At 65.3% G+C, this 110,728-nt stretch carries 114 protein-coding genes, 1 tRNA gene, 2 pseudogenes and 1 other annotated feature (2 of these 118 cut by a window edge); of the genes and pseudogenes, 72 read left to right on the top strand and 45 right to left on the bottom strand.

Annotation, left to right across the window (positions count from 1 at the left end):
• From P73_RS09200 to P73_RS09170, 7 genes are all read right to left on the bottom strand, one after another.
• Window positions 1–1,547 carry the 5' portion of a DEAD/DEAH box helicase gene (locus tag P73_RS09200; RefSeq protein ID WP_074743387.1) on the bottom strand. The gene continues 190 nt to the left of window position 1, outside the view, so 1,547 of the gene's 1,737 nt are visible here — the first part of the coding sequence; it begins with the start codon at window positions 1,545–1,547; its stop codon lies off the left edge, out of view.
• Entirely contained in the window at window positions 1,541–2,485 is a 945-nt protein-coding gene (locus tag P73_RS09195; RefSeq protein WP_043869391.1) for a PD-(D/E)XK nuclease family protein, read from the bottom strand. The genes P73_RS09200 and P73_RS09195 overlap by 7 nt, the downstream gene beginning before the upstream one ends.
• Window positions 2,485–2,847 carry a hypothetical protein gene (locus tag P73_RS09190; protein ID WP_052453134.1) on the bottom strand — a complete coding sequence of 121 codons (363 nt, stop codon included), beginning with the start codon at window positions 2,845–2,847 and terminating at the stop codon, window positions 2,485–2,487. Before P73_RS09190 ends, P73_RS09195 begins: the two co-directional genes overlap by 1 nt.
• Window positions 2,848–2,911: 64 nt before the next feature.
• A complete protein-coding gene (locus tag P73_RS09185; RefSeq protein WP_043869390.1) occupies window positions 2,912–3,412 on the bottom strand; it encodes a DUF669 domain-containing protein in 501 nt (166 codons plus the stop codon).
• Window positions 3,413–3,431: 19 nt separating this feature from the next.
• Entirely contained in the window at window positions 3,432–4,178 is a 747-nt protein-coding gene (locus tag P73_RS09180) for an ATP-binding protein (protein WP_043869389.1), read from the bottom strand.
• Entirely contained in the window at window positions 4,178–4,663 is a 486-nt protein-coding gene (locus P73_RS09175) for a hypothetical protein (protein WP_043869388.1), read from the bottom strand. Before P73_RS09175 ends, P73_RS09180 begins: the two co-directional genes overlap by 1 nt.
• Before the next feature lie 11 nt (window positions 4,664–4,674).
• On the bottom strand, window positions 4,675–4,884 hold the full coding sequence (locus P73_RS09170; RefSeq protein ID WP_043869387.1) for a helix-turn-helix transcriptional regulator: 210 nt from the start codon (window positions 4,882–4,884) through the stop codon (window positions 4,675–4,677).
• A 160-nt stretch (window positions 4,885–5,044) separates the two neighbouring features.
• Here P73_RS09170 and P73_RS09165 point away from each other — a divergent pair, with 160 nt between their 5' ends.
• Together P73_RS09165 and P73_RS09160 are read left to right on the top strand one after the other, a co-directional pair.
• A complete protein-coding gene (locus P73_RS09165) occupies window positions 5,045–5,668 on the top strand; it encodes a DUF6088 family protein (protein ID WP_043869386.1) in 624 nt (207 codons plus the stop codon).
• Entirely contained in the window at window positions 5,665–6,702 is a 1,038-nt protein-coding gene (locus P73_RS09160) for a nucleotidyl transferase AbiEii/AbiGii toxin family protein (RefSeq protein WP_043869385.1), read from the top strand. The genes P73_RS09165 and P73_RS09160 overlap by 4 nt, the downstream gene beginning before the upstream one ends.
• Here P73_RS09160 and P73_RS09155 read toward each other — a convergent pair.
• From P73_RS09155 to P73_RS09145, 3 genes are read right to left on the bottom strand one after another with little or no spacing between them, the layout of a single operon-like run.
• Window positions 6,689–7,675, bottom strand: coding sequence for a hypothetical protein (locus tag P73_RS09155; RefSeq protein WP_052453133.1), 987 nt, complete (start codon window positions 7,673–7,675; stop codon window positions 6,689–6,691). The two genes, P73_RS09160 and P73_RS09155, sit on opposite strands and share 14 nt — an antisense overlap.
• A complete protein-coding gene (locus P73_RS09150) occupies window positions 7,650–8,834 on the bottom strand; it encodes a hypothetical protein (protein WP_043869384.1) in 1,185 nt (394 codons plus the stop codon). Before P73_RS09150 ends, P73_RS09155 begins: the two co-directional genes overlap by 26 nt.
• A 13-nt stretch (window positions 8,835–8,847) precedes the next feature.
• On the bottom strand, window positions 8,848–9,087 hold the full coding sequence (locus P73_RS09145) for a DUF2188 domain-containing protein (protein ID WP_043869383.1): 240 nt from the start codon (window positions 9,085–9,087) through the stop codon (window positions 8,848–8,850).
• Window positions 9,088–9,274: 187 nt separating this feature from the next.
• Between P73_RS09145 and P73_RS09140 the strand changes: the two genes are divergently transcribed.
• From P73_RS09140 to P73_RS09120, 5 genes are all read left to right on the top strand, one after another.
• Window positions 9,275–9,544 carry a helix-turn-helix domain-containing protein gene (locus P73_RS09140; RefSeq protein ID WP_052453132.1) on the top strand — a complete coding sequence of 90 codons (270 nt, stop codon included), beginning with the start codon at window positions 9,275–9,277 and terminating at the stop codon, window positions 9,542–9,544.
• Window positions 9,544–10,476 carry an ImmA/IrrE family metallo-endopeptidase gene (locus tag P73_RS09135; RefSeq protein ID WP_043869381.1) on the top strand — a complete coding sequence of 311 codons (933 nt, stop codon included), beginning with the start codon at window positions 9,544–9,546 and terminating at the stop codon, window positions 10,474–10,476. Before P73_RS09140 ends, P73_RS09135 begins: the two co-directional genes overlap by 1 nt.
• Before the next feature lie 491 nt (window positions 10,477–10,967).
• The gene (locus P73_RS09130; RefSeq protein ID WP_052453555.1) at window positions 10,968–11,372 is read left to right on the top strand and encodes a DUF2924 domain-containing protein; all 405 of its coding nucleotides are present in this window, start codon (window positions 10,968–10,970) and stop codon (window positions 11,370–11,372) included.
• A gap of 2 nt (window positions 11,373–11,374) precedes the next feature.
• The gene (locus P73_RS09125; protein WP_043869380.1) at window positions 11,375–12,706 is read left to right on the top strand and encodes a recombinase family protein; all 1,332 of its coding nucleotides are present in this window, start codon (window positions 11,375–11,377) and stop codon (window positions 12,704–12,706) included.
• Window positions 12,703–13,104 (top strand): hypothetical protein, encoded by a 402-nt coding sequence (locus tag P73_RS09120; protein WP_043869379.1) that lies wholly within the window; start codon window positions 12,703–12,705, stop codon window positions 13,102–13,104. Before P73_RS09125 ends, P73_RS09120 begins: the two co-directional genes overlap by 4 nt.
• A 17-nt stretch (window positions 13,105–13,121) precedes the next feature.
• Here P73_RS09120 and P73_RS09115 read toward each other — a convergent pair whose 3' ends face one another.
• The 7 genes from P73_RS09115 to P73_RS24870 all read right to left on the bottom strand — a co-directional run bounded on the left by P73_RS09115 (window position 13,122) and on the right by P73_RS24870 (window position 20,850).
• Window positions 13,122–13,544: a hypothetical protein gene (locus P73_RS09115; RefSeq protein ID WP_139267204.1), complete on the bottom strand. Its 423-nt coding sequence runs from the start codon at window positions 13,542–13,544 to the stop codon at window positions 13,122–13,124.
• A gap of 277 nt (window positions 13,545–13,821) precedes the next feature.
• Window positions 13,822–14,658, bottom strand: coding sequence for a protein NO VEIN domain-containing protein (locus tag P73_RS09110; RefSeq protein ID WP_043869377.1), 837 nt, complete (start codon window positions 14,656–14,658; stop codon window positions 13,822–13,824).
• A gap of 444 nt (window positions 14,659–15,102) precedes the next feature.
• Complete coding sequence (locus P73_RS25535; protein WP_139267205.1) at window positions 15,103–15,948, bottom strand: HNH endonuclease family protein; 846 nt, start codon at window positions 15,946–15,948, stop codon at window positions 15,103–15,105.
• Window positions 15,945–17,522, bottom strand: a complete 1,578-nt coding sequence (locus tag P73_RS09100) for an AAA family ATPase (RefSeq protein WP_043869375.1) — start codon at window positions 17,520–17,522, stop codon at window positions 15,945–15,947. The genes P73_RS25535 and P73_RS09100 overlap by 4 nt, the downstream gene beginning before the upstream one ends.
• Window positions 17,512–19,077: a restriction endonuclease subunit S gene (locus tag P73_RS24325; protein ID WP_052453130.1), complete on the bottom strand. Its 1,566-nt coding sequence runs from the start codon at window positions 19,075–19,077 to the stop codon at window positions 17,512–17,514. Before P73_RS24325 ends, P73_RS09100 begins: the two co-directional genes overlap by 11 nt.
• Complete coding sequence (locus P73_RS09090; RefSeq protein ID WP_043869374.1) at window positions 19,077–20,486, bottom strand: class I SAM-dependent DNA methyltransferase; 1,410 nt, start codon at window positions 20,484–20,486, stop codon at window positions 19,077–19,079. Before P73_RS09090 ends, P73_RS24325 begins: the two co-directional genes overlap by 1 nt.
• Before the next feature lie 19 nt (window positions 20,487–20,505).
• Entirely contained in the window at window positions 20,506–20,850 is a 345-nt protein-coding gene (locus P73_RS24870; RefSeq protein ID WP_074743397.1) for an XRE family transcriptional regulator, read from the bottom strand.
• 455 nt (window positions 20,851–21,305) lie between these two features.
• Here P73_RS24870 and P73_RS09085 point away from each other — a divergent pair, with 455 nt between their 5' ends.
• The 10 genes from P73_RS09085 to P73_RS09040 all read left to right on the top strand — a co-directional run bounded on the left by P73_RS09085 (window position 21,306) and on the right by P73_RS09040 (window position 31,334).
• On the top strand, window positions 21,306–23,318 hold the full coding sequence (locus P73_RS09085) for a ParB/RepB/Spo0J family partition protein (protein WP_202966944.1): 2,013 nt from the start codon (window positions 21,306–21,308) through the stop codon (window positions 23,316–23,318).
• Between the two features lie 249 nt (window positions 23,319–23,567).
• Entirely contained in the window at window positions 23,568–23,984 is a 417-nt protein-coding gene (locus P73_RS09080; RefSeq protein WP_043869373.1) for a hypothetical protein, read from the top strand.
• A gap of 77 nt (window positions 23,985–24,061) precedes the next feature.
• Window positions 24,062–24,316: a FitA-like ribbon-helix-helix domain-containing protein gene (locus tag P73_RS09075; protein ID WP_043869372.1), complete on the top strand. Its 255-nt coding sequence runs from the start codon at window positions 24,062–24,064 to the stop codon at window positions 24,314–24,316.
• Window positions 24,313–24,735, top strand: a complete 423-nt coding sequence (locus P73_RS09070) for a type II toxin-antitoxin system VapC family toxin (protein ID WP_043869371.1) — start codon at window positions 24,313–24,315, stop codon at window positions 24,733–24,735. The genes P73_RS09075 and P73_RS09070 overlap by 4 nt, the downstream gene beginning before the upstream one ends.
• Before the next feature lie 765 nt (window positions 24,736–25,500).
• Window positions 25,501–25,821, top strand: coding sequence for a DUF736 domain-containing protein (locus tag P73_RS09065; protein ID WP_043869370.1), 321 nt, complete (start codon window positions 25,501–25,503; stop codon window positions 25,819–25,821).
• A gap of 399 nt (window positions 25,822–26,220) precedes the next feature.
• Window positions 26,221–27,417: a hypothetical protein gene (locus tag P73_RS09060; protein ID WP_043869369.1), complete on the top strand. Its 1,197-nt coding sequence runs from the start codon at window positions 26,221–26,223 to the stop codon at window positions 27,415–27,417.
• 313 nt (window positions 27,418–27,730) lie between these two features.
• Window positions 27,731–27,946, top strand: coding sequence for a transcriptional regulator domain-containing protein (locus tag P73_RS09055; protein WP_043869368.1), 216 nt, complete (start codon window positions 27,731–27,733; stop codon window positions 27,944–27,946).
• 52 nt (window positions 27,947–27,998) lie between these two features.
• Window positions 27,999–28,514: a DUF2285 domain-containing protein gene (locus P73_RS09050; RefSeq protein ID WP_043869367.1), complete on the top strand. Its 516-nt coding sequence runs from the start codon at window positions 27,999–28,001 to the stop codon at window positions 28,512–28,514.
• Window positions 28,515–28,801: 287 nt separating this feature from the next.
• Window positions 28,802–30,001 (top strand): hypothetical protein, encoded by a 1,200-nt coding sequence (locus P73_RS25530; RefSeq protein WP_139267236.1) that lies wholly within the window; start codon window positions 28,802–28,804, stop codon window positions 29,999–30,001.
• Window positions 30,002–30,111: 110 nt separating this feature from the next.
• Window positions 30,112–31,334, top strand: a protein-coding gene (locus tag P73_RS09040) for an IS3 family transposase (protein ID WP_420836116.1) whose coding sequence is annotated in 2 segments (ribosomal slippage) — window positions 30,112–30,400 and window positions 30,400–31,334 — 1,224 coding nt in all. Because the reading frame shifts where the segments join, the coding sequence is not laid out codon by codon here.
• Window positions 30,393–30,509, top strand: a sequence feature (AL1L pseudoknot). Its footprint overlaps the gene before it by 117 nt.
• A gap of 206 nt (window positions 31,335–31,540) precedes the next feature.
• Here the strand turns inward: P73_RS09040 and P73_RS09035 are convergent.
• A complete protein-coding gene (locus tag P73_RS09035) occupies window positions 31,541–31,822 on the bottom strand; it encodes a DNA -binding domain-containing protein (protein ID WP_043871539.1) in 282 nt (93 codons plus the stop codon).
• Window positions 31,823–32,291: 469 nt separating this feature from the next.
• Between P73_RS09035 and P73_RS09030 the strand changes: the two genes are divergently transcribed.
• The 9 genes and pseudogenes from P73_RS09030 to P73_RS26690 all read left to right on the top strand — a co-directional run bounded on the left by P73_RS09030 (window position 32,292) and on the right by P73_RS26690 (window position 39,255).
• The gene (locus P73_RS09030) at window positions 32,292–32,564 is read left to right on the top strand and encodes a helix-turn-helix transcriptional regulator (protein WP_043869366.1); all 273 of its coding nucleotides are present in this window, start codon (window positions 32,292–32,294) and stop codon (window positions 32,562–32,564) included.
• Window positions 32,565–33,605, top strand: coding sequence for a replication initiator protein A (locus P73_RS09025; protein ID WP_043869365.1), 1,041 nt, complete (start codon window positions 32,565–32,567; stop codon window positions 33,603–33,605).
• A complete protein-coding gene (gene parA, locus P73_RS09020) occupies window positions 33,602–34,255 on the top strand; it encodes a ParA family partition ATPase (RefSeq protein ID WP_043869364.1) in 654 nt (217 codons plus the stop codon). The genes P73_RS09025 and parA overlap by 4 nt, the downstream gene beginning before the upstream one ends.
• Window positions 34,252–34,506 (top strand): hypothetical protein, encoded by a 255-nt coding sequence (locus P73_RS09015; RefSeq protein WP_043869363.1) that lies wholly within the window; start codon window positions 34,252–34,254, stop codon window positions 34,504–34,506. Before parA ends, P73_RS09015 begins: the two co-directional genes overlap by 4 nt.
• Complete coding sequence (locus tag P73_RS09010) at window positions 34,503–35,021, top strand: DUF2840 domain-containing protein (protein ID WP_043869362.1); 519 nt, start codon at window positions 34,503–34,505, stop codon at window positions 35,019–35,021. The genes P73_RS09015 and P73_RS09010 overlap by 4 nt, the downstream gene beginning before the upstream one ends.
• A complete protein-coding gene (locus P73_RS09005; RefSeq protein ID WP_043869361.1) occupies window positions 35,018–35,563 on the top strand; it encodes a S26 family signal peptidase in 546 nt (181 codons plus the stop codon). The genes P73_RS09010 and P73_RS09005 overlap by 4 nt, the downstream gene beginning before the upstream one ends.
• Before the next feature lie 67 nt (window positions 35,564–35,630).
• On the top strand, window positions 35,631–35,975 hold the full coding sequence (locus tag P73_RS09000) for a DUF736 domain-containing protein (protein WP_043869360.1): 345 nt from the start codon (window positions 35,631–35,633) through the stop codon (window positions 35,973–35,975).
• 4 nt (window positions 35,976–35,979) lie between these two features.
• Window positions 35,980–36,888 (top strand): lytic transglycosylase domain-containing protein, encoded by a 909-nt coding sequence (locus tag P73_RS08995; protein WP_043869359.1) that lies wholly within the window; start codon window positions 35,980–35,982, stop codon window positions 36,886–36,888.
• 313 nt (window positions 36,889–37,201) lie between these two features.
• Window positions 37,202–39,255 (top strand): annotated as a pseudogene (locus P73_RS26690) (relaxase/mobilization nuclease domain-containing protein).
• Window positions 39,256–39,398: 143 nt separating this feature from the next.
• On the opposite strand, the gene P73_RS08985 reads toward P73_RS26690, so the two are convergent.
• The 5 genes from P73_RS08985 to P73_RS08965 are packed head-to-tail and all read right to left on the bottom strand — an operon-like array spanning window position 39,399 to window position 43,961.
• Window positions 39,399–39,665, bottom strand: a complete 267-nt coding sequence (locus tag P73_RS08985; RefSeq protein WP_043869358.1) for a DUF3861 family protein — start codon at window positions 39,663–39,665, stop codon at window positions 39,399–39,401.
• A 16-nt stretch (window positions 39,666–39,681) separates the two neighbouring features.
• Window positions 39,682–40,689: a TetR/AcrR family transcriptional regulator C-terminal domain-containing protein gene (locus tag P73_RS08980; RefSeq protein ID WP_043869357.1), complete on the bottom strand. Its 1,008-nt coding sequence runs from the start codon at window positions 40,687–40,689 to the stop codon at window positions 39,682–39,684.
• The gene (locus tag P73_RS08975; RefSeq protein ID WP_043869356.1) at window positions 40,686–41,321 is read right to left on the bottom strand and encodes a TetR/AcrR family transcriptional regulator; all 636 of its coding nucleotides are present in this window, start codon (window positions 41,319–41,321) and stop codon (window positions 40,686–40,688) included. The genes P73_RS08980 and P73_RS08975 overlap by 4 nt, the downstream gene beginning before the upstream one ends.
• Entirely contained in the window at window positions 41,311–42,930 is a 1,620-nt protein-coding gene (locus P73_RS08970) for a DHA2 family efflux MFS transporter permease subunit (RefSeq protein ID WP_043869355.1), read from the bottom strand. The genes P73_RS08975 and P73_RS08970 overlap by 11 nt, the downstream gene beginning before the upstream one ends.
• Window positions 42,927–43,961, bottom strand: coding sequence for an HlyD family secretion protein (locus P73_RS08965; protein ID WP_043869354.1), 1,035 nt, complete (start codon window positions 43,959–43,961; stop codon window positions 42,927–42,929). Before P73_RS08965 ends, P73_RS08970 begins: the two co-directional genes overlap by 4 nt.
• Window positions 43,962–44,044: 83 nt before the next feature.
• Here P73_RS08965 and P73_RS08960 point away from each other — a divergent pair, with 83 nt between their 5' ends.
• The 18 genes and pseudogenes from P73_RS08960 to P73_RS26745 all read left to right on the top strand — a co-directional run.
• Window positions 44,045–44,665, top strand: a complete 621-nt coding sequence (locus P73_RS08960) for a TetR/AcrR family transcriptional regulator (RefSeq protein WP_202966943.1) — start codon at window positions 44,045–44,047, stop codon at window positions 44,663–44,665.
• 130 nt (window positions 44,666–44,795) lie between these two features.
• A complete protein-coding gene (locus tag P73_RS24860) occupies window positions 44,796–45,680 on the top strand; it encodes a LysR family transcriptional regulator (protein WP_245629254.1) in 885 nt (294 codons plus the stop codon).
• Window positions 45,681–45,821: 141 nt separating this feature from the next.
• Entirely contained in the window at window positions 45,822–47,807 is a 1,986-nt protein-coding gene (locus P73_RS08950; RefSeq protein ID WP_043869353.1) for a conjugal transfer protein TraG, read from the top strand.
• Window positions 47,808–47,818: 11 nt separating this feature from the next.
• Entirely contained in the window at window positions 47,819–48,280 is a 462-nt protein-coding gene (locus P73_RS08945) for a ribbon-helix-helix domain-containing protein (protein WP_043869352.1), read from the top strand.
• A gap of 194 nt (window positions 48,281–48,474) precedes the next feature.
• Window positions 48,475–49,422, top strand: coding sequence for a P-type conjugative transfer ATPase TrbB (gene trbB / locus P73_RS08940; RefSeq protein WP_476727304.1), 948 nt, complete (start codon window positions 48,475–48,477; stop codon window positions 49,420–49,422).
• Complete coding sequence (locus P73_RS08935) at window positions 49,419–49,751, top strand: TrbC/VirB2 family type IV secretion system protein (RefSeq protein ID WP_043869350.1); 333 nt, start codon at window positions 49,419–49,421, stop codon at window positions 49,749–49,751. The genes trbB and P73_RS08935 overlap by 4 nt, the downstream gene beginning before the upstream one ends.
• On the top strand, window positions 49,751–50,032 hold the full coding sequence (locus tag P73_RS08930) for a VirB3 family type IV secretion system protein (protein WP_043869349.1): 282 nt from the start codon (window positions 49,751–49,753) through the stop codon (window positions 50,030–50,032). The genes P73_RS08935 and P73_RS08930 overlap by 1 nt, the downstream gene beginning before the upstream one ends.
• 10 nt (window positions 50,033–50,042) lie before the next feature.
• Window positions 50,043–52,499, top strand: coding sequence for a conjugal transfer protein TrbE (trbE, locus tag P73_RS08925; protein ID WP_043869348.1), 2,457 nt, complete (start codon window positions 50,043–50,045; stop codon window positions 52,497–52,499).
• Window positions 52,496–53,263, top strand: a complete 768-nt coding sequence (gene trbJ, locus P73_RS08920) for a P-type conjugative transfer protein TrbJ (RefSeq protein WP_043869347.1) — start codon at window positions 52,496–52,498, stop codon at window positions 53,261–53,263. The genes trbE and trbJ overlap by 4 nt, the downstream gene beginning before the upstream one ends.
• Before the next feature lie 18 nt (window positions 53,264–53,281).
• Window positions 53,282–53,569 (top strand): putative entry exclusion protein TrbK-alt, encoded by a 288-nt coding sequence (gene trbK-alt / locus P73_RS08915; protein ID WP_043869346.1) that lies wholly within the window; start codon window positions 53,282–53,284, stop codon window positions 53,567–53,569.
• Window positions 53,570–53,572: 3 nt separating this feature from the next.
• The gene (gene trbL, locus P73_RS08910) at window positions 53,573–54,949 is read left to right on the top strand and encodes a P-type conjugative transfer protein TrbL (RefSeq protein ID WP_043869345.1); all 1,377 of its coding nucleotides are present in this window, start codon (window positions 53,573–53,575) and stop codon (window positions 54,947–54,949) included.
• Window positions 54,946–55,635 carry a conjugal transfer protein TrbF gene (trbF, locus tag P73_RS08905; RefSeq protein ID WP_043869344.1) on the top strand — a complete coding sequence of 230 codons (690 nt, stop codon included), beginning with the start codon at window positions 54,946–54,948 and terminating at the stop codon, window positions 55,633–55,635. Before trbL ends, trbF begins: the two co-directional genes overlap by 4 nt.
• Window positions 55,632–56,654 (top strand): P-type conjugative transfer protein TrbG, encoded by a 1,023-nt coding sequence (gene trbG / locus P73_RS08900; RefSeq protein ID WP_043869343.1) that lies wholly within the window; start codon window positions 55,632–55,634, stop codon window positions 56,652–56,654. The genes trbF and trbG overlap by 4 nt, the downstream gene beginning before the upstream one ends.
• Complete coding sequence (locus tag P73_RS08895) at window positions 56,651–57,787, top strand: TraB/TrbI/VirB10 family type IV secretion system protein (protein ID WP_043869342.1); 1,137 nt, start codon at window positions 56,651–56,653, stop codon at window positions 57,785–57,787. The genes trbG and P73_RS08895 overlap by 4 nt, the downstream gene beginning before the upstream one ends.
• Window positions 57,788–57,789: 2 nt before the next feature.
• The gene (locus P73_RS08890) at window positions 57,790–58,011 is read left to right on the top strand and encodes a DUF2274 domain-containing protein (RefSeq protein WP_043869341.1); all 222 of its coding nucleotides are present in this window, start codon (window positions 57,790–57,792) and stop codon (window positions 58,009–58,011) included.
• A gap of 146 nt (window positions 58,012–58,157) precedes the next feature.
• Window positions 58,158–58,472: a hypothetical protein gene (locus P73_RS08885; protein WP_043869340.1), complete on the top strand. Its 315-nt coding sequence runs from the start codon at window positions 58,158–58,160 to the stop codon at window positions 58,470–58,472.
• 20 nt (window positions 58,473–58,492) lie between these two features.
• Window positions 58,493–58,879 (top strand): HVO_A0114 family putative DNA-binding protein, encoded by a 387-nt coding sequence (locus P73_RS08880; RefSeq protein WP_043869339.1) that lies wholly within the window; start codon window positions 58,493–58,495, stop codon window positions 58,877–58,879.
• Window positions 58,876–59,919 (top strand): annotated as a pseudogene (locus tag P73_RS26745) (recombinase family protein); the annotation flags it as partial. The gene P73_RS08880 and the pseudogene P73_RS26745, both read left to right, overlap by 4 nt.
• Window positions 59,920–60,171: 252 nt before the next feature.
• Here the strand turns inward: P73_RS26745 and P73_RS08870 are convergent.
• The 9 genes from P73_RS08870 to P73_RS08830 form a co-directional block, all read right to left on the bottom strand.
• Window positions 60,172–60,450 (bottom strand): hypothetical protein, encoded by a 279-nt coding sequence (locus tag P73_RS08870; protein WP_139267107.1) that lies wholly within the window; start codon window positions 60,448–60,450, stop codon window positions 60,172–60,174.
• Between the two features lie 45 nt (window positions 60,451–60,495).
• Window positions 60,496–60,585: transfer RNA gene (locus tag P73_RS08865), tRNA-Ser, on the bottom strand.
• A 129-nt stretch (window positions 60,586–60,714) separates the two neighbouring features.
• Window positions 60,715–61,431, bottom strand: coding sequence for an alanyl-tRNA editing protein (locus P73_RS08860; protein ID WP_043869336.1), 717 nt, complete (start codon window positions 61,429–61,431; stop codon window positions 60,715–60,717).
• Window positions 61,428–63,890 carry a DUF3772 domain-containing protein gene (locus P73_RS08855; RefSeq protein WP_043869335.1) on the bottom strand — a complete coding sequence of 821 codons (2,463 nt, stop codon included), beginning with the start codon at window positions 63,888–63,890 and terminating at the stop codon, window positions 61,428–61,430. Before P73_RS08855 ends, P73_RS08860 begins: the two co-directional genes overlap by 4 nt.
• Window positions 63,887–64,903 (bottom strand): cysteine synthase A, encoded by a 1,017-nt coding sequence (locus P73_RS08850; protein ID WP_420836128.1) that lies wholly within the window; start codon window positions 64,901–64,903, stop codon window positions 63,887–63,889. Before P73_RS08850 ends, P73_RS08855 begins: the two co-directional genes overlap by 4 nt.
• Window positions 64,904–65,103: 200 nt before the next feature.
• The gene (locus P73_RS08845; protein ID WP_043871536.1) at window positions 65,104–66,453 is read right to left on the bottom strand and encodes a cytochrome P450; all 1,350 of its coding nucleotides are present in this window, start codon (window positions 66,451–66,453) and stop codon (window positions 65,104–65,106) included.
• A 23-nt stretch (window positions 66,454–66,476) separates the two neighbouring features.
• Window positions 66,477–67,700: a hypothetical protein gene (locus tag P73_RS08840; protein WP_043869333.1), complete on the bottom strand. Its 1,224-nt coding sequence runs from the start codon at window positions 67,698–67,700 to the stop codon at window positions 66,477–66,479.
• A 63-nt stretch (window positions 67,701–67,763) separates the two neighbouring features.
• Complete coding sequence (locus P73_RS08835) at window positions 67,764–68,516, bottom strand: cytochrome c biogenesis CcdA family protein (protein WP_043869332.1); 753 nt, start codon at window positions 68,514–68,516, stop codon at window positions 67,764–67,766.
• Window positions 68,517–68,673: 157 nt separating this feature from the next.
• A complete protein-coding gene (locus P73_RS08830) occupies window positions 68,674–71,676 on the bottom strand; it encodes an Rne/Rng family ribonuclease (RefSeq protein ID WP_043869331.1) in 3,003 nt (1,000 codons plus the stop codon).
• 722 nt (window positions 71,677–72,398) lie between these two features.
• Here P73_RS08830 and P73_RS08825 point away from each other — a divergent pair.
• The gene (locus P73_RS08825) at window positions 72,399–72,950 is read left to right on the top strand and encodes an NADPH-dependent FMN reductase (RefSeq protein WP_043869330.1); all 552 of its coding nucleotides are present in this window, start codon (window positions 72,399–72,401) and stop codon (window positions 72,948–72,950) included.
• Window positions 72,951–72,997: 47 nt separating this feature from the next.
• Here the strand turns inward: P73_RS08825 and P73_RS08820 are convergent, their stop codons facing one another.
• From P73_RS08820 to purQ, 3 genes are all read right to left on the bottom strand, one after another.
• A complete protein-coding gene (locus P73_RS08820; RefSeq protein WP_043869329.1) occupies window positions 72,998–74,335 on the bottom strand; it encodes a sigma-54-dependent transcriptional regulator in 1,338 nt (445 codons plus the stop codon).
• Between the two features lie 55 nt (window positions 74,336–74,390).
• Entirely contained in the window at window positions 74,391–76,109 is a 1,719-nt protein-coding gene (locus P73_RS08815) for a sensor histidine kinase (protein WP_174446907.1), read from the bottom strand.
• 160 nt (window positions 76,110–76,269) lie between these two features.
• Window positions 76,270–76,938, bottom strand: a complete 669-nt coding sequence (gene purQ / locus P73_RS08810) for a phosphoribosylformylglycinamidine synthase subunit PurQ (protein WP_043869328.1) — start codon at window positions 76,936–76,938, stop codon at window positions 76,270–76,272.
• Between the two features lie 153 nt (window positions 76,939–77,091).
• Between purQ and P73_RS25940 the strand changes: the two genes are divergently transcribed.
• The 3 genes from P73_RS25940 (at window position 77,092) to P73_RS08800 (ending at window position 79,232) form a co-directional block, all read left to right on the top strand.
• A complete protein-coding gene (locus P73_RS25940) occupies window positions 77,092–77,229 on the top strand; it encodes a hypothetical protein (RefSeq protein WP_158401925.1) in 138 nt (45 codons plus the stop codon).
• 112 nt (window positions 77,230–77,341) lie between these two features.
• Window positions 77,342–78,361: an LLM class flavin-dependent oxidoreductase gene (locus tag P73_RS08805; RefSeq protein ID WP_043869327.1), complete on the top strand. Its 1,020-nt coding sequence runs from the start codon at window positions 77,342–77,344 to the stop codon at window positions 78,359–78,361.
• A 232-nt stretch (window positions 78,362–78,593) separates the two neighbouring features.
• Window positions 78,594–79,232, top strand: a complete 639-nt coding sequence (locus P73_RS08800; RefSeq protein WP_043869326.1) for a hypothetical protein — start codon at window positions 78,594–78,596, stop codon at window positions 79,230–79,232.
• A 70-nt stretch (window positions 79,233–79,302) separates the two neighbouring features.
• Here the strand turns inward: P73_RS08800 and purS are convergent, their stop codons facing one another.
• Both purS and purC read right to left on the bottom strand, forming a co-directional pair.
• Window positions 79,303–79,533 carry a phosphoribosylformylglycinamidine synthase subunit PurS gene (gene purS, locus P73_RS08795; protein WP_043869325.1) on the bottom strand — a complete coding sequence of 77 codons (231 nt, stop codon included), beginning with the start codon at window positions 79,531–79,533 and terminating at the stop codon, window positions 79,303–79,305.
• Window positions 79,534–79,553: 20 nt separating this feature from the next.
• Entirely contained in the window at window positions 79,554–80,315 is a 762-nt protein-coding gene (purC, locus tag P73_RS08790; protein WP_043869324.1) for a phosphoribosylaminoimidazolesuccinocarboxamide synthase, read from the bottom strand.
• A 231-nt stretch (window positions 80,316–80,546) separates the two neighbouring features.
• Here purC and P73_RS08785 point away from each other — a divergent pair, with 231 nt between their 5' ends.
• From P73_RS08785 to bmt, 3 genes are all read left to right on the top strand, one after another.
• Window positions 80,547–80,858, top strand: a complete 312-nt coding sequence (locus P73_RS08785; RefSeq protein ID WP_043869323.1) for a DUF1476 domain-containing protein — start codon at window positions 80,547–80,549, stop codon at window positions 80,856–80,858.
• Between the two features lie 251 nt (window positions 80,859–81,109).
• Complete coding sequence (locus P73_RS08780; RefSeq protein WP_052453128.1) at window positions 81,110–83,149, top strand: phosphatidylglycerol lysyltransferase domain-containing protein; 2,040 nt, start codon at window positions 81,110–81,112, stop codon at window positions 83,147–83,149.
• Window positions 83,150–83,346: 197 nt separating this feature from the next.
• A complete protein-coding gene (bmt, locus tag P73_RS08775) occupies window positions 83,347–84,363 on the top strand; it encodes a betaine--homocysteine S-methyltransferase (protein WP_043869322.1) in 1,017 nt (338 codons plus the stop codon).
• Window positions 84,364–84,382: 19 nt separating this feature from the next.
• Here the strand turns inward: bmt and P73_RS08770 are convergent, their stop codons facing one another.
• Entirely contained in the window at window positions 84,383–85,483 is a 1,101-nt protein-coding gene (locus tag P73_RS08770) for a PA0069 family radical SAM protein (protein ID WP_043869321.1), read from the bottom strand.
• Between the two features lie 88 nt (window positions 85,484–85,571).
• Between P73_RS08770 and P73_RS08765 the strand changes: the two genes are divergently transcribed.
• Together P73_RS08765 and P73_RS08760 are read left to right on the top strand one after the other, a co-directional pair.
• The gene (locus P73_RS08765; protein WP_043869320.1) at window positions 85,572–86,267 is read left to right on the top strand and encodes a corrinoid protein; all 696 of its coding nucleotides are present in this window, start codon (window positions 85,572–85,574) and stop codon (window positions 86,265–86,267) included.
• A complete protein-coding gene (locus P73_RS08760; protein ID WP_052453127.1) occupies window positions 86,264–86,899 on the top strand; it encodes a DUF1638 domain-containing protein in 636 nt (211 codons plus the stop codon). Before P73_RS08765 ends, P73_RS08760 begins: the two co-directional genes overlap by 4 nt.
• A 45-nt stretch (window positions 86,900–86,944) precedes the next feature.
• On the opposite strand, the gene P73_RS08755 is transcribed toward P73_RS08760, so the two are convergent.
• Window positions 86,945–87,358: a SufE family protein gene (locus P73_RS08755; protein WP_043871532.1), complete on the bottom strand. Its 414-nt coding sequence runs from the start codon at window positions 87,356–87,358 to the stop codon at window positions 86,945–86,947.
• Window positions 87,359–87,483: 125 nt separating this feature from the next.
• Here P73_RS08755 and P73_RS08750 point away from each other — a divergent pair, with 125 nt between their 5' ends.
• The 3 genes from P73_RS08750 (at window position 87,484) to P73_RS08740 (ending at window position 90,459) form a co-directional block, all read left to right on the top strand.
• Complete coding sequence (locus tag P73_RS08750) at window positions 87,484–87,978, top strand: hypothetical protein (protein WP_052453126.1); 495 nt, start codon at window positions 87,484–87,486, stop codon at window positions 87,976–87,978.
• A 76-nt stretch (window positions 87,979–88,054) separates the two neighbouring features.
• Complete coding sequence (locus P73_RS08745; RefSeq protein ID WP_043869319.1) at window positions 88,055–89,005, top strand: nucleoside hydrolase; 951 nt, start codon at window positions 88,055–88,057, stop codon at window positions 89,003–89,005.
• Between the two features lie 53 nt (window positions 89,006–89,058).
• Window positions 89,059–90,459 carry a protein adenylyltransferase SelO gene (locus tag P73_RS08740; protein WP_043869318.1) on the top strand — a complete coding sequence of 467 codons (1,401 nt, stop codon included), beginning with the start codon at window positions 89,059–89,061 and terminating at the stop codon, window positions 90,457–90,459.
• A gap of 12 nt (window positions 90,460–90,471) precedes the next feature.
• Here the strand turns inward: P73_RS08740 and P73_RS08735 are convergent, their stop codons facing one another.
• The gene (locus tag P73_RS08735) at window positions 90,472–91,122 is read right to left on the bottom strand and encodes a DUF2238 domain-containing protein (protein ID WP_052453125.1); all 651 of its coding nucleotides are present in this window, start codon (window positions 91,120–91,122) and stop codon (window positions 90,472–90,474) included.
• Window positions 91,123–91,191: 69 nt separating this feature from the next.
• On the opposite strand from P73_RS08735, the gene P73_RS08730 reads away from it, so the two are divergent.
• The 6 genes from P73_RS08730 (at window position 91,192) to eno (ending at window position 96,985) form a co-directional block, all read left to right on the top strand.
• A complete protein-coding gene (locus P73_RS08730) occupies window positions 91,192–91,893 on the top strand; it encodes an endonuclease/exonuclease/phosphatase family protein (protein WP_245629253.1) in 702 nt (233 codons plus the stop codon).
• 63 nt (window positions 91,894–91,956) lie between these two features.
• Window positions 91,957–93,225 (top strand): cation:proton antiporter, encoded by a 1,269-nt coding sequence (locus tag P73_RS08725; protein WP_043869317.1) that lies wholly within the window; start codon window positions 91,957–91,959, stop codon window positions 93,223–93,225.
• Window positions 93,222–94,052, top strand: a complete 831-nt coding sequence (locus P73_RS08720; RefSeq protein WP_043869316.1) for a PhzF family phenazine biosynthesis protein — start codon at window positions 93,222–93,224, stop codon at window positions 94,050–94,052. Before P73_RS08725 ends, P73_RS08720 begins: the two co-directional genes overlap by 4 nt.
• A 61-nt stretch (window positions 94,053–94,113) precedes the next feature.
• Entirely contained in the window at window positions 94,114–94,524 is a 411-nt protein-coding gene (locus P73_RS08715; RefSeq protein ID WP_043869315.1) for a Fur family transcriptional regulator, read from the top strand.
• Between the two features lie 158 nt (window positions 94,525–94,682).
• Complete coding sequence (locus P73_RS08710) at window positions 94,683–95,591, top strand: DMT family transporter (protein WP_043869314.1); 909 nt, start codon at window positions 94,683–94,685, stop codon at window positions 95,589–95,591.
• A gap of 116 nt (window positions 95,592–95,707) precedes the next feature.
• The gene (eno, locus tag P73_RS08705; protein ID WP_043869313.1) at window positions 95,708–96,985 is read left to right on the top strand and encodes a phosphopyruvate hydratase; all 1,278 of its coding nucleotides are present in this window, start codon (window positions 95,708–95,710) and stop codon (window positions 96,983–96,985) included.
• A gap of 72 nt (window positions 96,986–97,057) precedes the next feature.
• On the opposite strand, the gene P73_RS08700 is transcribed toward eno, so the two are convergent.
• On the bottom strand, window positions 97,058–97,894 hold the full coding sequence (locus P73_RS08700) for an alpha/beta fold hydrolase (protein ID WP_052453124.1): 837 nt from the start codon (window positions 97,892–97,894) through the stop codon (window positions 97,058–97,060).
• Between the two features lie 154 nt (window positions 97,895–98,048).
• Here P73_RS08700 and P73_RS08695 point away from each other — a divergent pair, with 154 nt between their 5' ends.
• On the top strand, window positions 98,049–98,648 hold the full coding sequence (locus P73_RS08695; protein WP_043871527.1) for a GNAT family N-acetyltransferase: 600 nt from the start codon (window positions 98,049–98,051) through the stop codon (window positions 98,646–98,648).
• A gap of 122 nt (window positions 98,649–98,770) precedes the next feature.
• Here the strand turns inward: P73_RS08695 and P73_RS08690 are convergent, their stop codons facing one another.
• The gene (locus P73_RS08690) at window positions 98,771–99,049 is read right to left on the bottom strand and encodes a glycine zipper 2TM domain-containing protein (protein ID WP_043869312.1); all 279 of its coding nucleotides are present in this window, start codon (window positions 99,047–99,049) and stop codon (window positions 98,771–98,773) included.
• A gap of 117 nt (window positions 99,050–99,166) precedes the next feature.
• Here P73_RS08690 and P73_RS08685 point away from each other — a divergent pair, with 117 nt between their 5' ends.
• Window positions 99,167–99,613, top strand: coding sequence for a cupin domain-containing protein (locus tag P73_RS08685; RefSeq protein ID WP_420836127.1), 447 nt, complete (start codon window positions 99,167–99,169; stop codon window positions 99,611–99,613).
• 440 nt (window positions 99,614–100,053) lie between these two features.
• Here P73_RS08685 and P73_RS08680 read toward each other — a convergent pair whose 3' ends face one another.
• The gene (locus tag P73_RS08680; protein WP_043869311.1) at window positions 100,054–101,154 is read right to left on the bottom strand and encodes an anhydro-N-acetylmuramic acid kinase; all 1,101 of its coding nucleotides are present in this window, start codon (window positions 101,152–101,154) and stop codon (window positions 100,054–100,056) included.
• Between the two features lie 70 nt (window positions 101,155–101,224).
• Here P73_RS08680 and tyrS point away from each other — a divergent pair, with 70 nt between their 5' ends.
• Window positions 101,225–102,514 (top strand): tyrosine--tRNA ligase, encoded by a 1,290-nt coding sequence (gene tyrS / locus P73_RS08675; RefSeq protein WP_043869310.1) that lies wholly within the window; start codon window positions 101,225–101,227, stop codon window positions 102,512–102,514.
• A gap of 109 nt (window positions 102,515–102,623) precedes the next feature.
• Window positions 102,624–103,490 (top strand): hypothetical protein, encoded by an 867-nt coding sequence (locus P73_RS08670; RefSeq protein WP_043869309.1) that lies wholly within the window; start codon window positions 102,624–102,626, stop codon window positions 103,488–103,490.
• 79 nt (window positions 103,491–103,569) lie between these two features.
• On the opposite strand, the gene P73_RS08665 is transcribed toward P73_RS08670, so the two are convergent.
• Window positions 103,570–104,127 (bottom strand): peptidylprolyl isomerase, encoded by a 558-nt coding sequence (locus P73_RS08665; RefSeq protein ID WP_043869308.1) that lies wholly within the window; start codon window positions 104,125–104,127, stop codon window positions 103,570–103,572.
• Window positions 104,120–104,626 (bottom strand): peptidylprolyl isomerase, encoded by a 507-nt coding sequence (locus P73_RS08660; RefSeq protein ID WP_043869307.1) that lies wholly within the window; start codon window positions 104,624–104,626, stop codon window positions 104,120–104,122. Before P73_RS08660 ends, P73_RS08665 begins: the two co-directional genes overlap by 8 nt.
• Before the next feature lie 148 nt (window positions 104,627–104,774).
• On the opposite strand from P73_RS08660, the gene P73_RS08655 reads away from it, so the two are divergent.
• From P73_RS08655 to P73_RS08630, 6 genes are all read left to right on the top strand, one after another.
• On the top strand, window positions 104,775–105,962 hold the full coding sequence (locus tag P73_RS08655) for a phosphoglycerate kinase (RefSeq protein ID WP_043869306.1): 1,188 nt from the start codon (window positions 104,775–104,777) through the stop codon (window positions 105,960–105,962).
• A 200-nt stretch (window positions 105,963–106,162) separates the two neighbouring features.
• On the top strand, window positions 106,163–107,056 hold the full coding sequence (locus P73_RS08650) for a fructose bisphosphate aldolase (protein WP_043869305.1): 894 nt from the start codon (window positions 106,163–106,165) through the stop codon (window positions 107,054–107,056).
• Between the two features lie 652 nt (window positions 107,057–107,708).
• Window positions 107,709–108,011 (top strand): FtsB family cell division protein, encoded by a 303-nt coding sequence (locus tag P73_RS08645; RefSeq protein ID WP_043869304.1) that lies wholly within the window; start codon window positions 107,709–107,711, stop codon window positions 108,009–108,011.
• Between the two features lie 52 nt (window positions 108,012–108,063).
• Window positions 108,064–108,711 (top strand): transglycosylase SLT domain-containing protein, encoded by a 648-nt coding sequence (locus P73_RS08640; RefSeq protein WP_139267106.1) that lies wholly within the window; start codon window positions 108,064–108,066, stop codon window positions 108,709–108,711.
• A gap of 221 nt (window positions 108,712–108,932) precedes the next feature.
• Window positions 108,933–109,958 (top strand): pyruvate dehydrogenase (acetyl-transferring) E1 component subunit alpha, encoded by a 1,026-nt coding sequence (gene pdhA, locus P73_RS08635; protein ID WP_043869303.1) that lies wholly within the window; start codon window positions 108,933–108,935, stop codon window positions 109,956–109,958.
• Window positions 109,959–109,980: 22 nt separating this feature from the next.
• Window positions 109,981–110,728: the 5' portion of a pyruvate dehydrogenase complex E1 component subunit beta gene (locus P73_RS08630; protein WP_043869302.1), read on the top strand. Its footprint extends 638 nt past the window's final position; 748 of the gene's 1,386 nt are visible here — the first part of the coding sequence; it begins with the start codon at window positions 109,981–109,983; its stop codon lies beyond the right edge, outside the window.

Raw genomic sequence — 110,728 nt, 5'->3', positions numbered from 1 at the left:
TCAAGATAGCGGCCCGAGGGACGGACCGAGATGTCGCTGGGGCGCGCAAGGCGGCTCGTCTGCGCGAGGGCCTCGGCCACGCTCAGCGGCACGGGGCAGCCGGGCGCGCGCTTGCGCCACCACTCGGCCGCCTTCTGGCGGGCATAGCCCTGATGCTCGAGGCAGACCCATTCGCTGTAGGTGGCAAGGCCGCTGCTATAGGTCACCTTGAGCGACGGACGGCCGCCCGCCTTGTCGTGGCGGCTGTAGGAAACGCCCGTGACCGGAAGCCATTGCTGTTTTGGCGAAAGCACCGGCAGGGTGGCGGCCGTGGGCGCGATCTTCACCTCGCGCGCCGGGAAGACATAGCCGCAATCCGGGCATTCCATAGCCGAGAGCGCGATGATACTGTCGCAATCCGGGCAGACCTTGGTCGGCGCCTCACCCCCGCCGCCATCACCGGGGCGCTTGGGCCGCACCAGGTCGATCGGGCCGTGGCGACGGACATTGCCGGCGAAGTCCAGCACCAGGCAGTTTTCCTTGCCCGGCGCGAGGCGGGTACCGCGCCCGACCATCTGTACATAGAGCCCGGCCGATTGCGTGGGACGCAGGAGCGCGATCAGATCGACCCCCGGCGCGTTGAAGCCGGTGGTCAGCACGCCCATCGAGGCCAGCGCCCGGATTTCGCCGCGCTTGAAGGCGGCAAGGATCGCATCGCGCTCGTCCTTCGGCGTGTCACCGAAGATCGTGCGGCAGCTGATGCCCTGGCGGCCGAATTCCTCGGCCACATGGCGCGCATGCTCGACGCCCGAGCAGAAGGCCAGCCAGGACTTCCGGTCGCGGCCATGCTCGATGATCTCGGTAACCGCCGCGCGGGTGATGGCGTCCTGGTCGACCGCCGCCGCCAGATCGCGGGCAATGAAATCGCCTGCGCGGGTGCCCACCTTCGAGACGTCGAGCCGGGTGGCGGGCTGTTTCGAGACCAGGGGGCTCAGATACCCCGCATCTATCAGCTCGCGGACCGGGGCCTCATAGGCGATGTCGGTGAAGAGCGCATTCTGCCCCTCGTGCAGCATCCCGCAATCGAGACGGAACGGCGTGGCGGTCAGCCCGATCACCTTGAGCGCCGGGTTGATCGCCTTCAGCGCGTCGAGGAAGCGCCGATACATCGTGCTCGACTTGCCGGGGATCAGATGCGCCTCGTCGATCAGCACCAGATCGGTATGGCCGATCTCACCCGCGCGGCGGTGGATCGACTGGATACCGGCGAAGAGGATCCGCGCCTGCGCCTCGCGCTTGCCGAGGCCCGCCGAATAGATGCCCGAGGGCGCATCGGGCCAGAGGCCGATCATCTCGGCATGGTTCTGGGCGATCAGCTCGCGGACATGGGTCACGATCAGGATGCGCTGATCGGGCCAGGCCTTCAGCACACTCTCGATGAAGGACGCCATGACCAGCGACTTGCCGCCCGCGGTCGGAATGACCACCAGCGGATTGCCGGTGTGAGTCTGGAAATAGCCGTAGATCGCGGTGATCGCGGCCTGTTGATAGGGGCGCAGGGTCAGCATGGCACGGCCTCCGGGGAACGGGCGTCGTTGGTCCAGGTCGAGCCATCGGCCATGCGGTAGGTGACGACATCGTCGCCCGCATCGATGACCTCGCCCGGGATGAGATCGGGGATGAAGAGATGGCGGCCACAGGCCGTGCGTTGCTCGGCAGGCGACAGCATCCGGTCGTGCCGGGCGCAGTGCCAACCACCCTCAACGGGCGTCGCATGCAGGCAGGACCGGCAGGTCACCGCAGCGCCACCGCCGTCATGGCAGGCCGCATGGTGATCGCAGAACCGGCATTCGAACCAGGCCGGGTCCTCGCTCATCCGCGCGGGCGGATGCTGGGCGAAGATGATGCGCCCGGCCTTTTCCAAGAGGCGCTCGGCCATGGCGCGGTCGGCCTCGATGCGCTCGACATGCAGCGCGTCGGTGTTCTTGCAGACCGCGACGTAGAGGGCGCGCGTGATGCCCGTCAGGTGCATGTAGATCTGCATCTGTGCGGCATGCTGAGGCTTGGCCAGAACAACGCCCTTGGCGGTCAACTCGTTGAAGCTTTTGACCGAGTGGGTCTTGAATTCCAGCACATGCCAGGTCTTGGGCGCCTCCAGGAGCCCGAGAGCCACGCCGTCGAGCGAGCCGCCGAAATGGCCGCCATGGGCTTCGACCCGGAACTGGCGGCCGGTCTCGGGATCGACTTCGAGCACGGTCGCCCCGGTGGCACGCAGGTTGCGCACGAGCCGGTCCTCTTCCAGCTGACCCGTCTCGAAAAGGCGCAGCAGGCGGCCGGAATGACGCGCAGGCGTGATCCAGCGGAAATCATACCAGAGCGCCCGGGTGCAGGATTTGCCGATGATCGACGCTCCGAGGTGATCGCGGAAACCATCGCCCTGGCGGGCCTCGTAATCGGCATAGATCGCCGTCAGCGTCGGCGTGGGGGCATCGGGAAGCTCTGCCATCACAGGCCCTCCCGTTCGGTGCGGGCCTGAGCCTCGGCCAGAATGCCATCCCAGGTCTCGGGGTCATGGCGTTCACGCAGGATGCCGATCAGCGCGTCCTTGAGCTTTTCGCGACGACGGCGGCCGGTGCCTTGGGCCAAGAGTTCCGCCCGCTCGCGGCAGAGGTGGCGCAGGGCCGTACGGGCCCGGTGGAACCAGTCCGGATCGATGGGCTTCTGGCCGCGCTGGCGGGCCAGATCGGCCGTCGCGATCTGCGTGCGGATCTTGGCGATGGCATCGTCGAGCTCGATCAGCCGCCGCTGGTTTTCAGGCAAGCCGGGGTTGTTCACGGCCACGGGGGCCGCGTTGGTCATGTCAGTCATGGGAATTTCCTCAGATGGGGTTGCGCGCTGCCCCGTTAGTCAGGGCGCAGGGCAGCGCGAAGGCTCAGCCCTTCTTGTTCCAGGGCGCGGAGGCCATTTTCGGCGGCAACGAAGAGCCGGCCGGATCGGGCGCGGGCTTTGCCGGGCGGGCGGCCGGGGTCGAACCACGCTCGGGCGGCAGGTAGGCAATCGCGTTGCTCTCGCCGTAGCCGTTCTTCGGCGGCCGGATCTTCACCTGGATCGTCATCGGGATCAGGTGCAGCTCCTCGCTGTCGCTGACGTGCATCCGGCCCGTGGCGTGGCAGATCGCCGAGAGCGTGCGCTGCGCGATTTCCACCGTGGTGGGGTTCGGGTTCACAAGGTTCAGCTGGTCGAAGATCTTCCGGCCCTTTTGCTCGCCCTCGAGGATGTCGAGCATCAGCCAGAGGAACTGGCCCATGCCGTTCTTGGTGACGCGCATCTCGCTCTCGACGATCTGGGCGCGATATTTGCCGGCGGGCAGCAGCTCGTAGGCGGTGGTGGGCTCGACGCTGGTGGCGTCGAAGGACGTGTCGAAACGTGCCATGGTCTTGTCCTTGTTCAGTTCATTGGGATTGGGGCATGGCCGCGAGGAACTCCGACCACATCAGCGGCAGGGTGTCCGGAAGGCCGTACCGGTTCTTGGCGAGGAAGGCGGGGCGCTCTTCGGTGTGCATGACGCGCGCACCGGACCCGAGCGCCCGAGTCACCTTCTTGTTGAAGCCGACGTCGGATTTCGCGACCGAGATCTGATAGTTGGCGAAAAGCACCACGTCCGAATGCTCCTGCAGCAGCGCCGAGGCGCGGGTCTGCAGCTTGATCACATAGCGGTCGTAGGGCTCGTGCTCGGGGCTGTCGAAACGCTTGATGTCGGTATGGGCGATCTGGATGACCACCATGCCTTTGCGGTCGCGCAGCGCGTTGAGCCTGTCGAGATATTCGCGCCAGATGGTCAGCGCCTCGGCATAGCCCTTGCCAAACCCCGGCGCCTCGATCGAGGCCCAGCCGTTGCGCTTGCAGGCCTCGGCCCAGATCAGCGGCTCCAGCCAGTCGACGCTGTCGACGACGACCGTGCCGAAATCGTGGTCCTCGTTCAGCAGCGCATCAAGCGCCTCGGCCACCTCCGCGTAGCTGGTCGCGAGCGGGAAATGCGGGACCTGCAGCTTGCCCAGGCCATCCTCGGTCATGAGGAAGACGGGCCGGTCGGCATCGGCCGCGAAGGTGGATTTTCCCACCCCGGCCACGCCGTGGATCAGGATGCGCGGCGGAGTCAGCACCGAGGTCGTGCGCAGGGACGCGAGCGAAATGGCCATCAGCGCACCTCCTCGTTCAGCACGAGGCGGAACTTGGGCTTGCCGGTGCGGACCGTGCGCGCGGGCTCGAAGCCCTTACGCCAGCTTTCCGGCAAAGCGCCGTATTTGCGCTCGGAGATCGAGAGCTTGGTCTCGATGAATTCCGCCGGGTCCTCGCCCGCCGAGGCGATGTTTTCGGCGATCTGCGCCAGCAACGCCTGATCCCAGTCGATGCGCTTGGGCAGTTCGGCGATCACGGTGACGCCGTCATCCTCGAACCGGATCGTGCCGGTGTCCTTGCCCGCCTCCTGGCGGGCGTCTTGGGCGCGGTCGGCGTATTTGAGCGAGATGGCGCCGTCGAGCCAGTCCGCGACCGACTTCGCCTGCGTCAGCTGCTCATCCGCCGCGCCTTTCAGCAGCGCAAGCTGATTGGCGGGCAGCGCCGCGATCTGGCCCACCGGCATGCGGTGGATATCGGCCAGGGTGATGTGGTTGGAGATCGTCATGTTCCGCCCCCTCACGCCGACATCGGACGATGGGGTTCGTGATCCACGCCGCGGATCTGTTCGGCCTCGAAGGCCTCGACATCCTCGAGCCGGTAGATCACCCGGCCGCCGAGCTTGATGAATTTCGGGCCTTCGCCCGTCCACCGCCAGCGCTCCAGCGTGCGGTGCGAAATGTTCCAGCGAGCCGCCAGCTCGATCTGGGAAAGGTGCCTGGTCGCCATGTGAACCTCCTTGGGATTTCTGCGAACACTTGCGGGTTCAACATGGCGGAGGGGGTGGGAGGCGCCGGGGAGGCGAAAGGGGTACGTTCGGGGAGGAATTGAATTCGTCAGAAAAATCCTCTATGTTTCTGACAAGGAAAGGCCTACGAGGACCGCTCAGATGACTGGTATTTCAGATAGAATCATGAAGCGCCTTCGTTCGAAGGGGCGCGGGAAGTGGGTTTGCACCCCCAAGGACTTCCTCGATCTCGGTAGCCGTGCGGCTATCGATCAGGCGTTGTCGCGCCTGGCAAAGAGTGGTGATCTGCGTCGTGTCGGCCGTGGGCTTTACGATCTTCCCCGCACCAGCGGCGTCCTGAAACGGCCCGCACCGGTCGATATGGACAAGGCGGTTGCAGCCCTCGCGCGGCGCGACAGTGTTCGAATCATGCCCGATGGCATCGCCGCAGCGAACCAGCTGGGCCTGACCAATGCTGTCCCCGCGAAGACGAGCTATGTGACGGATGGGGCGACACGAGACGTGAAAATCGGCAATCGGACCGTGCGGCTGCGGCATGCAGGTCCGAGTGTGATGGCATGGGCGGGAAAAACCTCCGCGCCAGTCGCGCAGGCGCTGCGCTGGCTCGGACCGCAAGCCGCGTTGGACACACGGGTTGCGACCACGCTCAAGCGCAAGCTGCCAGATGCCGTGAAAAAGGATCTCGTTCGTAACAGCGGTAGCCTGCCGAGCTGGGCAGCGCCCATCGCGCATAGCCTTGTCGACCCGCAGATCGCCACACCATGAGCGAGAGCTATACGCGGTTCCTCGCGCTTTCATCTCGCGACCAGAAGGACGTATTCGAGGCGGCTGCTGACCGCCTCGACACGCTTCCGAGCTATGTCGAGAAGGATTTCTGGGTCTGCTTCGTGCTGGACGCGCTCTACAAACGCTTGCCGGACGGCCACCCGCAACTCCTGTTCAAGGGCGGCACGGCGTTATCCAAGGCCTATGGGCTCATCCGCCGCTTTTCGGAGGACATCGATCTTGTCGTTTATCGGGATGGTCTCGGCTTCGCGGCCGAACGCGACCCGACGAACCCCGAAGGTATTTCGAACAAGAAGCGCAAGGCCCTATTCGATGACCTGAAGGACGCCTGCAGCTCCTATATTCGCGGTGATCTGGCAGAAGCGCTGAAGCCGCTGCTCGATGCGCGTTGCAGCATCGCGCCCGACGATGAGGACGGCGATCAGCAAACTCTGCTGATCGAGTACCCGACGCTCTATCCAAGCACCGAGATCTCCTACGTCCTGCCACGCGTGAAACTCGAAGCGGGCGCGCGCTCGGCGCTCGATCCCAACGAGACAGCCAGCGTGACGCCCTATATCGCAGAGGAACTGCCCGACGGATGGTCATTCGCAGTCGACAACGTCCATGTCATCGCCCCGCAGCGCACCTACCTGGAGAAACTTCTGATTTTGCACGGCGCGTTCTGCGGTAATCGTGACGAAGCACGTGTGCCTGCCGACAGCGACAGGATTTCCCGCCACTACTATGACGTCGCCATGATCACCGGCACGCAGATTGGGCGCGCCGCCCTGGCCGACGACGGGCTGCTTGCGGCCGTGCGCGAACACAACCTCATCGCTTTCAGGCAGGCATGGAAGAAATTCGAAGACGCCACGCCAGGCTCGATCTGCGTCGTACCGGCCGCCGAGTTGCGCGCGGCGATCGAGGAGGACTATGCCGCGATGCAGGGCATGATGCTCGGCGAGGCACCGCCTTTCGACTGGATCATGGAACAACTTCGGGTCGCCGAGGACGCAATCAATCGGCGTTAGGACTATCGGCCTCCAGAAGCTCCCTGATGCGCAGCCGACAGGATCCCCCCGTCGTCTCGATCAGATCGCGCCAATCGGGGTGGCCCTTGAAGATATCCCGCATGCGGCTTGAGACATCGTATTCGAGATCGGCAAACATGACTTCTGTGCTGACGCTCTCCTCGCCACCGTCCCATGCGTTGAAGAGGTACTCGACAATTTGCCGCCTCTTGTCGCCGCCAAACTTGAACTCCCGTTCGCCCACCCACAGATGACGGAACCCAGCGGCGTGGCGCACGGGGTCGCCTGCATGGGTCGCCGCGCCGGCTTTCAGCTGGGCGGCTAGATAGGTTGGCTCTATGACCAGCGCCGCACCGCCAGTTTCCAGATCCCCCAATGCAATGAACTGATGCCGGGACAGGTCCGCCTCTGCGAGACCACGGGTCGCCGAGGTGGACACCACCACCCTGAAATCTGCGGGCGGGCGCCCACCGAGGTAGTTGACGACCTGCTGCCAGGTCTCGCGATCCGTCAGCCGTCTCGCATACCAGATTGGGACACGGGCACCGCGCCCGGGCAGTCTGACGTCGCCCAACTCCCATAGATGGCCCGGAATGCGTTCTGCCGGACGGGCGGAGCGCGGCAAGTCAAGGCGAGATGTCAGCCGACCAAGGAACGCGTTGGCATCGAAGCGGAATACCTGAAGGCGTTCGCTGTCGACGGTTACCCATCCCGCTGCCGGGCTGAAATACCCGTAGGCGCGCTGCTCTGGCGACCATTCCAGATTTACTGGCTCGTCCTCATGGTCAACCAGAGAGGTGGCAACTGGAACCGGAGCGTCCGGCACCAAGAGACCAGCGCCGATCAAAGGAGTGGCGCTGGCCGCGTGATAGTCGTGAAGGACGGCCCCGGCGATGCGCGCGCTTTTCGTCTCTACGATGCTGACGAAAAGCCGGGCAGACCGTTCGTCAATCGTCGATGAGGATCGGGTCATCGACCACAACTCCCCACCGGCGCAGATACTTCTCGCCGATCAGCTGCTCCTCTTCCGTCTGATCCTTGAGATTGCAGCCATGCGGCATGGTGATGGTGAGGGGCAGCGTGCGACCACGCCGAGCCCCGGGCTTGGGCTGGAACTTGATCACGAGCTTCGCCTGCGTCGCCACCCAGCCGCCGGTGAGGGGGTTGTCGGGGCCAAGCCGAGCCTCCGCCATTGCCCAGATGTCGCGTTCCGCCTTGCTCATCGCCTCCAAGGTCACGCGCTCGCCAACGGCATCTATCGGCATCAGCCTGAGCTGCCGGACTTCCACCCGCTCGATCCCGTCCTCGATGTCAGTCGGGAAAGTATGGGGCGCAAGCAACACCGTAAGATCATAGCGCCGCATCGGCACCTTCTCGTCCCGGAATTCCACGCCGAGCAGGTCGCGGGCCAGATACTGCGCCATCTCCGCGCGGCTCTCCCGATCATTGGCAACGACTTCGATGACCCCGGAGGCGGGCTCATAGGTCATCGCGGCCTCGAAGACGGGCCGATAAGCGCGGCGCACCAATTCGCCCTCGTCGAAAGCGAACTGATCGTCTGGCAGGCCCTCGCGGTAAACCGTGATCTGGATCAGATCGCAGTCCTCACCTTCGAAGGTCGGACGGACGCGCTCGAAAATGTCGACATGAACATTCCGCGATGCAAACCTCTGGCACAGGGCCGCCTTGAACGCGTTGAGCGCGAGCTCGTCGCGGCGGAGGTTCAGGTTCGCTTCGCAGATGAAGCCGTCCCAGCTCCGCCCGCGGCGGCGCTCATCGGTGAAACGGACCTCTTCCGCATGGCGAAACCGGTTCAGATCGTTGATGAACAGCCACATGGCGCGGGCATGGCCATTTTCGAGCTCGTCGAGGACCTCCCGGTCATCGACAACACTGTAGAGCGCCGTATGACCCGCGACATCTGCCATGGCGCCTACGCGCTCACCATCGTTGATGACGCGGCCGCGCGCTTCGTCGTCCATCTGATCGACCGCCTGAAGCAGCGGCCGAACGACCTCCGGCTCAGGCGCATCCCAGTTGACGGGCGTCGGAAACTCGATCCCGGCCGCAGTGAAATAGTCGCGCAGCGACGCGAGCGGGGTATTGCGGATGAAGTTGGTCACCGACGCCATGTCTTACATCTCCTCAGCCCTTGATGTTGCGGGGGTCGTTGCCGTGCGAATCCGACTGCGCGATCCGTCCGTCACGATTGTGGATCTTCAGTTCGGTATCCGCATTGCGGCTGATTTCGCGCGCACGCTGGACGGCGTCCTGCTTGGTATCAAAGTGCCCGCTCGAGCGCGCCGCACCACCGCGGCGGACATCCCAGCCGCCTTCTGCATTCGGCACGACGTGATGCGTGCCCGGGTTCTTTCCAACAGCCATTCTGGCCTCCAGGTCTTGTTTCAACGGGAATCAAAGTTCGTTGTAGCGAACCTGCGCAGAAGATAGGGATTGCGCGTATGGCGTGTCAAGGACTAGAAGTTCGTAAAAACGAACCACCAACGAAAAGGGTATTGCCGTGCCAACACCACTAGGGGAGCGCGTTCGCGAGCAGAGGCGAAAGCGCGGATTGACCCTGGAGGGACTCGCCGAGCGGGTCGGCTCCAGCAAGAGCTACATGTGGGAAATAGAGAACAAGGAAGTCGTTCGTCCCTCGGCCGAGAAGCTGGCCATGATCGCCACCGCGCTCGACACCACAGTCGAGTACTTATTGGCCGGTGACGGTGAAAAAGAAGAGGAAAACGCCGAGGACATAGCTTTCTTCAGAAAATACAAGAAGATGGCGGCGCCGGAGAAAGAACGCCTGCGACGCATCCTGGATGCTTTGGACGACGATTGATGACGAGCGGAAAGCAGAAATCTCCCCAGCAAGAGGCAAACCGGCTCTCGATCATGCTCCGGCATGTTCTGGGCGAAGACCGCTTTCCGGTCGACGTCGAAGCCTTGGCGCGAGAAGTCTCCCGCAACAACGCGGACCCGATCGGGAAAATCGTGGGTGGCGAGCTCCCGGGTTTCGAGGGAATGCTCCGGCCGCACCGAAAGCGCCCGGAATGGCACATCGTCTATAACGACGACCCCCGGTATCGCGGCCGCGTTCGCTTCACCATCGCGCATGAGTTCGGTCACTACCAACTTCATCGCCCCATCCTGTCCGATCGGGATTACAAGAGCGGAACCCTCCAGCGCGATTGCGATTTTCAATGCAAACCGCTGCTGCCGAATGCCTGGCAGGAGGCAGAACGACAACGCGAGGAAGAGGCGGACACTTTCGCCTCCTACCTGCTGATGCCGCTCGATGACTACCGTGAGCAGGTGAACGGCGAAGAAATGACCGTCGACCTTCTGAACCACATCACTGATCGCTATGGCGTTTCGCTGCTGGCCGCCTGCCGGAAGTGGATCGATTTCACGGACCGGCGGGCCGTCATGATCGTCGCGCGTGACGGTTTCGCAAGGTGGGGGCGTGCCAGCAAGTCTGCTCTCAAGAGCGGGATCTTCGTGCGATCGGGCATGCAGATCCCTGACGATGCGCTGGCTGCCCTCGGCGCCGACGAGAGGGGATTTGTCTCGGACCGGCCGGTCCAGCGACCGGCTGGCGTCTGGAACTTCAGTCGCGGGTCCGAGCCAGTGCGGGAACTGGCATTGGTGTCCGAGTTTCTGGACTTGTCCCTGACCATCTTGCAGTTCGACGACGCCGTCTATGGTCGGGACTTCGAGGAGGAGCCGATCCTCGACAGCTACGACAAGTTCATGGACGGGTGGACGAGTTGATTCGGCGCATCCGCCCGACAGAAAGGTCGGCGTGGGGACATATCAGCTACGCAGATTTTCGCCACGGTGCGCAGCGACCGCATAAGTCCGTAATGAGCTGATTTACTTGATATTTTTCTGATTTCGTGACACATCTTGCCTATCACAACAGTCGCGAAAACCCGCCATGTCCATTCCCTCCGAAGACCCGGTTTCCGGGCCCAATCCTCTATGCCCTGAACGCATGTCCCCTGATGCCCGGCTTGCCGAGTTGGGCCGCATTCTCGCCGCGGGCGTCGTTCGCCTGAATGCCGGGAAGTCCAGTTCTTTATCGCCCGCCGACGGAGACAGTTCCGTGGACTACCCGCCCCGAAAGAGCGGTGGTCGTCGCAGGAAACGCATCCGCATCGGAGGAATTGATGAATCATCACAGTAAGATAACGCCGCCCAAGCCCGGGCAGGACGCGCGCCTGGACCAGAGCGTCCTGTCGCGCATCGCCGCGCTCAAGACCATGTCGGTGAAAGAGCTGAAGACCGAATGGGAACGGCTCCTCGGTAGCGCCGCGCCGAACAACAGCCGCGCCTTTCTCGAGGCCCGCATCGCCTATCGTCTCCAGGAACTGACCTATGGCGGCCCTGATCACGAGACCCGCCGCATGCTGGACCTGCTTGCCGATGAGGTCGAGGGCGTCTCCCGCCGCAAGAACCAGATCGCGGATCCCCGCAATCCGGTGGCTGGCACGCGGCTGATCCGGGAATGGAACGGGGTCGAGCACACCATCACCGTGCTGAAGGACGGTTTTGAGTGGCAGGGCCGCAAATACAAATCGCTCTCCGGCATCGCGCGGGAAATCACCGACGTGCGCTGGAACGGCTATCGCTTCTTCGGGCTGCAGGTCCGATCGCGGGAGATTTGATCATGGACATGAACATACGCCCCGGCCGCCGCCTGCGCTGCGCCATCTACACTCGCAAGTCGAGCGAGGAAGGGCTCGACATGGAGTTCAACAGCCTCGACGCCCAGCGGGAGGCCTGCGAGGCCTATATCGCCAGCCAGAAGTCCGAAGGCTGGGTTGCTACCCGCGACCGCTATGACGACGGAGGATTCTCGGGCGGCAATCTGGACCGGCCGGGGCTGAAGCAGCTGCTGGCCGACATCGACGACGGGCTGATCGACGTGGTCGTGGTCTACAAGATCGACCGGCTCAGCCGCGCCCTGATGGATTTCTCGAAGCTGGTCGAGGTGTTCGACCGCAACGGCGTCACCTTCGTCTCGGTCACGCAGTCCTTCAACACGACCACATCGATGGGGCGGCTGACGCTGAACATCCTGCTCAGCTTCGCCCAGTTCGAGCGCGAGGTCATCGGCGAACGCATCCGCGACAAGGTCGCCGCCTCGCGCAAGCGCGGGATCTGGATGGGCGGCTATGTGCCGCTCGGCTACGATGTGCAGGACCGCAAGCTGGTGATCAACGAGGCTGAGGCCGCCTCGGTGCGTCGGATCTTCGAGCGCTTCGTCGAACTCGGCTCGGCCACGATGCTGGCGAAGGAACTGCGGCGCGAGGAGTTTCGCAGCAAGCAGGGCACGCTGATCGACAAGGGCTACCTCTATCGGGTGCTCCGCAATCGCGTCTATCGTGGCGAGGCCGTCCACAAGGGCAAGGCCTATCCGGGCGAGCACGAGGCCATCGTCACCGACAAGGTCTGGGATCAGGTCGATGCGATCCTGCAGGGCAACCGCCACGCGCGGTCCAGCAACAGCCGCATGCAGACGCCCGCGCCGCTGAAGGGGCTGATCTTCACCGATACCGGCGCGGCCATGACCCCGACCGCGACCAAGAAACGCGGCAAGCTCTACCGCTATTACGTGTCGATGGACGTGATCAAGAACCGCACGACGGAGGACGAGAGCGGCGGCGAACTTGCGCCGACCCGCCTGCCTGCGGGCATGGTCGAGGACGCCATCGTCACCGAGGTGCGGCGCATCCTGCAGACGCCCGAGGTGGTCACGCAGGTGCTGGCGGCGCTGAAGCGCGATCAGGTGTCCGAGGCCGAGGCCATCGCGGCGCTGCATGATTTCAACACCCTCTGGGCGCAGCTGTTTCCGCTCGAACAGGCGCGGATCATCCAGCTTCTGGTCCGGCGCGTCACCGTCACCGCCGCCGGGCTCGAGGTCGACATCCGGCGCGAAGGCGTCGCAGGCGTCATCCGCGAGATGATCGCCCCACGCGACATGGAGGTCGCCGAATGACCCGAAGCAATGACACGATCCGCGTGCTGATCCCCCTGAAGCTGCGCAAGAAGAACGGGCGGCCCAAGATCATGCCGCCCACCGACTACAGCCCGAGCGAGGATCAGACGCAGGACCCGCACATCCTGCGCGCCATCGGCCGGGCATGGGGCTGGCGGCGGCGCATGGAGGCAGGCGAGTTCGCCACGATCCAGGAACTGGCTGAAGCCGTCGGTCTGGCCGAACGCCATGTCAGCCGCCAGCTGCGCCTCGCCTATCTGGCGCCGGAGGTGCTGAAGCGCCTGACCTGCGGCCGCGAGGCATCGGCGGTCAGCCTCTATGACCTGTGCTTTCTGGCGGGGGAGACATGGCAGGAGCAGGCTGAGCGGGCGTTTCACGATATTTCAGCGGAGCTTTGACTGGACAAATTGCATGGTCAACGTGATCGGCGCATCCTGATCCTGACTACCTTGCGCTGCCTACAAGAAATGAATTCCACCCGGAACGCGTTTGGCTTTTCGTCGTCTTTGCGAAGCAAGAAGGAAGGCGTGTCCCAGAAATCTTCAATGCTGAGCCCCCCTTTTTTCATGGCCTTCTTTGTGAGCGCCAAGTCGAGGCGGGCACGGGTGCGATGGTTTTGGAAAGTGAATATGTATTGGTCTGCCGCGTCTTGCAGATCGTCGAGGTCGTAAATGTCCAGCGTTTTTCCGCTGCGATCCTTTATGACTATTGGGCCACGCACGACAGGCGGGGACTTCAGGGTTTGACTACCATTATCGGCGCAAGGGTGCTTCGGCCAAGGCCAACCAAGATCATCAAAGAAAACCCGGCCGCCGTAACGGCTCTGGTAGTAAAACACCTTTTCCCCGCATACCGGACAATAGGCATTGGGGTTCACATAGGATTCAACGGTCCGGAAAAGAGCGTTAGACGGGGAGCTAGAAGATGTGGCAGCGCACCAGCCACCGTTTAGGTGGATTGGTTTCAGCACGCCATCAACGTGCCGAAAAACGATCGGCTCACCACAGGTCCAACAAGTTGCCAAAGCTAACCCAGAAATTCATCGCAATTTTCAAACGTTAATCTCGACATTCGATGGATGTCTACATTGTCGTCGACAAGGTAGCTGGCAGAGGTCAGTGAAAGCTCGCCTGAAAGGACGTCGCGGTCAGCGAGACATGCGCGTCCAGCGGCGGGTGCAGCTCGAACGCCTTCGGCTCGCGGGCGAAGTTCCACAGGCGGAACAGGGACCATTCCGAGCGCCGCTCCTCGGCCACGGCCAGCTCGTTGCGGCTGATATGAAAAGGCGTACGCTCCCAGCCATTCGTCGTCTTCACCTCAATCAGGCGCGGACGGCCATCCGGCGCGAAGCTGGCGATATCGTAGCCGGCACCATCGCCATCCTCCTCCGACACCCACCGGACCTTGCGCGCAAGATCGTCGCGGCCCGCTGATTTCAGGGAGGCTCGTTCGTGCGCCAGGACGCGCTCCTCACCGGCACGGCCAAGGCCGCGGTTTCGCTCGTCTCTCGCCGCGACATCGAATTTGCGGGCGATGTGCAGCATCTGCTCCAGCTCCTGCGGGGGCGGCTGGTTCGACAACGTGGGCGGCGGCCCGATCCAGATCGGCCGCGCCTCCGCGAGGCCGGTCGTCACTCTGGTACCTGAATGGCGGCCGAGCCATGCCGGGTTCAGCGCCAGCCAACGCGCCACGGCATCCACCAGCGTCATCTGGAAATTGAAGGCGGGCTTATAGCCCGGGATCCAGTCCTCACCCAGCCCCTTCAGCACGGCGCTGATGTTCTGGTGCTTGAACTCGACCGATCCCTCGGACCGATCATTCAACAGCGGCAGAAGCCCGCGCCGGTGCTCGACCTTGTTGTAGGGGCGACCACAGACGTCGTCGGCCAGCATCGCGAAGTAATCCGCGACGATCAGGTCGTTCTCTTGATCTGTCCAGGCCCCGTTTGACATCGAGCCAGGCTAAGGGCGGAAACTGCGTTTGTCATCAGAGACTTCGCGCAAGACTCCCAAGAAATACCAACCACCACGCCGCCCGTGTCGCGCCTCCGTCCGCTTTGAAACAAGCCGGAACCAGCGAAACACGGGCGCAACGCGATCCCGCCAGTTCCTTGAAATGCATGGAGGTTTTGAAAGCGTCTCGCCGAAAGCGAAGGGCGGGTGGAAAGAGACGGTGGGCGTTCAGAGACCGATCTCGCGCGGTTGGCCAGTCTCCGAAGGGCGGGTGGTCCTTGCAAACCCCTTTGGCACATAAAGAAAAAGGCCCCGCGAGGGACCTGTTTTCGGGTTTGCAATGTGCAAGTGGCGGGGCATGCGGGATAGCGATGAGAACTATGTCTACGCTATAGCCCTCTAACTAGACTTATGCGATCCAGATTGGCGAAACTTCCGTCACCATCAGGCTGCCGCCGCTTCCTCGACAGCCTCAATGAACTGGGCAAGACCGTTTGCGCGAAGGCAGGCGCGAGCGGTAGACGCATACGCTGCCCTAGGGCCAGCCGCCGCACTCAACTTCCCAATCAAGCGCTCAACTCGTTGATGATCTTGGAGTGTGCACGCTTCATATGTATCGGGACAGGCTAGGCGATACTCCTCGATCAAATCTGAGATCTCCCGCCATTTCTTTTTTCTAGCGGACACGAGGCGGGGGCTATCAAGATAGAGAAAATGAACTGTCGTTTCGACGCGCCTCTTTACAATCGCGTTGGTCGGGTCGACCGGGATGGGTAGGCCCTCCTCGTCGAAGGTCATCAGCTTTGGATCAGTCTTGCTAGCAGGATCTAGCAACAGAACCGTCTCGTTTGCCGTACTTCTCTGATCCCAAGTTGCTCTAATCGACCCAGCCGACAGTGGGAAATAATCCCACTTTCCTCTAGTGGTGCCATGACCATCAGTATGCGGAGAATTGGGATAGCTACCCGCGATCCGATAGTTCTTCCAGTCGAACGCTAGCCACGGGTAACCATCGTGAGCTGTGCGATCTTCATCCAGCGCCCTTAACTTTGGTCTAAAGTGATCGACATGCCAATCTGACACGGCATCCGGCGCCTCGGAGTACCAGCACTTATTATGCGACATCTGAAGAAGAGCATCTTTGACTTCGCCCCATATTGCTCCCTTACTGTCAATGTACGCCTTTCGCTTAGCCGTCGTGTCGAGCTGATCAAGAGCATCTTGCAAAGCAGCAACTTTTGCCAACCAACCCGCCGGAAGCTTTGTTTCATCTTGAAATACGTAGATCATGTACGCTGGCCCTTTGAGGCCATGATCTCAGCCAGGATCCTCTTTGCGACCTGATTACGTTGCGCGATCGTTTCCGGTGACAGTGCTGCACGGCCTTCTTGCTTCAACTCCTCTAGAGCCCGCAAAAACTGTTCATATTCCGGCTCCCGATCTTCCAAAACAAACCCTAATCTTCTAAGCCGTTCGCTCAGTTCCAGCAGCCGATGTTCTTGGGGAGTGGTACGTTGATCCAAGCGAAGAAGCTTGTTCCGCTCATCGAGTTCTTGCTGAGTATCCGGATCCAACGTGGTCGGAAGGCCAAATATCTGAGTCAGAATACTGGTAAAGCCGAGCCCCCGGGGATCAACTTCTGGCGGGGACACAATAACGCCGCCGGACTTGGAACGTGCCATCACTTGGACTTGGGACGCTTTCAGGCTACCAATCGTCAAAGGATCGTGAGTCGTCAGAATAATGTGACTCTCGCCGCGCTGCGCCACATCTTTTACTAGATGAAGATAATCCCATTTCCAATTTGGGTTAAGATGTGTGTCCGGTTCATCGAGTAGAAACAGACTTTCGTCTTGGCTCGTAAAGCGCATAAGTCCAAGAACGCTTAGAAGCTGCTTCTCGCCGTCGCTGATCTCATGAAAGGGAATTTCCCCTAGAACATCCTCCTTATTAACCCAAATGCGCACCTCGCGGATCAAATCGGAGATATCCAAGGTCTCAAGAAGTGCGAAGAATGTCCTCTCGTCCTCGAACGACCGGGCTACGTCGTTGAGCGTTTCTAGGTCTTTCAGAAAGATATATATCTGTTCTTCGTTACTCGGCTTTGCCCTGTAGTCGTCTTGCTCCCGAGCGCGATCAGCTATCGGCGCTAGTGCTTGGGCCCAAAGCTTATCAAGGAGTGTTCGAACCAGACCAGATGAATTCCAAAAAGTTTGATCGCTCGCCTTTGCGCGGGCAACTGACGAACGACTATCAGCCCAACGAGGCTTACGGAGAACAAGGAGGGCACTGTCGAATTCCGTGATGCCCATATGCTTTTTCAAGAATGTTTTCGCCGAGTCGGATCCAAAGGCGAAATAACTCAGCAATGCCAACTGCCCGTATGATGGTCGACAGTAAAATAGCCTACGAAGATCCAGATTTTGGATGTCTGCAGCTGTAGATCTAGGAGAGATTACCCTTTTGTAGTAGCGGAGTTGATGTTTATCAAATAGCAATTCCAAACGCCTGCTCGATCCAGAATAATAGCCGAAGACATTCGCGGGAAGGTAAGTTGACTTCTTCGCCTTAAAAGCAGATCGAGTTTTTGGTTTCCCGTCAACCGTAACAGAAAACGCACTTCCATCGGTCGAGTTATCGATCTCAATCCGGTGCCCGTGGCAGTTATATGCTAAAGCGTATGCGAATGATGTCTGCTCTCCAAGGTCCAAGTCACGAAATATAGTAACCAATGCCTCTATTACGTTCGACTTACCGGTGCCGTTTTCTCCAACGATGACGGTCGATAGCTCGCCTTCATCGAAGTTTATTTCGATGTCAATGAGGTTCTTAAATTGACCAATCTTCAGCCAATCAAGCCGCATCTTGGGCTACCAATTCGTCTTCGGTGCGCCCGATAGCTACGTCTCCCCGCCCCATCTCAGAACGCAACTGCTTATAGAACTCGTCGATCACCATTTCGCTTTTGCGCCAAAGCTCCTTCGCTGAAGCCGCGCCCCCCATGTCCACAAGGGTAAGTTTGAGATAGTCGGGTGCGACGTCTGCTCTCCTTTTCTCAGCCATAAGAGGTCCTCTTTTGGTCATGCGCGTTGTGGTCTCCGGCGCTAAGGCACGCCGATGGCGCGGTGAAGTCTTGGAGTTTTGAGCTTGTTTAATCCGCTCAAGCAGAATGTCCGCAGGCTCGTCGTTCGGTGAGGGTCGCGCGAGTTCGCCACGAAATGCTTTAGCCAGAATAGCCTTTTCAAGATGTTCCAATGCCTCAAGGGCCTCGTTCACCGTCTGTCGCAGAGCGTCGATCAAAGCAAATTCTCGGTCGATGAAGTCTGCAACTCTTTGAAAATCCCGAGCTGGGGGGATTGGGATAGGCAATCTGCGAAGAACTTTGCCGCTTATCTTGGGCATGTTTCCGGCAGTGCCGGTGGCGTGTTCACGGATATAGCGACGCGCGGTAGCGCCGTTGAGGTAGCGCCAAAGATATCGGCGCTGAGCCGGGTCGGTTACCCGCAAACGCATCATGAGATCTGGGTAGATATAGGTCAGTTCTGGGCCGTCAAAAATCGCAGCGGCACCCAGATGCTCAAGGGCATTTGCACGCTGAACCAAAAGATCACCGGGTTTCAACCAATATCGCGAGTCGTCGGTGGGTCGCTCATAAACGCGCTTCACTGCGGCCTCGTCGAGCCTGAGATATCCCGATGTCGTCGCGGTAAGTCGCAGAGCTAGAGGTCCAGCGGCGTCAGGGCCGGTTTTAGGAGACCAGCCGTTCGTAGGGCCTTCGTCCACGAGGTCGATCAATTGCATGTAATCCGGACTTCGTCCGCCGTGGCGGGGGTTTTCCTCGAACGCCCTTCTGAGAACAGCCTCCTTGTATTCATCACTCGCCGCGAGCGCGTCCCGAATGCTGGTCCGAGCTATCAGGGCCTTCTCTTGGGAGGCCTCAATCGCTGCTGCAATTCGACGCTGTTCATTCGTAGGGGGAAGGCTGACCCTCGTCTTCTGAAAAGTACCTTTCGTGACGTGCTTGAGACCAACACCGCCATGAGCTTGGCCGATAAGCTCGTCCAACGTTTCGTTGATTGCATGCTTGAAAAATATAGGGTCGATGAGATTTCGATCGAAGTCCATCCGAAAGATATGCTGATTCAACACGGCGGGACCGCCGTCCCACAAGTGGGCTCCGAACGACGTCCCTGGGGTTCCCGACCATGCAAACAAGAGGTCGCCATTGTTGACAGAGTGCCGGTCTTCAATAGATCCGTCGAAATAATTGAAAGCCGCAGTGGCCTTATTGAGATTCTGAATTCGTACGATGGGTAGCCCCGTCTCGGACCATTCCGACGGCTTGAAGGCGCGCCCATTTATGAGTTCGCAAATGTCGCCGATTGGCACGGTTGCCCAATGTTGTGGTAGCGACGCCATCAAACTTCACTTCCATCAGGAAATAGCTCGTCATTCAGGAGGTCAACCTGCTCAATGGCGACACGGAGTAGCTGTGAGATTCGGGCGGCAAGCTCCTCGGGTTCGGCTGCCGTATCAGGGTTTTCCTGATCGGTGTGTAGCCAAGCGATATCCAAGTTGTCGTCACGGGCGGCTATCTGCTTACGCGTGAAGCGCCGGAACCGCCCTTGTGCGCCGAGATCCTTGCGCGTACTTGTCCCGAGAGGGTCTGGACCAAAACATGCCTCGAACTCTGTGAAATGCGACGGTGCGAGCGGCTGCTTCTTGCTAAATGACGGCATGCCGGCGCGCATGTCGTAAATCCATGTTTCTTCGGTATTCCCGCGAGTTTTTTCTCCCCGCGAAAAGAACAGCACGTTTGTCATTACGCCTTGGGCATAGAAGATCCCGGTTGGAAGACGAACGATCGTGTGCAGGTTGCACTTGTCGAGTATGTCTTGGCGGACTTTTCTCCCGACGCCGTCTTCGAAGAGCACGTTGTCTGGCAAGACAACGGCCGCCCGCCCCCCCGGTTTGAGGGCAAGGTAGATGTGCTGTAGAAATGCGAGTTGCTTGTTAGCAGTGGGAAATGGAATGTCGCTGCGCTGTCGCCGAGCGCCGCCAGCGCGGGCACCAAAGGGTGGGTTAGCTAGAATGACGTCTGGCGCTGTCAATTCCGCAGAGTCGTCGGTCAATGCATCGCCCATAATCAGCCGCAGATCTAGGCCATGTAAAAATGCATTCATCAGGCAAATTCGGTATGTGCCCTTCTCGATCTCCATTCCCTCAAAACGAGGCGCTTGTTGTTTACGGGCATTTGGCTTGGTTTGTTCAAGGACGAAGTTGTTAGCAGATACAAGAAATCCGCCGCTTCCCGCCGCAGGATCTTGAATCAGCTCCCCGCTCTTAGGTTGAACAAGGCGAACAATAGAATCGATAAGCGCTCGGGGAGTGAAATACTGCCCGGCTCCAGATCGTGCATCTTGGGAATTCTTTGCGATCAGACCTTCGTAGATATCGCCCATCATGTCGGTCGAGATTGACCGCCAGTCGAGCTTATCTATCCCGTCAATGACGGCCCGAAGGTTCTCACTATGCGAAAACACAGTGGTCGGAAACGCATAGATTTTTCGGACGCGATCGTCCTCAGCGTGTCCACCGAGAAATGTCAGGACATCTCTATAATGGGTAAGAAGGTCACCCCCGGTGAAGTTCACGATATCATCCCAGCGGTATCCGTCTGGAATGAGTTTTTCAGTATCGTTTTCAGCGGCAATCTTTAGAAATAGAAGGTACGTTAGCTCAGAGATATACTCATGGTAACTAATGCCATCCCCCCTCAGGACGTGACACAAGTTCCAAATCTTCTGAACAATATCGTCGTGCAGCAAATGTGTCGCCCCTGAGGTGTTATCGAATTACTGCCGAGGATGCAGGTCTTCCGCGCCGCGCCGGGGCGGGGTTTCCTACACCACGATCATCTGCGCGGTCGCCAAGGCTCTGAAGCCGGAGCAGCGGGCGGGCCGGCAACTTCACAGTGAGTTCGAGCTTTCCACCAATCGCTTCGACGTAGCTTCGCAGCGTCGACAAATGCATGTCGGCCTGGCTCTCGATCTTCGAAACCGAAGGTTGTTTGATGTTGAGCGCAGTCGCAATGTCAGCCTGAGCCTTCCCAGCGATCTGGCGTAATTCCCGAAGGCCTTCGACTTCCTGCTTCAATTCCTGGTTCCACGCTTCAGCTGTGCTCTCCGTCACATATAGCCTCCAAGCTATATTGGGTCAATTGGAACAAGTAGAACAGGACAGATGCGTGCGAGGATGCTGCGGGAGTTTCACTCAGCGCGATGCGTATTCGCACATCCAAACGATCTAACTCAATCGAAAACTATAATGATCAGGATGGCGCGACTGCCGCCATTCGATCCCCGTATCCTGATCCGATCCATATGCCCGGCCTTCGCTTCGCTCTGGCCGGGCCGATTGCTTGGGGGCGCTGCCCCCTGGCGCGGCACAAGGGCGGCCGGGCGGTATCCCCAGCCTTCCGCGCGGATACATGCTGCGCATCTTCGTCATGACGTCGATCCGCTTGTGCAGGCCGGGTGATCCCCCTCCGCCCGTCCGCCCTTGCACCTTGCACCCCCCGGTCTCGCCGACGGGCAGGGTTGCAGCGCAGCGCTGCGCTCCAACCCAAGCCCATGAAAGGAAAGACCATGACGACGAAGACACAGACCCCAACCGTTCCCGAACATGGCGAAACGGTTTTCATCCCGCTCAACAAGCTCAAGAAGCACCCGCAGAACGCCCGGAAGACCCCGCACGGCGAGGCGTCCATCGAGGCGAAGGCGGCGAGCATCGCCGCCAAGGGCATCCTGCAAAATCTGGTAGTGGAGCCGGAACTTGACGCGGAAGGCGAGCCGACCGGCTGCTATCTGGTGAGCGTCGGAGAAGGCCGCAGGCTGGCGCAGTTGCTGCGCGCCAAGCGCAAGGAGATCAAGCGGACCGAGCCGGTCCGCTGCGTCATCGACACGGCGAACGATCCCGCCGAGATCAGCCTTGACGAGAACGTGACCCGCGAAGACCTGCACCCCGCCGACCAGTTCGAGCGCTTCCGCGAGCTTGCCGAAACGCGCGGATGGGGCGCTGAGGAAATCGCCGCCCGCTTCGGCGTCACCGCGCACGTGGTGAAACAGCGGCTTCGGCTCGGCGCGGTTAGCCCGAAGCTGATGCAGATTTACCGTGATGGTGATCTGACCTTGGATCAGTTGATGGCCTTCGCCATCACCGAGGACCATGCCCGGCAGGAACAGGTTTACGAAAACCTGTCCTACAACCGCGAGCCGTGGATTATCCGCCGCGACCTGACCGCCAGCAACGTAGCGGCAACCGACCGGCGCGCAATCCTTGTCGGGATGGAAGCCTATACGGAGGCAGGCGGCACCATCATCCGCGATTTGTTCACGGAGGATCGCGGTGGCTTCTATGAAGATGCCGCGTTGCTCGACCGGCTGGCCCTCGACAAGCTGGAAGGCATCGCGGCGCAGGTGCAGGAGGCCGAGGGATGGAAATGGGTTTCGGCCCATATCGACTGGCCCCATGCCCATGGCCTGCGCCGCACCTATCCGCAGCCGGTGGAGCTTTCGGAGGCAGACGAAACCGCCTACGACGCCGCGCAAGAGAAACTTGAACGCCTCTCGGCGGAATGGGAGGACGCGGACGTGGACCTGCCGCCGGAAGTGGATCAGCGCTTTGCGGAGCTTGAAGCCGAGATCGAGCGCATCGACGCCAAGCGTTATGCCTATGAGGCCGACGAGATCGCGCGCGGTGGCGTGTTCGTGGTTCTGAACCATGACGGGGAAGCCCGGATCGAGCGCGGGTTCATCCGCCCCGAGGACGAAGCCCCGGAGCCGGAGGACCCCGAAACGGAGGACGGCAGCACCGTTATCGACGGGGTGCGCGTCAATGCCGATGGCGAAGTCATGGACGGCGATGGTCTTCCAGCTTCCGGCCATGAGCCGGAGGACGAGGACGCGGAAGAAGACGGCAAGCCGCTGTCGGACTCGCTCATCCGCGACCTGACCGCGCATCGCACCCTTGCCCTGCGTCTCGCCCTTGGCGAGCAGCCGGACATGGCCCTGATCGCCGTCACCCATGCGCTTGCCGCGCAGACCTTCTATCGTGGCGGCGGGGACGCCCATTGCCTCGAAATCCGCCCGACGAGCGGCTATCTCGCCAGTCACGCGGACGGGATCGAGGACACGGCGGCGGCGAAGGCGTTGGAAGATCGCCATGCCGGATGGGCGGCGGACATGCCGCGCGACGTGGCGGAGCTTTGGGGCTTCATCGCCGGACTGGATCATGCCAGCGTCATGGCCCTGTTCGCCCATTGCGCTTCGCTGACCGTCAATGCCGTCAAGCAGCCGTGGGAGGCCCACAAGCGCCATGCCCTTGCCACCGCCGACAAGCTGGCGACGGCGGTGGCGCTCGACATGACGGCGCACTGGACGCCCACGGTTCGCGCCTATCTAGGGCGCGTCATCAAGGCGCAAATCCTCGCCGCCGTGCGCGATGCCCTTGGCGGTGCAGATCGCGGACAGGAAGAAGCCGGACATGGCGGAAGCCGCCGAGCAGCTTCTCGCCGGAACCGGCTGGCTGCCGCCCGTGCTACGCACCGAACGGCCCGCATGGCTGGCCGAAGAGCAGCCGGAAGCTTTCGCCATGGCTGAGGACATGCCGGGAGCCGAGAACACCGACGCCAAGGAGGACGAGGCTTTCCCCGTCGCGGCGGAATGAATGGCGGGCCGGGATCGCGCGAGCGGTCCCGGTCTTCCACCGAAAAAATCGCGGCCGCGCGGTTTCCCCGCGCGGCCGGATGACCTCGACGGATCGGAGCGATAACGGCACCATAAATATGTGCAGCGACAGTGTTGACGACTGCACGAAAGGCGGTGCCGCAAAGTCAAAGGAACAAGATCATGGTCGCCGTCATGTTCATGGGTGTTGCGTTGATCGCGCTTCTCTGCGTCCTCGCCTATACGCTCGCCATCTACGCACTGCCCTTTTTCGTCGGGCTGGCCGCCGCGCAATTCGCCTATCAGACCGGCTCGGGGCTGGTCGGCGCGGGGCTGGTCGGGCTGTTCTCGGCTGGCGTCGCCTTCGGCGTCCTGGCCGTGTTGTTCGAGACGATCCGCACACCCGTCATCCGCCTGATCGTGGCGCTTGTCTTCGCTGCGCCCGCCGCCGTCGCGGGCTATGCACTGGTCCATGGGATCACCAAGGAGGCGGTGCCGTCCGAAATCTGGCGGCAAATCTTCTGCATCGCCGGGGGCGGATGCGTCGGCATCGCGGCATGGATGCGGTTGGCGGTGGGCGTCGGCCAACCCGCCAGATAGACGGTCGCACCTTGCCAAATGATAGCATGACCCCTATATTGCCATCACAGATATCACTTGGCCGGAGACGCCATCAGATGCCCGCCGTCACCATTCGCAACCTCTCCGACGAGACCCATCGCGCCCTCAAGTTGCGCGCGGCCCATCACGGCCGCAGCACCGAGGCCGAAATGCGCGACATTCTGGAATCGGCGGTGCGTCCCGCCGAGCGCCTGCGCCTCGGCTCCGCCCTGTCGGCGTTGAGCCGCAAGGCCGGGCTGACCAATGCCGATTTTGAGGCGTTGGAACAGGCCCGCGACAAGACGCCCGCCACGCCGATGAGCTTTGAATGATCGTTCTGGATACGAATGTCGTCTCCGAGGCGATGAAGCCGGAACCGGACCCCGCCGTGCGCGACTGGCTGGACGAGCAGGCTGCCGAAACCCTTTACATCTCCAGCGTCACCGTCGCGGAACTCCTGTTCGGCATCGGCGCGCTGCCGAATGGACGGCGCAAGCAGAAGCTCGCTGCCACGCTCGACGGGCTGCTGCCCCTGTTCGAGGGCAGAATCCTCGCCTTCGATACCGACGCCGCCCGCCACTATGCCGACCTTGCCGTTGCGGCCCGCAAGGCGGGCAAGGGCTTTCCCACGCCGGACGGCTATATCGCCGCCATCGCAACCGCCCACGGTTTCACGATTGCGACCCGTGATGCCAGCGCCTTCGACGCGGCAGGCATTCCGGTCATCGACCCTTGGATGGCACAGCACTGAACGTCAGGATGCTTCGCGCTTTGAAAGGTATTGGGGGACGATGGCGTTGCCCTTCGGGCCGGGCTTTTGGCTGCGCCGGAACCACGCCCATGGCGCGTTTCCGCCATTCGGCTTCAATCCCTAACGCAAGCGGGCGGCGGCAGCCATTTCGCGGCAGGCCCACGCGGATAAACGGGAGCAATCCGGGGCGTCGATCCCGGTTACCACGGCAGGCGCATGAGATTGGGCTTTCCGTCCCCTTCAACTGGCGAGCAGATCGGTGCCGGGAGCCCCGGACCCGTCTGCTTGGCCGAGGCATGGCGCAACGCCCCGCAAGCGATCCGGCCACACCGAACATGGCAGCACCCGTGAGGGTCGGACGAGACCACACCCGCAGGTCCCCGCTGACGACAGGGCGAACTTACCGTGTTGGTCGGATCAAGGAGAACCGCAGCCAATGAACCCGCGCAGAGTCCCCGATCCCGACGCGGCGCAGGACGGCCACCATTGCCGTATTCCACACGATTTCCTGTTATGGGCGCTCCATCCGCGTCCTCGATCTGGCAAGGTCTGACCGCAGACCGGCTTCGCCTCGCTCGTCTTCCCGCAACACCCGTCGCCAGCTTTTTTCCGCCGCCTTCGGCTTTGCATCGCGAAGCAAAAATGCCGTCGCCGGCCGCCTTCCACGTTGTTTCAGCCCTGAAGGGTGCGGGGCCGATCGTCCCCGGTCTCACGACCGCCATCGAGGTCGCAATGGTGCGGCCCGACAGGAAAAGGAATACGACAATGGCAACCATCGGCACCTTCACCCAGAACGAGGACGGCGCGGGCTTCAGCGGCGCGGTCAAGACCCTGACCCTCAACGTCAAAGCCGTTAAACTCGTCCCGACCGAGGGCGACAGCGAGCGCGGCCCCGACTTCCGCATCTTCGCAGGCGCCACCGAGTTCGGCGCAGCCTGGAAGAAGATCGCCCGCGAGACGCAGCGCGAATACCTCTCCGTCAAGCTGGACGATCCGAGCTTCCCCGCACCGATCTACGCCAGCCTGGTCGAAGCCGAGGACGGGAGGTCCCACAACCTCATCTGGTCCCGCCGCAACGGCGACTGAGACCCAAGCCCGAGATCGCCCCGCTCATCTGAGCGGGGCTTCTTTTTGCTCATGGCCGCCGCCTCTCAAGGAACAAGGAGATCGGGACACACGGCTTTCCGCTTTTCAGGCTTTGCGTATCCCGATCAGATCTTTTCCCCCGGCCGTCGCTTCGCTTTGACCGGGCCGGTTGCTTGGGGGCGCTGCCCCCTGGCGCGGCACAAGGGCGGCCGGGCGGTATCCCCAGCCTTCCGCGCGGATACATGCTGCGCATCTTCGTCATGACGTCGATCCGCTTGTGCAGGCCGGGTGATCCCCCTCCGCCCGTCCGCCCTTGCACCTTGCACCCCCCGGTCTCGCCGACGGGCAGGGTTGCAGCGCAGCGCTGCGCTCCAACCCAAGCCTATGAAAGGAAAGACCATGAACACCATGACCCTGAACCATCACCAGCAGCCCGTTTCCAAGGGCTTCCATGTGGACATTTCGCGCGGCGAGACTATCGGCCGGGTTTCGTCCGAGTGGTTTTCGCGCCCGGATGATGAACGCTATTTGTCGCTGACCGAGCTTTATGACGCCGTGAAGGGGCGAGCGGATCGCGCCAAGGCCCGCACCGTGGAAAGCCGCGCCGTGCGCGTGGAAGCCAGCCGCGACGATGCGGAACGGCTGTCGCTTATCGTCCCCGGACAGGAGCAGCCTATCACCCCGACGCATTGGAGTTTCGGCCAGCTTTGCAGCCTTGTCGGCGCACCGGCCCGCTACCTGCGCGACCTTCCCGCGCCGCTGGCGGGCATCAATCTGCAACATGGCCTTGTCAGCCATCGCGTCGAATTGGTGAAGACGCTGGAAACCGAGGACGGGCGCGTTGAGCTTCGCGCCGTCACCGGTCCGGATTATGGCCGCATCTGGGATCACGAGCTTGTCGCCGCCGTCATGAAGATCGCGGGCAATGGCGTCGGCGATACCATGTGGAAGGTGCCGGGCGTTCTGGATTGGGCGACCATGACGCACAATCCATTCGTGGACGTGACCAAGGACACGACCACGCTTTACGCCAGTGACCGCGACGTGTTCCTGTTTCTGGTGGACGATACGCACCCCATTGAAGCCGGACGCCTGCCGAACGGCGACCCCGACCTTTATTTTCGGGGGTTCTATTGCTGGAACAGCGAAGTCGGATCGAAGACCCTCGGCATCGCTTCCTTCTATCTCCGGGCGGTCTGCATGAACCGCAACCTTTGGGGCGTGGAAGGGTTCGAGGAAATCAGCATCCGGCACAGCAAGTTCGCCGCGCAGCGTTTCGCCCATGAAGCTGCCCCGGCACTGACCAGCTTCGCCAACTCCAGCCCCGCGCCCTTCGTGGCAGGGATCAGGGCAGCGCGGGAGCGGATCGTTGCCCGCACCGATGACGACCGCGAAACCTTCCTGCGCAAGCGTGGGTTCAGCAAGGCGGAGACCGGCAAGATCATCGAAACCGTGTTGCAGGAGGAAGGCCGCCCGCCGGAAAGCATCTTCGATTTCGTGCAGGGCATGACGGCCCATGCCCGCAGCAAGGCCCATCAGGACAGCCGCCTTGAACTGGAGGCGAAGGCCAAGACCTTGCTAGAGAAGGCCGCCTAATCAGCAGAGCCGCGCAGCCGGAAACCCGGTTGCGCGGCTTTCCGCTTTTCAGGCTTTCATGGTTCCCAAATTTTCCGCCGATCCGGCGACGCGGATCGGCGTTGTGGCCATGCCCAGAAAACATGGCCACGCTCGCCGGGCTGCGCCCGGCTCGCAAAAGCACGCAAACACTGTTAAGAATAAAATAACTATAAGTGTTCTGGATATACGAACAACATTTCAGATCATACAGACTATTTCCCGCATAGGTGGAGTCCGAAACTCTTTATTCCGGGTGTCTTTCCAAGAACCCACGAGTAAGAGAGGGTGCGCCATGCTGAAAATCGATTGGCGGGCGCCGGCGGCCTACAAGCACACGCGAACGATCCCTGCCGCCGGTTTCGCCTGGGAATATCTGCGTCGCAACGACGATTACCGAGAGGATTTCCAGCTTCTCGTCCGTGCGAAACGCCCGGATGCAACCGAGTTGGAAGCCTTCGCCCGACGCTGGGGTTTGCGATTTCCCGCACGATCCCGACGCCGCGCCTGACCGCGACCCGCTGTTCTGGTCACCCCGGTTTCAGCCGCAAGCCGTCAAACTCGTGCCAACCGAACCGGATGAGACGACAAGCCAGCCGACCGTCGTTCTCGCCCATATCGACGGCCTCGACTTGCGCCGCGCCGCCGATGGCTGGCACGGCATCTGGCAGGCGGATGGCGTCGAGCACCAATTCTGGCTGTCCCAATCCGTGCCGGATGCGGCGGCGTTCTACGCCGTCGAACTGCCTCTGGACGACTTCATGGAGCTTCGCGCCCATGCGGCCCGGCGCTTCTGGCGATCCCTCAAAGGCCGAACACCTGGCCCTGACTTCCGCAGCTTGCCCGCCCAGCTCCGGCAATGGCATATCCTGTCCCTGCGCGCCCTCGACGCCCGGCTGCGCGGCGAGAGCTATCGCACCATTGCCGAAGTCCTGCTTGGCTTTCGGGGCACGAAGGAAGATTTCGAGAGCGATCCGAGCAAGAACAAGGCGCGTCGCCTCGTCGCCCACGGCATCAGGATGATGCGCGGCGGCTACCGGCTCCTGCTGCACTATCCCATCAAAGTTCAAACAAAGTAAGGTATCATGCCGTCAGCGCGATCTGCCATCAAAGTTCAAACAAAGTAAGGTATCATGCCGTCAGCGCGATCTGATCGGTAGCGGCAACAATTGCCGACCTTCACGCGATGCGCGGCAAATGGCTCCTTCGGGCCCTTAGTCACGGATGCTGCAGTAGGCACGAATGGCGGCTATGCGCGAGGTGGAAATACTGTGCCAGTCTCTATACACTCAAGAAGGATATCGAAAAATTTTTGAGCGACAGAATGAGGCTGGACGATGTGCCTCCGCCGTTGTGAAGGTTTCCAATGCGACAAACACCCTATGCAGCGCCTGACAGTTTTGATCCTCCCGCTGAGAACCGTCTCTATCCCAAGCTATTCGAAATTCATCGCGAGGTTCACGGGTTATCTCAGGACTTGGACAACCTCTCACGACTTCTTGAGATTCAGAGGCGGTTAATTGATGCGATTTCGGAGGCAGAAAGGGAAATTAGAGGAGCCAAGAGAGACAATGGGGATCCTCGGGAATGGCAATACGTCCGATACAATTTTCTGTGCCTTGGGGATTGCTTGGCGTTTCTCTACGTGGACAGGTTTGCATTGAAGCAGACCTTTTTCGATGTGGATACTGTGAACCCCAAGCAATCTGGTGGTTTCATCATAGACAAGGCCGGCGCCGCTGCAGAGGTATCTCTTTTGGAAACTGCTATCTCGCATAAGATTCCAGCCGTACTATGTGACATCACAAACGTGCTGCGCTACGGCGATATTTGCCTGTTGGGAGACAGTGATCCTGTTCCTATTGAGGTTAAATCATCCACGACGAAAGACAGCCGAAGCAAACGCCAAAAACAGAAGTTAAAATCTCTTTTTACATTTCTTGCGCTGGATCGCAGTGATGGTTTTCGAGGTCTTCCAGGTACAACTTTCAGGGCGGAGTTTGCAGTTCCTCCAAAATCATACTCTGGACAACTACAAGCGGCCATCCAACAAGCAAGCGGGGTTGGCTCCACGAGCTTTGAGGTTGATGGGTGCCTGAAGGTTGTCGTCATTATAGAGGATACCCCAGACTACGATGTGCTCTTCAGTGGCTTTGGTTCATCAAGGGTTCTGGTGAATGCTGTCAATCAGATCAAAACCAACAAGATTTGGGGTTGTTATTACCCGTATCCTTTAACTCTTTCAGAGCCCGCGCATTATGAAGGATTTGTTAAGGGGAAAATTCACATCTTCACATTTCTCGACATGGCGGCCTTTGAGGATAATTTGGCACTTGAGGGCACAAGGCTGTCCGTCGAGGCAGACGAAAATGACATTCAGTGCCAAATTCATTTTTCGAATTTGTTCGCGGACGACAAAGAAGCTTACTTCATTATTGGGGAGCATATGATGTGCCGCATGTGGACGGATTTCTTGTGTCCAAGTTGGGTCGTTCAGAACTCAGTATCTTCGGTAGTAAATAATGCGGAAGCGATTAGGAGGGCAGCCGATCCATCACAATGCTAGTAAGTTCTGATCGCTTGGGTGGCCCGCTTGACTCCTAAGTCAAGTGTGCAGAGCCGCTGAACCGCTCCGGGTTTGCCGGAGGCTCCAACTCTTGAGTAGGATGGAGCATCATGAGCAAGACAACGAACAAATATTCCCCTGAAGTGCGCGAGCGAGCGGTTCGTATGGTTTTGGACAACGCCGGTCAGCATGAGAGCCGCTGGCAAGCGATCGTATCGATCTCGGCGAAGATAGGCTGTTCGACGAACACGCTGAATGACTGGGTCAAAAAGGCAGAGATTGATCGTGGCGACCGTGCTGGGGTCAGTACCGAGATGGCCGAGAAGATGAAGGCGCTGGAGCGCGAGAACCGCGAACTCAAGCAGGCGAATGAGATCCTGCGGAAGGCGTCGGCGTATTTTGCGATGGCGGAGCTCGACCGCCGACCGAAGTCATGATCGCCTTTATCGACGATTATCGTGGAGAGCTCGGGGTCGAGCCGATCTGCAAGCACCTGCCGATTGCCCCGTCCACATACTACGATCATCTGGCCAAACGGGCCGACCCTGATCTGCGCTCGGATCGGTTCAAGCGCGACGACGAGCTTCGCCCCGAGATCGAGCGCGTGTTCGATGAGAATTACAAGGTCTATGGCGTGCGCAAAGTCTGGCGCCAGATGCGGCGGGAAGGATTTGATGTGGCCCGATGCACGATAGCCCGGTTGATGAAGGATTTGGGCCTGCAGGGCGTCATCCGGGGCAAGCCGCATAAAACGACGATCCCTGACAAGAAGCAGCCGTGCCCGATGGACAAGGTAAACCGGCAATTCCGGGTGCCGGCACCGAACATGCTCTGGGTCAGCGATTTCACCTATGTCGCCACCTGGCAAGGGTTCGTTTATGTGGCATTCGTGATCGACACGTTCGCGCGCCGGATCGTTGGGTGGCGCGTCAGCCGCACGGCTCACACAGGCTTCGTTCTCGACGCTTTGGAACAGGCTGTTCATCAGCGGCAGCCTGGTGTGGGACTGATCCATCACTCAGACCGCGGATCGCAATACCTGGCGATAAAATACACCGAACGCTTGGCCGAGGCAGGAATCGAACCCTCGGTCGGCAGCGTCGGTGACAGCTATGACAACGCTTTGGCCGAGACAATCAATGGTCTCTTCAAGGCGGAGGTCATCCACCGCCGTGGCCCGTGGCGCAGTCTGGACGCCGTGGAATACGCCACTCTGGAATGGGTCGACTGGTTCAACAATCGCCGCCTCCTCGAGCCCATCGGGAACATCCCACCAGCGGAAGCAGAGGCAAACTTCTACGCAGCTCTGGTAACTAAGACCATAGCCGCATAACTTAAACCAAACAGCCTCCGGCAAACCCGGAGCGGTTCACCGCCATTGGCGCAACCGCAGCGAATTCACACTCTGTCCCGCAGACCCGAACTTGGAAGCGGCCACAGCGAACGTCGGTAGTTACCCGACTAGACCTGAGCCCGGCGCTGTCGCGGGCATGTTGAACGGCTTCGAGCCCGCATACCGACCAGAATACTTTTCACACCTTAATTTGCGGCGGCCTGTTCCAGTATCCGCTTGTAACCCTCACGCGAAAGCCATTGCGCGCGTTCGAGATGGCTTTGCCAGCATCGGCGTGTCCTGAACTCGTCGCCGACCGGATCGCGGTGCAGCACGATTTGCGCCACTTCCTTCCAGTCCGCGCCTTCCGCCTTCGCGTCGAGCAGCCGCAGATAGGTCACGAAATGCGCTTCGTCGTAGGGCGTGATGTCGTTTCCCGCTGGCGCTTCATCGTCCACATCGGGATCGAGTTCGACGGGCGTTCGCATCGTCATTCCCCTTCTACCGGAAGAGCCGCGGCTTGCGGTGCGCCCCCGCAATTGGCCCCTCTGACCTGGTGATCGGGGAGTTAGTAACCGTCACGAAACGGCCCCGTGGCCTTTAGGCGGGCAGCCCTGGACATGCGCCACGGGCTCCCCGACCATAAGGTCAAGGAGTGCGGTGCCGTCATGGCCAGCACCAGCCATTCGTGAGGGGTTACTAAGCCCCAGAGCAGCGCGTCTGCTCCGCGTTCAGTCTTAACCGACCCACACCGGATTGTCTTCGCCGAATTGGCACGATCCCCGCTGTCACGCTGAATCTCTCCATCTTTTCAGTCTGATCCCGCCCCGGAGGGGGGTGCCGCCAGCGCGCGTGCCCAAATGCGGCACGCTACAGGCCGCCGGTCCCTCGCCATGGTTCGCCATAGCGCGCCGCCGTCATCGGCAGCGCCATCCGCTGACGAACCGGAGGTAATCCATGGCGAACCGCCGCAATGCGGACCTGCCGCCGCGCCTTCTGCGCACAAAGGAAGCCGCACGCTTCCTCGGCATTTCGATCCGCACCCTTGAAAAGCACCGCACCTACGGAACCGGCCCGCTCTATCGAAAGATCGGCGGCCGTGTCCTCTATACCCTGCGCGATCTGGAAGACTGGAGCGCCATCGGCACGCGCAAATCCACCAGCGACACAAGCGCCGGCACCGTCTTTGCCGCGCGCCCGCTCACCCCCGAAGAGCGGGACGAGTGCTGAATGCTGCGCGACGACGATGACAGCCCCGCGCAGCCGACCGACACCAGCGAGCGCAGCCGCCTCGACCCCTTTGTGGTCGCGACCGGCGACGCTGCCCCGCGCGACCAGCGCGATCTGATGGAACGGCCGTTCTTCTCATTGGCGAAGCGGCCCCGCACAAAACCGATCCTCTACCGGGCCGCTGATGTAGAGGTGCAGGTATTCGCCATGCCCGAACACGGCATGGCGACGATCTGGGATGCCGATCTGCTGATCTGGGCTGCAAGCCAGATCGTCGCGGCCGAAAACAGCGGTTTCGCCACGTCGCGCTTCTTCCGCTTCATGCCTTACCAGGTCCTGCGCGCTGTGGGGCGGGCCACCGGCAACCGGGATTACCTGTTGCTCAAGGCCGCGCTCGCCCGCCTGCAATCTACCGTCATCGCTACGACGATCCGCAACGGCAAGCATTGGCGGCGACGGCAATTCTCATGGATCAACGAGTGGGAGGAAATGACGACGCGCACCGGGCGCGTCGAGGGCATGGAGTTCGTCCTGCCCGAATGGTTCTACAACAGCGTCATCGACCGCTCGCTGGTGCTGACCATCGACCCGGCCTATTTCCGGCTGACCGGCGGCATTGAGCGGTGGCTGTATCGCGTCGCCCGCAAGCACGCCGGACGCCAGCCCGAGGGCTGGGCGTTCGAGATTTCCCACCTGCACCGGAAGTCCGGCAGCGCGGCGCGGCCTTCCGATTTCGCCCTCGACCTGCGCCGCCTCACCACCCGCCAGTCGCTGCCCGGCTATCGCCTCCAGATCGAATGGGAAGACGGGTGCGAACTGCTGCGCTTCGTCCCTGAAAATCTATCCACAGTGCCTGTGGAAACGCCTGTGAATCCCATCGGGACATTAGGCGCACGCAGTATCGGGACATTAGGCGCAAATCGCGCGCCGGACTCTATAGAAGACTCTAACAAAGAATCTAACTCTTCTTCTTTGAAGCGCGCACGCGCGACCCGTGGCGCCGGTGCCAGTGCTGATTTTAGCCGCCGAGGTGCGCCATGATCGTCGCGTTCCTCAATCAGAAAGGCGGCGTCGGCAAAACCACGCTGGCGCTGCATCTCGCCGGAGCCTGGGCGGCGCAAGGACAGCGTGTCGTCCTGATCGACGCCGATCCACAAGGCTCCGCGCTCGACTGGTCGCAGCGGCGCAGCCATGAGGGGTTGCCGAGGCTGTTCAGCACTATCGGCCTGGCCCGCGACACGCTGCACCGGGAAGCCCCGGAGCTGGCCCGCGATGCCGACATGATCGTCATCGACGGGCCGCCGCGTGTCGCCAGCCTCATGCGCTCGGCACTGCTCGCCGCCGACCTCGTGCTGATCCCGGTACAGCCATCGCCCTTCGATGGCTGGGCCTCGGCCGAGATGCTGGCGCTTCTCAGGGAGGCGCGCATCTACCGACCCGTGCTGGCCGCCCGCTTCGTCCTCAACCGCTGCAGCGCGCGCACCATCATCGCCCGCGAGACGGCCGAGACGTTGGCTGACCATGACCCGCCCTTGCTCGCAGCCACCATCGGCCAGCGCGTCGTCTTCGCCGACGCCGCGCAGTCCGGCCGGCTTGCATCCGAGATCGACGACGACAGCCCCGCCGCGCGCGAGATCGCGGCGCTGGCCGCCGAGATCGACCGGCTGCACATCGGGAGGGCCGCGCCATGACCGGGCGCACCCGCAAGCCCGGTTTCGCATCCCGGCCGGGCAATCCCGAGAGTTGGATCAGGGCGGCCGAAACGCCGCCGGGAGGCAAGCCCGCCGGCGAGGCGTTCACCGCCCGCCTGACCATCGACATCACGCCCGAGCTGCGCGGCCGCATCAAGGTCGCGGCCTTCCGGCGCGGCATCACCGTCACCGACATGCTGCGCGATCTGCTGGCGCGCGAATTTCCATCCTCCGAGGGAGATCAACCATGACCGGCAATGCGGCCCACCGCTTGCACGGCCGTCCGCTGCCGGACGGACCGGCGCCTTTCACCACATTGGTCGAACTGACCTTCCAGAAGCGCAAGGTCGAGCACTGGATACGCTTCGGCCGCAAGAGCTACGAACAGATCCTCGACCGCCGCCGCAGCATCGTCGGCTTCGCGCCGGGCAGCATCTTCGCCTTTGTCCGATGGGCGTCCGGCGAGCATGGCACGACCCTTTCCCGCATCGACATCGTGCGCGCCATCGGCCGCGGCGAACCGTTCCAGACGCTGCCCTTCGTCCGTCCCGGCGGCGACATCCTGTTGCGTCTCGATAGCTGGGCGAAGGTGCAGCGCGCCTTGCAGGCTATTGACGCCGTGGAAGCGCTCGGCCTCGATCCGGCCGACATATCCCCGGAGCACTGGCGGCATGTCCACAACCGTCTGACTGCCGGTCTGGAGCCGCACGCCTATACGCCGGAGCGACACGCCGCCTGGCTCGGCCGCCAGAGGATTGACCCGTGACGCGCCGCCGTATCCTCGCGGTAACGGCGCTGGCCGTCACCGGCATCGCAGCCGCCAGCGCCGCCGATCTTCCGACGAAACTGATCTGGAACGCCACGGCCAGCGCGCCCATCGGCTTCTACACGGTCGGGCCGGCCGACGCGCTCGACGTGCCGGAGCTGGTCGCCGTCATGCCGCCCGAACCGCTGGAGCGATTCATGGTCGAACGCGGCTATGTCAGGCGCGGCGTGCCGCTCCTGAAGCGCGTCCTCGGACTACCGGGACAGCGGGTTTGCCGTTTGCGATCCACGATCACGGTGGACGGGATCGAGATGGGCGAGGCGCTCGACCGCGACGGGATCGGCCGCGATCTGCCCGTCTGGCAGGGCTGCCGGACCATCGGCGACGGCGAACTCTTCCTGATGAACTGGGAGGTCCGCGACAGTCTCGACGGCCGTTATTTCGGACCCATCCCCGCAAGTTCCGTCATCGGCCGGGCGATGCCGCTCTGGACCGACGAGGAAGGCGACGGCCGCTACGAATGGCGCGCGCCGATCCAATGACCGCTTCCCCATCGGCGGGAGCGGTGCCCGCCGATGGTTTTTCAACCTCACCGCCAAGGAGACTGTCATGCCCCAGATTGGTGACTTCACGCGCGACGAGGCCGGCTTCATCGGACACCTCGGGACGCTCTTGCTGCATCAGGACATCATCATCGTCGCAAACCCGTCAGACGCGGAGAACGCGCCGGATTACCGTGTTCACCTCTTCGACGGCATGAGCGACGAAACCGGCCCGGAGGTCGGCGCAGCCTGGAAACGCACCGGCGAGAAGGCCGGCGAATACCTTTCCGTGCTGCTCGACGATCCCACATTCCCGCATCCGATCCGCGCCAATCTCTTCCAGAATGGTGACGACAAGGCGTCGTGGTCGCTGCACTGGAACCGTCCGAAACCGCGCGACGAGCGGGACTAAGGCCATGCGATCCCGCGTCATCCCCGCGCTCAAAACCCTCATCCCGTTGTTCGCGGAAAAGCCGTCTCATCCCGCCGTCCCGCTCAGGCGCAAGACGGCCGGCGCGCGCACCGAAGGTCAAGGGCGGCCATCGGCCGGCGCTTGCGCCTTGCCCTTGACCGCAGCGAGCACGCTGGCAGGCTGGCGTCGTGGCGGAGACAGGGCGGTATGGCACTATGCCGTTCTGATATTGACCGGTGTTCTGTCGTTCGGCGGCGCATCTGGTTTCGCGATCGCGCAAACGACGCCGGCCGTTCAGTCCGCCGTCGATCCCCACGCCCCCCACATTGCCGAAGCGGCGCGGCGCTTCGGAATTCCCGAGCACTGGATTGTCGCCGTGTTGCGCGCCGAAAGCGCGGGCGACGTGCGCGCGGTGTCATCAGCCGGCGCGATGGGGTTGATGCAGGTAATGCCCGACACTTGGGCGGGCCTGCGCATCCGTCATCGGCTCGGCCGCGATCCCTACGACCTGCGCGATAACATCCTCGCAGGCACGGCCTATCTGCGCGAGATGTTCGACCGCTACGGCAATGTCGCGGCGATGCTGGCGGCCTATAACGCCGGTCCCGGTCGCTACGATGAATACCTTGCGACCGGCCGCGCGTTGCCACCGGAGACGCGGGCTTATGTCGCCGCGCTTGCGCCGATCCTCGGCGGCGAGGCATCTCCCGATACAACGCCGCCACCGCCCGACTGGCGCGAAGCCCCGCTCTTCGTCACGCGCCCGGCCGACGCGCCGATTGTCGCCGCGCCGCCATCCGGGGCGCAATCCGGCGACGGCCGCGCAACCGTTCCGGTGCGCGGTCCCGTCGATGCGGAGCCGGAAACCGGCAGCATTTTCGTGGCCCGCGCCGACGACGAGGGAACGCCATGAGGACGGCGATCCAGCGCACGGCGCGATCCGTTCCGGTGTCCAGTCAGGCAGGTTTGCGCCCGTCTGGAATCCCAGCGGGAAGGACGGAAAGGGCGGTAAGAAGGGAGGGCAAGATTGAAGAACATGGCACCATGACGGGCCAGTTTTGGAAATTGTTGTTGTCTGCACACTGGTTAGGCGACCGTTTCCGGCACCAAGGTTTCGGGCGGCGGAGTGCCGCGACTTCGTGTAACGTCTTGGCTTTGCGGGGTTTCGTTCGGCACTATGGCCGCCGATTGCCCGATTTTCCGCGATTTCGGCCGGAGGCGCATCCATGAGCGCCGATGACGAAAACCGCTTCCGGCCAAGGCCCGGCCGTATCCGCTCCGATGCGCCACGCGCGGGCAAGGCCAAGAGCTTTCTGACGCAGGCGAAGAAACTCGCCCGGCAGCAGCGCCGCACCTCACCCCGCGTCGGTTTCGGAACGGCGGCGTTCACCCCAGCAACGCCAGCCGGTTCCCAAGTTGTCCTGTCGAGCGGCAAGGGCGTGAAGCGCGGGCGCGGCGCGGTCTTCGTCCGCACCCGCAATCTCGGCGGCGGCTGGAGCCACCGCCAGCCGGGCGCGCGGCGCGTCATGGTGCAGCAGCGCTACATCCTCCACCCTGGAAAGGGCCGGAAGGCGCAATCTCATCTGCGCTATATCCAGCGCGACGGCACCTCGCGTGACGGCGAGCGCGGCCAGCTCTACTCGGGCACCGAAGACCGAGCCGATGGTGACGCCTTCCTTGAACGCGGCCAGGACGACCGTCACCAGTTCCGGTTCATCGTCTCCCCCGAGGACGGGGCAGAGCTGTCGGACCTCACGACCTATACTCGCGACCTCATGGGCCGGATGGAAGCCGACCTCGGCACCCGACTCGATTGGGTGGCGGTCAATCACTACAATACCGGCCATCCCCATGTGCATGTCATCCTCCGCGGCAAGGACGATCTGGGGGAGGATCTGGTCATCAACGGCGATTACATCGTTCATGGTATCCGCGAGCGGGCCTGCGAGTTGGCGACGCTGGAACTCGGTCATGTCAGCGAGATCGAGCAAACCCGTAAGCTCACCGCCGAGATAGATCAGGACCGTTTCACCCGCATCGACCGGGCGATGGTCGAGGAAGCCGATGGGCGGTTCCTTGACCTGCGCCATGAACCCGGAGAGCCGAAGCGGCAGTTCGAGCGCACGCTTCGCCTGCGTCGGCTTTCCAAGCTGGGGCGGATGGGCCTCGCCACCGAACATGCCCCCGGTGTCTGGGAATTGAACGAGCGGCTGGAACCGACCCTGCGCGAGCTGGGCGAGCGCGGCGACATCATCCGCACCATGCAAAGATCGCTCGCCGCCGATGGGCTTGAGCGCGATCCCATGACCTTCCGCATCCATGAGGGCGCACCCGCAACGCCTGTCACCGGCCGCGTCCTCGACAAATATCTCGCCAACGAGCTGGGCGACAATCTCACCGTGGTCGTGGACGGGATCGACGGGCGCACGCACCACATCGCCAATATCGACCCCATGCAGTTGGAGGACGCCCGGATCGGCAGCGTCATCGAGATCGGACGTGCCGAGGCGACGGCCCGGCCGTCCGACCGCACCATTGCGACAATCGCCGAGGATGGCATTTACCGGCCGAGCCGGCATCTGGAGCAGGCGAAGTTCGAGGGCCGCGTTCCGGGCGGCGACTACGAGGGCTATGTCGATGCCCATGTCCGCCGGCTGGAGGCGCTGCGCCGGGCCGGGATCGCGGAGCGGATCGACGCCGACCAATGGCGCATCTCCGAGGACTTCGAGAGCCGTGCCGCCGCCTATGATGCCCGCCGCACCCGGCGGGCTAGCGTTCGCGTCCTGTCGGCCTTCGATCTGGAAAACCAGATCGGCGCAGACGGCGTGACTTGGCTGGACCGCCGGATGATCCACGGCGAGACCGCCGACCTTGCGTCGGCGGGTTTCGGTCAGGAGGTGCGCGAAGCCATGGACCAGCGCCGCGAGCACCACATCGAACAGCGCGACGCTACCCGCGCACGCGACGGCCGCGTATTCTACCGGCGCAGCCTTCTCGCCACCCTGCGCGAACGGGAGGTTGCCCGCGTTGGTGCGGAGATGGTGGAGAGCAAGGGGCTGGCGTTCCGCGCAGCCACTGACGGCGAGACGTCAGCGGCAAGTTCACCGGCACCGTGCAACTATCCAGCGGCAAGTTCGCCGTGGTCGAAAAGAGCCACGAGTTCACCCTTGTCCCGTGGCGGCCGCTCATTGACCGGCAGATCGGCCGCGAGGTGATGGGCGTCGTGCAAGGCGGATCGGTGTCGTGGCAGTTGGGCCGGCAGAGGGGATTGAGCCGGTAGGTAAAAACTTCCACGGACGACGTCGCGGAACATAGAGTGACGAGAAACAAAACGGTGCGACACGTTTCCCGTGCTGTGATGGCGCGACAGCCTTCGGCAAAATAGCAGAAGCTGCCCAATCTGTTCGCTAGCGGGGCTGGCGACTATCGCGCCTTGATAGACTTGATTAAGCCGGGCACGGTCTTCCACAATTCTGCGAACATCGGCTCGTCGCGATGCCGGATGATGACTTCGCCCAAAAGCTTGAGTCCGATCGCCAAGGCCGGTGCCTCTTTCTCTGAAACGATGTCGGCGCTGCGCACGCGTTCTACCGTCGCGACGAGGTCGTCATGGCTCTCGACGGCAAAGACAAGTGCCGGTTCATGCTCCTTACCGGCGGCAGCAATCGAAATCGTATAGTGGTGGGTCATTGCCCATTCTCCTGCTTCACTCTGTGACATGATTTGCCGTGCGCTCTGCTCGCGCACCGTTGAGAAAGAGCTTCACGGCCGTCCGCGCCCTGAGATCGAGCTCCGTGGGCGTCGGCGGCCGGCCGATCTGCAGGACGGCCTGCAGGTGGATGTCTCCACGCAGCATCGCGAGGAACCGGCGGGCGGCGGCTTCGCAGTCGGCGAGTTCGATATGCCCGTCGCGGACTGCTCTCTCTAGGATCCTGGAGATGACGGCTATCGCGCGTTTGGGACCGTGTTCCGCATAGACGCGTGTGGCGGCGGGATAGCGCTCCGCCTCAAGGATCGCTGTGTAGCAGACCTCGATAAGCGAAGGCGTCATCATCGCTTCGAGCAGGTTGCGCCCGATGATCGTCAGAAGTTCTTCCAAGGGAAGCGATAGCTGGTCCGCGCTTACGGCGAGCGCGTTGGCGGAATGCTGTCCAATGACTTTCGTGAACTGCTCGACGAGCAGATCTTCGACATTCTCGCGACGGGTTGACGTCTCCCGAAGCAGGCGACGGAAGAGTCCCTGCGGAGTCCAGGTCCAACTCCGGCGGCCGAGTACAAAGGCAACAAGGACGGCGCAGTTCGACCAGCCGCGGAACTGGCTGGCGTTTCCCGGCACCGCTTCGCGGACTCTGAGGATGTCGCCGGTGCCGCCCCAGCGCAGGAATTTCACGGCGTCCGCCGGCGGCAGGATCGTCACCATCATGCGCGTCCACCAGGGTTCGACGAGAAGCCAACTTCCGGTGCTCGTCGGTCGCATTGCGAAGACGTGCTTATGATTGCTGAACACGAAGCGATGCCACCATTGCGCCTGAAGGCCCGGAACGAAGCAGATGATCCAGTCGACCGGCGGGACGGTGACGAGTGAGCCGTTCTCGTCGATGCTGTTGACGAGGTCTCGCGGAACGCCCGTCACCGCCTTTTGCTCAAGCTCTGGATTGTCCCGGCGGTGCAGCCAGCCGGCACGCGTCTGCGCCGTATCGTCGACCGGGATCATCGCGTCCGCCCTCGCTTGCAGCCGTGCAGGACGAGATCGACGCTGGCCGCGACCGCGCCCGCCTCGTCAGATGCCGATGAGCCGGCCGGATGCAGCACGAGCGCCTCATAGAGCGGCTCTCTGAGCATTCCGAGCAACTGCTCCGCCGCCAGATGCGTCTCAGGAACCTTGAGTACGCCCGCCACGTCCGCCTTGGTGAAAAACTGGCTCAGTTCGAAGCTGACGGAGGACGGGCCGGCGTCGTAGACGCGTCTTCTCAGATCGGGGCTGCGGGCGCCTTCCGCGATCATCAAACGTACAAGCGCGATCATGGAGGTGGAGTATTCATTCCATGCCAGCTTTCCGAAGTCGATCAGAACACTACGTGCAGACTGGAGATTGACGATCCTTCGGCAGTCGCGGAGGGGAGCGGAAAGGAAAGCCGCCTTACGCTCCGCTATCGTGACGAGGAGGTCGTCGATGCTGCCGAACGTGAAGAGGATGTCAGGCCTGGAATATCCGCTGCGCTCAATGATCCGATCGATGCCGATGACAGTGCCGCCCGCGTCATTCAGGCTCGCACTCAGCCTTTGCAGCATGTCGCCGCGCTTTATGCGTCCGTTCTCAGGCCGCTCAATGCCTTCATCGTCCAAGTCGAGTTCCTTCCGATGTTGAGGACCGCCGGCGGTGCGCCTTTGCCGCGCGGGAGAGAGCGATCTTGATGGCGATGAGCAACGGTGCGGCCACAACGAAGAGCAGAGCAATGGCGTTGAAGGCCGTATCGAATGCGATAACGGTCGATTGAACGCCGACGGTGCGACCCAGAAGCATCAACGCAGCCTTGCCTGCGGCGGCAGCGTCCATTCCTCTGCCGACAAGCATTGACGTTGTGGTGGCGATACGCTCCGTGACGGCCGGCGTGCCGGCGGTGATATGCGCGCCGAGTACGGCCTGATTTCCCGCGCTGTGATGCTCGATAAGCGTCTGGAGCGCCGCCACACCTATCAACCCCCCTAACTGGCGCCCGGCGTTGAACAAGCCGATGCCAGACGCCAGGCTCTGGTTCGGGAGGCCGCAGAAGGCGATGAGCTGGATCGAAAGGAATAGGAAGCCGAGCCCCAATCCCCGCAGGAGGATTGCGAGCATCATGTCGTTCGAACCGCTCTGGCTCGTCGAGCCGGAGAGCATCCACATTGCGATCATGATCAAGAGAATGCCGAACGGCACCGTCGCGATCGGAGGAATCTTCCCCGCTTGCATGAGAAAAGCTGCCAGGACCAATGCCGCGATGAACAGGCCGCCGCTCGGAAACAGGAGTTGTCCGGCATCAGTCGGCGTGAACGCCAGAACGGACACGGCGAATGAGGGGATGAGGAAAGCACTTCCAAAGAGGGCGGCGCCTGCGACGAAGCTGACAACGAAGGCAAAGGTGAAGTCGTCGGTCCGGAAAGCGCCGAAGTCGAAGAGAGTTCGATCTCCGGCGGCGAGCTCTCGCGCGGCAAATGCCAGGAATGTCGCGGCGGCGGCACCCGTCAGCCAGACTATCCTGGATTCCTCGAACCAGTCCCAGCGACTTCCCTGGCTGCAAATGTATGCGACACAGGCGAGGGTTCCTGAGAGCAACACGAAGCCCAGCCAGTCGAAGCGCCGTCTCGGCAATGGCGGGAGGGACCGCTCGTTCGCCATCAAGAGGAAGCCTGCCGCCGCGATGGCGATCGGGGCATTGGCGAAAAAGATCCATGTCCACGACCGGTTGTCGAGCAGCCACCCCTGTAGAGCCGGAGCAAGAGTCGCGGGAGCCACCACCGATCCCATGGCAAACAGCGCCTGTACGAAGGGCTGTTGCGACCGAGGATATGCGAGGAAGAGCAAGGTCTGGCCCGAGACGAGCAGAATTCCGCCGGAAAAGCCTTGCAGGACGCGCAACACCACCAGGGTTTCAAGATCGACGGTGAATGCGGCGAACAGGCATGCCGCGGCCATGGTGAGTGTCGAGGCAAGTACGAGCCGGCGCGGATCGAAGCGGGCGATAAACCATGGCGCGGCGATGAAACCCATCAGTTTGAGCGCCGTATAGCCGATGTCTAGCCAAGCGAACTCGTCCGGCGTGGCGTAGGTATCACCGATGATGTCGCCGCGTCCGAGCGAGAGGACGGTGCTCGCGACAGCCTCCGTGATGGCCGCGAGAACGATTCCTGCGATCAGCATCCAGCCAGCTTGCCCCGATACGGATCTCGGTTCGGAAGCGGCGAGCGCTGTCATGAGCCGCTCCCCTGTTTCACCTCGATCCGTGCCGACAGGCCGGGGACGATGCGGCCGGGGAGTGGATTGTTCACGAGACGGATCTTGACCGGAACACGCTGGACCACCCGGACAAAGTTGCCGGTCGCGTTATCGGAGGGCAGCAGGCTGAAGGCCGATCCGCTGCCGGGGGCGAGGCTGTCCACAACGCCATCGAACGTCCGACCCGGATAGCCGTCGATGAGAATGCTTACCTGTTGACCGGGCTGAATATCGCCGACCTGGGTTTCCTTGAAATTCGCCACCAGCCAAACGTCATCGACCGGGACGATGTCGAGCAGCGGCGCGCCCGGAGACACCAGCCGTCCGACCCTGACTTGCCGATTCCCAATCACGCCGCCGACTGGGGCGCGAACGACCGTGTTCTCGAGATCAATCCTGGCGAGGTCGCGTGCCGCCTCCGCTTGCGCGACGGCAGCCTCCGCGGCCTCGCGCTGGGTCGTGAGCACATTGAGACGCTTTTGCTGCGCATCAAGCGCGGCCTCCGCGGCGGCAACACCCGCCTCAGCCTGCGTGCGAGCGGCGTCGCTCTGGTCCACCTGAGCTTGGCTCACAGCATTCGTTCGAACCAGTTCCCGTTGGCGCTCGCTTGTCTTGGTGGCGAGGCCAAGTGCAGCGACGGCGGAATCTCGCTGTGCTTCAGCCTGTCGAATCGTCGCCTGTTGCAGATCGGTCTGAGCCTTTGCGTTCGCTAGTTGAGCCTGGGCCGCTTGAACATTGGCTTCCGCTTGCGCCAGGCGCGCCCGATAGTCCCGATCGTCGATCCGAAAGAGGACATCGCCGGCCTTTACCGACTGATTGTCGTGGACCTCGACCGCGGTGACATAGCCGCCGACCTTAGGCGCAAGAGACGTGACGTCGCCGCGGACATAGGCGTTGTCGGTCGAGATGTCGGTGCCCGATCGCACCCAGATCCAGGCCGTTGCCGCAAGAGCGATTGCGGCAGCGCAGAGCAGCCCGCCGACGAGTTTCTTCCTGTTGAGCCGCGCCACGCTGGCCTCCGGTAATGAGTGTTACCATTGACAGATATGGTAATGCTTGTTACCAGTCAAGCATATTTCGGAATGTGAGGCGAATGATGGTTGCTGCGAAGTCAAGGCGCGCACCGGGTCGTCGCGAGCGATTGCTCGCCGCTGCGGCTGAGTTGTTTTTTGAGCAGGGCTACGCCGCGACGAGTATCGACGCGATCATCGAGCGCGCCGGCGGATCAAAGCGCAACATCTACAACGAGTTCGGCAATAAAGAGGGCCTATTCGCCGCAATCGTCAGTACATCTGCTGAAAAAGCTCTTTCTTCTCTCGTGATTGACGAGATCGAAGGCCGACACCTGCGCGACATCCTCATTGCGTTCGGCCATCAGCTCATGACGATCTACATGTCACCGGCCTTGATCGGCATCTATCGGACCATCGTTGCGGAGGCGAGCAGGTATCCGGACCTTGGACAGAAGTTCTACCAATCCGGGCCCGATCGGGCCACGAACCGGCTCGCCGAGGTGCTGGAGGCGGCCAAGGCACGAGGCGAGATACATACCGATGACTGCATTCGCACGGCGGGCCACTTCGTGGCTTTGATTCGCGACAACGTTCACTTGCAGGTTGTCCTCGCACTTCGGCCCGCGCCCGATGAGAAGGAAATGCAGGAGGCGGTACTTTCAGCGGTCAACCTTTTCTTGAACGGGGTGGAACCTCGCTGAACGGCTGGTTGCAGCGTAACAGGTATTCGCGATCATGCGCCGGCGTTTCCCCAAGGGTCCACAGCTAGATCAACATTCTCTAATACGGCGGGGGCGCATACCTCTTGCCTCGCTCCTTCACACAATAACGGTGGCTGAATATCTAAACTTCCGCCACGCCGCCAAAGCGCTCGGCGTCAGCCTGTCGAGCGTCAGCACCCGCGTGAAGACGCTGGAGGAAGACCTTGGCGTGCCGCTGTTCGAGCGCCACGCACGGGGTGTTCGGCTTACCGAGGCTGGCAGGTATTTTGTCGAACAGGTCGCGGTCGGCGTCGACCAACTCGACCATGCCGTAAAGACCGCCGGCATGATCGCATCGGGGGAATTGGGCTGCCTGCGGATAGGCGTCCATGCCCTGATACCCCGCAGCTTTCTCGCAGACTTGATCGGCCGATACCGTGAAGATCACCCCCATATAAAGGTCGAAGTGACGGAGGGCCCGGCCAGGGATGCTGTGATGCAACTTCGTGCCGATCGGCTGGACATCGTGTTCGTCGCCGGTGCACCCAAGCTGCCCGATTGTCATTCCCGGCCGCTATGGACCGAATCGCTAATGGCGGTGCTACCGCAGAGACATCGGCTCGCTAAACAGCCAACTGTCACTTGGGCCGATTTAGTCAACGAAACCTTCCTTGTTCGCCATGGCGGCACCGGCCCACAAGTACAAGAACATATCGTCCTGCGTCTCGCCGGGCGCTGGCATCCGGCCACAGTTCACCGCTTCGACGTCGAGCGCGGCACGCTGCTATCAATGGTCGGCCAAGGCTTTGGCATCACCATCGTCGGGGAGGCTACCTCGCTGCTGCCAATCTCGGATGTCGTCTTCCTGCCTATTGCCGACGAGCCGGAGCCAATTTCCTTTTCCGCCATTTGGTCGCCGTTCAATCGGAATGCCGCGATCCGCAATATGCTCGCCCTTGCACGAGAATTGGCACGTTGCCGCGATTCGTCTCGCGCCGTCCCACACCACGAGTGACGCAGCCGGCCGTTCCGCCTCAGGCCATCCTATTTGCCGCCGAAAGTATCCGGCAGCCCTCTCGGACCCACTTTCCTGTTGCCACTGCCGCAAATGCTTATTCTCTGATCGGCTCCGTCTCTTTTACCGACTGGAGCCCGTATGCGCGGAGGCCGAATCCTTTGGGGTCAGATTGCCGTCGTCTTCACCATCGTTCTGGTGATGACCTGGGCCGCAACGCAATGGGTTGCCTTCCGCCTCGGCTTTCAGCCGCAGCTTGGAAATCCGTGGTTCGAGCTAATCGGACTGCCGATCTATTACCCGCCGGCCTTCTTCTGGTGGTGGTTTTCGTTCGACGCCTACGCGCCGTCGATCTTCGTCGAGGGCGCGATCATCGCCGCGTCCGGCGGTTTCATCGCTATCGCCGCCGCCATCCTCATGTCGATCATCCGAGCGCGGGAGGCAAAGAACGTCGTCACCTATGGTTCGGCGCGATGGGCCGAGGATCGCGAAATCCGCGCGGTCGGATTGCTCGGCCCCGATGGCGTCCTGCTCGGCCGTTACGAACGCGACTATCTGCGCCATGATGGTCCCGAGCATGTCCTTTGCTTTGCCCCGACGCGCAGCGGCAAGGGCGTCGGGCTGGTCGTGCCGACGCTGTTGACTTGGCCGGGAAGCTGTATCGTCCACGACATCAAGGGCGAGAACTGGACGCTGACGGCAGGCTTCCGGGCGAAGCATGGCCGCGTGCTGCTGTTCGATCCGACCAATGCCAGATCGTCAGCCTACAACCCGCTGCTGGAGGTTCGGCAAGGCGAATGGGAAGTCCGCGACGTTCAGAACATCGCGGATATTCTCGTCGATCCCGAGGGCAGCCTCGACAAACGCAACCATTGGGAAAAGACCTCCCATAGCCTGCTGGTCGGCGCGATCCTGCATGTTCTTTATGCGGAGAAGGACAAGACCCTGGCAGGCGTCGCCAACTTCCTGTCCGATCCACGCCGTCCGATCGAGGCGACCTTGCGCGCGATGATGGACACGCCGCATCTGGGCGAGGAAGGCGTGCATCCCGTCATCGCGTCATCGGCGCGAGAACTTCTGAACAAGTCTGAGAACGAACGGTCGGGCGTGTTGTCTACGGCCATGTCTTTCCTCGGTCTTTATCGCGATCCTGTCGTGGCGCGGGTGACGGCGCGATGCGACTGGCGCATTGCCGATCTGGTCGGCAGCAAGGAGCCGGTCAGCCTCTACCTTGTTGTGCCTCCATCCGACATCAACCGCACCAAACCGCTTATCCGGCTCATCCTCAACCAGATCGGCCGCCGGCTGACCGAAGACTTGAACACGTCCGGCAAGCGCCACCGCCTATTGTTGATGCTGGACGAGTTTCCGGCGCTCGGCCGGCTCGACTTCTTTGAATCCGCGCTCGCCTTCATGGCCGGTTACGGTCTCAAGAGCTTCCTGATCGCGCAGAGCCTCAACCAGATAGAACGGGCCTACGGTCAGAACAATTCGATCCTCGACAACTGCCATGTCCGCGTCAGCTTCGCCACCAATGACGAACGCACGGCCAAGCGGGTGAGCGACGCGCTCGGCACCGCGACCGAGTTGCGCGATTCCACCAACTATGCCGGCCATCGCCTCGCACCCTGGCTGGGGCATTTGATGGTTTCACGGCAGGAGACGGCCCGGCCTTTGATGACGCCGGGCGAAATCATGCAGCTTCCGCCCACCGAAGAAATCGTCATGGTCGCGGGCACGCCGCCGATCCGCGCCACCAAGGCGCGCTATTTCGAGGACGTGCGGTTGCAGGAACGCATCCTGACCCCGCCCGACCTTTCCCCCGCACCGTTAGCGCCCAGACCATCGACCGATGATTGGTCCGGCCGCGTGGTCGCGGCGGAAAGCCGTTCCGCGACGGACGCCGCAGACGGGGCCGAGGGCGATCCGGCCAATGCCGGCATCCGCCGTGAACCGGAATTGCCCGAGCATGAGGAAATCGTTCCGCCGTCGTCTCCGGCGTGGGAGTTCGACATCCTTGACGATGAACCGGACCTGGACGCGGCCAAGGCCCGCGCGCTGCGTCAGCGTATGCGCGCGGTCGCCCGGCAAGCGTCGATGAACCCCGATGACGGCATTGAGCTTTGAGGAACCCGCTTATGGCCACACGAACCCGCATGAATGTCTATTTCGACCCCGAATTGCTGCAACAGGTTGAGATGCTGGCACTGCGCCGCAATGTCTCAAAGTCCGCCATCGTAGAGGCGTCCGTCGCCTCCTTCCTGTCCGGCGACGCGGCGGATCGGCTGGACGCGGCCATGACGCGCCGCCTGGACAGGCTCGGCCGACAAATGGACGGGCTCGACGAAGATCTCGCCGTGCTCGGCGAGACGCTTTCGCTGTTCGTCCAGTTCTGGCTGACGATCACGCCGCCGATCTCCGACACCGCGCAATCGTCCGCCCGCGCGAAAGGCGTGGAACGGTTCGAGGGCTTCATTCAGACCCTCGGCAAGCGGCTCGCCACCGGAGACAGGTTCCTCAAGGAGCTGTCGCGCGATGTCGATTCGCTTGGGGACAGTCCCGCGCAGCGGCCGTCCGACCCCGATAGCGACCGACCCTGAATTTTCAAACCGTCCTATTTGCCGCCGATCACCGCCGATGGCCGCACGCGCGTAAATAGTTGTTGAGTCAGCCAAAAATCAGGTTCTTTTAATCGACCCCAATGAGGGGACCGACTGTCGCGCGCCCCGTCGAAAGCGGGGCCGACATGACTGCCACATATCACAGACCGGAGGCGATCCAGCGCGGCGCGCGGATGTTGCGCACCGCGCTCGGCCCGGCCATTGCCCGGTTTCTGGAAGACCTGGCCGTGGTCGAGGTCATGTTGAACCCGGATGGCCGCATCTGGATCGACCGTCTTTCCGAAGGGCTGGCGGATACGGGCGAAACGATGTCGCCGGCCGATGGCGAGCGCATCGTGCGCCTGGTCGCACACCATGTCGGCGTCGAGGTTCATGCCCGCAGTCCTCGCGTCTCGGCCGAACTTCCCGAGAGCGGCGAACGCTTTGAAGGCTTGCTTCCCCCGGTGGTTTCCTCGCCGGCCTTCGCCATCCGCAAGCCGGCTGTCGCGGTGTTCAGCCTCGATGACTATGTGGCGGCCGGCATCATGTCTGCCGACCAAGCCGCGACGTTACGCGCGGCCGTTTCTTCCCGCGCCAACATCCTCGTGGCGGGTGGCACCAGCACCGGCAAGACCACACTGACCAACGCGCTTCTGGCCGAAGTCGCCAAGGGCGCGGATCGTGTCGTAATCATCGAAGACACGCGCGAGCTGCAATGCGCCGCGCCCAACCTTGTCGCTATGCGGACGAAAGACGGCGTGGCGACGCTTTCCGATCTGGTCCGTTCCTCGCTGCGCCTGCGCCCCGACCGTATCCCCATCGGCGAGGTGCGCGGATCGGAAGCACTCGACCTTCTCAAAGCCTGGGGAACGGGACACCCCGGCGGCATCGGCACCATCCATGCCGGATCAGGGATCGGCGCGCTGCGCCGGCTTGAACAGCTCATTCAAGAGGCTGTCGTCACCGTCCCGCGCGCCCTGATCGCCGAGACCATCGACCTTGTTGCCGTCCTTTCCGGGCGCGGTTCCGCGCGCCGGCTGGCCGAACTCGCCCGCGTCGAAGGGCTGGGACCGGACGGCGATTACCGCATCACGCACCCCGGGCCCTTGGCACCCCCAACCAGAACTGGAGACCCCGAATGATCCGTCATGCCATGCGCATCCGCCGCCACGTCGCCACGGTGGCGGCCGTCACCTATGTCAGCTTCTTCATGGCTCCGGCCGCCCATGCCTCGGGATCGTCGATGCCATGGGAGGCGCCGCTGCAATCCATCCTCGAATCCATCGAGGGGCCGGTCGCCAAGATCATCGCCGTCATCATCATCATCGTGACCGGCCTGACGCTGGCCTTCGGCGATACCAGCGGCGGCTTCCGTCGCCTGATCCAGATCGTGTTCGGCCTCAGCATCGCGTTCGCGGCGTCGAGCTTCTTCCTGTCGTTCTTCTCGTTTGGCGGCGGGGCGCTCGTTTGATGGCGGGCGGACTCGAACAGCTCGACGCGGTGCCGGGATTCACGGTTCCGGTTCACCGGGCGCTGACCGAGCATATCCTGCTCGGCGGCGCACCGAGAAGCATTGCCATCATGAACGGGACGCTCGCCGGGGCCGTGGGCCTCGGCCTGCGTCTCTGGCTGGTCGGCATTGCCATCTGGGCCATCGGCCATTTCGCGGCCGTGTGGGCGGCGAAGCGCGATCCCCAATTCATCGAAGTCGGGCGGCGGCATCTCCGCATCCCGGCTTTTCTGGCGGTGTGAGGGCGCGGCCATGATGAACCTTGCCGAATACCGCCGCACCGCCACCCGGCTCGCCGACTATCTGCCCTGGGCGGCGCTGGTCGGCTCTGGCGTCGTCTTGAACAAGGACGGCTCGTTCCAGCGGACGGCGAAGTTTCGCGGTCCCGATCTGGATTCCGCCGTCGCGGCCGAGCTGGTCGCCGTCGCCGGCCGCATCAACAACGCCGTGCGCCGTCTCGGCTCCGGCTGGAGCATCTTCGTCGAGGCGCAGCGTAGCGAAGCCGCAACCTATCCCGACAGCATGTTTCCCGATCCCGCGTCGGCGCTAGTCGATGCGGAGCGCAAGGCCGGTTTCGAGGAAGCGGGCTCGCATTTCGTGTGCGGCTACCTCCTGACCTTCCTCTGGCTGCCGCCGGCCGAGGAAGCGGCCCGCGCCGAAACATGGCTCTATGAGGGCCGCGAGAAAGCGGGCGTGGACCCGTGGGAACTGCTGCGCGGCTTCATCGACCGCACCGACCGCGTGTTGGCGCTGCTCGACGGCTTCATGCCCGAGTGCCGTTGGATGGATGACGGCGCGACGCTGACCTATCTCCATTCCACCATCTCGACCAACCGACATCGCGTGCGCGTGCCCGAGGTGCCCATGCACCTCGACGCGCTGCTTGCCGACCAGCCGTTGACCGGCGGGCTGGAGCCGCGCCTTGGCGACGCGCATCTCCGCGTCCTGACCATCGTGGGATTCCCGACCGCGACGACGCCGGGCCTGCTCGACGAAATGAACCGCCTGCCGTTCCCCTACAGGTGGAGCACGCGCGCGATCCTGCTCGACAAGACAGATGCGACCCGGCTGCTGACCCGCATCCGTCGCCAATGGTTCGCCAAGCGCAAGAGCGTCGCCGCGATCTTGAAAGAGGTCATGACGAACGAGGCGTCCGCTCTTGTGGACACCGACGCCGCCAACAAGGCGCTCGACGCCGACATGGCCTTGCAGGAACTCGGCGCGGACGTGGCGGGTATGGCCTACGTCACCGCCACGGTGACGGTATGGGATGCCGACCCGCGCGTGGCGCAAGAGAAGCTGCGCCTGGTCGAGAAGATCGTTCAGGGCCGCGACTTCACCGCCATGGCCGAAACCGTCAACGCCGTGGACGCATGGCTCGGCAGCCTGCCCGGACACGCCTACGCGAATGTCCGCCAACCGCCCATCAGCACTTTGAATCTCGCCCACATGATCCCGCTTTCGGCGGTGTGGGCGGGGCCGGAACGGGACGAGCATTTAGGCGACGCTCCATTGCTCTACGCCAGGACCGAAGGCTCAACCCCGTTCCGGCTAAGTCTCCATGTCGGCGATGTGGGCCACACGCTCGTCGTCGGCCCGACCGGCGCGGGCAAATCCGTGCTGCTGGCGCTCATGGCCTTGCAGTTCCGGCGCTATGCCGGTTCGCAGGTATTCGCCTTCGACTTCGGCGGCAGCATCCGCGCCGCGTCGCTCGCCATGGGCGGGGATTGGCACGATCTCGGCGGTGAATTGACCGATGCTTCCGAGACCTCCGTCTCGCTCCAGCCGCTTGCCCGTATCCACGACACCTATGAACGCGCATGGGCGGCGGACTGGGTTGCGGCCATCCTCATGCGTGAGGGGATCGCCATCACCCCCGAGGTCAAAGAGCATCTTTGGACGGCGCTGACCTCGCTGGCGTCCGCGCCGGTCGGAGAACGCACCATCACCGGCCTTGCGGTGCTGTTGCAATCCAACGATCTGAAACAGGCGCTCCGGCCGTTCTGCGTCGGCGGGGCCTATGGCCGGCTGCTCGACGCCGAAACAGAGCATTTGGGATCGGCGGACGTGCAAGCGTTCGAGATCGAGGGCCTTGTCGGGACCGGCGCGGCCCCGGCCGTGCTCGCCTATCTGTTCCATCGCATCGGCGATCGGCTCGATGGGCGGCCGACGCTGCTCATCATCGACGAGGGTTGGCTTGCGCTGGACGACGAGGGGTTCGCCGGCCAGCTCCGCGAATGGCTGAAAACGCTACGCAAGAAGAACGCCAGCGTCATCTTCGCCACGCAAAGCCTGTCCGACATTGACGGCAGCAACATCGCGCCCGCGATTATCGAGAACTGCCCGACGCGGCTCCTGCTGCCGAACGAGCGGGCCATCGAGCCGCAGATCACGGCTATCTATCGCCGCTTCGGCCTCAATGACCGCCAGATCGAGCTTGTCGCCCGCGCGACGCCGAAGCGGGAATACTACTGCCAGTCGCGGCGCGGCAATCGCCTGTTCGAGCTTGGCCTGTCCGAAGTCGGCCTCGCGCTTTGCGCCGCATCCGCCAAATCCGACCAGACGCTGATTGCGCAGATCGTCGCCGAACATGGCCGCGACGGCTTCCTCGCCGCATGGCTGCGCGAGCGCGGCGTCGATTGGGCGGCCGAGTTGATCCCGAACCTCACCAATCTCATCCCCCAGCCTGAAAAGGAGTCCACACAATGATTATCCGTTTCCCGACCCCTCGCGCCGCGTTGATCGCGGCGGCGGTCCTGGCCGTGCCCGTCGCACTGTCACCCATGCTGGCAAGCCCGGCACATGCGTGGCGCATCGTCTATGATCCGAGCAACTACGCGCAGAACGTGCTCACGGCCGCGCGCACGCTGGAGCAGATCAACAACCAGATCACCAGCCTCCAGAACGAAGCGCAGATGCTCATCAACCAGGCCCGCAATCTATCGAGCCTGCCGTATTCCTCGCTCCAGCAGCTCCAGCAGAACGTCCAGCGCACGCAGCAGCTTCTCGGCCAAGCGCAGAACATCGCGTTCGAGGTTGGCCAGATCGACCAGGCGTTCCAAAGCCAATACGGCAACGTCTCGCTGTCGGCGACCGACGCCCAGCTTGTCGCCGATGCGCGCGACCGTTGGCAAAACACGGTCGGCGGCTTGCAGGACGCCATGAAGGTGCAGGCGGGAGCGGTCGGCAACATCGACAGCAACCGCGCCGAGATGACCGCGCTGGTCGGCGAAAGCCAAGGCGCGACCGGGGCGCTGCAAGCCACGCAGGCCGGCAATCAGATCCTCGCCCTCCAGTCGCAGCAGCTTTCCGACCTGATCGCCATGCTCGCCGCCAACGGCCGGTCGGAAGCGCTGATCGAGGCCGAGCGTGCGACGGCCGCCGAACAGGGCCGTGTCCAGCGCGAGCGCTTCCTGACCCCCGGCAGCGGCTACCAGCCGGGCAACGCGCAAATGTTCAACGGCAACAACTGACCACGGGAGGAGCCGCCCATGGACGGCAAGATGCTGGCCCGGCTCGGGGCCGTCGTATTCGTCGCCATCGCCATCACCGCCACGGCTATTGAGATGACCCGCAAGGACGATCCCGCGCCGGTCAGCACCGCACTGGCGCTGCAACCGCCGGCCGATCCGCTCCGCGCGACGCTCCGCCGGTGCCAGCAGCTTGGGGTAGCGGCGACGAGCGAACCGGCCTGCCTCGCCGCATGGGCCGAGAGCCGCGACCGCTTTCTTGGCCGGACGCCCGCGCAGACCGCTCCGCGACAGAACGAGGAACAGTGATCCATGGGCGGAACCGGCGTCATCGACTCGTTTCTTGGGGTCTTCACCAGCTACATAGATTCCGGCTTCGGCCTGCTCGGTGGGGAAGTGGCGTTCATCGCCACCACCCTGATCGTCATCGATGTGACGCTGGCCGCGCTGTTCTGGGCCTGGGGCGCGGATGACGACATCATCGCGCGGCTGGTCAAGAAGACCCTGTTCGTCGGTGTCTTCGCCTACATCATCGGCAACTGGAACAACCTCGCCCGCATCGTCTTCGACTCATTCGCCGGTCTCGGTCTCATGGCGTCGGGAACCGGCTTTTCCGCTGCCGACCTCATGCGGCCCGGCCGGGTGGCACAGACCGGGCTGGATGCAGGACGGCCGTTGCTCGATTCCATTTCCGACCTGATGGGCTACTGGTCGTTCTTCGAGAACTTCATCCAGATCGCCTGCCTGCTGTTCGCTTGGGCGCTGGTCATCCTCGCCTTCTTCATTCTCGCCGTGCAACTCTTCGTCACGCTGATCGAGTTCAAGCTGACCACGCTGGCCGGCTTCGTGCTGATCCCCTTCGGCCTGTTCGGCAAGACCGCCTTCATGGCCGAGCGTGTGCTTGGCAACGTAATCTCTTCCGGCATCAAGGTTCTGGTCCTGGCCGTCATCATCGGCATCGGTTCGACGCTGTTCTCGCAATTCACGGCCGGTTTCGGCGGCGCGACCCCGACCATCGACGACGCCATGGCGATTGTGCTGGCAGCCCTGTCGCTGCTCGGCCTCGGCATCTTCGGACCTGGCATCGCCACCGGCATCGTCTCGGGCGGCCCGCAGCTCGGCGCGGGCGCGGCCGTGGGAACCGGGCTTGCCGCTGGCGGCATGGTGCTGGCGGGTGGTGCGGCGGCGGGTGGCGCGGCCATGCTCGGCGCGAAGGGCGGCGCTGCCGCTCTGTCCGGCCGGGTCGCGGCCGTTCGCGGCGGCGCGACGGCCGCAGGAGCCGCCTCCGCAGCCTACAGCCTCGGCTCGCTCGGCCAGACCGGCGCGACCGGCGTCGCCTCCGGCGTTGGCGGCGTCGCTCGCGCGGCAGGATCGGCAGCCGTCTCACCTTTGAAACGCGCTGTCTCCCGCGCGTCCGAAAGCGTCAAATCCAGTTTCTCCGAAGGCGCGAAGGCTGGGCTTAGTGCGAGTGGTGGCACATCCACCATGGGAACGGTCGGTGGGGCGGCGGAAGCATCCGCCCCGGCCGCGTCCGCCTCGGCCACAGGCGCACCGCCTGCCTGGGCGCAGCGGATGCGGCGCTCGCAGGCCATGAACCACGGCACGACCATGGCCGCGCACGCCGTCCGCTCCGGCGACAGCCACGGCACCGGCTCTTCCGTCAACCTTTCCGAAAGTGACCGCTCATGAGCATCTTCAAACGACCCGCAGCCCATTACGGCAAGACGCCGGAACCCGAGACCCCATATCAGAAGGCCGCGCAGGTCTGGGACGAGCGCATCGGCTCGGCCCGCGTGCAGGCGCGGAACTGGAGGTTCATGGCCTTCGCTTCCCTGATCCTGTCGGCCGGCTTCGCCTCGGCGCTGGTGTGGCAGTCGGAGCGCGGGACCGTGGTGCCCTGGGTGGTGCAGGTCGATGCGCTCGGCGAAGCCCAGACCGTCGCACCGGCGAACGCCGACTATCGCCCGACCGATCCGCAGATCGCGTTCCATCTCGGCCGCTTCATCGAGCAGGTCCGCGCGATCCCGGCCGACCCGATCATCGTCCGACAGAACTGGCTTCGGGCCTATGAGTTCACCACCGATCGCGGCGCGGCGGCGCTCAACGACTATGCCCGCGCCAACGATCCGTTCACCCGCGTCGGCCGGCAACAGATCGCGGTCGAGGTGTCGAGCGTCATCCGCGCCTCGCCGGACAGTTTCCGTGTGGCCTGGACGGAGCGCCTTTACGAGAACGGCCAGCTTGGCAGCACCGAGCGATGGACCGCGATCCTGACCATCGTGATCCAGACTCCGCGCACCGCAGAACGCCTGCGCGCCAATCCGCTCGGCATCTACGTCAACGCAATCTCGTGGTCGCGGGAGATGAGCCAATGACCCGCACGACGTTCCGTAAAGCCGGGTTTCCGGTTTTCTGCAAACTCGGCTTTCCGGTTTTGTTGCTTTCCGCGACCGTACTGGCCGGCTGCGCCACCAACCGGACGCCGCAATTCTCTTATGACGACGCCGTGCCGCCGCTGCCGTCGCCGCCTGCGGCTTCGACCGGGGACCGACCCCGGCCGCTGCATGTCCCGCCCGCCTGGACCGTGGCGCGCGGCGGCGAGAGGGCGGGCACACCGACCGGCCGCGTCGAGAACGCCAATGCCGCCGCCCGCGTCGAGCCGCGCCGCGAAGGCTACTACAACGCCATCCAGATTTATCCGTGGAGCGAAGGCGCGCTCTATCAAGTCTATGCCGCCCCTGGTCAGATCACCAATATCGCGCTGGAGCCTGGCGAAAGCCTGACCGGCGCGGGACCGATCGCGGCCGGCGACACCGCCCGCTGGATCATCGGCGATACCGAGAGCGGCAACGGTGCCAACCGGCGCGTCCATATCCTCGTGAAACCGACCCGCGACGACATCTCGACCAACCTTGTCGTGACCACCGACCGGCGCACCTACATGATCGAGCTGCGCGCGCGGGAATCGCTCTACATGCCTTCCGTCGCCTGGGCGTATCCCGCGCCACCGGCAGGCCAGCGACGGGCCGACCCGGCCGCGCCGGTCATCCCGGCCGAAGCGGCGCGAAACTATCGTTACGGATTGCAGGTGCAGGGCGACAGCCCGCCATGGCGGCCGGTTTCCGTCTTCGACGATGGCCGCCGCGTCTATGTCGTCTTCCCGCGCGGGATCGTACAGGGCGAAATGCCGCCGATCTTCGTGCTCGGATCGGACGGCGAACCTCAGATCGTCAATTCCCGCATCTACCGGAACATCCTGATCGTGGACCGTCTGTTTGGCGCGGCCGAACTTCGTCTCGGCAGTGGCAACCGCCAGCAGGTCGTCAGGATCGTCCGGGTCGAGCAACGACAGGCCGCCGCTCAACCCGCGGCCGCCGGAGATTCCCCGTCATGACAGACAACCCGATCACCGACACCACAGCGCCCATGCGGCTGCGCGCAGAACCGCCCCGTGTTACCCGCCTGTCCCGCAAGATGCTGGCAGGTATTGGCGCGGTCGCGCTTCTCGGCATCGGTGGGGCGCTGATCTACGCACTCCAGACCCGCGATGCAGGAACGGGCGGCGAAGAACTCTATTCGACAGAAAACCGGCCCACGGCGGACGGACTCACGGGCTTGCCCTCCGACTACACCGGCCCGGTGCTCGGCCCCGCGCTGCCCGGCGACCTTGGCCGTCCCATTCTTGATGCGCAGAATCGGGGACAGCCGATCGCCGCGCCTGCGATTACCACGCCCGCCGTCGATCCCGAGGAAGAACGACGCCGCGCAGAGGAAGAGGCCGCGCGCCTGAGCAATGTGTTCTTCCAGACCGGCCCGCGCACCGGAACGCCGGCCGGCACCGCCATGCCCGGCCTGGCCGGTCTCGACCTTGGAGGACAGTCCACCTCGCAGGACCGGCGCGCGGCGTTTCTCAACGGGCCAGTGGATCGCCAGATCGTCGCGCCGGATCGTGTCACGCCGCCAGCATCGCCTTACATCCTTCAGGCGGGAGCAGTCATTCCCGCCGCGCTCATCACCGGCATCCGTTCCGACCTTCCGGGCCAGATCACCGCACAGGTGACCGAGAACGTCTATGACAGCCCCACCGGCTCGCTGCTCCTGATCCCGCAGGGCACCCGCATCATCGGCCAATACGACGATGGCGTGACCTTCGGCCAGCGCCGCGTCCTGCTTGTCTGGAATCGCCTGATCTTGCCGGGCGGCCGTTCCATCGTTCTGGAGCGCCTGCCGGGCACGGACGCCAGCGGCTATGCCGGGCTTGAGGATGGCGTCGATTATCATTGGTGGGATCTGATGAAGGCCGCAGGACTATCCACGCTGCTCGCAGTCGGCACGGAGCTGGCGACCAGCGACGAGGACCGGCTGATCCGCGCCATCCGCGACGGCGCGCAGGATACCGTCAATCAGGCGGGCCAGCAGATCGTCCAGCGCCAGTTGCAGGTCGCGCCCACGCTGACCATCCGGCCCGGCTTCCCGGTCAGGATCATCGTGACCCGCGACCTTGTATTCGAGCCGGCAGGAGGTTGACCATGACCAAGCTGAAACTCGGCCCGCTGCCCGACGACAAGCCGGTGAAAGTGACCCTGGAGCTGCCCGCGCCGCTCCACCGCGATCTGGTCGCCTATGCCGAGGTGCTGGGGCGCGAGACGGGGCAAGCCGTTGCCGATCCCGTCAGGCTGATCGTGCCCATGCTGGAGCGGTTCATCGCCACGGACCGCGGCTTCGCAAAGGCGCGGCGTTCGGCCAGCTAACTCACTGGCGGCATCTCCGCAAGCGAGGGGTGCCGCCAGCGCATCAACGCAAATGCGGCACGCTACAGGCCGCCGATCCCCCTCCATGCTTCGCCTGATCCGGGGCTTCCAGGCCCCAGAAAATCCCGCGAACCACGGAGGATTCCATGTCCACGAAATGCCGTCACAGCAGCGGGGGCCGCCCACGCCAGCCGGTCCCCAAAACGCTCCCCGACGATCTCTACGACTACAGCGACGATCCGATGCCGCACGTCAGTCCGTCGCGCGGACGCCCGCTCCATCTTTTCGATGTCGAGCGGCTGCTGGTCATCGACGACTGGCCCGAGGACGTGCCGATCACCGAGGCCGAGATTCAGGTGTTCGAGCGCTGGTTCGCCGACGTGTTCGATGAGTTGTTCGGCTCGGTCGATTTGCCCGATGACTTGAAAATATTATCTCGTGATGATAAGGATAGGCCATGAGGTGAACGACAGGAATTGCCATGACGACGCTGAAAGTCGGGATTGCCGGCCCCGAGGAAATGAAGGCCCGCACCCTTCGGATCGCCAATGGCGAGGAAACACCCAAGCCCGGCGATCCAGCCGTCTGGTTCGCAACCACGGAATCCTTCGCCCGGCTTTTGTCGGCAGGCAATCGGGAGCTGCTGCGCGTCATCCATGAGCAGAAACCCGACTCGCTGGAAGAACTGGCCCAACTCACCGGCCGCGCCACGCCCAACGTCTCGCGCACGCTCAAGAAGATGGAGAGTGTCGGCCTGGTCCGCATGGAAAAAGGCCGGGGTCTGAGACTGGTCCCCAAGCTCGTTCATGATCGGGTGGAACTGGTCTTGCCCCTGATCGGGCCTCGCAGGAAAGGAACCCGCAAATGAATGTCCAAAATCCCAATGTCGCCCTGCGGGCCGCACTCTACCTGCGCGTCTCCACCTCCCGCCAGGCCGAACATGACGTGTCGATCCCCGACCAGCGCAAGCAGGGAGAAGCATGGTGCGAAGCAAGGGGCTATCAGCTTGTCGACACCTTCGTGGAAGCCGGCGCTTCGGCCACCAACGACCGCCGCCCCGAGTTCCAACGGATGATCGAGGCGGGAACGTCCAAGCCCGCGCCGTTCGACGTGGTGGTAGTTCACAGCTTCTCGCGCTTCTTCCGCGATCATTTCGAGCTTGAGTTCTACGTCAGGAAGCTGGCGAAGAACGGTATTCGCCTCGTTTCCATCACGCAGGAGATGGGCGACGATCCCATGCATGTCATGATGCGACAGATCATGGCGCTGTTCGACGAATACCAGTCGAAAGAGAACGCCAAGCACGTCCTGCGTGCTTTGAAGGAAAATGCCCGCCAGGGCTTCTGGAATGGTTCGCTGCCGCCGGTCGGTTATCGTGTCGTCGCGGCCGAGCAGCGCGGCGCGAAGGTCAAGAAGAAGCTGGAAATCGACCCGCTGCACGCCGACACGATCCGCCTGATCTATCGCCTGGCGCTGGAAGGCGACGGCGATTCCGGCCAGATGGGCGTCAAGGCCATCGTCAAGCATCTCAACGGCAAGGGCATCTTCACCCGTGACGGCGGCCGTTGGGGGATCGGCCAAGTTCACCGCATCCTGACGCGGCGCACCTATATGGGAGAGCATCAATGGGGCAAGAAGCGGAAGAACAAGTCGGACAAGGAAGCCGATGACATCGTCGTCGTGCCGGTGCCGCCGATCATCGACCGCGAAACCTTCGACGCGGTGCAGAAGCTCTTGCAGGCCCGCAATCCCAAGACCGAACTGCCTGCGCGCGTCGTGATCGGGCCGACCCTGCTGACCGGCATCTGCTATTGCGGCAATTGCGGGGGCGCGATGACCATCCGCACCGGCAAGAGCGGCCGCTATCGTTATTATGCCTGTTCGATCCGGGCGCGACAGGGCGAGACCGGCTGCAAGGGCCGCGCGATCCCTATGGACAAGCTCGACACCATGGTTGTCAGCCATATCGAGGATCGTCTGCTCGATCCCGATCGGCTCGAGAAACTGCTTGGCAGCGTGCTCGGCCGCCGCTCGGATCAGGCCGAGCGCCGCCGCCAGCACATCGCCGAATTACAGCGGCGTGCCGCCGAATCGGAATTACGCCTTAAGCGCCTCTATGACGCTATCGAGGCGGGGGTGGCCGATCTGGACGACCCGGCGCTAACCGAGCGCATCGCCGGCCTCAAGGTCATCCGCGATCAGGCGCGGGCGGACGCCGACCGGGCGCAAGCGCTGCTCGACAGCCCCGGCCACAGCGCTGTCAGCCCGGCGATGATCCGGCAATTCTCGCAGATCGCACGCGATCGTATCCGGGACCGTGAGGGCGGCTATCGGCGGGATCACCTCCGCGCTCTGGCGCAGCGTGTCGAGGTGGCGGATGACGCAATTCGCATCATGGGATCGAAAACGGAACTGCTGAGGACGCTTGCGGGCGGCCAAGTGCGGCAATCGGCGGCGATTGGCGTGCCCAGATGCGGTCTGAAATGGCGGAGAGGAAGGGATTCGAACCCTCGAGACGGTTCCCCGCCTACACACTTTCCAGGCGTGCGCCTTCGACCACTCGGCCACCTCTCCGCCGGCGTCTATAGAGGAGATCGCGCGGGGGATGCAAGCCCCGGAGTGGCCGAAAGCGAATGTTTTTTGGCGAACCCCGCTCCGGCCATGGAAAATCACCTGAAATCAGGATGTTCCGGGACAGGCACCTCAGTCCAGATAGATCGTGACGCGGCGGGTGTCGCGGCCCTTGTTCTCGATCCGGCCAAGGCGCAGGCGGCCGATCTCCGAGAGGCGCGCGACATGGGTGCCGCCGCAGGGTTGCAGGTCGACCTGATCCGCCCCCTCGCCGATCCGCACGAGGCGGATCTTCCCCTGCCCCCGCGGCGGACCGACCGAGAGCGTCCGCACCAGCGCGGGATTGGCGTCGAGGCCCGCCTCGTCGATCCAGTCCTCGCGCACGACGAGATCCCGCTCGATCAGCGCGCCCAGCGCCGCCTCGATCGCGGCGGGATCCGCGGGCGGTTCGGGCATGCGGAAATCCAGCCGCCCCTTCTCCGCGCCGATCGCCCCACCCGTCACCGGCAGCGGGATCACCGCGCAGAGCAGGTGCAGCGCGGTGTGCACCCGCATGTGGCGATGGCGGCGGAGCCAGTCGAGACGCTGGCGCACCCGCGTCCCCACAGGCGGCAGGGCGGCGGGAACGGCAGGCAGGAGCACGATCTCCCCGCCCTCCCCCTTCACCGTCGTCGCGACGGCGAGGCTGCCGCCGGCCCAGTCGAGCCAGCCGCTGTCGCCGGGCTGGCCGCCGCCGGTCGGATAGAACAGGCTGCGGTCGAGCACGATGCCGCCCTCGGGCGTCAGCCGGCGCACCTCGCCCCCGGCCTCCTGGAGATAGGCATCGGCGTGGAACAGCGGTTCGGTCATGTCGTCTCCCCCTCGTCGCCTGCGCCCCCGTCGGGCATGTCCTCCGGCCCGATCGCGCCGAGGCGGTCGCTCTGCGACACGGTCGCGGCCTGCGAGGGCGGCACCGCGGGCACCTCCGGCACGGGCTCCGTACCGCGGCCGCCCAGCGCCTCCGGGTTGCGCAGCCAGATGTCGCGCTGCGCGAAGGGGATCTCGATCCCCTCCTCGGCAAAGCGCTGCGCGATGGCATGGTTGATGTCGTTCTTCACCGCGAGAACGAAGGTCACGTCGCGCAGGATCGCCCGGATCTCGAATTCCAGCGCATCGGCCCCGAAACTCATGAACAGGACCTGCGGCGCCGGGTTCATCGACACCATGGGCTGGTCCTCGGCGATCTCGCGCAGGATGCGCTCGACCTTGCGCGTGTCGGTGCCATAGGCCACGCCGACCGGCACGATCACCCGGCCGATCAGGTTGCCGCGCGTGTAATTCGTCACCTGGTTGGAGATGAGGTCGGCATTCGGCACGATCAGGTCGGTCTTGTCGAAGGTCTCGACCCGCGTGGAGCGCACCGATATGTCGCGCACGAAACCCATCTGGCCGTTGCCGACGTCGATCCAGTCGCCCTCCGAGATCGGGCGCTCGATCAGCAGGATGATGCCGGAGACGAAGTTCTGCACGATGTTCTGGAGGCCGAAGCCGATCCCGACGGAAAGCGCGCCGGCGACGATGGCAAGCGCGGAAAGATCGATGCCGGCGGCCACGATGGCGACGATGGCGGCAAGGAAGATCCCGACATACCCCGCCCCGGCGACGATGGCATTCTGGCCGCCCTTGTCGATCTTCGTCTTCGGCAGGACCGTGCTGCGCAGTCCGGTCTTGAACAGCCGCGTGATGCCGAGGCCGATGGCGAAGACGAGGACGAAGGTGAAGAAGTTGCTGGGGGAGATCTTCACCCCGCCCAGCGTCACGCCGGCGCGCAGCGTCGCCCAGAGCTCGAAGAGCTGGTCCTCGCGCACGCCCCAGATCAGCAGGAAGAAGGGGATGGAGGCGGTCACGATGCAGAAGGACAGCAGCACCGGCACGAGCGCGTCCCGCGCCCCGTCCGGCCGGCGCGTCACCAGCGCATAGAGATCGTAGCCCAGCCGCGACAGGACCGCCACGAAGCCGAGCAGCCCGAGCGAGCGCAGCAGCGGGAAGACGATGGCCTTCGCCGCGGTCATGTAGCCCGCCGCCGCGAGAACCACCGCGACGACGGAGGCGACGAGCACGATGCGGGTGATCGTCCTCAGGACGAGATAGGCAAAGTTGTGATCCTCGGCCATCTCGCCCTGGATCGCCCCGTCCGCCGGCGGCGTCGCGGGGGCGAGGATGCGGGCGAGGCGGAACAGGGCCCCGGCGGCGATGGCGACGAGCGGAAAGCTCAGCACGGCGACGGTCGCGGTGGAATAGCCGTCGATCTCCGCCAGCGCGCTCAGCCTGCCGTCGAACACCGACATCGTCCCGGCGAGCGCCCCCATCATCGTCGCCTCGCGCCGCCGCACCGAGCCGAGGTCGAGGATCGGCTCTCCCGCCCCGGTCGGATAGAACAGCCGCCCCGCGATCCAGCGCCAGAACAGATAGATCAGCCCGATCTGCGGGATCGCGGCGACGGCGACGAGGGCGCGGTCGCCCAGCAGGCCGGAGACCCGCGCCGCGAGCAGCAGCGCCACCAGACCGGCGAGCGGCACGACGATCTCGCCCAGGGAGGCGAGAAACCCGGTCACACCCTTGCCCGCCTCGCCGGAGACGCGGCGGCGCACCCATTCCGTCATCCGGTCCGACCAGCGCGGGCCGCGCGCCACCAGCACCAGCGCCACCACGAGATAGATCAGGATCGTCACCGCATTGGCCCGCAGCGTCGCGCGATTCTCGGGCGAGGCGAGATTGTCGGAGATCGTGGTCCAGGCCGCCACCGCGCTGTCGGCCAGCGCCCGTGCCGCCTCCGGCCAGAGCGTCGGGTTGAGCGGGCTCGGCCCGAGTTCGGTCAGCGCGTCGGCCTGCCGGTCGAGCAGCGTGCCGTCGATTTCCCCGATCAGCCCGTCCGCGCGGGTATAGGCCTCCTCGGCGCTGCGCACCGGGGCCCTGGCGGATTCGATCTGCCGGCGGAGCGCGCTCCGACGCTCCGCGACGTCGCGCGGCTCGACCGTCCCATCCTCGGGGGCGGGGCCGAGCGCCTCCATCTGCGCCTCGAGCGTCTGGATGCGCGAGGCATTCGCGGTCTGCGCCTGTTCGAAGGACAGCCGCCATTCGACCAGTTCCGCGCGGATCGCCTCGAGATCGGCATTCTCCGTGTTCCGGTCGTCGATCCGGTCCTCGGCCGCCTCGGCAAAGCTCTCCCAGCCCGCATAATCCGGCCCCCCCTCGCCCTGCGCGCTCAGCGAAAGCGGCAGGCAGAGGCAAAGGATCAGGACAAGACGGGCCAGAAGGTGTCGGATCATGCCTCTTCGTATACGTCAGGCAGCGGCCGCGGTCCACGGTCCAGCCAGTCCGGCACGGGCAGGCCCTTTTCCTTCAGGAACTCGGGGTTGAACAGTTTCGACTGATAGCGCGTGCCGTAATCGCACAACACCGTGACGATGGTGTGCCCCGGCCCCATCTCCCGCGCCATGCGCATCGCGCCGGCGACATTGATGCCGGTCGACCCGCCAAGGCACAGCCCCTCGTCGGCGAGCAGGTCGAAGACGACGGGAAGCGCCTCCTCGTCCGGGATCTGGCAGGCGAAATCGGGGGTGAAGCCCTCGAGATTGGCGGTGATCCGCCCCTGTCCGATCCCCTCGGTGATCGAATCCCCCTCGGACTTGAGCTCGCCCGTGGTGTAATAGCTGTAGAGCGCGGCGCCCATCGGATCGGCGATGCCGATCTTCACCCCCCTGGGCTGAAGCGCCATGCCCACCCCCGCGAGCGTCCCGCCGGACCCGACCGCGCAGATGAACCCGTCCACCTTGCCGTCGGTCTGGTCCCAGATCTCCGGGCCGGTCGTCTCGATATGGGCCTGGCGGTTCGCCACGTTGTCGAACTGGTTGGCCCAGATCGCGCCGCGCGGCTCGATCCGCGCGAGCGCCTCCGCAAGCCGCCCGGAATAGCGCACGTAGTTGTTCGGATTCCTGTAGGGCGCCGCAGGCACCTGCACGAGCTCGGCACCGGCGAGCCGGATCATGTCCTTCTTTTCCTGCGACTGGGTCTCGGGAATGACGATCACCGTGCGGAAGCCGAGCGCGGCGCCCACGAGGGCGAGCCCGATGCCGGTGTTCCCGGCCGTGCCCTCGACGATCGTGCCGCCCTCGCGCAGAAGCCCCTTCTCCATCGCGTCGCGGATGATGTAGAGCGCCGCGCGGTCCTTCACGGACTGGCCGGGATTCATGAATTCGGCCTTCCCGAGGATCTCGCAGCCCGTCGCCTCCGACGGCCCCTTGAGCCGGATGAGGGGCGTGTTGCCGATGCTGTCGATCATGTCTTTCCTGATGGGCGAAGGCGCGGGCATTCTGTCGGTCCTTTTATCTCGCGGTCCCGGAATGTGTAGGACGCCGGTTTGCGCAACTCAAGATGTGCCGGACCAGACAGGGACCGCATTCGCGAAGTTTGCGCAAAACCGGAACGTCCGTCCGTCTCCTCCCCCGGCGCGCCCGCCCGCGTCTTTCCGCCCGCCACCCCTCAGCCGCGCGGCGCAAGGCGCAGCCAGATCCCGTCCCGCGAGCGCACGGTGAGATGGGCGACGGGCACCGGCCGCCGCCCCTCCACCGTCTCGATGCGGAAGGCGCGCAGGATGAGGGCGAGGAAGAGCGGCCCCTCGACCATCGCGAATCCCGCTCCGGTGCAGACCCGCGGCCCGGCGGAAAAGGGGATGAACGCATCGCGCAGACATTGCCGCCCGTTCGCCGTCGCGAAACGGTCCGGGTCGAAGGCGTCCGGCCGCTCCCACAGATGCCGGTGCCGTCCGAGATGCCAGGGCGACAGCACGATCTGCGCCCCTTTCGGCACGTCGCGGGCGCGAAACCGCACCGGACAGGCCGCCTCGCGCACCATCATCGGGACCGGCGGATAGAGCCGCAGCGTCTCGCGGAACACGTCCTTGGTGAAACGCAGCTTCGACAGGTCGGAAAATTCCGGCACCTCGGGCAGCGTCGCGGCCTCCGCGGCAACGCGCTCCTGCACCTCGGGATAGGCGGCGAGCAGCCAGAGCGCCCAGCCGAGCGCGGTAGCCGAGGTCTCGTGCCCCGCGAGGAAGAAGATCGCCACCTGGTCGACCATTTCCTCCGTGCTGAACCGCGCGCCGGTCACCGGATCGGTCGTCGTCATGATCTTGGTCGCGAGATCGTCCGGCGCCGTTCCCGCCCGGATCGCGGCCATGCGCTCCGCCGTGAGACCGGTGATCAGCCGCCGGATCGCCCGCGCCCCCCTCCGCGCCGCCCGCCGATGGAACCGCGGCACCCATTTCGGCAGCGGCACGAAGGCCGCGAGGTTGAGGATCGGCTGGGCGCGCTGGTAGCTCTGGAACTCGTCGAAGACGGCGCGCGCCGTGTGATGGGTGATCGGGATCGAGAACAGCGTGCGGAAGATCACGTCCGCCGCCCCATGGGAGGCATGCGGCTCGACGTCGAAATCCCCCTCCTCCGCTCCGAGCCGCGCGACCATCTCACGCCCCGCCGCGAGCATCGCGGGAAAGGTGTCCTTCAGCCGCCCGCCCTCGAAGGCCGGGTCGATGATCCGCCTCTGCCGGAGCCAGGTCTCGCCATTGGTCAGGAACACGCTCTCCCCCAGAAGCGGCCGCAGCCCCTCCGCGATACGCGCGGATTTGGGAAAATCCATCGGCCGTTCGTTCAGCACCGTCTTCACGAGCGCCGGCTGGTTGACGAGATAGGAACGGAAGAAGGGCGTGCGGTATTCCGCCATCCACGCGCCGTAGAGCTTGTCCGGCTGGGCCGAGAGGATATCGCGCCGGAACAGCTTCAGATAGGTGCGCAGGCTCGTCTTCTCCGGCCGCGACGCCGGCCGGGGCGGCATGCCCGCATCCGGTCCCGCCTCCGTCATTGCGCCACGCTCGTATATCCGCTGGCCGGAATGTCGATCCGGCCGGGGCTCGGCTCGTGGGTGCCGTAACGGGCGCGCAGGCTCTGACCGCCCGCGGTGATGCGGAAATAATCGTACTCTCCCGGCCGGTCGAAGGCACAGAGATACTGGAAATGCAGGCGGAAGAAGCGCCGCCGGAGCTGCGCCTGTTTCTCCGGGCTCAGCGTCTGGCGGAAGGCCGCGGAAATCACCAGCGGCCAGACCTGGTCGTCGGGGGCGACGCCCGTCACCTTAGCCGGATCGCAGAGCGCGAAGCAGCACGGATCCCCCGGCGCGGTCACGTCGAGCCAGAACAGGTCGCGCGCCGCCGAAAGCTGCGCGAGGTCGCGGCGCAGCGTCTTCGCCTCCGGCAGGAAGGAAACCATCGGCACGACCTGCCCGAGCGTGAGGAAGGACAGCTCCGGCCCCTCCGGCCGCACCTCTTCCCGCCGCACGATCTCCGCGAGGATCTGGATGCCGAGATGCGCGCCCGAACTGTGGCCGATGACCAGAACCTCGTCCCAGTCCTCCTTCAGCGCGGCGGAAATCTCCGCGCGGAAGGCCGCCATGCGCGGCACGAGCGGCGGCGGATCGGCGCCGCACCAGCGGGCCGAGAAACCGTAGTCGTGCATCAGGTAATAGGCAAAGAACCTGCCGTCGAGCTTCCTGAACCCGTGCAGGAGCAGAAGCGTCACCGCCACCGCCGGCACCAGCCAGGCCAGCCGCGCAGCCGTCCCGCCCGCAAGTTGCAGCAGCAGCGCATAGAGCAGCGCCCCGGCCCCCAGCGCCACGAGCAACTGGCCGAGCAGCATTCCGACCGGGTAGAGCGCCGCGAGCACCGGCCCGCGCCTCAGCCGCATCAGCCGGAACAGCACGCCGGTGGAGAGATAGATCCAGGCGGTGCGGATCAGGACCAGATAGCTGCGCAGGACGCCGCCCTCCATGCTGTCCCGCACGATGTCGGACCAGACCAGCACGTCGATCTCCGTCCGGGTCGTCGCGCCGTCGATCTCCGCCTCGACCGTCCAGCCGAAATTGCCGCCCTGTCTGGGCGCGATGGCGAGCGAATAGCCGGAGATCCGCGCCTGTTCCGCCCCTTCCTTGCGATAGAGTTCGCGATAACGGCGCGGCGGCACCGGATCGTATCCGGGAATGTAGAACACCCGCCGTCGCCTGACCCGAGCTGCGTCCTGCCCGTCCATGAGGATCCCCTGTCGTCTTTCGGGGCAGCTTAGCGCGGCACCATGGTGAAATTAAGGCTTAATTCAACCGAGGCTGGCAAGTCCCGGAAAGGTCTCGAGCAGCCAGTAGGACAGGCGCGAGAAGGCGCCGGTCACCATCAGCAGCCCGACGAACAGCAACAGCCCGCCCATGATCTTCTCGATCAGGCCCATGTGGCGCTTCAGCCGGTTCATTACGCCGACCGCGCGGGTGATGAAGATGGCCGACAGCAGGAACGGCAGCCCCAGCCCGATCGCATAGATCGCCAGCAGCGTCGTCCCGCGCGAGACGGAGCCCTCGGAGGCCGCCATGGACAGGATCGCGCCGAGCTGCGGCCCGATGCAGGGCGTCCAGCCGAAGGCGAAGGCGAGCCCCAGCACATAGGCGCCGAAGGCCGAGCCGCCCTGGTCGCCCGCGTCGATCCGCGCCTCGCGGTCGAGGATCGGAATGCGGAAGACCGACAGGAAATGGAGCCCGAGCAGGATGATGACGACACCCGAGATCCGCGCGAAAAGCACCTGGTTCTTCAGGAAGAACATGCCGAAGGCGGAGGCGGTGAAGCCCATGAAGAGGAAGACCGTCGACAGGCCGAGCACGAAGAGCAGCGCCGGCAGCACCGCCTTGCGCGACCCGCGCCCGCCGTCGGTGAGTTCCCCCATGGAGATGCCCGACATATAGGCGAGATAGGGCGGCACGATGGGCAGCACGCAGGGGCTGAGAAACGACACCGTGCCCGCGGCGAGCGCCACGAGCATCGCCGGCAGGAGGGTCGCGTCGAAGAGGTCGATTCCGAACATGCGACGGTGATGCCACAGGCGGCGGCGGCGGGAAAGCGCCGCATGTGTCGCAGCCGCTCACTTTCCTGTTGCGCCCGTCGCCGCCCGCCCCGGCCCGGCACAAGAAAACGGCCGGATCGCTCCGGCCGTTCCTTTGTTCACTTGCGCAAGCCGCGGCTCAGCGCGCGACGTTCCACCAGCCGCGGCGCTTCGGCTTGCCGTCCTCCGCCTCGTCCCCGGCGCCCTCGGCCTCGGCCATCTCGGGCTCCTTCGCAGCGGTCTCCGCAGCCTCCCCGGCCGGTTCCTCCGCGGAACGCTCCTGCGCCGGTTCCGACGCTTCGCCGGCCTGCGCGGCAGGCACCTCCTGCGGTGCCTCCCCGGCGGCGGGCAGCGCCTCGGCGCCATCCTCCGCGGCGGCCTCTGCGCCGGTCCCGGCATGGGGCACATCCTCGCTGCCGGCGCTGATCCCGGCTTCGGGCGCACCGAGCGGTGCGGCGGCATCCGCCGCGGCCCCGACTGCGGTCTCCGGCGTGCCGGCGGCAGCTTCGGCCTCGGCGGCGAGCGCGGCGGCCTCGGCCTCCCGCTCGGCCTTCGTCTTGCGCTTGCGGGTGACGCGCTTCGGCTTCTCGGCCGGCGCCTCGCCCGCCTCCTCGCCCGTCGCAGGCTCCGCGGCCTTCGTCTTGCGGGTGCGCGTGACGCGTTTCGGCTTGGCCTCGGCGGTTTCGCCCTCCTCGGTCGCCACCTCGGCCTTCTTCGCGCGGCTGCGCTTCGGCTTCGGCGCCGCCTCGGCCGCGGGGGCCTCCGCGGGCGTCCCGGCACCGGCCTCTGCCGCTTCGGCCTCCGGGCTCTCTGCCTCGGCGGTCTTCCTGCGGCTGCGCGTGCGGGTCCGCTTCGGCTTTTCCGCGGCCTCTGCCCCGGTCGCCTCGGGCGCAGGCGCCTGCGCGGTCGCATCCGCGGCGGCGGCCTCCTCGGCAACGGCCGGTTCGGCGGCGGGACGCTCGTCCTCCGGCTGCTCCTCCGCCTCGGTGCCGGCCTCGTCCTCGGCGCCCTGCGTCTCCGCCCCGTCGATCTGGTCGCGCGACTTGCCGCGGCGGCGGCGGCGACGGCGGCGTTTCTTCGGCTTCTGGTCGTCCTCGCCGTTGACCTCCTCGGAGGCGACAGCGCTTTCCTCGACCTGATCCTCCTCGAGTTCGGCCTCGGCCTCGAGTTCCTCCTCGTAATCCGCCATCAGATCGGCGGAGGCGGAGACGACCGGCGCGGCCTCTGGCACGACGCGGGTCGCGGTCTTGAACCGTTCGAGCGAGAAATCGGGCGAGATCAGGAAGGGATCGGCCTCGATCCGCACGGCCATGCCATAGCGCGCCTCGATCTGGGCGATGTTCTCGCGTTTCATGTTGACGAGGTAGTTCACGATCGCGACCGGCGCCTTCAGAAGCACTTCGCGCGAGCGTTTGCGGGTGCCTTCCTCCTCGAGCTGGCGCAGGATCGACAGCGCCATGTTGTCGTCGGAGCGGATGAGACCCGTGCCATGGCAATGCGGACAGGGCTGCGTCGTCGCCTCGAGCATGCCGGGGCGCAGCCGCTGGCGGCTCATCTCCAGAAGGCCGAAGCCGGAGATGCGGCCGACCTGGATGCGCGCGCGGTCGGTCTTCAGCTTGTCCTTGAGCCGCTTCTCCACCGCGTTGTTGTTCTTGCGCTCCTCCATGTCGATGAAGTCGATCACGATGAGCCCGGCGAGGTCGCGCAGCCGCGCCTGGCGGGCGACCTCCTCGGCGGCCTCGAGGTTGGTCTTGAGAGCGGTCTCCTCGATCGAGCCTTCCTTCGTCGCCCGGCCGGAGTTCACGTCCACGGCGACGAGCGCCTCGGTCACGTCGATCACGATATAGCCGCCGGACTTGAGCTGCACGGTCGGGTTGAACATCCCGGCAAGGTAGCTTTCCACCTGGTAGCGCGCGAAGAGCGGAAGCGGATCGGTATAGGGCTTCACGTTCTTGGCATGGGACGGCATGATCATCTTCATGAAGTCCTTGGCCTCGCGATAGCCCGCCTCGCCCTCCACGAAGACCTCGTCGATGTCCTTGTTGTAGAGATCGCGGATCGACCGCTTGATGAGATCGCCTTCCTCGTAGATCTTCGCCGGCGCGACGGATTTGAGCGTCAGCTCGCGGATCTGTTCCCACATCCGCTTGAGATAGTCGTAATCGCGCTTGATCTCCGTCTTCGTCCGCTGCGAACCGGCCGTGCGGATGATGAGCCCGGCGCCCGACGGCACCTCGAGCTCACCCGCGATCTCCTTGAGCTTCTTGCGGTCCGCGGCATTCGTGATCTTGCGGGAGATGCCGCCGCCACGGGCGGTGTTCGGCATCAGCACGCAATAGCGGCCGGCCAGCGAAAGATAGGTGGTCAGCGCGGCGCCCTTGTTGCCGCGCTCCTCCTTCACGACCTGCACCAGCATGATCTGGCGCACCTTCACGACTTCCTGGATCTTGTACCGGCGCGGGCGCGGCTTGCGGACCCGGCGGATATCCTCCTCCGTGTCGTCGTCGGCGACGTTCTCGATGCTCTCGTCGCGGTCGCTGGCGCGGCCGGCGGTGTCCTCCTCGTCCTCGTCCTCCCCGGCGTCGTCGGCCTCGGCATCGTCGTCCTCGGGTTCCTCGACGGGGGTCTCCGCGACGGTGAAGGCGGGCGACGTGCCCTCCTCGACCTCGGTGCCTTCCTCGATCAGCGCATCGGCCTCGGAGGCCTCGGGCTCGATCACCTCGAGCGCGTCGATCTCCCGCGTCTCGACCGCATCACCGGATTTCACCTCCTCGGCCTTCGATTTCGGACGGGTGCGCGAGCGGGAGCGGCGGGAGCGTTTCGGCTTCTCCTCCTCTTCCTCCTGCGCCCTGGCATATTCCATTTCCTCGGCCAGCAGCGCCTCGCGGTCGGCGACCGGGATCTGGTAGTAATCCGGGTGGATCTCGGAGAAGGCGAGGAAACCGTGGCGGTTGCCGCCGTAGTCGACGAAGGCCGCCTGAAGCGACGGTTCGACGCGCGTTACCTTCGCGAGATAGATGTTGCCAGCGAGCTGGCGCTTGTTCTCGGATTCAAAATCGAACTCCTCGACCTTGTTTCCGTCGACCACCACGACGCGGGTTTCCTCCGCGTGGGTGGCATCGATGAGCATTTTCTTTGCCATTGTATGTGTCTTTCGTCACCCGAAACGGGCGCGCCTCCCCTCGGGGCGGCGACGCGGGTCGACGGGTGATGTTCTGGGGCGAGCGCTCGCGCGGCCAAGGGCACGGGGGCGCAACCGCCCCGTCCATGCCCAACTCTTGCCTCAGCGCGTTGCATCGCGTTTCTTCTCCGGCGCATCGCGGTCGGGGACATTGCCCCTTCCTCTGCGCCCGTTCAATTCCCCTGTCCTCTGCGGGACGCCGGGGCGTTTCACAGCCGTGCGGTTTTGTCATGCCGCGCGGCGCATTTCGGTCTGCTCTCGCGGAGAGGCCGGTCCCGGACGCATCGCGGTTCGCTTGCGAACCTTTGCCGTGCACCGCTTGGGCGGCTCCCGATCTCGCGGACAGCTAATCTGGATCACGCGGTTTCCGGCGGCGGACTCCCGACGGCGGACCTGCGTTCCTCTATCAGTAGTGATGGAAGAGCGGTAACACAACACGCAATTTGATCACGTCTGCTCATATGACGGGGATTTCGTGGCATCCGCCCGTTTTTCCGGCAGCCGGTCCCTTGCCGTGGCGCGCCTCGGCGAGGGTCCGCCGAAGATCCGCAAGCGCCGCCTATGTGCGCAGGATGACAGGGTTTCTGTCCTCCCGCACAGGAGATTTTCACGATGCGGACTGGATTTTCCCGCGCCATGGCGCCATCGTGATAGCCACGGATCCCATCGAAGGAGAGCCCCACATGGCCTACAAGATCGCCGTCCTCGTCGGCTCGCTGCGCCGCGAGTCCCACAACCGCAAACTCGCCCATGCCCTCACCCGGCTCGCGCCCGACAGCCTCGATTTCACCTTCGTGGAGATCGGCGACCTGCCCTTCTACAACGAGGATCTGGACACGGACACGCCGCCCGAGTCCTGGACCCGGTTCCGCACCGAGATGAAGACGGTGGACGGCGTGCTCTTCGTCACGCCGGAATACAACCGCTCGGTGCCCGCGACGATCAAGAACGCGCTCGACGTGGGCTCGCGCCCCTATGGCGACAGCGTCTGGGGCGGCAAGCCCGCGGCGGTCGTCACCGGCTCGCCGGGCGGCGTCGGCGGCTTCGGCGCGAACCACCACCTGCGCCAGTCGCTCGTCTTCCTCGACATGCCGCCGATGCAGCAGCCCGAAGCCTATATCGGCGGGATCTACGAGATGTTCGACGCGGAGGGCGAGGTGAAGAACGCGGACACCCGCAAGTTCCTCGGCACGGTCATGGCCGCCTTTGCCGACTGGGTCGGCAAGCACGCCTGACCCGTCCCCGGCCGGCCCCGCGCTGCCGCGGGCCGGCCACGCCGCCCTCAGCCGAGGTAATCGGCGCGCTGGAGGCCGTATTTCGCCATCTTCTCGTTCAATGTCCGGCGCGGCAGGCACAGCTCGTCCATCACCGCGACGATCGAGCCCTTGTGCCGGCGCATCGTGTTGTCGATCAGCATCCGCTCGAAGGCCTCGACATATTCCTTGAGCGGCTTGCCCTCGGTGGTCATCGTCTGCTGCTCCGGCGCGTCGCTCTCCGACAGCAGGAGCGAGGTGATCGACCCCGACCCGCGCCGGTTCTGGAGCACCGCGCGCTCCGCGACGTTGATGAGCTGGCGGATATTGCCCGGCCAGGGCGCCTGGAGGAGCTGCGCGGCCTCCTGCGCGGAAACCTCCGGGCTTTCGCAGCCGTATTCCTCCGCGAATTGCTGGCTGAGCTGGGTGAAGAGCAACAGGATGTCCTCCCCCCGCGAGCGCAGCGGCGGTGTGGTGATCTTCATCGCCGCGAGGCGGTAATAGAGATCCGGGCGCAGCGCGCTCTCGCAGGTGCGGCCCTGTTCCTGAAGGTTGCAGATCGCGATGATCCGCGTCTCCGGCGGCGTGCCCTGATCGTTGATCCAGGTCAGCAGCCGCGCCTGGAGCGTCTGCGGCAGCGCCTCGATATCCTCGAGCACCAGCGTGCCGCCCCGCGCCTCCTCGATCAGCGGCTGGATCTGCCCGTCGGGATCGGGACCGAACAGCCGCTTCGTCAGGTCCGCCTCGTCACGGCCGGCACAGGCGAAGGTGATGAACTTCTTCGAGCCGCGGGTGCCGACGGCATGGAGCGCATGGGCCACGAGCGTCTTGCCCGTCCCGGTCTCCCCGTCGATCAGCACATGGCCGTCCGCCTGGCCGAGATCGAGGATGTCCTCGCGCAGCCGCTCCATCACCGGGCTCGCGCCGATCAGCTTGTTCATGATCCCCGCCCCGCCCGACAGCTCCTTGCGCAGCGCGCGGTTGTCGAGCGTCAGGCGGCGGGCATTCGTCGCCTTCTTCGCAAGCTCCGTCATCCGGTCCGGGTTGAACGGCTTCTCGAGGAAGTCGAAGGCGCCGATCCGCATCGCCTCCACCGCCATCGGCACATCGCCATGGCCGGTGATCATGATGACCGGCAGGCCGCTGTCCACGCTCATCAGCTTCTTGAGGAACTGCATTCCGTCCATGCCGGGCATCTTGATATCGGTGATGACCACCCCCGGATAGTCGGACCCCAGCGCCTTCACCGCATCCTCGGCGGACGCGAAGGTCTCCGTGTCGAAGCCGGAAAGCGCGAGCCACTGGCTGATGGACTGGCGCATGTCCTGTTCGTCATCCACGATTGCAATCTTCATAGCCGTCGCCATGGTCTATCCTCTTCTTTTCCGCCGTTCCCGGCCGGGTCTTCCATCTGGCGGCATGTCATTCCGCCGCGTGCCGCCCTTCTTCGGAAAGCGGCAAAACCATTTCGAACGCGGCCCCTCCGACGGGGCGGTTGCGGGCGGTGAGCCGCCCGCCGAGTTCCTGGACGATGCCCGAGGAGATCGCGAGGCCGAGGCCCACCCCGTCTCCCGGCGCCTTCGTCGTATAGAACGGCTCGAACAGGGTATCGAGATTCTCGATCCCCGTCCCGTTGTCTCGCACCGTCACGCTCGCCTGTGTGCCGCCCGTGACCAGAATTTCAATCTGGGGCTCGGCGGCGGTTTTACAAGCGTCGAAGGCATTGCGCAGCAGGTTCACGAGCACCTGTTCGAGCCGCACGCGGTCGCCGTCGACGATCACCGGCTCCGGCGGAAGGGTGCGGATGATCTCCACCGAGCGCTGCTTGAGCTGCGGCTCCATCATCGACAGCGCGGCATTGACGCAGCCGCGGATGTCGATCGGCTGCAACGTGTCCGACCCCTTGCGGGCATAGGACTTGAGCTGCTTGGTGATCGCGCCCATGCGCTCGATCAGGTCGTCGATCCGCCCGAAGGAGGCGAGCGCCTCCTCGCTGCGCTTGCGCTTGATCAGCAGCCGCGCGCCGGCGAGATAGGTCTTCATCGCGGCAAGCGGCTGGTTGAGCTCGTGCGACACCGCCGCCGACATCTCCCCCAGCACCGCGAGCTTGGAACTCTGCGCGAGCGTCTGCTCGGCCACCTCGAGGCTCTTCTCCGCCCGCTTGCGTTCGGTGATCTCCCGCTCGAGCGCGGCGTTCAGCAGCCTGAGCTCCGCGCTTTCGCGCTGGAACAGCCCCGCGCGCGACACCGCGCGCCGCGAGGTGAGATAGAAGACCCCCGCGAGCAGGATCGCAAAGCCCATGATCTCGAGCGCCAGGAAGCCGTTCACGCGCTCGCGCACGCTCGAATAGGCGGTGTAGGAGGTCATGCGCCAGCCGCGGAAGGGAATGCGGCTCTCCAGCCGCATCAGCGCCTCGCCCCCGACATAGACCTCTCCGGGATCGCTGCCCGTCCAGTCCGTCGTCACGCGGAAAGCCCGTTCGATCGCCGTCGGCGCGTCGGTGACCTGGAGCGCCTCGCCCTCGGTCTTGCCGCGCCAGCGCGGCTCGGTCGACAGGATGATCTGGCCCTCGGAATTCGCCACGATCACCGCGTCCGAGATCCCCGCCCAGGTGCGTTCGAATTTCGCCAGGTCGACCTTCACCACGATCACGCCCGCCAGCGCCCCGTTCACGTCGATGCGGCGCGAATAGGTGAATTCATAGGCCCCGTTGTCGAGCTGCGTGGTCTTGAAGACGGTGTCGTTCGAGCGCAGCGCGTCCACGAAGGCCGGCGACTGGCGGTTGTTCGCGCCCAGAAGCGCGCGGTCCGTCGCCGCGACCACCCGCCCCTGCTCGTCGAGCAGCGTGATCCCCGCCGCGCCGATCTCCTCGACATAGGAAATGAGATGCTGCGAGGTGGTCGCGAAATCGTTGGAGTTGAGCGCACCCACGAGGACCGGGTCGCGGGCGAGCAGGATCGGGACGATGGTCGAGCGCTGCAACTCGCTCATCAGGTTCCCCGCATAAAGCGCCTGGCGCACCTCCGCGCGGTTGCGGGTGAGGATCGTGTAGCGCTCGGTGAGGAATATGTTGGTGAACCAGATCACGCCGACCGCCGCCGCGACAAAGGCGAACAGCGCCAGCCGACCCGCCCAGGTCATCGTTCGCGGCCGCACGGGGCCTATCGCCGTTCTGTCACTCATGGCGCGCAGGTTACGCGCTCGCGCCCGGCCGCCGCAAGGGGAGAGCGGCCCCGGCCGGGGCGCATTCCGGCCCGGTTCTCAGGCATTTGAGCGAAAGACCGCCGGCCCGCCGGGCGGTTCAGGCGGAAACCACCGCTTCGACCAGCGCGGCGAAGAAGGGCTGCCCGTCCTCGTTGCCATGCGCCGCCTCGGCCGCGCGTTCGGGATGCGGCATCATGCCGAGCACCCGGCGGTTTTCCGACAGGATGCCGGCGATATCGCGCTTCGAGCCGTTCGGATTGTCGAGATAGCGGAAGGCGACGCGCCCCTCGCCCTCGAGCCGGTCGAGCGTGTCCTCGTCGGCGGTGAAATTGCCGTCGTGATGCGCGATCGGAATGCCGATATGCTGGCCCTGCGCATAGGCGGCGGTATAGGGGCTGTCGGTGGTCTCGACGGCGAGCGGCGTGGTCTTGCAGATGTATTTCAGCCCCGCGTTGCGCAGCAGCGCGCCGGGCAGCAGCCGCGCCTCTGTCAGGACCTGAAAGCCGTTGCAGATGCCGAAGGCGAAGCCGCCCCGCTCCACATGCCGCTTCAGCGAGGCCACGACCGGCGAATTCGCCGCGATCGCACCGCAGCGCAGGTAATCGCCATAGGAAAACCCGCCGGGGACGCCGACCACATCCACCCCCTGCGGAAGCTCCGCATCCTTGTGCCAGACCATCGTGACCTCGGCGCCCGCGTTTTTCAGCGCGGTATACATGTCGCGGTCGCAATTGGAGCCGGGGAACTGAAGAACGGCGGCTTTCATCGGGCGGGACTCCTGTGAGGGCTGTTCCCGCGCCTGATACGCCGGGGCGCGGTCCGGATCAAGGCTTCATGCGCGGCGGGGCGATCTCCCCATGGAATTTGCCCCCGCCGCCGCCCTGTGGCAGGCTGTGGCTCTCGACGATCGGAGCGGACCATGTTCAGTTTCAGCTACGGATACGGCCTCGGCATCGATCCCGGCCTGACGCTCATCGGCATGGCCGTCTTTGCCGTGCTTCTGGTCCTGTGGGTCAGGCGCCGCGGACGCAACAGGGACGGCGGCGAAGGGAAATAACCCTTTCGCCAGCGCACCGGCCCTGTGCCCGGAGCCACATGGACCGCATCTTTCCCGGACGGCCGTGACGCCCTAGCTTATCGTCAATGCGGTTCGCGAAAGGATCACTCGCTTGAAAACTCTCGGCTTCCTCTCCTTCGGCCATTGGGCGCCCGAGCGCGGCTCCGCCGTGCGCACGGCCTCCGACGCCTTGCTGCAATCCATCGACCTCGCGGTCGCCGCCGAGGACCTGGGCCTCGACGGCGCCTATTTCCGCGTGCACCATTTCGCGCGCCAGCTCGCCTCCCCCTTCCCGCTCCTCGCGGCCATCGGCGCAAAGACCTCGAAGATCGAGATCGGCACCGGCGTGATCGACATGCGCTACGAGAACCCGCTCTACATGGCCGAGGACGCCGGCGCCGCCGACCTGATCGCCGGCGGGCGGCTGCAACTCGGCCTCAGCCGCGGCTCGCCCGAGCAGGTGGTCGACGGCTGGCGCCATTTCGGCTACCAGCCGGCCGAGGGCGAGGACGCCTCCGACATGGCGCGCCGGCATACCGAGGTCTTCCTGCAACAGCTCGAAGGCCGCGGCTTCGCCCGGCCGAGCCCGCGCCCGATGTTCCCGAACCCACCGGGGCTGTTGCGGCTCGAACCCCATTCCGAGGGGCTTCTCGAGCGCATCTGGTGGGGCTCCGCCTCGAACGCCACCGCCGAATGGGCGGCCGGGCTGGGGATGAACCTGCAAAGCTCGACGCTCAAGGACGACGAAACCGGGGAGCCCTTCCACATCCAGCAGGCCAGACAGATCCGCGCCTATCGCGAGGCGTGGAAGGCCGCGGGGCACAGGCGGGACCCGCGCGTCTCCGTCAGCCGCTCGATCTTTGCGCTCACCACGGACATGGACCGGATGTATTTCGGCCGCGGCGGCAAGGACAGCGACCAGATCGGCATGATCGAGCAAACCCGCTCCATCTTCGGGCGCGGCTATGCCGACGAGCCGGACCGGCTGATCGACCAGCTCCGCGGCGACGAGGCGATCGCAGAGGCCGATACGCTCCTGCTGACGGTGCCGAACATGCTCGGCGTCGATTACAACGTGCATGTGATCGAGACGATCCTGAAGGACGTCGCCCCGGCGCTGGGGTGGCGGTAAGGCCCCAGAAGGCCGCCTCCGAAAGGGGCGGCTTTCATCCTGCTGTCGGATCCGCGCCCTGCGCATATCGCGTAGACGCGCCCTGAATTTTTACGGGAAATTAAGAAAGTTCCGCTATCCTGCACCCCATGAGATTGCCACCGGGATGTCTCCATTGCGCCTGTCCAAAACGACGTTGCTCTGCGTTCTTTCCGTCCTGGTTTTTTCCGCATCACCGGCAAGGGCCGATTACGTGACGGTTCGCGAGAACATTGCGAACCCCAGGTTTCCGACACATATCGTCGGCGTCGCACCCCAGCCGAATTCGCACAGAACCGGCAGCCTGATCTTTCGCTGCGAAAACAACAGGACCGAAGCCTTTCTCAATTTCGACGGGGTGTATGGCCACAGGGGCACCCTGCGTGTCCGCTGGGCAGGGATGGACCGTGCCACCCGCATCGGGGCGGAGGACTCCACGACCGGCCAGGCGGCCTTCATTTCCAATCCGATCGCCTTCATCGCGCGGATGGTTGAGGAAGGCAGCGTCATTCTCGATGTCGAAGGCTATACCGCGCGCGGCACCGGTCAATACAGGCTGACAAAGACAGTCGATGCCATCTATGCCCTCGCAAGCACCTGTGAATGGGAGACACGCCTGCCCCCGCGCAAACTCGCCTCGGGGACCGGGCCACGTCCGGCTTCCGACCCCGCCGCCGCTCCGGCCGTCTCGGGACCGGAGAGATCTCCCCCGCCGCCCGCGGGAGACCGAAGAGAGATCATGTCGGAATTGGCCCTGCGGCTCTATTTCCGGGACCTGAAGCCCGAAGTGGAAAAATACGGCCTGGACCGCGTGAGCGAAATTCTCCGGGAAACCATGGTGAATTACGACTAGCTCCGTCCCAAAGACAAGGCACCCCCCGGCACTTTCCGGGGGGTGCCTTGTCTCGCGACATCCGGGGCTGTCAGAGCATCTCGACGCGGTAGCTCTCGATCACCGTGTTGGCCAGCAGCTTCTCGCACATCTCCGTGACCGTCGCCTCGCTCGTGCCCTCGGCGAGGTCGAGCTCGATCACCTTGCCCTGGCGCACGCCCTCGACCCCGTCGAAACCGAGGCTGCCGAGCGCGTGGCGCACCGCCTCGCCCTGCGGGTCGAGAACACCGTTTTTGAGCATGACGAAGACGCGGGCTTTCATGGGCGGTCCTTTTCCTGGGATCAGTTGATGAGCGTCGGCTTGTCGCCGATCGGGCCGTTGGTGGGCAGCACGCCGAGGCGGCGCGCCACTTCCGTATAGGCGTCCGTCAGGTTACCGAGATCGCGGCGGAACACGTCCTTGTCGAGCTTCTGCCCGCTCTCGATATCCCACAGCCGGCAGCTGTCGGGGGAAATCTCGTCGGCCACGATCAGCCGCATGTAGTCGCCGTCCCAGACCCGGCCGATCTCGATCTTGAAATCGACGAGCCGGATGCCGACGCCGTACATCACCCCCGAAAGATAGTCGTTCACCCGCAGCGCCAGCGCCACGATGTCGTCGAGATCCTGCTGCGACGCCCAGCCGAAGGCGATGATATATTCCTCGGGCACCAGCGGATCGCCCAGCGCGTCGTCCTTGTAGGAGAATTCGATGATCGGGCGCGGCAGGCGCATCCCCTCCTCGAGCCCCAGTCGCTTCGCCATCGACCCCGCCGCAAAGTTGCGCACGATCACCTCGAGCGGGATGATCTCGCACTGGCGGATGAGCTGTTCGCGCATGTTGAGGCGACGGATGAAATGGTTCGGAATGCCGAGATTGGTGAGCCCCGTCATGAAGAACTCGGACAGGCGGTTGTTGAGCACCCCCTTGCCCTCGATCGTGGCCTTCTTCTGCGCGTTGAAGGCGGTGGCGTCGTCCTTGAAATACTGGACGAGGGTTCCCGGTTCCGGGCCTTCGTAAAGCGTCTTCGCCTTGCCTTCGTAGATTTTCTTGCGGCGCGCCATGGAGCCTCCAATAGCTTCGGGGCCGGGAATCATCGCACCGGCCTTCTCAGATGCGCTCTTTAGGCCATGGGACCGCGCGGGGCAAGCATGCCGCACGGTCCGGCGCCCCGCGCCGCTCCCTCCCGCCCCGGCACGGGTGGAAAACCTCGCCCTCCGCTGACGATCTTCCTTGAAAATGAATGGCTAAAAACCCCATATTCGAATTGTGGCCTTATCGAGGAGGACCCTGCCATGACCACTTTCGACGATCGCGAATCCGCGTTCGAGACCAAATTCGCCCATGACGCGGCCATGGTGTTCAAGGCCGAGGTGCGCGCCGACCGCAAGCTCGCGCTCTGGGCCGCCGGAAAGCTCGGGAAATCCGCCCCGGAAACCGAAAGCTACACCGCGGAGGTGATCCGCGCCGACATGCAGGAAGCCGGTGCCGAAGATGTGATCCGCAAGGTCGCCGCCGATCTCGCGGGGATCGCGGAGGCCGAAGAGATCCGCGCACTCTATGCCCGCTACCTGTCAGAGGCGAAGGCCGAGCTCGCCGACGCCTGAGCCCGCCCCTCCCGACCGCCGCCCGAGAACGGCATCCCGGCCCGCGCCCTTGGCGCGGGCCTTGTTTTTTGTCCGGCACCCGGCTATCAGCCGCGCACCCCGCGGGCGGCGCCCGACTCACCCCGACTCGGGCGGAATTCGCGGCGGAATTAATCGAATATTGGCAAAACGGTCCTATGGCTCAGGCAAGACCCCGCATGCGCGCCGGACGCAGACCCGCGCGCCCCGCCCGCGAAGGAGAGCCGCCCGCCATGCGTCACGGCGCTTTCGACATCGAGACCGCGCTCCCCCTGCCCGACGGCGGGCCGGAGGAGACCGGCGCGAACCGCCCCCTGCCGCCGGAGGACCCGCCGCGGCAGACCGACCGGGCGCGGCTGCGCGCGCTCCTCGGCAAGCAGGCGCTGCCCCTCGGGCTCACCCTGATCGTGGTCTGGCTGGTGGGGGAGAAGGCCGCGCATCTCGACATGGCGGCCGTGGGCGCGACGATCGCCACGCTGCGCCCGGCGCAATGGGTGCTCGCGCTCCTGGCGACCGCCGGCTCCTTCTGGGCGGTCGGGCATTACGACCGCGTGCTCCACGCCCAGCTCGGCACCGGGATCGCCGCCGGCGCGGCGCGGCGCACCGGCGTGATCGCCATCGCCCTGTCCCAGGTGCTCGGCTTCGGCGCGCTCACCGGCACGCTGGTGCGCTGGCGCATGCTGCCGGAACTGACGCTGTGGCAGGCCGCGCGGCTCTCCGCCGCGGTCGCCCTCTCCTTCCTCGCCGGCTGGGCCGTCGTCGCGGCCCTCGCCGTCCTGATCTTCCGCCCCGACCACCCCTGGATGATGCCGCTCGCGACCGGCGCGATCCTGCTGGCCGGGACGCTCACCGCCCTGTCCGTCTACCCGCCGGGACCGCTCGTGCGCCTGCCCTGGCCGTCGCTGCGCACCATCGCGACCGTCGTCGGGCTCACCGCGCTCGACACCCTCTGCGCCGCCCTCGCGCTCTATGCGCTGCTGCCGCAGGATCTCGCCCTGGCGGCGGGACAGGTGATCTCCGCCTACCTCTTCTCCCTCGGGGCGGGGCTCGTCGGCGCGACGCCCGGCGGCTTCGGCCCGTTCGAGGCGGCCTTCGCCGCCCTCCTGCCCTCGGTCGACATCGAGACGCTGATCGGCGCTGTCCTCGCCTTCCGCCTCGTCTATTACCTGCTGCCCGCCCTGCTCTGCGGCCTGCTGCTGCTGCGCGGGCCGCGCCGCTGCAACCTGTCGCGCGCCCCGCGCCTCGTGAAGGCCCCGCCCTCGCCGCGCCTGCCGGCGGAGATGGAGCGCCAGCTCTTCGCCGCCCCCCGCGCGGAGGCCAACCTGCTGCGCACCCGCGACTTCTCCCTGCTCACGGCGCGCAACGGCAGGCCGCTCGGCCTCGTCGCGCCGATCGGGCAATCGCTCGTGATGCTTTCCGACCCGCTCGTCGCGCGCACCTGCCCCTCCGCCGCGCGCGGGGCGCTGAGCGGGGCCGCGGCCCAACGCTACCGCATGCCCGCGATCTACAAATGCGGCGCCCGCATGGCGGCAAGCGCCCGGCGCGCCGGCTGGCGCGTGCTGCCCGTGGCAGAGGAGGCCTGGCTCGTGCCCGGCACCTTCAGCCTCGAGGGCAGCAACCGGCGGCAACTGCGCCGGCTCCTCGGCAAGGCCGCCGCCGCCGGCCTGACCGTCCGCGAGGCGCCGCACCCGCTGCCGCTCGCGGAGATGGATCGCGTCGCCGCCGAATGGCGCGGCCTGCGCGGCCGGGAGCGCGGCTTTTCCATGGGCACCTACGAGCGCGCCTATGTCTCCTGCCAGCGGATCTTCCTCGCCTTCCTCGGCCCGGATCTCGTCGGCTTCGTCACCCTGCACGAGACCCGCAGCGAGATGACGCTCGACCTGATGCGCACCGGCCGCGCCGCCCCCGACGGCACCGTGCAGGCGCTCATCGTCGCCGCGATCGGGGCCGCCGCGCGCCAGTCCTGCCCGCGCCTTTCCCTCGCCGCCGTGCCCTGGCAGGGCACCGATGCCAATCCGCTCCTGCGCCGGCTGCGCGCGATCTTCCTCAGGCGATCCGGCGCCGCCGGGCTGCGCCGGTTCAAGGCGGCCTTCGATCCGCGCTGGGAAACGCTCTACCTCGCCGCGCCCTCGCGCCTCGCCCTGACGATCGCGGCCATGGACATCCTGCGCCGCGTCACCGCCCCGCCGCGCCGCCCGACCTCCAACCTGATGAAGGCATCGCGCCTCGCGACCCACCGGCCGTTGCGGATCTTCCGGCGGCAGCCACGCTAGGCCACGGCCCGCCGGCGCGCGCCATTGCGCCTGCGCCTCATGATCTTTATGACCTCATTGAATTTGATAAATCCCCGCAGGTCTGGCAAGGACGGGAAAGCCCACCCGGCCGGACCGTGCGGCGATCCCCGAGGCTCCCCTCGACACGCCGCCGCCACCCCCCGTGGCAGGCAACCGGACAAAGGACGAATGACGCGATGAGTGATGCGCTGACGAAACTGCTCGAAACCCGCGACTGGCTGATGACCGACGGCGCGACGGGCACCACCCTGTTCAACATGGGCCTGTCCTCGGGCGATGCGCCGGAGCTGTGGAACACCGACAGGCCCGACAACATCACCGCACTCTACCAGGGCGCGGTGGACGCCGGCTCCGACATCTTCCTCACCAATTCCTTCGGCGGCTCCGCCTCCCGGCTGAAGCTGCACAACGCGCAGGACCGCGTCTTCGAACTCAACCGGGCCGCCGCGGAAATCGGCCGCGAGGTCGCCGACAGGGCGGGTCGCCCGGTGATCGTCGCGGGCTCCATGGGCCCCACGGGCGAGATCATGGAACCGATGGGGCCGCTCTCCTATGCGAGCGCCGTGGAGATGTTCCACGAACAGGCCGAGGGGCTGAAGGCCGGCGGCGCCGATGTCGCCTGGATCGAGACGATCTCCGCCCCCGAGGAATACAGGGCCGCCGCCGAGGGCGCCGCGAAGGCGGGGCTCGCCTGGGTCGGCACGATGAGCTTCGACACCGCCGGGCGCACGATGATGGGCGTGACCTCTGCCCAGCTCGCCGACATGGTCGAGAAGATGCCGGTGCCCCCCGTCGCCTATGGCGCGAATTGCGGCACCGGCTCCTCCGACCTGCTGCGCACCGTGCTGGGCTTTGCCGCACAGGGCCACGAACGCCCGATCGTCGCCAAGGGAAATGCGGGCATTCCGCGCTACGTCGACGGGCATATCCATTACGACGGCACGCCCGAGCTGATGGCCGACTACGCCTGCATGGCCCGCGATTCCGGCGCGCGGATCATCGGCGGCTGCTGCGGCACGACGCCCGACCACCTGCGCGCGATGAAGGAGGCGCTCGAAACCCGCCCCCGCGGCCCGCGCCCGACGCTCGAACAGATCGCCGAGAAACTCGGCGGCTTCTCCTCCGCCTCCGACGGCACCGACGACAAGGGGCCCGCGAAACGCGAACGCTCCGGGCGTCGCCGGCGCGGCTGATGCCATGCGGTGTCTCCGGTCAGAACAGGCTGAGCTGGTCGCCCGGCCTGGGCGGCACGGCAAAGAGATCCGTCCGCAGCGGCGGCATCTTCCGCGCCAGCCCGCTGCGCGCGAGCGCGATGTCGAAGCGTCTGGCCATGAGCTCCGCCCATTCGCCCTCCCCCGTCATCCGCTTGCCCCAGCGGCTGTCATAGACCTCGCCGCCGTGCAGCTCGCGCATCCGCTTCATCACGCGGCCGGCGCGGTCGGGCACATGGGCGGCGAGCCACTCCTCGAACAGCGGCGCCACCTCCCGCGGCAGGCGCAGCATGATGTAGCCCGCCGCCCGCGCCCCGTGCTGGGCGGCGGCGGCGAGGATCGCCTCGAGCTCGTGATCGGTGAGCGCGGGGATCATCGGCGCCGCCATGACCCGCACCGGGATGCCCGCCTCGCTCAGGGCCCGGATCGTCTTCAGCCGGCGCGCCGGCGCGGGCGCGCGCGGCTCCATCTGGCGCGACAGGCGCGAGCCGAGCGAGGTCACGGACATCCCGACGCTCGCCAGACCCTTCGCCGCCATCGGCCGCAACAGGTCGATGTCGCGCTCGATCAGCGTGCCCTTGGTGGTGATCGTCACCGGGTGGTTGTGATCGCGCAGCACCTCGAGGATCGCGCGCATGATCCGGTCGCGCGCCTCGATCGGCTGGTAGGGGTCGGTGTTGGTGCCGATGGCGATCGGCGCGACCTCGTAGCTTTTCGCGGCCAGTTCGCGCGCCAGCACCTCCGCCGCGCCGAGCTTGCGCGTCAGCCGCGTCTCGAAATCCAGCCCCGGCGAGAGGCCGAGATAGGCATGGCTGGGACGGGCGAAGCAATAGCTGCACCCGTGCTCGCAGCCGCGATAGGGATTGACCGAGCGGTCGAAGGGAATGTCGGGACTGTCGTTGCGGGTGATGACTTTCTTCGGGCGCTCGTCCACGGTGGTGGTGCCGAGCGTGCGCGCCTCCGCCTCGCTGTCCCAGCCGTCGAGAAAGGTCTCCCGCGCCAGCCGCTCGAACCGGCCGGCGGCGTTGGACCGGCTGCCCCGCGCCTTCGGCACGAGGCCGAGCGGGAGGGTGTCGGAGAAGAATGTGGATTCGCGGCTCATGCCGCAAGACTAGAACAAAGTGAGAACATTTGCCAAGAGCGCAAAGAGGCTCGCGAGGCAAAGACCTGCCTGATGAAAGGAAACGCGCATGTCTGAGGAAGACGACGATCTGATCCTCTCCGAGCTCGACGACGGGGAACTGACCGAACAGATGATGGACGATCTCTACGACGGGCTGAAGCCGGAGATCGAGGAGGCGGTGCAGATCCTGCTCGAACGAGGCTGGACGCCCTATGACATCCTGACGAAATCCCTCGTCGCCGGAATGCAGATCGTCGGCGACGATTTCCGCGACGGCATCCTCTTCGTCCCCGAGGTGCTGCGCGCCGCCCAGGCGATGAAGGGCGGCATGGCGATCCTGAAGCCGCTGCTCGTCGAGACCGGCGCGCCGAAGATGGGCAAGATGGTGATCGGCACAGTGAAGGGCGACATCCACGACATCGGCAAGAACCTCGTCGCGATGATGATGGAGGGCGCGGGCTTCGAGATCATCGACCTCGGGATCAACACCGAGGCGGAGAATTACATCGGCACGGCCGAACGCGAGGGCGCGGACATCATCGGCATGTCGGCGCTGCTGACCACGACCATGCCCTACATGAAGACGGTGATCGAAAGCCTCGATGCCCAGGGGCTGCGCGACAAGTATATCGTGCTCTGCGGCGGCGCGCCGCTCAACGAGGAATTCGGCCGCGCCATCGGCGCCGATGCCTATTGCGACGATGCCGCCATCGCCGTGGAAACCGCCAAGCGGCTGATCCACGCGCGGCACAACCGGGCGTGAGCCGGCCGGCCCGCCTCACCGACACGGCCCTGCGCGACCGCGGCCTCGGCACCACCGGCGCGGGCCGGACGCTCGTCATCGCCTGCGGCGCGCTGGCGCGCGAGGTGCTGGCGCTCATCGAGGCGAACCGGCTCGACCACCTGAGCCTCACCTGCCTGCCCGCGATCCTGCACAACACGCCCGCGAAGATCCCCGAGGCGGTCGAGCGCGCCATCCGCGAGCACCGCGCAGAGTACGACCGCATCCTCGTCGCCTATGGCGATTGCGGCACCGGCGGCGGGCTCCGGGCGCTCTGCGACCGGCTCGGCGTCGACATGATCGAGGCGCCGCATTGCTATGCCTTCTTCGACGGAACCGCGGCCTTCGCCGCGCGCGCGGAGGCGACGAGCTTCTATCTCACCGATTTCCTCGCGCGCCAGTTCGATGCCTTCGTCTGGACACCGCTCGGCCTCGACCGCTACCCCGAGCTGCGCGAGATCTATTTCGGCAATTACGAAACCCTCGTCTACCTCGCCCAGACCGAGGATCCCGCGCTCACGGAAACCGCGCGCGCCTGCGCCGACCGGCTCGGCCTCGCCTTCGAACGGCGCTTCACCGGATATGGCGATCTCGGCGGCTTCCTCGGCGCCTGACCGGCCCCGGCTTTTTGCTGCCCGAAATACTCACCGGCGCAACGGTCACGCCGCCGCGCGTTTCGCGGTCTCGCGGATCCGCTGCACCATCGCCCGCAGCCCGTTCGAGCGCTGCGAGGACAGATGCTCGTCGAGCCCCAGCCGCGCCAGCTCCGCCTGGGCGTCCACCGCAAGCACCTCGTCGAGCGGCCGGCCGGCATAGAGCGCGTGCAGCACCGCGATCAGCCCCTGCACGATCATCGCGTCGGAGGCGCCCTCGAACTCGAACCGCCCGTCCTCGACGGTCGGCACCAGCCAGACCTGCGAGGCGCAGCCCTCCACCTTCGTCGCCGGAACCTTCAGCGCCTCGTCGAGCGGCGGAAAGGCCTTGCCCATCTCGATCACATGGCGATAGCGGTCCTCCCAGTCGTCGAGGAATTCGAAGGTCTCGACGATCTCTTCAAACTGTTCGCGGGCCATCTCCACCTCCATGGGCTGTCGGGCCCCTGCATACGCCCTCGCCCCGGAAAGGTCCAGCGCCGCCCCTTTTCAAGCCCCCGCTTTTCGGTTAGCCCTTTGGCAAGGAAATCGTGAGGGAGAGGCCGATGCGGCGTCAGGTGGTAATCTCGGGTCTGGTTCTGGCGCTGCTCGCGGGCTGCGCCACGGTGCGCGAGTCCCGGATCAACCCGGTCAACTGGTTCGGCCCCTCCGAGGCGGTGGCCGTGAGCGACACCGGCGCCGCCATCCTGCCGACGCTCGCCCCGCGCCGCGGCTATCCCCATTTCGTCGACACCCGCCCGCTCGCCCCCGCGATCTCGGACGTCTCCGTGTCCCGCTCGGCCTCCGGGGCCATCGTCACGGCGACGGCCTCCCTGCCCGCCGCGGGCTATTTCGACGCCGAACTCGTGCGCGTCCCCTCCGCCGCCCCCGGCACGCTCAGCTTCGAATTCCGCCTGCGCCCGCCGCCGGGCCCGGCCCGGACCGGCACCGCCCCGCAGCGGCAGATCACCGCCGCGGCCTCCCTGTCGACGGCGGAGCTCGCGCAGGCCGGCACCATCGTCGTGATCGGCGCGGAGGGCGCGCGGCAGGTCCGCCGCTGAGCCGCGCCCGCCCCCTTTGACATCCGCGCGGCGGCGCGCCATCGTGCGGCCCGACGACCAGGCGAAAGGCGCGCACATGCCCGATGTCCCCCGCAGGATCATCATCGACACCGACCCCGGCCAGGACGACGCCATGGCGATCCTCCTCGCGCTCGGCTCGCCGGAGGAGATCGACCTTTTGGGCATCGTCGCCGTGGCCGGCAACGTGCCGCTGGCGCGCACGGCGGAGAATGCGCGCAAGGTCTGCGAACTCGCCGGACGCCCGGATGTGAAGGTCTTTGCCGGATGCGACCGCCCGCTCGCCCATGCGCTCGTGACGGCGGAGCATGTCCACGGCAAGACCGGGCTCGACGGGATCGAGCTGCCGCCGCCGCGCATGCCGCTCCAGGACCGGCACGGGGTCGATTTCATCGTCGAGACGCTGCGCCGGGAACCGCCCGGCACGGTGACGCTCTGCGCGCTCGGCCCGCTCACGAACCTCGCCACGGCCTTCAGCCGCGCCCCCGACATCGTGGACCGCGTCGAGGAGGTCGTGCTGATGGGCGGGGCCTATTTCGAAGTGGGCAACATCACGCCCGCCGCCGAGTTCAACATCTATGTCGACCCGGAAGCCGCGGAGATCGTGTTCGGATCGGGCGTGAAACTCACGGTGATGCCGCTCGACATGACGCACAAGGTGCTGGTCACGGCGGAGCGGCTGCGGGCCTTCCGCGACTTCGGCACCCGGCTCGGGGAGGCCATCGCAGGCTGGCTCGATTTCTTCGAACGGTTCGACGTGGAGAAATACGGCTCCGTCGGCGGCCCGCTCCACGACCCGACGGTGATCGCCTATCTGATCCGCCCGGAGCTGTTTTCCGGCCGCTTCGTCAACGTGGAGATCGAGACGCGCTCCGCCCTCACCCGCGGCATGACGGTGGCGGACTGGTGGGGGGTGACCGACCGTCCGGCGAACGCGATGTTCATGGGCGACGCCGATGCAGAGGGCTTTTTCGCGCTGCTGACCGAGCGCGTGCGGCGGCTCGGGTGAGCCTCCGGCGGGAGTATTTTTGCCACAAAGGAGACGGGGGCTAGATCAGCGTCATGGCCGAGTTCGACAATTCCTATGCCCGCCTGCCCGAGCGGTTCTACACGCGGATCGCCCCCGAGCCGGTGCCCGCGCCCGAGATCGTGCTGCGCAACGACGCGCTCGCGGCGTCGCTCGGGGTCGCGGACTGGGGGGCGGAGGTCTTTGCCGGCAACGCGGTCCCCGGCGGCGCGACCCCGCTCGCGCAGGCCTATGCCGGCCACCAGTTCGGCGGCTGGTCGCCGCAGCTCGGCGACGGGCGCGCGGTGCTGCTGGGCGAGGTGGCGACGGAGGCGGGGCGCTTCGACATCCATCTCAAGGGCGCGGGCCCCACGCCCTATTCGCGCGGCGGCGACGGGCGGGCCTGGATCGGGCCGGTGCTGCGCGAATTCCTCGTGAGCGAGTTCATGCATGCCGCCGGGGTGCCGACGACGCGGGCGCTGGCGGCGGTGCGCACCGGGATGACGGTGCGGCGCGAACGGGATTATCCCGGCGCGGTGCTGACGCGCGTGGCCGCCTCCCATATCCGCGTCGGCACCTTCCAGTATTTCACCGCCCGCGGCGACACGGAGGCGGTGGAGATCCTCGCCGACCACGTCCGGGCGCGGCACTTTCCCGAGGCGGAGGGGGTGTGCGGCCTCTATCGCGCGATGATCGCGGCGCAGGCGCGGCTGATCGCGCGCTGGATGGGGCTCGGCTTCGTCCACGGGGTGATGAACACGGACAACATGGCCGTGTCGGGCGAGACGATAGATTACGGCCCCTGCGCCTTCATCGACGGCTACAGCCCGGCGGCCTGCTACAGTTCCATCGACCGCTTCGGGCGCTATGCCTATGAGCAGCAGCCGACGATCGCGCATTGGAACCTCGCCCAGCTCGGATCCTGCCTCGTGCCGCTGGCGGAGCGCGAGCTGGGATCGGAGGCGGCGGCGGTGGCGGCCCTGACGCAGGAGCTCGAGGCGTTTCCCGACCTCTACCAGGCGCAATGGATCGCCGTCTTCGGCGCCAAGCTCGGGATCGCGGAGCCGGGGCATGAGGATGTCGCCCTGGTGCAGGACCTGCTCGGGCTGATGGCGCGCGACGGGGCGGATTTCACCAACACGTTCCGCGGCCTCGTGGACGGCAGCGCGCGCGACTGGATGCTCGACCGCGAGGCCTTCGACGCCTGGCAGGCACGGTGGGAGAGGCGCCGCTCGGCAGAGGCCGCGGCGGCGATGGCACAGGCCAATCCCGCGGTGATCCCGCGCAACCACCGCATCGAGGAGGCGATCGCGGCGAGCCTCGAGGGCGACGACGGCAAGGCCCGCCGCCTCGCGCGCGTGCTGCTGCGACCCTTCGATCTGGCCGGGGACGACCGCGACCTGGCGGTGCCGCCCCGCGAGGAGGAGCGCGTCACCCGCACCTTCTGCGGCACCTGACGCCGCCGCGGCTCAGCGGAACTTCTCGAAGAACCGCTCGTTGCGGTCGATGAAATCGCGCAGCACGCCGGAGAAGGGCGCGCCGGTCTTGCGCGCCATGTAGATCGTGCCGCAGGTCGCGCCGACGAGCCCGCCGCCGGCGTCCACGATCAGGTCCCACATCGTGTCCTGGAGCCCGGATTTCTGCATGTTCATGCCGAAGGTCTGGTCCATCGCATATTCGAAGATCTCCCATAGCGCGCCGATCGTCATCGCGAAGCAGAAGGCGAAGAGGCCGATGCCCCAGGGCGGCGCGGCATAGCGGTCGCCCTGGACGAGCATGAAGATCGCGAGAAAGCCGATCAGGCCGAAGCCGACGGCGGAGCCGCCGTGCAGGATCACGTCCCACCACCAGTAGCGTTCGTAGAAATCCCCGACCTCCCCGAGGAAGATCGTCGCGAAGATGAAGAGCACGATCGCGGTCATGAAGCTCGGCGGCACGTAGATGTGGAACCGGCTCGCGAAGACCATCGGCAGGAGCGTGAGCCCGAAGGTGCCGAGCGCCACGAAGGACGAGACGTAGCGGCCGGACACGAGGCTCGCGACCAGTTCCACGATCAGCGCGACCCAGACGAGTCGCATGATGAGCGGTTGCTTGCGGGCTTTTTCCATGATCCGGTGCATCGGTCTTCCTGTCTCTGATCCTGCGGCCGGGAGGGTGAAATCCCGCGGCCCTGCCCCTATCTTAGTCCCATGATGCCCAAAGTCGAAACCGGCGCAATGCGTCTTGCCTCCTATAATCTGCGCAAATGCCGCGGAACCGACGGGCTGCGCGCGCCCGGCCGGATCCTCGACGTGATCAACGAGATCGGGGCGCAGGCCGTGGCGCTTCAGGAGGCGGACATGCGCCTCGGGGCGCGCCCGGCCGCCCTGCCGCTCCGGATGATCGAGACGCATACGGATTTCACCGCCGTGCCGGTCAACCTTTCCGCCGTGTCGGTCGGCTGGCACGGCAACGCGATTCTCGTGCGCAAGGACGCCACCGTGGAGGCCGACCATCGCTTCGAGCTTCCGGGGCTCGAGCCGCGCGGCGCGGTGGCGGTGGACATCGCCGGGCTGCGCATCGTGGGCGTGCATCTCGGGCTGCTGCGCAGCTCGCGCCAGAAGCAGCTTCACGCCATCCGCGCCCATCTCTCCCGGCTCGACGACCGTCCGACCGTGATCCTCGGCGATTTCAACGAATGGTCGCAGACGGGCGGGCTCGACCCGCTGCGCGACGCCTTCGAGATCCATGCGCCGGGGCGGTCCTTCCATGCGAACCGCCCGATGGCGGCGCTCGACCGGATCGCGCATACCCCGGCGCTCGACCTGCGCGACGCGGGCGTGGTGGAAACCGAGCAGAGCCGGCGCGCCTCCGACCACCTGCCGGTCTGGGCCGACCTCGCCCGGCTCTGAGTTTTCGCTTCCGGTCCGGCGGGACTTTGGTAGGTTCGGGAAAAATCCTTTCCGGACGGTCCCATGTCGCTGTTGCAGATCACCTCCCTCCTCATCGTGCTCGCCGGCATGTTCGGCGCGTTCAATTACCTGTTCCTGCGCCTGCCCGCCGCGATCGGCATCCTCGTCGTGGCGCTGATCGCCTCGCTCACGGTGATCGGGCTCGACGCGATCTGGCCCGGCTCCCGCGTCGAGGAGACGATTCGCGCGCAGGTGGTCGCCTTCGATTTCTCCGACACGCTGCTCGAGGGCATGCTCGGGCTCCTGCTCTTCGCCGGCGCGCTGCATGTGAAGACGTCGGACCTGCGGGCGAACTGGCCGCCGGTCTTCCTCATGGCCACGCTCGGCGTCGGCCTGTCGACCGCCGTGGTGGGCGTGGGCTTCTCCTGGCTCACCGGAATGCCGCTCCTGATCGCGCTGACCTTCGGCGCGCTGATCTCCCCCACCGATCCCGTCGCGGTGCTGGGCGTGCTGCGCCAGGCCGACCTGCCGAAGAGCCTCGAGACCAAGATCGCGGGCGAGAGCCTGTTCAACGACGGCGTCGGCTATGTCGTCTATCTCGTGCTCGTCGGCCTCGCCTTCGGCGCCGCCGGACATGGCGGCGAAGCGCACGAGGCGGGCACGACGGTCGAAAGCGCGCTCCTGCTCTTCGCCAAGGAAGCCCTCGGCGGCGCGCTCCTCGGCCTCGTGCTGGGCTGGCTCACCTTCCGGGTGATGCGGCTCATCGACGATTACGCGCTCGAGGTGCTGATCACCCTCGGCCTCGCCTTCGGCGGCTACGAACTCGCCGTCGCGCTCGGCATCTCCGCCCCGATCATGGCGGTCTGCGCGGGGCTGCTGATCGGGGATGTCGGCGCGAAATACGGCATGTCGGAACAGACCCGGCGCTATGTCGACGCCTTCTGGAAGATGGTGGACGAGATCCTGAACGCCATCCTCTTCCTGATGATCGGCTTCGAGGTCTTCGCCGTGGCCTTCGACCTCTCCTCCGTCATCGCCGGGGCGCTCGCCGTGCTGCTCTCCCTCGTCGCGCGGCTCACCGCCGTGGCGATCCCGGTGACGATGCTCAAGCCGTTCCGCTCCTTCACCCCCGGCACGATCCCGATCATGACCTGGGGCGGGCTCAAGGGCGGGATCTCCGTCGCCCTCGCCCTCGCCCTGCCGGACAACGAATGGAAACCGCTGATCCTGACCGCGACCTATATCGTCGTGGTCTTCTCCATCATCGTGCAGGGGCTCACCGTGGCGCCGCTCGCACGCAAACTGAGCCGCGAACAGGAGCTGAACCTGTGACCCGATACCTCACCTACGACGTCTTCACCGACCGCCCCTTCGGCGGCAATCCCCTGGCCGTGATCCCCGAGGCGCAGGACCTGCCCGAGCCCCGGCTCCAGGAGATCGCGCGGGAGTTCAACTACTCGGAAACCGTGTTTCTCTACCCGCCCGAGGATCCGGCCCATACCGCGAGGCTGCGCATCTTCACCCCGGTGGCAGAGGTGCCCTTCGCCGGCCATCCGACCATCGGCGCGGCGGTGGCGCTGGCCGGCCTGGGGCACGGGCCGCAGATGCGGCTCGAGCTGAAGATCGGACGGATCGACGCGGTGGCGCATGACGGGCGGGCCCATTTCGTCGCCCGCCAGCCGCTCGAGATCCTCGCCCGGCCCGCCCCCGACCTCGTCGCCGCCGCGCTGGGACTGGCCCGCGCCGATCTCGCAGGCCCGCCGGTCATGGCCGGGATGGGGCTCGCCTTCACCTTCACCGAACTCGCCTCCCGCGCCGCCCTGTCGCGGATCGCGACCGATCTCGCGGCCTTCCGCGCGGGCAACGCGCTCCATCCCGCCGGGCTCGATTTCGCCCAGGCGCCCTACTGGCGCGACGGCGACACGATCCACATGCGCATGTTCGCCCCGCTCGACAACGTGCCCGAGGATCCCGCGACCGGCTCCGCCGCCGCGGCGCTCGGGCGGCTCTTGGCCGGGACGGGCGACAGGGCGGTCTTCACCGTCCACCAGGGCGACGACATGGGGCGGCCCTCCCGCATCTCCGTCACCGCGACGCCCGAGGCCGTGACCATCGGCGGCGCCGCGGTGCGGGTGATGGAGGGACGGCTCGTGACCTGAGGGGCTGGACCCCGCCCGCGCCATTGCCTAACGTGGGGTCCACGACCGAACCGGAGGCCAGATGCCGACCACGATCCTCTCCCGCTGCGAGGCCAAGGGGCTGCGCCTGACAGACCAGCGCCGGGTCATTGCCTCGGTGCTCGACGAGGCGCGCGACCATCCCGATGTCGAGGAACTCTATGCCCGCGCCTCCGCGAAGGATGCAGGCATCTCGCTCGCCACGGTCTACCGCACGGTCCGCCTCTTCGAGGAGCGCGGCATCCTCGAGAAGCTCGACTTCGGCGACGGGCGCGCCCGCTACGAGGCCGCCGACCGCGCCCATCACGACCATCTCATCGACATGGAGACCGGCCAGGTGATCGAATTCTTCGACCCGGAGATCGAGGCGCTTCAGGAACGCATCGCCGAACGGCTCGGCTACGAGCTGACCGGCCACCGCTTCGAACTCTACGGCACGCGCAAGAAGCCCTGACACGACCGGTCCGCGCGAGGCCGCACGCCGCGCAGCCTCTCTTCAATGTGCGCGTTCGCGCACCCCCCGTCCGCAGCTTTGACACCCCTCCCGCCCTTGCCCCCTCCGCGGGATCGCGGCAAAGCCTCGGACACTCTCCCCATGCAAAGGCCGAGAAGATGAACAACGTCACCGCCATTCTCCTCGTGATCGCCTCCATGGCGGCCTTCACGCTCGAGGACATGTTCATCAAGCTCCTCTCCCAGAGCCTTCCCGTGGGCGAGGCCGTGTTCTTCATCGCCACGGGCTGCGCCGTCATCTTCCTGATCTGGGCCCGCGCCAAGGGACAGGCGGTCTTCGTGCCGCGCAACTGGCGGCCCCTCGTGCTCCTGCGCGCGCTGACCGAGGCGGTGGCGACCGTCGCCTTCACCACCGCCCTGTCGCGCGCGGAAATCTCCATCGTCGGCGCCGTGTTCCAGTCGATGCCCCTCGCGGTCACGCTCGGCGCGGCGCTGTTTCTCGGCGAGCGCGTCGGCTGGCGGCGCTGGCTCGCCATCGCGGTCGGCTTCGCCGGCGTGCTCGTCATCATCCGCCCCGGCCTCGCGGGCTTCGATCCGCAGGTGCTCTGGGTGCTCGTCGCCGTCATCGCGGTGGCGACGCGCGACCTGATGACCCGCGTGATGGACGCCGCCGTGCCCTCGAGCGTGGTCTCCTTCCAGGCCTTCCTCGCGGTGATCCCCGCGACCCTGCTCAACCTCTGGCTTTCCGGCGACAGCGCCGTCACGCCCCAGGCCGCCGACCTGCTGAAGGTCGCGGGCGGCATCACCTTCGGCGTGCTGGGCTATGCGGCGATCGTGGCGGGGATGCGGCTCGGCGATGCCTCCGCCGTCACGCCGTTCCGCTACACCCGCCTCATCTTCACGATGATCGCGGGCGTCGTGGTCTTCGGCGAACGGCCGGACCTGCTCACCTGGCTCGGCTCCGCGCTCATCATCGCCTCCGGCCTCTACACCTTCCTGCGCGAACGCCAGCTCGCGCGGGCGCACCGGGCAGCGGCCGACACGGCGGCCGGACCGCGCGGCGCCTGATCCCCGCCGCGAAAAGCCGAAGCCCCGCACGATGTTAGCGCATGGCCTGTTGACCCTTGCGCCGCGCCTGCTATCACAACACGCGACTGGCCCGCAAACAGCGAAGGGACTTACGCATGAGCACCATCATCGACATCATCGGCCGCGAGATCCTCGACAGCCGCGGCAATCCGACGGTCGAAGTCGACGTCATCCTCGAGGACGGGACCATGGGCCGCGCCGCCGTCCCCTCCGGCGCCTCCACCGGCGCGCATGAGGCGGTGGAGAAGCGCGACGGCGACAAGGCGCGCTACCTCGGCAAGGGCGTGCTCGAAGCCGTGGCCGCCGTCAACGGCGAGATCGCCGAGGCGCTCGTGGGCATGGACGCGACCGAACAGGAAGCCATCGACGCGGCGATGATCGAACTCGACGGCACCGACAACAAGGGCCGGCTGGGCGCCAATGCCATCCTCGGCGTGTCGCTCGCCTGCGCCAAGGCCGCGGCCGATTACTCCGCCCTGCCGCTCTACCGCTATGTCGGCGGCTCCGCCGCGCGCGTCCTGCCGGTGCCGATGATGAACATCATCAACGGCGGCGAACATGCCGACAACCCGATCGACTTCCAGGAATTCATGATCATGCCGGTCTCCGCCACCAGCGTGCGGGAGGCGATCCGCATGGGCTCCGAAGTGTTCCACACGCTGAAGAAGGAACTGTCGGCCGCCGGCTACAACACCGGGATCGGGGATGAGGGCGGCTTCGCACCGAACATCAACTCCACGCGCGAAGCCCTTGATTTCGTCCTGAAATCCATCGAAAAGGCCGGCTACGCCCCCGGCGAGGATATCTATCTCGCGCTCGACTGCGCCTCGACCGAATATTACGAGGGCGGCAAGTACGAGATGACGGGCGAAGGCAAGTCCCTCACCTCGGAAGAAAACGCCGACTACCTCGTGGAGCTGTGCAACGATTACCCGATCATCTCGATCGAGGACGGCATGGCCGAGGACGACTGGGAGGGCTGGAAACTCCTGACCGAAAAGCTCGGCGACCGGGTGCAGCTCGTGGGCGACGACCTCTTCGTGACCAATCCGAAGCGCCTCTCCGACGGCATCGCGCAGGGCGTCGCGAATTCGATGCTCGTGAAGGTGAACCAGATCGGCACCCTGTCGGAGACGCTCCGCGCCGTCGACATGGCCCACCGTGCGCGCTACACCAATGTGATGAGCCACCGCTCCGGGGAGACCGAGGACGCGACCATCGCGGATCTCGCCGTTGCCACCAATTGCGGCCAGATCAAGACCGGCTCGATGTCCCGCTCCGACCGGATGGCGAAATACAACCAGCTGATCCGCATCGAGGAACAGCTCGGGGAAACCGCCGAATATGCCGGCCGCTCCATCCTGAGGACATGAGCGCAAACCTCTGGTTTCACAAGAGAAAGCCCTGCCTGTCCGGCGGGGCTTTTTGCGGCGCGCCGTCCCGGCTCACCGGCTCAGGAAATCCGTCAGCACGGCGTTGAACTCCTCCGCATGGCTCACGTTGCAGCCATGCGGCGCGCCCTCGATGACGTGCAGCCGGCTCCCCGCGATGGCGCGGTGGGTCCGCGCGCCCGACCCCTCGAGCGGCACGATCCCGTCGGCATCGCCATGCAGCACGAGGGTCGGCACCCTGACGTTCTGGAGATCGGCGCGGAAATCCGTGGTCCCGAAGGCCTCCATGCAATCGAGCGCCGCCTTCCGGTCCGATTGCCGGCTCAGCTCCACCGCCGTCTCCAGCTCCGCCTCCGGGACGGCCAGATCCTCGCCCGCCGTGTAGAACTTCCGCGCGAAATCCGCGAAGAAGGCGTCGCGGTCCTCCCGCAGATCCCGCTCCATCCCTTGCGCCTCCTCCTCGCTCAGCGGACCGTTCGGATTGTCCTCCGTCCGCATGAGATAGGGCGGCACGGCAGAGGCGAAGACGATGGAATGCAGCCGCGCGTTGCCCTCCGACCCGACATAACGCGCCACCTCGCCGCCGCCCATCGAGAAGCCGACCAGCGTCACGTCCTCGAGCTCCATCGCCTCCATCAGCCCGGCGAGATCGTCCGCGAGCGTGTCGTAATCATATCCGTCAAAGGGCTTGCCCGACCGGCCGAAGCCGCGGCGGTCATAGGCGACGACGCGAAAGCCGGCCTCCGCCAGCGCATCCACCTGCGGTGCCCAGGCCGCGGCGGACAGCGGCCAGCCGTGGATCAGCACGACGGGCCGCCCCGTCCCCTTCTGTTCGACATGCAGCTTCACGCCGTTGACCTCCACATCCGTCACGGAAAACGAACCATCCATCCCGGTTTCTCCTCTCTCCTGCTGCAACGGCTCCATCCGGCCTGTTGCATCGGGAGCCCATCTGTGCTCCCTGTTCCCGAACTCAACGGGGGCCGGACCGTCCTGTTCCTGTGACCAAGAAATCGTGAACGGCGATGCGACGGAGGCGCGGCAGATGACATGTGACTTTCCCGACGGAACCCACGACCTGCCCCCCGGCAAGCTCGCCGCCGTGGTCACCTGGCTGGAGATGACCGACCGCCCCGCCCCGCGCGACATCCGCGCGCCGGAGGGGGTGGAGCTCGTCGCCCATCCCGCGCCCGCACCCGACTGGTATCGCGCGCTCTACCGGCGGGTGGGCGAGGACTGGCTCTGGGTCTCGCGGCTCTCCATGGGCGACGCGGCGCTCGCCACGATCCTGCACGCGCCGGAGGTGGAGGTGTATTCGCTGCGCAAGGGGGGCGAGGATCTCGGCCTTCTGGAGCTCGATTTCCGCGATCCCGACAACACGGAACTGGCCTTCTTCGGGCTCGCGCCGGAACTCATCGGCACGGGCGCCGGCCGCTGGCTGATGGAACAGGCGCTCGCGCGGGTCTTCGCCCGGCCCGTCCGGCGGTTCTTCGTGCACACCTGCACGCTCGACAGCCCGCAGGCCCTGGCCTTCTACATCCGCTCCGGCTTCACGCCCTTCAAACGGTCGGTGGAGATCATGGACGACCCCCGCCGGGCGGGCGCGATCGCGCCGCACATCGCCCCGCATATTCCCCTCCTCTGACCGCACCCTTCGCCGGAGGGGGCGACAGACGGAAGAACCCCGCATCCGAAGATGCGGGGCCCCCTGCAAACAGCAAACTTGTTACGATACCCACAACACTCGTTACAACACGCGGAACTGCCTCACGGGCACGGCGCGGTGTAATAGCCGCCCCGCCCGTTGGCGTAAGCACAGGTCGCCTTGTTCTGGTTCTCGGCCACCATCGTCCCGGCAGCGGCGCCGCCGAGCGTTGCGAGCACCCTCCATTCATCGTTCGCGCCAAGAGCATCGGCGGTCAGATATCCAAGGCCGGCACCGGCGGCGGCCCCGACTGCGGAATTCTGCTGCGACGTGGTCATGTCCGTGCAGGCGGCGAGGGTCGGGACGGCGAAGGCGAGCGCCAGAAGGGTCTGCTTTTTCATGGAGAGGCTCCCAGTCGTTTGTTGTCTCGAGGTACAACCGCAAGCCACGGAAAAGGTTTCCAAAGAATTTACATTTTTTGATAGAATTTTCGGAATTCCCGTAAAGGAGCCTCAGTCTTGGACAAAACCATCACTGCGGAGGATCTGATCCGCCGCCTCGACCTTGCCCCGCATCCCGAGGGCGGACATTTCCGGCAGACTTGGGCGGCCGCCGCCGCGCCCGGCGCACGGCCGTCCGGCACCTGCATCTATTTCCTGCTGCGCGCCGGCGAGGCGAGCCACTGGCACAGGGTCGATGCGGCGGAGATCTGGCATTTCTACGCCGGCGGGCCGCTCCGGCTGTCGATCTCCGACACCGACCGGGGGCCGGCGCGCGATCACCTGCTGGGCGCCGATCTCGCCGCCGGACAAAGCCCGCAGATCCTCGTCCCCGAAGGCCACTGGCAGGCGGCGCGCAGCCTCGGGGACTGGACGCTCGTCGGCTGCACCGTCTCCCCCGGCTTCCGCTTCGACGGGTTCGAACTGGCCGCGCCGGGCTTCACGATCCCCGCCGCAAGCGGGTGACCCGCTGTCGCCCCTGCGACACCGGCCTTCCCCTTTCGCGAATCGTCTTGCAAAACTGCGACCGGCGCCCGGCCCGGTCCCACACGGCAGGGATGAGTTACCGCTAGCAGCCTCGCACCGGCAGACGGAAGCATCCGATTTTCCGCCCATTTCGCAGGCATTTCCCCCCGCCCGCGGGAAAAGCACGCGCATTTTCCGCCTCCGGGAGCGTCAGGGTAAGGGAAACCGGACTGTCAACCTGAGGGAGATGGGTTAACCTAACGTCAGTTAGTGAGTGAGGGGGTCAAAGGACGTCCCGTCAGGCGCCCTTGGGTAGTGAGTGGTGTTACGAGGCTGGTCGGGCAGGTACCGGGGAAACCCGGCAAGTGCCTGCCCGCCAGCGGCCACACCGGATGTCGGACACAGGTTCCAATCACTGATGAACCATGGCCAGGGGCCGGTCATGCGGCAGGGCGCGAGATCCTGCCGCCACCGATCGCCGCGCGCACACCCGTCGTGCCGGGCGCGGAGGTCGGAAGGCCCGCGATCACCCGCGCGGCGAGATAGGCGAAGGCCTGCGCCTCGAGCATGTCGCCGTCGAGCCCCGCCTCTTCCACCGGCCGCACCGGACAGTCCACCGCCGCCGCGATCATCGCCATGAGCGTCGCGTTGTGCCGCCCGCCCCCGGTCACATGGAGGACCGCGGGCGGCGTCGGGCAATGGTCCATCGCCCGCGCCACGGCGGCGGCGGAAAAGGCCGTGAGCGTCGCGGCGGCATCCGCGTCGGACAGCGGCGCGACCGCCTCGAGCAGCCCGTGGAAGGCGTTGCGGTCGAGCGATTTCGGCGGCATGCGGAAGAAATAGGGATTGGCGAGCCCCGCCGCCACGATCTCCATCTCCGGCGTGCCGCGCGCGGCAAGCGCCCCGCCCGCGTCGAAGGCCAGGCCGAGCCGGGCGGCGACGAGATCGTTCACCGGCGCGTTCGCGGGCCCGGTGTCGAAGGCGAGCAGCGCGCCGGGCGCGGCCGGATCCGCGACCGAGGGATCGGCCCAGGTGATATTGCCGACCCCGCCCATGTTGAGAAAGGCGACCGGCGCCGTCGCGCCGATATGCCGGGCGAGCGCGTGGTGGTAGAAGGGCGCGAGCGGCGCCCCCTGCCCGCCCAGCCGCATGTCGGCGGAGCGGAAGTCCCAGACCACCGGCACGTCGAAAAGCTCCGCCAGCACCGCGCCGTCCCCGGCCTGGAAGGTGCGGCCCGCCTCGGGCGCGTGGTTGAAGGTCTGGCCGTGGAAGCCGATCAGGTCGAACCCCTCGAGCTGCGACAGCGCCTCGGCATGGGCGGTCTCGATCAGCTCGGTGATCTCCGGCCCGACCTCCCATGTCCCCAGCCCCTCGCGCAGCAGCGCCTGTTCGCGCGCGCCGTAGGGCCGGCAGGCACTGTCGCCGAAGCCGAGGATCTCCCGCCCGTCGGTGAGGATCGTGGCGACGTCCACCCCGTCGAGCGAGGTGCCCGACATGCATCCGGCGACACGGATCGCCTCTCCCTTGCCCCTGCCCTGCATGACCTCTTTCCCTTTGGCCCCCGCCCCGATATATCAGGCCGCACTGACCCTTTGAACGGAAAAGAGAGCGATGACCTACCACCCGAAGTCGGAATTTCTCCGCGTCATCATCGAACGCGGGTTCCTGGCCGATTGCACCAATCTTCAGGAGCTGGACGAGGCCCTGAACGCGGGAATGGTCACCGCCTATATCGGCTATGACGCGACGGCGGCGTCGCTCCATGTCGGGCACCTGCTGAACATCATGCTCCTGCGCTGGTTCCAGAAGACCGGGCACCGGCCGATCACCCTCATGGGCGGCGGCACGACCAAGGTGGGCGACCCCTCCTTCCGCTCCGACGAGCGTCCGCTCCTCGGGCCGGAACAGATCGACGCCAATATCGCCGGGATGCAGAGGGTCTTCGCCCGCTACCTCGAGTATGGCGATGCGGGCACCGCGGCCTCGGGCGGCGGTGCGGCAGGGCAGGACAATCTCGCGCTGATGCGCAACAATGCCGAATGGCTCGACGATCTGAACTACCTCGATTTCCTGCGCGACATCGGGCGGCATTTCTCCGTCAACCGGATGCTGTCCTTCGAGAGCGTGAAATCGCGCCTCGACCGCGAGCAGTCGCTGTCCTTCCTCGAATTCAACTACATGATCCTCCAGGCCTACGATTTCCTCGAGCTGAACCGCCGCTACGGCTGCCTGTTGCAGATGGGCGGCTCGGACCAGTGGGGCAATATCGTGAACGGCATCGACCTGACCCGCCGCGTGCTCGACCGCGAGATCTACGGGCTGACCACACCGCTGCTGACCACCTCGGACGGGCGCAAGATGGGCAAGAGCCAGGGCGGCGCGGTCTGGCTCAATGCCGAAATGCTCTCGCCCTATGAATTCTGGCAATTCTGGCGCAACACGACCGATGCGGACACCGGCCGGTTCCTCAAGCTCTACACCGAGCTTCCGGTGGCCGAATGCGACCGGCTCGGCGCGCTCGAAGGCTCGGAGATCAACGCGGCGAAGATCGTCCTCGCCAACGAGGTGACGAAGCTGCTGCATGGCGAGGAGGCCGCGAAGGCCGCCGAGGCGACCGCGCGCGAGGTGTTCGAGAAGGGCGGAACCGGCGACGACCTCCCGACGCTCGAACTGACGCCCGCGGAGATCGGCGACGGCGTCTCCATCGTCCAGCTCTTCGTGCGTTCGGGCCTCGCCGGTTCGGGCAAGGAGGCCAAGCGCCTCTTCGCCGAAGGCGGCGCGAAGGTGAACGATGCCGACCACCGGGAGGCGGGGCTTCTCGTCACCTCCGACATGCTCGCCGCGCCGATGAAACTCTCCGCCGGAAAGAAGCGCCACGCCCTCGTGGTGCTGCGCGACTGACGGGCGGATTGCCGCATCCGCGACGCCGGGTGCGGCTTTTCCGCGACAGCTTCCCGATCTCTTGCATTTTTGACTTGAACCTCTCCGTTTTCGGTCCAGAACATTTCGCATGACACACCGCGCCCCGCTCCTTCTTCTCGCACTCTCCCTGACGGGCCTGCCCGCGCTGCCGCTCGCCGCGCAGGGCTGGTGGGAGGCCGAGGGCTGGGGCGAGATCGGCGTGCGCAGCGGGACCGGCGACGAGGATTTCTATTTCGGCGGCAACGCGACCTGGCGGACGACCGCGCCGGGGCTCGGGCTCGAACTCGGCGCCTATGGCGAGGCCGGAAGCGTTCACGACACCTATGCGGCGCTGACCTATGAATTCGCCAATGGCGACCGCCTCGCCTTCGGTGACCCCCGCCCGGCCTACGACAGCTTCGCGCGGCCGGTGCTGAGCGACGTCTTCCTCTCCGCCGCGCTGGAGCGGTCGGAGATCGGCATGAGCCGGGCGACGGACGGCGCGATCACCGAAAACGACTATCAGCCCTATGGCGCCGCGCTGCGGATGGACGGCGCGGCGGTCTCCCTGCATTACGTCGAGGAAACCGAGGCCGCGATCCTCGGCGTCGGCGGCGAATGGCTGCTCGGCGGCTGGGGGGCGGAAACCGCGCTCGAACTGACCGACGACGGCGACAGCGAGGTCAATGCGAAATTCCAGCTCGCCCGCGGGATCGGACCGGGCGAATTCAGCGCCGCGCTGTTCTACAACGACGCCAACGACGCCTCCACCGAGATGGAATTCGCCTATCGCCACACGCTCGGCGGCATGGTGGAAATGACCGAACTCGTCTCCATCCCGGTCGACGAGACCGAGGAGGCGCTCGCGGTGGTCGGGGCGCGCATCGCGACGCCGAGCGTCTTCTCCCTCGACCTCGCCGCCGGCATCCAGGACGGCGACGGGCTGGCGAGCGCGGGTCTGCGGCTCGACTTCTGACCCTTTCGCGAAACCGGAAAGGGCGCGCCTCCCGGCACGCCCTCTGCGATCTTCCAGGGCGATCTTCCAGCGCGACGGATCAGTCGGTGACGGTGACCGAACTCATCACGTCCGGCTCCCCGATCACCGCGCCGTTCGCCCCCTCGCCGCGCTTGATCGCGTTCACCACATCCATGCCCGAAGTCACCTCCCCCACGACCGTATACTGGCCGTTGAGATGCGACGCCGGGGCGAACATGATGAAGAACTGGCTGTTGGCGCTGTCGGGCGACTGGCTGCGCGCCATGCCGACGACACCGGCGGCGAAGTCGCGGTCGGAGAATTCCGCCTTCAGATCCGGCAGGTCGGACCCGCCGCGCCCGGCCATCTGCATGGAGAACCCCTCGGCCCCCATCTTCCCGTATTGCACATCGCCCGTCTGGGCCATGAACCCGTCGATCACGCGGTGGAACACCACCCCGTCATAGGCGCCCTCCGAGGCGAGCTCGGTGATCCGGGCGACATGCTCGGGCGCGACATCCTCGAACAGGTCGACATGGACGGTGCCGTTGGCCTGCCCCGACACGGTGATGTCGAGGCCGGTGGCGAAGGCGGGGCCGGCGGCAAACGCCGCGAGAAGCAGCGCGCGCTTAAACATCCGCGGCCACCTTCACCGAAACCATGTGATCGGGCTCCATCGGCGGCTCGCCGCGGGCGATCTTGTCCACCGCCTCCATGCCGGAGATCACGCGGCCATAGACCGTGTATTGCCGGTTCAGGAAATGGTTGTCCGCGAAATTGATGAAGAACTGCGAATTCGCCGAATTCGGGTCCATCGCGCGGGCCGCGCCGATCGTGCCGCGGTCATGCGGGATGCCGGAGAACTCGGCCGGCACGTTCGGCAGGTCCGACCCGCCCGTGCCCGCGCGGCGCGGTTCGTAATCCTTCGTCCTGTTGCCGAACTGCACGTCGCCCGTCTGCGCCATGAAGCCGTCGATCACGCGGTGGAACACCACCCCGTCATAGGCGCCCGCCCGCGCGAGCTCCTTCATCCGCTCGGCATGTTTCGGCGCGATCTCGGGCAGAAGCTCGATCACGACCTGGCCATGCTCCAGATCGACGATGATGGTGTTTTCGGGGTCCTTGATCTCGGCCATGACGGCTCCTCCACATGTCAATTCGACCGCACCTTAGAACCACAGCGACGCAAGGGAAAGGGGCAAGGCTCACGCGCGGTTGACGAAGGCGTGTGGTGGGCTAAACAGGAAGGCAAACTCGCCAACCTCCCGAAAGGAGCCCCGGAACATGGCCTGGAAAACCCTCGACGACATGGAGCTTACCGGAAAGATCGTGCTGACGCGCGTGGACATCAACGTGCCTGTCGAGGACGGAAAGGTGACCGACGCCACGCGGATCGAACGGATCAGGCCAACGATCGACGACATTCTCGCCAAGGGCGGCAAACCCGTCCTGCTCGCCCATTTCGGCCGTCCGAAGGGCAAGGTCGTGCCGGAGATGAGCCTCGGCCAGATCCGGGAGACGGTGGCCGAAATCCTGGGCGTTCCCGTCCGCTTCGCCACCGACTGCATCGGCGGCCCGGCGAAGGAGGCGGTCGCCGCCCTCGGCGAGGGCGAGGTGCTGCTGCTCGAGAACACCCGCTTCCACGAGGGCGAGGAGAAGAACGACAAGCAGTTCGCCGCCTCCCTCGCCGCCCTGGGCGACATCTACGTGAACGATGCCTTCTCCGCGGCGCATCGCGCCCATGGCTCGACCGAGGGCGTGGCGAAACTCCTGCCCTCCTGCGCCGGCCGGCTGATGGAGGCGGAGCTCTCCGCGCTCGAGCGCGCGCTCGGCTCTCCCGCCCGCCCGGTCATGGCCGTGGTCGGCGGCGCGAAGGTCTCCACCAAGCTCGACCTGCTCGGCAATCTCGTGCGCAAGGTCAACTACCTGGTGATCGGCGGCGGCATGGCCAACACCTTCCTCGCCGCCGAGGGCGTGGACGTCGGCAAGTCGCTCTGCGAGCACGACCTCGCGGAGACCGCGCGCGAGATCACCAAGAAGGCGGGCGAGGCCGGCTGCGAGATCATTCTGCCCGTCGATGTCGTCGTCGCCCGCGAATTCAGGGCCGGCGCGGAGAACGAGACCGTGCCGACGACCGAATGCCCGCATGACGCGATGATCCTCGATGCCGGCCCGAAATCGGTGGAAAAGATCGCCTCGCTGCTCGCGGACTCCCGCACGCTGATCTGGAACGGCCCGCTCGGCGCCTTCGAGATCGAGCCCTTCGACGCGGCGACCAACGCCGCCGCACGGAAGGCCGCCGAGCTGTCGAAGGCCGGCAGGCTCGTCTCCGTCGCGGGCGGCGGCGACACCGTGGCCGCGCTCAACAGGGCCGGCGCGGCACAGGATTTCACCTATATCTCCACCGCCGGCGGCGCCTTCCTCGAATGGATGGAGGGCAAGACGCTGCCGGGCGTCGCGGCGCTCGAATGACACCTCCTCCGAAGGCCCGCCCTCCCCGGCGGGCCTTTTCCGTGTCACGCGGGCCGGGCCCCCGCGGCAGGCGACCTGCCGCCAAAGGCGCCGGGCGTTAGCGCCACCACGATTGCGGCCCGCCGCGCATCGCGCTACCCCTTGGGGGAGAACGGAAATTCCCCCTCGGGGGAGCCTTGGAGAGTTCAGGAGAGGACATCATGCCGAACGCAAAAATGACCGCCAAGATCGGCGCGGGACAGGGTTTCATCGCCGCGCTGGACCAATCGGGCGGTTCGACGCCGAAAGCGCTGCGTCTCTACGGGATCGAGGAGAGCGAATATGACGGCGAGGCCGCGATGTTCGACCTGATCCACGAGATGCGCACGCGGATCGTCACCTCGCCCGCCTTCACCGGCGACAAGGTGATCGGCGCGATCCTGTTCGAACAGACCATGGACCGCGAGGTCGAGGGCAAGCCCACCTCGCAATATCTCTGGGAAGAAAAGGGCGTCGTCCCCTTCCTCAAGATCGACAAGGGGCTCGAGGCGGAGAAGGACGGCGTGCAACTGATGAAGCCGATCCCCGGCCTCGCCGATCTCCTGGCGCGCGCCGCGAAGCTCGACGTCTTCGGGACGAAGGAGCGCTCGGTGATCTCGGCGGCCAACGCCACCGGCATCGCCGCCATCGTCGAGCAGCAGTTCGAGGTCGGGCGGGAGGTGATCCGGGCGGGCATGATGCCGATCCTCGAGCCGGAGGTGACCATTTCCATCCCCGACAAGGCCGAGGCCGAAGCGCTCCTGCGCACGGAGATCCTCAAGCATCTCAACGAGATGGAGGGCGCCGACATGGTCATGCTGAAACTCTCCCTGCCCTCCGAGCCGAATTTCTACGAGCCCCTGATCGAACACCCCCGCGTGCTGAAGGTCGTAGCGCTTTCGGGCGGCTACACGCGCGACGAGGCCAACGAGCTCCTCGCGAAGAACAAGGGCATGATCGCCTCCTTCTCCCGCGCCCTGTCCGAAGGCCTCAGCGCCCGCCAGTCCGACGCGGATTTCGACGCGACGCTGAAAACCGCGGTGGACGGCATCCACGCCGCCTCCGTCGCGGGCTGATCTCCGCGCCCGCACGACGATCCGATGCGGCAAGCGCCCTCGCAGGGACCTGCGGGGGCGTTGTCGTGCCGTGGGATGGCAACGCTCGAGCTCGAGGCCCTGGGATAGGTCGTGATCGAAGGCAAGGGACACGCATGGGGACTGTTGCGCTGTCCCGCAAACAGCAGGGAGGCCGGTGTGGCGCGTTCTGCCGGATCTCCATCCGGTCGACGCCGAAGTCCCCGCAGCAGTTCGCGAAGAGGTGAGGCAGAAGGCCCTCTCTTGCGTGACGCTCGAGAGGCCGGAAGGCAAGGCAGATGAATGAAGACTACGAGTTCGAACTGATTTTCGCGCTTCCCGAAGGGGATCACGAGCCTTTCGCGCTGTCTCGGGCGGACCTCGAGACCTGCGCCTGAGGACGCATCCGTCCTCGAGCCCTGAGAAGGCAGGCGCGCTGCGTGAGGCACGAACGCCGCATGGGGCTCCCCGCGCCCATGCGCCCGCCGCGGCGCATCCCCCATGCGCTTTTTTCCGCCGGCCCGTCTCTTTGGGGATTCACAGTGCGAATCGCCTGTGGCATAACAGGCGGACGGAGCGGCCCGGTCAATGAGGCGGCCCGTGAGGCAGACGGGGTGCCCTGCGCACCTTCATACAGAGAGAGAAGAAGCCGATCATGGCTCATCCGCGCAAACGTCCGTCGCTCGGCGTGCTGGTCTATACCGGCGTGATCGTGACGCTCGGCGGCTATTTCACCTTCGCCTCGGTGCAGGGGGAATACGGGCTGTTCCGACGCCTCCAGATCGAGGCGGAACTCACCGAGCTGCAAGCGGTGAGCGGCAAGCTCGGCGATGAGCTCGCGGTGATGCGCAACAAGACGCGGCGCATGTCGGACAGCTATCTCGATCTCGATCTATTGGACGAACAGGCGCGCGACGTGCTGGGCTACCTGCGGGTGGACGAGGTGGTGATCCGCTGATCGCCCCCTCTCCACGCCCGCGCCCGCGCCGAGGAAAGGCACGAGCGGTACGATGAGACGACAGACCAGGACCTCCCTCCCTCTCCCCTCGCGCAGCCGCGCGGGGCTCCTGTCCTGCGTTTCGCGCGCCCGTGCGGGGCTCGCCGGGCTCTGCCTGCTGGCGCTCGCCTCCTGCGGCGACGGCCAGCCGCCGCGCGACGCGGAGAACGCCTGCTCGATCTTCCGCGAACGGCCGCACTACCGCCGCGCGCTCGAGGCGTCCGAAAAGAAATGGGGCGTGCCCGTGCATGTGCAGATGGCGCTGATCTACCAGGAAAGCACCTTCCGCCCCCGCGCCCGCCCGCCGAAGACCTATTTCCTCGGCTTCATCCCGACCGGCCGCGTGAGCTCCGCGCGCGGCTATGCCCAGGCGATCGACGGCACCTGGGACGATTACCGCAACGGCCCCGGCCGCGCCGGCGCGAGCCGCAGCAACTTCCGCGACGCCGCGGATTTCGTCGGCTGGTACGTGAGCGACAACAACCGCGCGCTGGGGATCTCCAACAGCGACGCGCGCAACTCCTACCTCGCCTATCACGAGGGCCGCACCGGCTACCGCCGCGGCAGCCACAACGGCAAGGGCTGGCTGCTGAGCACCGCCGGGCGCGTCTCCGACCGCGCGGCGCGCTACCAGAGCCAGCTCCTCTACTGCGGCCGCTGAGCGCAGGGGCGCGCGGAAAATCCACCGCCCGCCCCGCCCGGACGGTGGCCGCAGGGCCCGATCCCGCTATATCCTCCCCAGAAACCGAAAGTGCGATATTCGCGCGGTGCATAGCAGCGTCCCGCAGCCCCCGCGAGAAAATCCGTGCAATCGCGCGGCCTGGCTTGTATGATATTGTTTAACGCTAAACTATCTACTGCGACTTGGGAGGAGGAAGCCGTATGGCAACCCGGAAAACCGCATCCAGGGCCGCGAGCGCGCCCAATGTGTCGAAGGACGACCTGCTCGCCTATTACAGGGACATGCTCCTCATCCGCCGGTTCGAGGAAAAGGCCGGCCAGCTCTACGGCATGGGCCTGATCGGCGGCTTCTGCCACCTCTATATCGGACAGGAGGCGGTGGTCGTCGGGCTCGAGGCCGCGGCGAAGGAGGACGACAAGCGCGTGACCTCCTATCGCGACCACGGCCACATGCTCGCCTGCGGCATGGACCCGAACGGCGTCATGGCCGAGCTCACCGGCCGCGAGGGCGGCTATTCCAAGGGCAAGGGCGGCTCCATGCACATGTTCTCCAAGGAAAAGCATTTCTACGGCGGCCACGGCATCGTCGGCGCGCAGGTGCCGATCGGCGCCGGTCTCGCCTTCTCCGACAAGTTCAAGGGCAACGACAACGTGACCTTCGTCTATTTCGGCGACGGCGCGGCCAACCAGGGCCAGGTCTACGAAACCTACAACATGGCCGAACTCTGGGATCTTCCGGTCGTCTTCGTGATCGAGAACAACCAGTACGCCATGGGCACCTCGGTGAGCCGCTCCACCAAGTCCAAGACGCTGTGGGAACGCGGCGCCGCCTATGGCATCGAGGGCGAGGAGGTCGACGGCATGGACGTGCTCGCGGTCAAGGAGGCGGGCGAGCGCGCCACGGCCCACTGCCGCGCCGGCAAGGGCCCCTATATCCTCGAGGTGAAGACCTACCGCTACCGCGGCCATTCCATGTCGGACCCGGCGAAATACCGCACCCGCGAAGAGGTCCAGAAGATGCGCGAGGAACGCGACCCGATCGAGGGCGTGCGCGCGATCCTGCTCACCGGCAACCACGCGAGCGAGGAGGATCTCAAGGCCATCGACAAGGAGATCAAGGACATCGTGAACGCCTCCGCGGAATTCGCGAAGGAAAGCCCGGAGCCGGCGCTCGACGAGCTTTGGACCGACATCTATGCGGACGAGATTCCGCAGGAAAACGCCTGAGTTCGAGGGAGGAAAGACGACAATGGCAACTGAAATCCTGATGCCCGCCCTTTCCCCGACGATGGAGGAAGGCACGCTTGCGAAATGGCTCGTGAAGGAGGGCGACACCGTCTCCTCCGGCGACATCCTCGCAGAGATCGAGACCGACAAGGCGACGATGGAATTCGAGGCGGTCGACGAGGGCATCGTCGGCAAGATCCTCGTGGCCGAGGGCAGCGAGGGCGTGAAGGTGAACACCCCGATCGCCGTGCTGGTCGAGGAAGGCGAAAGCGCCGAGGACATCAAGGCGTCCTCCGCCCCCGATGAGGCGAAGGCGAAAGAGCCCGAGGCGGAAACGCCCGATCATTCCGACACCCCCGCCCCCGCGAAACCCGCCGAGCCGGTGACGTCGAGGGCGGTCGAGCCCGACTATCCCGAGGGCACGGAGACCAAGAGCCAGACGGTGCGCGAAGCGATCCGCGACGCCATGGCCGAGGAGATGCGCCGCGACGAGACCGTCTATCTGATGGGCGAGGAAGTCGCGGAATACCAGGGCGCCTACAAGGTTTCCCAGGGCCTTCTGGACGAATTCGGCGCCAAGCGCGTGATCGACACGCCGATCACCGAACACGGCTTTGCCGGCATCGCGGTCGGCGCGGCCTTCGGCGGGCTGAAGCCGATCGTCGAATTCATGACCTTCAACTTCGCGATGCAGGCCATGGACCAGATCGTCAACTCCGCGGCCAAGACGCTCTACATGTCCGGCGGCCAGATGGGCGCGCCCATGGTGT

Origin of the sequence: Celeribacter indicus (genome assembly GCF_000819565.1) — a bacterium.
Lineage (GTDB): Bacteria > Pseudomonadota > Alphaproteobacteria > Rhodobacterales > Rhodobacteraceae > Celeribacter > Celeribacter indicus.
This window is presented reverse-complemented; position numbering and strand designations above follow the sequence as displayed.

Excerpts from the sequence above, each read along its gene's own strand:
- P73_RS09195 (WP_043869391.1), bottom strand. The coding sequence starts at position 2,485 with ATGGCAGAGCTTCCCGATGCCCCCACGCCGACGCTGACGGCGATCTAT.
- P73_RS09190 (WP_052453134.1), bottom strand. The coding sequence starts at position 2,847 with ATGACTGACATGACCAACGCGGCCCCCGTGGCCGTGAACAACCCCGGC.
- P73_RS09185 (WP_043869390.1), bottom strand. The coding sequence starts at position 3,412 with ATGGCACGTTTCGACACGTCCTTCGACGCCACCAGCGTCGAGCCCACC.
- P73_RS09180 (WP_043869389.1), bottom strand. The coding sequence starts at position 4,178 with ATGGCCATTTCGCTCGCGTCCCTGCGCACGACCTCGGTGCTGACTCCG.
- P73_RS09175 (WP_043869388.1), bottom strand. The coding sequence starts at position 4,663 with ATGACGATCTCCAACCACATCACCCTGGCCGATATCCACCGCATGCCG.
- P73_RS09170 (WP_043869387.1), bottom strand. The coding sequence starts at position 4,884 with ATGGCGACCAGGCACCTTTCCCAGATCGAGCTGGCGGCTCGCTGGAAC.
- P73_RS09165 (WP_043869386.1), top strand. The coding sequence starts at position 5,045 with ATGACTGGTATTTCAGATAGAATCATGAAGCGCCTTCGTTCGAAGGGG.
- P73_RS09160 (WP_043869385.1), top strand. The coding sequence starts at position 5,665 with ATGAGCGAGAGCTATACGCGGTTCCTCGCGCTTTCATCTCGCGACCAG.
- P73_RS09155 (WP_052453133.1), bottom strand. The coding sequence starts at position 7,675 with ATGACCCGATCCTCATCGACGATTGACGAACGGTCTGCCCGGCTTTTC.
- P73_RS09150 (WP_043869384.1), bottom strand. The coding sequence starts at position 8,834 with ATGGCGTCGGTGACCAACTTCATCCGCAATACCCCGCTCGCGTCGCTG.
- P73_RS09145 (WP_043869383.1), bottom strand. The coding sequence starts at position 9,087 with ATGGCTGTTGGAAAGAACCCGGGCACGCATCACGTCGTGCCGAATGCA.
- P73_RS09135 (WP_043869381.1), top strand. The coding sequence starts at position 9,544 with ATGACGAGCGGAAAGCAGAAATCTCCCCAGCAAGAGGCAAACCGGCTC.
- P73_RS09130 (WP_052453555.1), top strand. The coding sequence starts at position 10,968 with ATGTCGGTGAAAGAGCTGAAGACCGAATGGGAACGGCTCCTCGGTAGC.
- P73_RS09125 (WP_043869380.1), top strand. The coding sequence starts at position 11,375 with ATGGACATGAACATACGCCCCGGCCGCCGCCTGCGCTGCGCCATCTAC.
- P73_RS09120 (WP_043869379.1), top strand. The coding sequence starts at position 12,703 with ATGACCCGAAGCAATGACACGATCCGCGTGCTGATCCCCCTGAAGCTG.
- P73_RS09110 (WP_043869377.1), bottom strand. The coding sequence starts at position 14,658 with ATGTCAAACGGGGCCTGGACAGATCAAGAGAACGACCTGATCGTCGCG.
- P73_RS25535 (WP_139267205.1), bottom strand. The coding sequence starts at position 15,948 with ATGATCTACGTATTTCAAGATGAAACAAAGCTTCCGGCGGGTTGGTTG.
- P73_RS09100 (WP_043869375.1), bottom strand. The coding sequence starts at position 17,522 with ATGCGGCTTGATTGGCTGAAGATTGGTCAATTTAAGAACCTCATTGAC.
- P73_RS24325 (WP_052453130.1), bottom strand. The coding sequence starts at position 19,077 with ATGGCGTCGCTACCACAACATTGGGCAACCGTGCCAATCGGCGACATT.
- P73_RS09085 (WP_202966944.1), top strand. The coding sequence starts at position 21,306 with ATGACGACGAAGACACAGACCCCAACCGTTCCCGAACATGGCGAAACG.
- P73_RS09080 (WP_043869373.1), top strand. The coding sequence starts at position 23,568 with ATGGTCGCCGTCATGTTCATGGGTGTTGCGTTGATCGCGCTTCTCTGC.
- P73_RS09075 (WP_043869372.1), top strand. The coding sequence starts at position 24,062 with ATGCCCGCCGTCACCATTCGCAACCTCTCCGACGAGACCCATCGCGCC.
- P73_RS09070 (WP_043869371.1), top strand. The coding sequence starts at position 24,313 with ATGATCGTTCTGGATACGAATGTCGTCTCCGAGGCGATGAAGCCGGAA.
- P73_RS09065 (WP_043869370.1), top strand. The coding sequence starts at position 25,501 with ATGGCAACCATCGGCACCTTCACCCAGAACGAGGACGGCGCGGGCTTC.
- P73_RS09060 (WP_043869369.1), top strand. The coding sequence starts at position 26,221 with ATGAACACCATGACCCTGAACCATCACCAGCAGCCCGTTTCCAAGGGC.
- P73_RS09055 (WP_043869368.1), top strand. The coding sequence starts at position 27,731 with ATGCTGAAAATCGATTGGCGGGCGCCGGCGGCCTACAAGCACACGCGA.
- P73_RS25530 (WP_139267236.1), top strand. The coding sequence starts at position 28,802 with ATGCGACAAACACCCTATGCAGCGCCTGACAGTTTTGATCCTCCCGCT.
- P73_RS09035 (WP_043871539.1), bottom strand. The coding sequence starts at position 31,822 with ATGCGAACGCCCGTCGAACTCGATCCCGATGTGGACGATGAAGCGCCA.
- P73_RS09030 (WP_043869366.1), top strand. The coding sequence starts at position 32,292 with ATGGCGAACCGCCGCAATGCGGACCTGCCGCCGCGCCTTCTGCGCACA.
- P73_RS09025 (WP_043869365.1), top strand. The coding sequence starts at position 32,565 with ATGCTGCGCGACGACGATGACAGCCCCGCGCAGCCGACCGACACCAGC.
- parA (WP_043869364.1), top strand. The coding sequence starts at position 33,602 with ATGATCGTCGCGTTCCTCAATCAGAAAGGCGGCGTCGGCAAAACCACG.
- P73_RS09015 (WP_043869363.1), top strand. The coding sequence starts at position 34,252 with ATGACCGGGCGCACCCGCAAGCCCGGTTTCGCATCCCGGCCGGGCAAT.
- P73_RS09010 (WP_043869362.1), top strand. The coding sequence starts at position 34,503 with ATGACCGGCAATGCGGCCCACCGCTTGCACGGCCGTCCGCTGCCGGAC.
- P73_RS09000 (WP_043869360.1), top strand. The coding sequence starts at position 35,631 with ATGCCCCAGATTGGTGACTTCACGCGCGACGAGGCCGGCTTCATCGGA.
- P73_RS08995 (WP_043869359.1), top strand. The coding sequence starts at position 35,980 with ATGCGATCCCGCGTCATCCCCGCGCTCAAAACCCTCATCCCGTTGTTC.
- P73_RS08985 (WP_043869358.1), bottom strand. The coding sequence starts at position 39,665 with ATGACCCACCACTATACGATTTCGATTGCTGCCGCCGGTAAGGAGCAT.
- P73_RS08980 (WP_043869357.1), bottom strand. The coding sequence starts at position 40,689 with ATGATCCCGGTCGACGATACGGCGCAGACGCGTGCCGGCTGGCTGCAC.
- P73_RS08970 (WP_043869355.1), bottom strand. The coding sequence starts at position 42,930 with ATGACAGCGCTCGCCGCTTCCGAACCGAGATCCGTATCGGGGCAAGCT.
- P73_RS08960 (WP_202966943.1), top strand. The coding sequence starts at position 44,045 with ATGATGGTTGCTGCGAAGTCAAGGCGCGCACCGGGTCGTCGCGAGCGA.
- P73_RS08950 (WP_043869353.1), top strand. The coding sequence starts at position 45,822 with ATGCGCGGAGGCCGAATCCTTTGGGGTCAGATTGCCGTCGTCTTCACC.
- P73_RS08945 (WP_043869352.1), top strand. The coding sequence starts at position 47,819 with ATGGCCACACGAACCCGCATGAATGTCTATTTCGACCCCGAATTGCTG.
- trbB (WP_476727304.1), top strand. The coding sequence starts at position 48,475 with ATGTTGCGCACCGCGCTCGGCCCGGCCATTGCCCGGTTTCTGGAAGAC.
- P73_RS08935 (WP_043869350.1), top strand. The coding sequence starts at position 49,419 with ATGATCCGTCATGCCATGCGCATCCGCCGCCACGTCGCCACGGTGGCG.
- P73_RS08930 (WP_043869349.1), top strand. The coding sequence starts at position 49,751 with ATGGCGGGCGGACTCGAACAGCTCGACGCGGTGCCGGGATTCACGGTT.
- trbE (WP_043869348.1), top strand. The coding sequence starts at position 50,043 with ATGATGAACCTTGCCGAATACCGCCGCACCGCCACCCGGCTCGCCGAC.
- trbJ (WP_043869347.1), top strand. The coding sequence starts at position 52,496 with ATGATTATCCGTTTCCCGACCCCTCGCGCCGCGTTGATCGCGGCGGCG.
- trbK-alt (WP_043869346.1), top strand. The coding sequence starts at position 53,282 with ATGGACGGCAAGATGCTGGCCCGGCTCGGGGCCGTCGTATTCGTCGCC.
- trbL (WP_043869345.1), top strand. The coding sequence starts at position 53,573 with ATGGGCGGAACCGGCGTCATCGACTCGTTTCTTGGGGTCTTCACCAGC.
- trbF (WP_043869344.1), top strand. The coding sequence starts at position 54,946 with ATGAGCATCTTCAAACGACCCGCAGCCCATTACGGCAAGACGCCGGAA.
- trbG (WP_043869343.1), top strand. The coding sequence starts at position 55,632 with ATGACCCGCACGACGTTCCGTAAAGCCGGGTTTCCGGTTTTCTGCAAA.
- P73_RS08895 (WP_043869342.1), top strand. The coding sequence starts at position 56,651 with ATGACAGACAACCCGATCACCGACACCACAGCGCCCATGCGGCTGCGC.
- P73_RS08890 (WP_043869341.1), top strand. The coding sequence starts at position 57,790 with ATGACCAAGCTGAAACTCGGCCCGCTGCCCGACGACAAGCCGGTGAAA.
- P73_RS08885 (WP_043869340.1), top strand. The coding sequence starts at position 58,158 with ATGTCCACGAAATGCCGTCACAGCAGCGGGGGCCGCCCACGCCAGCCG.
- P73_RS08880 (WP_043869339.1), top strand. The coding sequence starts at position 58,493 with ATGACGACGCTGAAAGTCGGGATTGCCGGCCCCGAGGAAATGAAGGCC.
- P73_RS08860 (WP_043869336.1), bottom strand. The coding sequence starts at position 61,431 with ATGACCGAACCGCTGTTCCACGCCGATGCCTATCTCCAGGAGGCCGGG.
- P73_RS08855 (WP_043869335.1), bottom strand. The coding sequence starts at position 63,890 with ATGATCCGACACCTTCTGGCCCGTCTTGTCCTGATCCTTTGCCTCTGC.
- P73_RS08850 (WP_420836128.1), bottom strand. The coding sequence starts at position 64,903 with ATGATCGACAGCATCGGCAACACGCCCCTCATCCGGCTCAAGGGGCCG.
- P73_RS08845 (WP_043871536.1), bottom strand. The coding sequence starts at position 66,453 with ATGCCGCCCCGGCCGGCGTCGCGGCCGGAGAAGACGAGCCTGCGCACC.
- P73_RS08840 (WP_043869333.1), bottom strand. The coding sequence starts at position 67,700 with ATGGACGGGCAGGACGCAGCTCGGGTCAGGCGACGGCGGGTGTTCTAC.
- P73_RS08835 (WP_043869332.1), bottom strand. The coding sequence starts at position 68,516 with ATGTTCGGAATCGACCTCTTCGACGCGACCCTCCTGCCGGCGATGCTC.
- P73_RS08830 (WP_043869331.1), bottom strand. The coding sequence starts at position 71,676 with ATGGCAAAGAAAATGCTCATCGATGCCACCCACGCGGAGGAAACCCGC.
- P73_RS08825 (WP_043869330.1), top strand. The coding sequence starts at position 72,399 with ATGGCCTACAAGATCGCCGTCCTCGTCGGCTCGCTGCGCCGCGAGTCC.
- P73_RS08820 (WP_043869329.1), bottom strand. The coding sequence starts at position 74,335 with ATGGCGACGGCTATGAAGATTGCAATCGTGGATGACGAACAGGACATG.
- P73_RS08815 (WP_174446907.1), bottom strand. The coding sequence starts at position 76,109 with ATGACCTGGGCGGGTCGGCTGGCGCTGTTCGCCTTTGTCGCGGCGGCG.
- purQ (WP_043869328.1), bottom strand. The coding sequence starts at position 76,938 with ATGAAAGCCGCCGTTCTTCAGTTCCCCGGCTCCAATTGCGACCGCGAC.
- P73_RS25940 (WP_158401925.1), top strand. The coding sequence starts at position 77,092 with ATGTTCAGTTTCAGCTACGGATACGGCCTCGGCATCGATCCCGGCCTG.
- purS (WP_043869325.1), bottom strand. The coding sequence starts at position 79,533 with ATGAAAGCCCGCGTCTTCGTCATGCTCAAAAACGGTGTTCTCGACCCG.
- purC (WP_043869324.1), bottom strand. The coding sequence starts at position 80,315 with ATGGCGCGCCGCAAGAAAATCTACGAAGGCAAGGCGAAGACGCTTTAC.
- P73_RS08785 (WP_043869323.1), top strand. The coding sequence starts at position 80,547 with ATGACCACTTTCGACGATCGCGAATCCGCGTTCGAGACCAAATTCGCC.
- P73_RS08780 (WP_052453128.1), top strand. The coding sequence starts at position 81,110 with ATGCGTCACGGCGCTTTCGACATCGAGACCGCGCTCCCCCTGCCCGAC.
- bmt (WP_043869322.1), top strand. The coding sequence starts at position 83,347 with ATGAGTGATGCGCTGACGAAACTGCTCGAAACCCGCGACTGGCTGATG.
- P73_RS08770 (WP_043869321.1), bottom strand. The coding sequence starts at position 85,483 with ATGAGCCGCGAATCCACATTCTTCTCCGACACCCTCCCGCTCGGCCTC.
- P73_RS08765 (WP_043869320.1), top strand. The coding sequence starts at position 85,572 with ATGTCTGAGGAAGACGACGATCTGATCCTCTCCGAGCTCGACGACGGG.
- P73_RS08755 (WP_043871532.1), bottom strand. The coding sequence starts at position 87,358 with ATGGCCCGCGAACAGTTTGAAGAGATCGTCGAGACCTTCGAATTCCTC.
- P73_RS08750 (WP_052453126.1), top strand. The coding sequence starts at position 87,484 with ATGCGGCGTCAGGTGGTAATCTCGGGTCTGGTTCTGGCGCTGCTCGCG.
- P73_RS08745 (WP_043869319.1), top strand. The coding sequence starts at position 88,055 with ATGCCCGATGTCCCCCGCAGGATCATCATCGACACCGACCCCGGCCAG.
- P73_RS08740 (WP_043869318.1), top strand. The coding sequence starts at position 89,059 with ATGGCCGAGTTCGACAATTCCTATGCCCGCCTGCCCGAGCGGTTCTAC.
- P73_RS08735 (WP_052453125.1), bottom strand. The coding sequence starts at position 91,122 with ATGCACCGGATCATGGAAAAAGCCCGCAAGCAACCGCTCATCATGCGA.
- P73_RS08730 (WP_245629253.1), top strand. The coding sequence starts at position 91,192 with ATGATGCCCAAAGTCGAAACCGGCGCAATGCGTCTTGCCTCCTATAAT.
- P73_RS08725 (WP_043869317.1), top strand. The coding sequence starts at position 91,957 with ATGTCGCTGTTGCAGATCACCTCCCTCCTCATCGTGCTCGCCGGCATG.
- P73_RS08715 (WP_043869315.1), top strand. The coding sequence starts at position 94,114 with ATGCCGACCACGATCCTCTCCCGCTGCGAGGCCAAGGGGCTGCGCCTG.
- P73_RS08710 (WP_043869314.1), top strand. The coding sequence starts at position 94,683 with ATGAACAACGTCACCGCCATTCTCCTCGTGATCGCCTCCATGGCGGCC.
- eno (WP_043869313.1), top strand. The coding sequence starts at position 95,708 with ATGAGCACCATCATCGACATCATCGGCCGCGAGATCCTCGACAGCCGC.
- P73_RS08700 (WP_052453124.1), bottom strand. The coding sequence starts at position 97,894 with ATGGATGGTTCGTTTTCCGTGACGGATGTGGAGGTCAACGGCGTGAAG.
- P73_RS08695 (WP_043871527.1), top strand. The coding sequence starts at position 98,049 with ATGACATGTGACTTTCCCGACGGAACCCACGACCTGCCCCCCGGCAAG.
- P73_RS08690 (WP_043869312.1), bottom strand. The coding sequence starts at position 99,049 with ATGAAAAAGCAGACCCTTCTGGCGCTCGCCTTCGCCGTCCCGACCCTC.
- P73_RS08680 (WP_043869311.1), bottom strand. The coding sequence starts at position 101,154 with ATGCAGGGCAGGGGCAAGGGAGAGGCGATCCGTGTCGCCGGATGCATG.
- tyrS (WP_043869310.1), top strand. The coding sequence starts at position 101,225 with ATGACCTACCACCCGAAGTCGGAATTTCTCCGCGTCATCATCGAACGC.
- P73_RS08670 (WP_043869309.1), top strand. The coding sequence starts at position 102,624 with ATGACACACCGCGCCCCGCTCCTTCTTCTCGCACTCTCCCTGACGGGC.
- P73_RS08665 (WP_043869308.1), bottom strand. The coding sequence starts at position 104,127 with ATGTTTAAGCGCGCGCTGCTTCTCGCGGCGTTTGCCGCCGGCCCCGCC.
- P73_RS08660 (WP_043869307.1), bottom strand. The coding sequence starts at position 104,626 with ATGGCCGAGATCAAGGACCCCGAAAACACCATCATCGTCGATCTGGAG.
- P73_RS08655 (WP_043869306.1), top strand. The coding sequence starts at position 104,775 with ATGGCCTGGAAAACCCTCGACGACATGGAGCTTACCGGAAAGATCGTG.
- P73_RS08650 (WP_043869305.1), top strand. The coding sequence starts at position 106,163 with ATGCCGAACGCAAAAATGACCGCCAAGATCGGCGCGGGACAGGGTTTC.
- P73_RS08645 (WP_043869304.1), top strand. The coding sequence starts at position 107,709 with ATGGCTCATCCGCGCAAACGTCCGTCGCTCGGCGTGCTGGTCTATACC.
- P73_RS08640 (WP_139267106.1), top strand. The coding sequence starts at position 108,064 with ATGAGACGACAGACCAGGACCTCCCTCCCTCTCCCCTCGCGCAGCCGC.
- pdhA (WP_043869303.1), top strand. The coding sequence starts at position 108,933 with ATGGCAACCCGGAAAACCGCATCCAGGGCCGCGAGCGCGCCCAATGTG.